At 39.0% G+C, this 115,343-nt stretch carries 95 protein-coding genes, 3 tRNA genes, 2 pseudogenes and 2 riboswitches (1 of these 102 running past the window's edge); of the genes and pseudogenes, 69 read left to right on the top strand and 31 right to left on the bottom strand.

Annotation, left to right across the window (positions count from 1 at the left end; genetic code table 11):
- Positions 1–181: 181 nt before the first annotated feature.
- Positions 182–1,543 (bottom strand): outer membrane channel protein TolC, encoded by a 1,362-nt coding sequence (gene tolC / locus H4J59_RS07350; RefSeq protein WP_182238123.1) that lies wholly within the window; start codon positions 1,541–1,543, stop codon positions 182–184.
- A gap of 186 nt (positions 1,544–1,729) precedes the next feature.
- Here tolC and H4J59_RS07355 point away from each other — a divergent pair, with 186 nt between their 5' ends.
- The 8 genes from H4J59_RS07355 to parC all read left to right on the top strand — a co-directional run bounded on the left by H4J59_RS07355 (position 1,730) and on the right by parC (position 12,183).
- Complete coding sequence (locus H4J59_RS07355) at positions 1,730–2,365, top strand: NUDIX domain-containing protein (protein WP_182238125.1); 636 nt, start codon at positions 1,730–1,732, stop codon at positions 2,363–2,365.
- Positions 2,366–2,830 (top strand): DUF1249 domain-containing protein, encoded by a 465-nt coding sequence (locus H4J59_RS07360; RefSeq protein ID WP_182238127.1) that lies wholly within the window; start codon positions 2,366–2,368, stop codon positions 2,828–2,830.
- Between the two features lie 34 nt (positions 2,831–2,864).
- The gene (locus H4J59_RS07365; RefSeq protein WP_259369436.1) at positions 2,865–3,650 is read left to right on the top strand and encodes a metallophosphoesterase; all 786 of its coding nucleotides are present in this window, start codon (positions 2,865–2,867) and stop codon (positions 3,648–3,650) included.
- A 24-nt stretch (positions 3,651–3,674) separates the two neighbouring features.
- Positions 3,675–4,259: a YqiA/YcfP family alpha/beta fold hydrolase gene (locus H4J59_RS07370; RefSeq protein WP_182238130.1), complete on the top strand. Its 585-nt coding sequence runs from the start codon at positions 3,675–3,677 to the stop codon at positions 4,257–4,259.
- Positions 4,260–4,275: 16 nt separating this feature from the next.
- Positions 4,276–6,165, top strand: a complete 1,890-nt coding sequence (gene parE / locus H4J59_RS07375; RefSeq protein ID WP_182238132.1) for a DNA topoisomerase IV subunit B — start codon at positions 4,276–4,278, stop codon at positions 6,163–6,165.
- Between the two features lie 500 nt (positions 6,166–6,665).
- Positions 6,666–8,495 carry a tetratricopeptide repeat-containing diguanylate cyclase gene (locus H4J59_RS07380; RefSeq protein WP_182238134.1) on the top strand — a complete coding sequence of 610 codons (1,830 nt, stop codon included), beginning with the start codon at positions 6,666–6,668 and terminating at the stop codon, positions 8,493–8,495.
- Positions 8,488–9,753, top strand: coding sequence for a GGDEF domain-containing protein (locus H4J59_RS07385; RefSeq protein ID WP_182238135.1), 1,266 nt, complete (start codon positions 8,488–8,490; stop codon positions 9,751–9,753). Before H4J59_RS07380 ends, H4J59_RS07385 begins: the two co-directional genes overlap by 8 nt.
- Before the next feature lie 141 nt (positions 9,754–9,894).
- Positions 9,895–12,183 (top strand): DNA topoisomerase IV subunit A, encoded by a 2,289-nt coding sequence (gene parC, locus H4J59_RS07390; protein WP_182238137.1) that lies wholly within the window; start codon positions 9,895–9,897, stop codon positions 12,181–12,183.
- Positions 12,184–12,391: 208 nt separating this feature from the next.
- Here parC and H4J59_RS07395 read toward each other — a convergent pair whose 3' ends face one another.
- From H4J59_RS07395 to tal, 3 genes are all read right to left on the bottom strand, one after another.
- Entirely contained in the window at positions 12,392–12,958 is a 567-nt protein-coding gene (locus H4J59_RS07395) for a DUF6942 family protein (protein ID WP_182238139.1), read from the bottom strand.
- Positions 12,959–13,212: 254 nt separating this feature from the next.
- Positions 13,213–13,386, bottom strand: coding sequence for a DUF3545 family protein (locus H4J59_RS07400; RefSeq protein WP_182238141.1), 174 nt, complete (start codon positions 13,384–13,386; stop codon positions 13,213–13,215).
- Between the two features lie 119 nt (positions 13,387–13,505).
- Positions 13,506–14,468 carry a transaldolase gene (tal, locus tag H4J59_RS07405; protein ID WP_182238143.1) on the bottom strand — a complete coding sequence of 321 codons (963 nt, stop codon included), beginning with the start codon at positions 14,466–14,468 and terminating at the stop codon, positions 13,506–13,508.
- 295 nt (positions 14,469–14,763) lie between these two features.
- On the opposite strand from tal, the gene yaaA reads away from it, so the two are divergent.
- A complete protein-coding gene (gene yaaA / locus H4J59_RS07410) occupies positions 14,764–15,540 on the top strand; it encodes a peroxide stress protein YaaA (RefSeq protein WP_182238144.1) in 777 nt (258 codons plus the stop codon).
- A gap of 737 nt (positions 15,541–16,277) precedes the next feature.
- Positions 16,278–17,765, top strand: coding sequence for a sulfotransferase (locus H4J59_RS07415; RefSeq protein ID WP_182238146.1), 1,488 nt, complete (start codon positions 16,278–16,280; stop codon positions 17,763–17,765).
- A 267-nt stretch (positions 17,766–18,032) separates the two neighbouring features.
- Here H4J59_RS07415 and srmB read toward each other — a convergent pair whose 3' ends face one another.
- Both srmB and fldB read right to left on the bottom strand, forming a co-directional pair.
- Positions 18,033–19,274, bottom strand: coding sequence for an ATP-dependent RNA helicase SrmB (gene srmB / locus H4J59_RS07420; protein WP_182238148.1), 1,242 nt, complete (start codon positions 19,272–19,274; stop codon positions 18,033–18,035).
- A gap of 100 nt (positions 19,275–19,374) precedes the next feature.
- Positions 19,375–19,899, bottom strand: coding sequence for a flavodoxin FldB (fldB, locus tag H4J59_RS07425; RefSeq protein ID WP_182238151.1), 525 nt, complete (start codon positions 19,897–19,899; stop codon positions 19,375–19,377).
- Positions 19,900–20,173: 274 nt separating this feature from the next.
- On the opposite strand from fldB, the gene dsbC reads away from it, so the two are divergent.
- From dsbC to H4J59_RS07450, 5 genes are all read left to right on the top strand, one after another.
- Positions 20,174–20,962, top strand: coding sequence for a bifunctional protein-disulfide isomerase/oxidoreductase DsbC (dsbC, locus tag H4J59_RS07430; RefSeq protein ID WP_182238153.1), 789 nt, complete (start codon positions 20,174–20,176; stop codon positions 20,960–20,962).
- Positions 20,963–21,074: 112 nt separating this feature from the next.
- Complete coding sequence (gene recJ / locus H4J59_RS07435) at positions 21,075–22,844, top strand: single-stranded-DNA-specific exonuclease RecJ (RefSeq protein WP_182238155.1); 1,770 nt, start codon at positions 21,075–21,077, stop codon at positions 22,842–22,844.
- Positions 22,845–23,010: 166 nt separating this feature from the next.
- A protein-coding gene (prfB, locus tag H4J59_RS07440; RefSeq protein WP_182135111.1) for a peptide chain release factor 2 occupies positions 23,011–24,109 on the top strand; the annotation gives its coding sequence in 2 pieces (ribosomal slippage) (positions 23,011–23,085 and positions 23,087–24,109; 1,098 coding nt in all).
- Positions 24,110–24,219: 110 nt separating this feature from the next.
- Positions 24,220–25,761: a lysine--tRNA ligase gene (gene lysS, locus H4J59_RS07445; RefSeq protein ID WP_182190984.1), complete on the top strand. Its 1,542-nt coding sequence runs from the start codon at positions 24,220–24,222 to the stop codon at positions 25,759–25,761.
- A gap of 567 nt (positions 25,762–26,328) precedes the next feature.
- Positions 26,329–26,877, top strand: coding sequence for a YkvA family protein (locus tag H4J59_RS07450; RefSeq protein WP_182238157.1), 549 nt, complete (start codon positions 26,329–26,331; stop codon positions 26,875–26,877).
- Between the two features lie 279 nt (positions 26,878–27,156).
- On the opposite strand, the gene H4J59_RS07455 is transcribed toward H4J59_RS07450, so the two are convergent.
- From H4J59_RS07455 to H4J59_RS07475, 5 genes are all read right to left on the bottom strand, one after another.
- Entirely contained in the window at positions 27,157–28,416 is a 1,260-nt protein-coding gene (locus H4J59_RS07455) for an AmpG family muropeptide MFS transporter (RefSeq protein ID WP_182238159.1), read from the bottom strand.
- Between the two features lie 135 nt (positions 28,417–28,551).
- The gene (locus H4J59_RS07460) at positions 28,552–28,881 is read right to left on the bottom strand and encodes a hypothetical protein (protein WP_182238161.1); all 330 of its coding nucleotides are present in this window, start codon (positions 28,879–28,881) and stop codon (positions 28,552–28,554) included.
- Between the two features lie 332 nt (positions 28,882–29,213).
- Entirely contained in the window at positions 29,214–29,795 is a 582-nt protein-coding gene (locus H4J59_RS07465; protein WP_182238163.1) for a peptidylprolyl isomerase, read from the bottom strand.
- Between the two features lie 37 nt (positions 29,796–29,832).
- Entirely contained in the window at positions 29,833–30,402 is a 570-nt protein-coding gene (locus H4J59_RS07470) for a YajG family lipoprotein (protein WP_182238165.1), read from the bottom strand.
- 30 nt (positions 30,403–30,432) lie between these two features.
- Positions 30,433–31,572, bottom strand: a complete 1,140-nt coding sequence (locus tag H4J59_RS07475) for a methyltransferase (protein WP_182135098.1) — start codon at positions 31,570–31,572, stop codon at positions 30,433–30,435.
- Positions 31,573–31,710: 138 nt separating this feature from the next.
- On the opposite strand from H4J59_RS07475, the gene H4J59_RS07480 reads away from it, so the two are divergent.
- From H4J59_RS07480 to nqrM, 12 genes are all read left to right on the top strand, one after another.
- The gene (locus tag H4J59_RS07480) at positions 31,711–32,286 is read left to right on the top strand and encodes an alpha-ketoglutarate-dependent dioxygenase AlkB (protein ID WP_220469752.1); all 576 of its coding nucleotides are present in this window, start codon (positions 31,711–31,713) and stop codon (positions 32,284–32,286) included.
- Between the two features lie 148 nt (positions 32,287–32,434).
- Positions 32,435–32,758, top strand: coding sequence for a BolA family transcriptional regulator (locus tag H4J59_RS07485; protein WP_182135097.1), 324 nt, complete (start codon positions 32,435–32,437; stop codon positions 32,756–32,758).
- Positions 32,759–33,091: 333 nt separating this feature from the next.
- A complete protein-coding gene (locus tag H4J59_RS07490; RefSeq protein WP_182238287.1) occupies positions 33,092–33,451 on the top strand; it encodes a hypothetical protein in 360 nt (119 codons plus the stop codon).
- A gap of 276 nt (positions 33,452–33,727) precedes the next feature.
- Positions 33,728–34,918, top strand: coding sequence for an enoyl-ACP reductase FabV (fabV, locus tag H4J59_RS07495; RefSeq protein WP_182238167.1), 1,191 nt, complete (start codon positions 33,728–33,730; stop codon positions 34,916–34,918).
- 529 nt (positions 34,919–35,447) lie between these two features.
- Positions 35,448–36,785: a Na(+)-translocating NADH-quinone reductase subunit A gene (locus H4J59_RS07500; RefSeq protein WP_182238169.1), complete on the top strand. Its 1,338-nt coding sequence runs from the start codon at positions 35,448–35,450 to the stop codon at positions 36,783–36,785.
- Positions 36,786–36,787: 2 nt separating this feature from the next.
- Positions 36,788–37,990: an NADH:ubiquinone reductase (Na(+)-transporting) subunit B gene (locus H4J59_RS07505; protein WP_182238170.1), complete on the top strand. Its 1,203-nt coding sequence runs from the start codon at positions 36,788–36,790 to the stop codon at positions 37,988–37,990.
- Positions 37,983–38,795 (top strand): Na(+)-translocating NADH-quinone reductase subunit C, encoded by an 813-nt coding sequence (locus H4J59_RS07510; protein WP_182238172.1) that lies wholly within the window; start codon positions 37,983–37,985, stop codon positions 38,793–38,795. The genes H4J59_RS07505 and H4J59_RS07510 overlap by 8 nt, the downstream gene beginning before the upstream one ends.
- On the top strand, positions 38,795–39,418 hold the full coding sequence (locus H4J59_RS07515) for an NADH:ubiquinone reductase (Na(+)-transporting) subunit D (RefSeq protein WP_182233579.1): 624 nt from the start codon (positions 38,795–38,797) through the stop codon (positions 39,416–39,418). The genes H4J59_RS07510 and H4J59_RS07515 overlap by 1 nt, the downstream gene beginning before the upstream one ends.
- 6 nt (positions 39,419–39,424) lie before the next feature.
- On the top strand, positions 39,425–40,048 hold the full coding sequence (gene nqrE, locus H4J59_RS07520; protein WP_182190996.1) for an NADH:ubiquinone reductase (Na(+)-transporting) subunit E: 624 nt from the start codon (positions 39,425–39,427) through the stop codon (positions 40,046–40,048).
- Positions 40,049–40,128: 80 nt separating this feature from the next.
- Entirely contained in the window at positions 40,129–41,355 is a 1,227-nt protein-coding gene (nqrF, locus tag H4J59_RS07525) for an NADH:ubiquinone reductase (Na(+)-transporting) subunit F (protein WP_182238174.1), read from the top strand.
- 164 nt (positions 41,356–41,519) lie between these two features.
- Complete coding sequence (locus H4J59_RS07530; RefSeq protein WP_182238176.1) at positions 41,520–42,563, top strand: FAD:protein FMN transferase; 1,044 nt, start codon at positions 41,520–41,522, stop codon at positions 42,561–42,563.
- Positions 42,564–42,665: 102 nt separating this feature from the next.
- Positions 42,666–42,887 carry a (Na+)-NQR maturation NqrM gene (gene nqrM, locus H4J59_RS07535; protein WP_182135079.1) on the top strand — a complete coding sequence of 74 codons (222 nt, stop codon included), beginning with the start codon at positions 42,666–42,668 and terminating at the stop codon, positions 42,885–42,887.
- 306 nt (positions 42,888–43,193) lie between these two features.
- Here the strand turns inward: nqrM and H4J59_RS07540 are convergent, their stop codons facing one another.
- Positions 43,194–44,396, bottom strand: a complete 1,203-nt coding sequence (locus tag H4J59_RS07540) for a HupE/UreJ family protein (RefSeq protein WP_220469753.1) — start codon at positions 44,394–44,396, stop codon at positions 43,194–43,196.
- 524 nt (positions 44,397–44,920) lie between these two features.
- Here H4J59_RS07540 and nhaD point away from each other — a divergent pair.
- The 6 genes from nhaD to H4J59_RS07570 all read left to right on the top strand — a co-directional run bounded on the left by nhaD (position 44,921) and on the right by H4J59_RS07570 (position 51,489).
- Positions 44,921–46,342, top strand: coding sequence for a sodium:proton antiporter NhaD (nhaD, locus tag H4J59_RS07545; RefSeq protein ID WP_182238178.1), 1,422 nt, complete (start codon positions 44,921–44,923; stop codon positions 46,340–46,342).
- A gap of 390 nt (positions 46,343–46,732) precedes the next feature.
- Positions 46,733–47,806 carry a DNA polymerase IV gene (gene dinB / locus H4J59_RS07550; RefSeq protein WP_182238180.1) on the top strand — a complete coding sequence of 358 codons (1,074 nt, stop codon included), beginning with the start codon at positions 46,733–46,735 and terminating at the stop codon, positions 47,804–47,806.
- 219 nt (positions 47,807–48,025) lie between these two features.
- A complete protein-coding gene (locus tag H4J59_RS07555; protein ID WP_182238182.1) occupies positions 48,026–48,910 on the top strand; it encodes an MBL fold metallo-hydrolase in 885 nt (294 codons plus the stop codon).
- Positions 48,911–49,290: 380 nt separating this feature from the next.
- Positions 49,291–50,109 (top strand): thermostable hemolysin, encoded by an 819-nt coding sequence (locus H4J59_RS07560; RefSeq protein WP_182238184.1) that lies wholly within the window; start codon positions 49,291–49,293, stop codon positions 50,107–50,109.
- 39 nt (positions 50,110–50,148) lie between these two features.
- Positions 50,149–50,808, top strand: coding sequence for a tetratricopeptide repeat protein (locus H4J59_RS07565; protein ID WP_182238186.1), 660 nt, complete (start codon positions 50,149–50,151; stop codon positions 50,806–50,808).
- 168 nt (positions 50,809–50,976) lie between these two features.
- Positions 50,977–51,489 carry a hypothetical protein gene (locus H4J59_RS07570; protein ID WP_182238188.1) on the top strand — a complete coding sequence of 171 codons (513 nt, stop codon included), beginning with the start codon at positions 50,977–50,979 and terminating at the stop codon, positions 51,487–51,489.
- 93 nt (positions 51,490–51,582) lie between these two features.
- On the opposite strand, the pseudogene H4J59_RS07575 reads toward H4J59_RS07570, so the two are convergent.
- Positions 51,583–51,810, bottom strand: a pseudogene (locus H4J59_RS07575) (LysR substrate-binding domain-containing protein); the annotation flags it as partial.
- 613 nt (positions 51,811–52,423) lie between these two features.
- Here H4J59_RS07575 and H4J59_RS07580 point away from each other — a divergent pair.
- Positions 52,424–53,914 (top strand): NAD(P)/FAD-dependent oxidoreductase, encoded by a 1,491-nt coding sequence (locus H4J59_RS07580; RefSeq protein ID WP_182238190.1) that lies wholly within the window; start codon positions 52,424–52,426, stop codon positions 53,912–53,914.
- Between the two features lie 644 nt (positions 53,915–54,558).
- Here the strand turns inward: H4J59_RS07580 and H4J59_RS07585 are convergent.
- The 9 genes from H4J59_RS07585 to H4J59_RS07625 all read right to left on the bottom strand — a co-directional run bounded on the left by H4J59_RS07585 (position 54,559) and on the right by H4J59_RS07625 (position 63,862).
- Positions 54,559–55,395 carry an SDR family oxidoreductase gene (locus H4J59_RS07585; protein ID WP_220469754.1) on the bottom strand — a complete coding sequence of 279 codons (837 nt, stop codon included), beginning with the start codon at positions 55,393–55,395 and terminating at the stop codon, positions 54,559–54,561.
- Positions 55,396–55,471: 76 nt separating this feature from the next.
- A complete protein-coding gene (locus tag H4J59_RS07590) occupies positions 55,472–56,377 on the bottom strand; it encodes a TauD/TfdA family dioxygenase (RefSeq protein ID WP_182238192.1) in 906 nt (301 codons plus the stop codon).
- An 82-nt stretch (positions 56,378–56,459) separates the two neighbouring features.
- Positions 56,460–57,989 carry an AMP-binding protein gene (locus tag H4J59_RS07595; protein WP_182238195.1) on the bottom strand — a complete coding sequence of 510 codons (1,530 nt, stop codon included), beginning with the start codon at positions 57,987–57,989 and terminating at the stop codon, positions 56,460–56,462.
- Between the two features lie 399 nt (positions 57,990–58,388).
- Positions 58,389–61,211, bottom strand: coding sequence for a hypothetical protein (locus tag H4J59_RS07600; RefSeq protein ID WP_404852009.1), 2,823 nt, complete (start codon positions 61,209–61,211; stop codon positions 58,389–58,391).
- Entirely contained in the window at positions 61,208–61,507 is a 300-nt protein-coding gene (locus H4J59_RS07605) for a hypothetical protein (RefSeq protein WP_182238197.1), read from the bottom strand. The genes H4J59_RS07600 and H4J59_RS07605 overlap by 4 nt, the downstream gene beginning before the upstream one ends.
- A 171-nt stretch (positions 61,508–61,678) precedes the next feature.
- On the bottom strand, positions 61,679–62,059 hold the full coding sequence (locus H4J59_RS07610; RefSeq protein ID WP_182238199.1) for a hypothetical protein: 381 nt from the start codon (positions 62,057–62,059) through the stop codon (positions 61,679–61,681).
- A gap of 50 nt (positions 62,060–62,109) precedes the next feature.
- Positions 62,110–62,640, bottom strand: coding sequence for a hypothetical protein (locus H4J59_RS07615; RefSeq protein WP_182238201.1), 531 nt, complete (start codon positions 62,638–62,640; stop codon positions 62,110–62,112).
- 59 nt (positions 62,641–62,699) lie between these two features.
- On the bottom strand, positions 62,700–63,134 hold the full coding sequence (locus tag H4J59_RS07620; protein ID WP_182238203.1) for a hypothetical protein: 435 nt from the start codon (positions 63,132–63,134) through the stop codon (positions 62,700–62,702).
- An 11-nt stretch (positions 63,135–63,145) separates the two neighbouring features.
- Entirely contained in the window at positions 63,146–63,862 is a 717-nt protein-coding gene (locus H4J59_RS07625) for a molecular chaperone (protein ID WP_182238205.1), read from the bottom strand.
- Positions 63,863–63,991: 129 nt separating this feature from the next.
- Positions 63,992–64,067: riboswitch (cyclic di-GMP riboswitch) on the bottom strand.
- 631 nt (positions 64,068–64,698) lie between these two features.
- A riboswitch (cyclic di-GMP riboswitch) is annotated at positions 64,699–64,774 on the top strand.
- 410 nt (positions 64,775–65,184) lie between these two features.
- Between H4J59_RS07625 and H4J59_RS07630 the strand changes: the two genes are divergently transcribed.
- The 3 genes from H4J59_RS07630 to H4J59_RS07640 are packed head-to-tail and all read left to right on the top strand — an operon-like array spanning position 65,185 to position 66,593.
- Positions 65,185–65,595 (top strand): helix-turn-helix domain-containing protein, encoded by a 411-nt coding sequence (locus H4J59_RS07630; protein WP_182238207.1) that lies wholly within the window; start codon positions 65,185–65,187, stop codon positions 65,593–65,595.
- Entirely contained in the window at positions 65,588–66,295 is a 708-nt protein-coding gene (locus H4J59_RS07635) for an EAL domain-containing protein (protein WP_182238209.1), read from the top strand. The genes H4J59_RS07630 and H4J59_RS07635 overlap by 8 nt, the downstream gene beginning before the upstream one ends.
- A gap of 19 nt (positions 66,296–66,314) precedes the next feature.
- The gene (locus tag H4J59_RS07640; RefSeq protein WP_182238211.1) at positions 66,315–66,593 is read left to right on the top strand and encodes a hypothetical protein; all 279 of its coding nucleotides are present in this window, start codon (positions 66,315–66,317) and stop codon (positions 66,591–66,593) included.
- 98 nt (positions 66,594–66,691) lie between these two features.
- On the opposite strand, the gene H4J59_RS07645 is transcribed toward H4J59_RS07640, so the two are convergent.
- The gene (locus H4J59_RS07645; RefSeq protein WP_182238213.1) at positions 66,692–70,192 is read right to left on the bottom strand and encodes a hypothetical protein; all 3,501 of its coding nucleotides are present in this window, start codon (positions 70,190–70,192) and stop codon (positions 66,692–66,694) included.
- 732 nt (positions 70,193–70,924) lie between these two features.
- On the opposite strand from H4J59_RS07645, the gene alaS reads away from it, so the two are divergent.
- From alaS to H4J59_RS07685, 8 genes are all read left to right on the top strand, one after another.
- A complete protein-coding gene (alaS, locus tag H4J59_RS07650) occupies positions 70,925–73,549 on the top strand; it encodes an alanine--tRNA ligase (protein WP_182238215.1) in 2,625 nt (874 codons plus the stop codon).
- Positions 73,550–74,482: 933 nt separating this feature from the next.
- Entirely contained in the window at positions 74,483–74,680 is a 198-nt protein-coding gene (csrA, locus tag H4J59_RS07655) for a carbon storage regulator CsrA (RefSeq protein ID WP_085304221.1), read from the top strand.
- Positions 74,681–74,885: 205 nt separating this feature from the next.
- Positions 74,886–74,978 (top strand) — tRNA-Ser (locus tag H4J59_RS07660).
- A gap of 145 nt (positions 74,979–75,123) precedes the next feature.
- Positions 75,124–75,200, top strand: a tRNA-Arg gene (locus H4J59_RS07665).
- Positions 75,201–75,316: 116 nt separating this feature from the next.
- Positions 75,317–75,393: transfer RNA gene (locus H4J59_RS07670), tRNA-Arg, on the top strand.
- Positions 75,394–76,479: 1,086 nt separating this feature from the next.
- A complete protein-coding gene (locus tag H4J59_RS07675; RefSeq protein ID WP_182238217.1) occupies positions 76,480–76,752 on the top strand; it encodes an OadG family transporter subunit in 273 nt (90 codons plus the stop codon).
- A gap of 9 nt (positions 76,753–76,761) precedes the next feature.
- Entirely contained in the window at positions 76,762–78,537 is a 1,776-nt protein-coding gene (oadA, locus tag H4J59_RS07680) for a sodium-extruding oxaloacetate decarboxylase subunit alpha (RefSeq protein ID WP_182238219.1), read from the top strand.
- Between the two features lie 8 nt (positions 78,538–78,545).
- Entirely contained in the window at positions 78,546–79,673 is a 1,128-nt protein-coding gene (locus H4J59_RS07685) for a sodium ion-translocating decarboxylase subunit beta (RefSeq protein WP_182238221.1), read from the top strand.
- Positions 79,674–79,801: 128 nt separating this feature from the next.
- Here the strand turns inward: H4J59_RS07685 and pdxH are convergent, their stop codons facing one another.
- Positions 79,802–80,455: a pyridoxamine 5'-phosphate oxidase gene (pdxH, locus tag H4J59_RS07690; RefSeq protein WP_182238223.1), complete on the bottom strand. Its 654-nt coding sequence runs from the start codon at positions 80,453–80,455 to the stop codon at positions 79,802–79,804.
- A gap of 148 nt (positions 80,456–80,603) precedes the next feature.
- Positions 80,604–80,783: a PA3496 family putative envelope integrity protein gene (locus tag H4J59_RS07695; RefSeq protein WP_182238225.1), complete on the bottom strand. Its 180-nt coding sequence runs from the start codon at positions 80,781–80,783 to the stop codon at positions 80,604–80,606.
- 372 nt (positions 80,784–81,155) lie between these two features.
- On the opposite strand from H4J59_RS07695, the gene H4J59_RS07700 reads away from it, so the two are divergent.
- The gene (locus tag H4J59_RS07700; RefSeq protein ID WP_182238227.1) at positions 81,156–83,498 is read left to right on the top strand and encodes a GNAT family N-acetyltransferase; all 2,343 of its coding nucleotides are present in this window, start codon (positions 81,156–81,158) and stop codon (positions 83,496–83,498) included.
- Positions 83,499–83,555: 57 nt separating this feature from the next.
- Here the strand turns inward: H4J59_RS07700 and H4J59_RS07705 are convergent, their stop codons facing one another.
- Both H4J59_RS07705 and H4J59_RS07710 read right to left on the bottom strand, forming a co-directional pair.
- Positions 83,556–83,777: a hypothetical protein gene (locus tag H4J59_RS07705; RefSeq protein ID WP_182238229.1), complete on the bottom strand. Its 222-nt coding sequence runs from the start codon at positions 83,775–83,777 to the stop codon at positions 83,556–83,558.
- Positions 83,774–83,986, bottom strand: a complete 213-nt coding sequence (locus H4J59_RS07710; protein ID WP_182238231.1) for a hypothetical protein — start codon at positions 83,984–83,986, stop codon at positions 83,774–83,776. The genes H4J59_RS07705 and H4J59_RS07710 overlap by 4 nt, the downstream gene beginning before the upstream one ends.
- A 234-nt stretch (positions 83,987–84,220) precedes the next feature.
- Here H4J59_RS07710 and H4J59_RS07715 point away from each other — a divergent pair, with 234 nt between their 5' ends.
- Both H4J59_RS07715 and H4J59_RS07720 read left to right on the top strand, forming a co-directional pair.
- Complete coding sequence (locus H4J59_RS07715; protein ID WP_182238233.1) at positions 84,221–84,448, top strand: hypothetical protein; 228 nt, start codon at positions 84,221–84,223, stop codon at positions 84,446–84,448.
- Between the two features lie 185 nt (positions 84,449–84,633).
- On the top strand, positions 84,634–85,053 hold the full coding sequence (locus H4J59_RS07720) for a YbaN family protein (protein WP_182238235.1): 420 nt from the start codon (positions 84,634–84,636) through the stop codon (positions 85,051–85,053).
- 48 nt (positions 85,054–85,101) lie between these two features.
- On the opposite strand, the gene H4J59_RS07725 is transcribed toward H4J59_RS07720, so the two are convergent.
- Positions 85,102–85,680 carry a DUF4202 domain-containing protein gene (locus H4J59_RS07725; protein WP_182238237.1) on the bottom strand — a complete coding sequence of 193 codons (579 nt, stop codon included), beginning with the start codon at positions 85,678–85,680 and terminating at the stop codon, positions 85,102–85,104.
- 247 nt (positions 85,681–85,927) lie between these two features.
- Between H4J59_RS07725 and H4J59_RS07730 the strand changes: the two genes are divergently transcribed.
- Positions 85,928–87,565, top strand: a complete 1,638-nt coding sequence (locus tag H4J59_RS07730; protein WP_182238239.1) for a CTP synthase — start codon at positions 85,928–85,930, stop codon at positions 87,563–87,565.
- A 113-nt stretch (positions 87,566–87,678) separates the two neighbouring features.
- Positions 87,679–88,977: a phosphopyruvate hydratase gene (gene eno / locus H4J59_RS07735; RefSeq protein ID WP_182136163.1), complete on the top strand. Its 1,299-nt coding sequence runs from the start codon at positions 87,679–87,681 to the stop codon at positions 88,975–88,977.
- A gap of 554 nt (positions 88,978–89,531) precedes the next feature.
- On the opposite strand, the gene upp is transcribed toward eno, so the two are convergent.
- Complete coding sequence (upp, locus tag H4J59_RS07740) at positions 89,532–90,158, bottom strand: uracil phosphoribosyltransferase (RefSeq protein WP_182238241.1); 627 nt, start codon at positions 90,156–90,158, stop codon at positions 89,532–89,534.
- 294 nt (positions 90,159–90,452) lie between these two features.
- Between upp and H4J59_RS07745 the strand changes: the two genes are divergently transcribed.
- From H4J59_RS07745 to rpoS, 10 genes and pseudogenes are all read left to right on the top strand, one after another.
- Positions 90,453–91,169, top strand: coding sequence for a hypothetical protein (locus H4J59_RS07745; protein ID WP_182238243.1), 717 nt, complete (start codon positions 90,453–90,455; stop codon positions 91,167–91,169).
- A 102-nt stretch (positions 91,170–91,271) separates the two neighbouring features.
- Positions 91,272–91,577, top strand: coding sequence for a cell division protein FtsB (ftsB, locus tag H4J59_RS07750; protein ID WP_182238245.1), 306 nt, complete (start codon positions 91,272–91,274; stop codon positions 91,575–91,577).
- Complete coding sequence (ispD, locus tag H4J59_RS07755; RefSeq protein WP_182238247.1) at positions 91,577–92,305, top strand: 2-C-methyl-D-erythritol 4-phosphate cytidylyltransferase; 729 nt, start codon at positions 91,577–91,579, stop codon at positions 92,303–92,305. The genes ftsB and ispD overlap by 1 nt, the downstream gene beginning before the upstream one ends.
- Positions 92,296–92,769, top strand: a pseudogene (gene ispF / locus H4J59_RS07760) (2-C-methyl-D-erythritol 2,4-cyclodiphosphate synthase); the annotation flags it as partial. The gene ispD and the pseudogene ispF, both read left to right, overlap by 10 nt.
- Before the next feature lie 81 nt (positions 92,770–92,850).
- Positions 92,851–94,020 (top strand): tRNA pseudouridine(13) synthase TruD, encoded by a 1,170-nt coding sequence (gene truD, locus H4J59_RS07765; protein ID WP_259369442.1) that lies wholly within the window; start codon positions 92,851–92,853, stop codon positions 94,018–94,020.
- A gap of 1 nt (position 94,021) precedes the next feature.
- Complete coding sequence (gene surE, locus H4J59_RS07770; protein WP_182238249.1) at positions 94,022–94,774, top strand: 5'/3'-nucleotidase SurE; 753 nt, start codon at positions 94,022–94,024, stop codon at positions 94,772–94,774.
- On the top strand, positions 94,771–95,448 hold the full coding sequence (locus tag H4J59_RS07775; protein WP_182185295.1) for a protein-L-isoaspartate(D-aspartate) O-methyltransferase: 678 nt from the start codon (positions 94,771–94,773) through the stop codon (positions 95,446–95,448). The genes surE and H4J59_RS07775 overlap by 4 nt, the downstream gene beginning before the upstream one ends.
- A gap of 3 nt (positions 95,449–95,451) precedes the next feature.
- Positions 95,452–96,030: a YqaA family protein gene (locus H4J59_RS07780; protein WP_182238251.1), complete on the top strand. Its 579-nt coding sequence runs from the start codon at positions 95,452–95,454 to the stop codon at positions 96,028–96,030.
- 73 nt (positions 96,031–96,103) lie between these two features.
- Complete coding sequence (locus H4J59_RS07785) at positions 96,104–96,892, top strand: peptidoglycan DD-metalloendopeptidase family protein (protein ID WP_259369441.1); 789 nt, start codon at positions 96,104–96,106, stop codon at positions 96,890–96,892.
- Between the two features lie 85 nt (positions 96,893–96,977).
- Entirely contained in the window at positions 96,978–97,904 is a 927-nt protein-coding gene (gene rpoS, locus H4J59_RS07790; RefSeq protein WP_182238255.1) for an RNA polymerase sigma factor RpoS, read from the top strand.
- An 846-nt stretch (positions 97,905–98,750) separates the two neighbouring features.
- On the opposite strand, the gene mutS is transcribed toward rpoS, so the two are convergent.
- The gene (gene mutS, locus H4J59_RS07795; protein ID WP_182238257.1) at positions 98,751–101,318 is read right to left on the bottom strand and encodes a DNA mismatch repair protein MutS; all 2,568 of its coding nucleotides are present in this window, start codon (positions 101,316–101,318) and stop codon (positions 98,751–98,753) included.
- Between the two features lie 341 nt (positions 101,319–101,659).
- On the opposite strand from mutS, the gene recA reads away from it, so the two are divergent.
- The 3 genes from recA (at position 101,660) to H4J59_RS07810 (ending at position 104,972) form a co-directional block, all read left to right on the top strand.
- Complete coding sequence (recA, locus tag H4J59_RS07800) at positions 101,660–102,730, top strand: recombinase RecA (protein WP_182238259.1); 1,071 nt, start codon at positions 101,660–101,662, stop codon at positions 102,728–102,730.
- A gap of 317 nt (positions 102,731–103,047) precedes the next feature.
- A complete protein-coding gene (locus tag H4J59_RS07805) occupies positions 103,048–104,148 on the top strand; it encodes an XdhC family protein (protein WP_182238261.1) in 1,101 nt (366 codons plus the stop codon).
- A 176-nt stretch (positions 104,149–104,324) separates the two neighbouring features.
- Entirely contained in the window at positions 104,325–104,972 is a 648-nt protein-coding gene (locus H4J59_RS07810) for a response regulator transcription factor (RefSeq protein ID WP_182238263.1), read from the top strand.
- Between the two features lie 240 nt (positions 104,973–105,212).
- On the opposite strand, the gene H4J59_RS07815 is transcribed toward H4J59_RS07810, so the two are convergent.
- Positions 105,213–108,755 (bottom strand): PAS domain-containing hybrid sensor histidine kinase/response regulator, encoded by a 3,543-nt coding sequence (locus H4J59_RS07815; RefSeq protein ID WP_182238265.1) that lies wholly within the window; start codon positions 108,753–108,755, stop codon positions 105,213–105,215.
- A 189-nt stretch (positions 108,756–108,944) separates the two neighbouring features.
- Here H4J59_RS07815 and H4J59_RS07820 point away from each other — a divergent pair, with 189 nt between their 5' ends.
- From H4J59_RS07820 to H4J59_RS07845, 6 genes are all read left to right on the top strand, one after another.
- Positions 108,945–109,985 (top strand): DcaP family trimeric outer membrane transporter, encoded by a 1,041-nt coding sequence (locus H4J59_RS07820; protein WP_182238266.1) that lies wholly within the window; start codon positions 108,945–108,947, stop codon positions 109,983–109,985.
- Positions 109,986–110,137: 152 nt separating this feature from the next.
- Positions 110,138–110,959: an ABC transporter ATP-binding protein gene (locus tag H4J59_RS07825; protein WP_182238268.1), complete on the top strand. Its 822-nt coding sequence runs from the start codon at positions 110,138–110,140 to the stop codon at positions 110,957–110,959.
- Positions 110,959–112,932 carry a long-chain fatty acid--CoA ligase gene (locus H4J59_RS07830; protein WP_220469755.1) on the top strand — a complete coding sequence of 658 codons (1,974 nt, stop codon included), beginning with the start codon at positions 110,959–110,961 and terminating at the stop codon, positions 112,930–112,932. Before H4J59_RS07825 ends, H4J59_RS07830 begins: the two co-directional genes overlap by 1 nt.
- Positions 112,929–113,822, top strand: a complete 894-nt coding sequence (locus H4J59_RS07835) for a branched-chain amino acid ABC transporter permease (RefSeq protein WP_182238270.1) — start codon at positions 112,929–112,931, stop codon at positions 113,820–113,822. Before H4J59_RS07830 ends, H4J59_RS07835 begins: the two co-directional genes overlap by 4 nt.
- A gap of 92 nt (positions 113,823–113,914) precedes the next feature.
- A complete protein-coding gene (locus tag H4J59_RS07840) occupies positions 113,915–114,988 on the top strand; it encodes a branched-chain amino acid ABC transporter permease (RefSeq protein ID WP_182238272.1) in 1,074 nt (357 codons plus the stop codon).
- A 113-nt stretch (positions 114,989–115,101) separates the two neighbouring features.
- Positions 115,102–115,343: the start of an ABC transporter substrate-binding protein gene (locus tag H4J59_RS07845; RefSeq protein ID WP_182238274.1), read on the top strand. It continues 1,006 nt past the right edge of the window; 242 of the gene's 1,248 nt are visible here — the first part of the coding sequence; the start codon lies at positions 115,102–115,104; its stop codon lies beyond the right edge, outside the window.

A 115,343-nucleotide genomic window follows, 5' to 3' on the forward strand; every position in this document is an offset into this window, starting at 1 on the left:
TGAAGAATTTTTACAATATGGCTGAAAGTCTTATTTTACCGCCTCGGCGAGAGAGAACGTTTCCTCGGCAAGTGAAGCCTAGGCCACAGCGATATGCTAGAAATAAAAATGCCGTTCACCTTAAGTGAACGGCATTACAGCATTAATGCTGCTTTTTTTTTCAATTTTTAAGCTAGGAGTTTTATTTAGCGGCGATTAAACCTTGGTTTATGTCGGCTAAATCTTGCTCGGTAATGGTGCCGCCAGCACGTTTTAAGGCTAATACATTTTGAATGTAATTATATCGCGTTGACGATAAATTACGCTTGGCGTCGTATAAGTTTCTCGTACTGTTTAAAACATCAACAATGGTACGCGTACCCACTTCAAAACCTGCTTCAGTCGCTTTTAATGCACTTTGTGCACTCACCACGGCTTGCTCTAATGACTTAATAGCTGACACTGCAGTAATAACGGTGTTATAGGCATTACGGGTATTACGCACTACGTTACGATGCGTTTGTTCCATATTCTGGCTTGCAGCAACATAATTACTTTGCGCTTGACGAACACTGCTTGATATTGCTCCGCCTGAATAAATCGGCACATATAAAGACACACCAATTGAGTGGCTGTCTAGTGCGGGGTTATTAAAGTTGAGACTATTGACTTCATTATCTTGCTCGCGGCTGCCATAGCTGCCATTTAAGCTTAACGTTGGGTAATGTCCTGATTTTGCGATGTTGATATTTTCTTTGGCAATATCAATATTTATTCTTTCTGCAATTAGTTCTAAATTTTTCGCTTCTGCGGTTTGCTGCCATTCGTTGGCGCTATCTGGGTATGGGCGAGAAGTACTAAAGCGTTCGGTATTTAAAATGTTCAAATCACGGGGATAAACATTGGTGATAACACGTAATGCTTCTTCAGCATTAAACACTTGGTTTTCTGATCTAATTTCACTGGTTACGGCATTGTCATACTGAGCCTGAGCTTCATGAACATCAGTAATCGCTGTTAAGCCAACAGAAAATCTTTGTTTTGTTTGCTCTAACTGACGTTCAATAGCGGCTTTTTCTGCTTTTGAGAATTCCAAATCATCTTTTGAACTCAGCACCTGAAAGTAGGCTTGTGTTACGCGCACAATTAAATCTTGTTTTGCTAACTGGTATGACACATCACTTTGGTGCGCAACTTTCTTGGCATTATCAAGTTTTAACCAAGTACTATGATTATATAACTCCATATCTAAGTTAATACCATAACTCGTGGTATCACTTTTATTAGTCAGGAGTAAACCTGAAGATTGTCCAGTATCAGAGGTAGGAATAAACTCACTCTCGCTTTCGGTATAGCTTGCTGAACCGTAAACCTGTGGCAATAAGACTGAGCGAGCTTGTTCAATACCTTCTTCTGTTGCTAGATATTGCGCATGGGCTCGAAGAACAACCGGATCACTAGCTTGGGCTTGTTGGTATACTGACAGCAAATCTTCGGCATTAGCTAAAGAGCTACTTGCAGCACAGGCAAGGCCAATAAATAATGCGGTTATTGTTTTTTTCATCTTGAAGAGGTTCCTATAATAATGAACTGGTTATTATTTTCCTAATCGTACTATCTTATCGCGAATAAAGAATTAGCTAAATAAAATAAGTGTTTAGGAAAGTATTCTAGTGTAACAAAATGTTAAGTGCTAGGGTAACGAAAAATTATCTAATAGATTACCTAATAGCATGAGAGAGAACTAACGATGAGTATAACCAAAGACGCTTTATTACGCTTTAATTTAACCGACGTAGAGGTGATTAAAAAATCAAGAAAATACCAAGGTTTTTTTGCGCTCGATGAGTATCAACTTCGTCACAAACTTTATGCTGGCGGCTATAGTAAAGTATTAACACGAGAGGTTTTTGAGCGCGGTGATGCGGTTGCTTTATTACCCTATGATCCGATAACCGATAGTATCGTATTAATTGAACAATTTCGCTTAGGCGCATTACGCAGTAAAACAGGACCCTGGCAATTAGAACTTATTGCGGGTATGTTTTCAGAAAATGAAGTGGCATTAGACGTTGCGATCCGAGAAGCAAAAGAAGAAGCTAACTTAGATGTGGAGCCTAAAAAGGTGATTAAAGTGATGGATTACCTTTCAAGCTCAGGCGGTATGAGCGAGTGCATTCACCTTTATTGTGCCTGTGTTGACAGTGAGCATATTTCAGGTGTTCATGGTTTAGAGACAGAAGGTGAAGATATTTTAGTACATGTTGTTACGCGCCAAGACGCTGAAAAGTTACTTGCAGAGGGAAAGATAGCTAATGCTGCGACTATTATTGCGTTACAATGGCTAGCTCTAAATCTTGATAAGCTCAAAGCTAGCTGGAAATAAATGTCAGTTGTTGTAAAAAAATATCGTCCTCATTTACCCACTTTAATGACCTTGTTTGAAGTTAATTACATGTTATTGCTGCGCGTACTTGCTGATAAAGAACAGGTAGGCGAACAACGCTGTTTTTTTATCTCTGATTTTTTGAGTTACCGAGTGAGAGTTGACGAAATTACTAAATACACAACGTTACTAACAATTAATCAAGAAGCCAATATTCACGGTTATAATTTAACCGCGTTATTTCGCCCGAAAATGGTGGTTCGCTTATATCATGACGCTCGCATGGCTGAGGTGATCAGTAATCAAGATGTACAGCAAATTAAGCCACGCTATGATTACCCTAATAAAAAAATGCATTTACCTGATGAAAAACAGCAAATTAACTATTTCTTAAAAGAATGGTTACAGCTGTGTTTGCAATTAGGCCAAGTGCAGATCAATCTCAATATGCTGAAAAAATCCTAAGTTAATGTTAAAAAAACTAAAGTGAAAGCGCTTAATGTCAGATAAAACAATGCCCAGCAGCTTAAGGTTAAAAAAACTGACCTTAGCGCAAATTAGTGATAGCCATTTATTTGCTGATCGCACTGGCCTGCATCACCAGGCTAATGTTTACCAGAACTTAACCAATGTGCTGTTGGCTATCAAAAATCAGCCATCAATTGATGCGATTATTTTTACCGGTGATTTAACACAAGATCACACACTAGGGTCTTATCAGCTTTTTGTCAGCGCATTTGAAGCATGTGAAATTATCACCCCAGTTTATTTTATTGCCGGTAATCATGATGAACCGACGTTGTTATCACGTTATTTGTCACATGCCCCTTTTTGTCAAGACAGTATAATTGAAAATGATGATTGGCAAGTGCTATTGTTGGAAAGTAAAAGTGCAACACCTGCTGGCGAGATCAGCAAAGCACAGTTTGATATGGCGGGTGGCATTATTGACCCGACCAAAGCTCAATTGTTATTAATGCACCATCATCCAGTTGATGTTGGTTATTTTATTGATCAACATGGCTTAATAAACCAAGCAGAATTTCAACAGTTTTTAACTGACTTTCCTTCGATAAAAGCCGTAGGTTGTGGCCATATTCACCAAGCGTTAAGCTTGTCTATTAAGTTGGAAAAAAGCACAGTGAGTTTATATACTTGTCCGGCAACATCGATTCAATTTGACATCAATTCAGTAACAGCTAAATCAAATGGCCAACCGCCAGGCTATCGACTATTTACCTTGGCGAGTAATGGCGAATTTACTAGTACAGTACATTTTGTTTAACTTAATGAGAGAAAACAAATCATTATGATTAATATGTTATACATTCATGGTTTTAACTCATCACCTCAGTCAATGAAAGCTCAGATCACGCAGAAATTTTTTGCTGAAAACTACCCAGAAATAAACTTTCATTGCCCACAAATAGCCTCTTCACCCGATAGCGCTATGGCACAACTTGAGGCGATTATTGGCCTTGAACCCCACGCGACTTGGCTATTAGTAGGATCGTCTTTAGGTGGTTATTTTGCCACTTATTTAGCTGAAAAATATCAAGTAAAAGCGGTATTGATTAACCCTGCGGTTAAGCCATTCGAATTAATGAAAGCTTATTTAGGTGAGCAGGTAAATCCTTATACGCATGAGTGCTATCAAGTTAAAGAGCAACATATCCTTGAATTGAAAGCACTTGAACAGGAAAATATTTCTAACAATAATTACTTGGTCATGGTACAAACCGGTGATGAAGTGTTAGATTACCAACAAGCTGTTGAAAAATACCGCCAGTGCCAACTGGCAATAGTGCAAGGCGGAGATCATAGTTTTATTGATTATGAAAATACCTTGCCTAACATAGCGTTATTTTTCAACTTACCCCTAATATCAGCCTAATTATCAGAACCTATAAATGAGCGAACAATATAATTCCGATTCCATTGAGGTCCTAAGTGGCCTTGACCCAGTGCGCCATCGTCCAGGTATGTATACCGACACTACTCGTCCTAATCATTTAGGCCAAGAAGTTATCGATAACTCTGTTGATGAAGCATTAGCTAAGCATGCACAAAATATTACTGTCATTCTTGATAAAGACCAATCATTAGAAGTGATTGATGACGGGCGAGGTATGCCGATTGATATTCACCCAGAAGAAGGTGTGTCAGGGGTAGAACTTATTTTTTGTAAGCTACATGCTGGTGGTAAATTTTCTAATAAAAACTATCAGTTTTCTGGTGGTTTACATGGTGTGGGTATTTCTGTTGTCAACGCTTTATCTACCCGTGTAGACGTGTCGGTTAGGCGTGATGGTAAAGTCTACGAAATGGCTTTTGAAAGTGGCTATAAAGTAGAAGAGTTAAGAGAAACTGGCACCGTGGGTCGTCGTAATACCGGCACCCGGGTGAAATTTTGGCCTGACGCCAGTTATTTTGATTCTGCCAAGTTTTCAGCACGTCGGTTAGTACATTTATTAAAAGCTAAAGCCGTACTTTGCCCCGGATTGACCATAAAATTTCATGATAAAAATGAAGATAATAAATATCAATGGTGCTATGAAGACGGTTTAGTTGACTATTTAAAAGAGTCAGTTAAAGGTTACCCAAGCTTGCCAGAAGAGCCTTTTGTTGGCAGTTTTACCTCGCAACATGAAACCGCGGAATGGGCGATAACCTGGTTACCTGAAGGTGGTGAGTCGATTGGCGAAAGCTATGTTAACTTAATTCCTACGGTGCAAGGTGGTACGCATGTTAATGGCATGCGCCAAGGCTTATTAGAGTCAATGCGTGAGTTTTGTGAGTTTAGAAGCTTACTGCCACGTGGTGTTAAGTTAACGCCAGATGATATTTGGGACAAGTGTTGTTATATCCTGTCGGTGAAAATGGAAGACCCACAATTTGCCGGACAAACTAAAGAACGACTCTCTTCACGCCAATGCGCTGCATTTGTTACCGGCGTAGTAAAAGATTCGTTTAGTTTATGGCTAAACGAGCATACTAGCATTGCGGAAACATTAGCTGAATTTTGTATTTTTAATGCGCAACGTCGTTTACGTGCCGGCAAAAAAATCATTCGGAAAAAAGTCACCCAAGGGCCGGCTTTACCAGGTAAGTTAACCGACTGTGGTAGCCAAGATATTTTGCGTACCGAGCTATTTCTGGTCGAGGGCGACTCAGCCGGAGGTAGTGCCAAACAAGCCAGAGATCGTGAAGTTCAAGCCATCATGCCGCTACGTGGTAAAATTTTAAATACCTGGGAAGTTGACTCGGGACAAATCTTAGCCTCGGAAGAGGTGCATAACATTTCTGTAGCTTTAGGTATTGACCCTGATAGTGATGATTTATCAGGATTGCGCTACGGTAAAATTTGTATTCTTGCCGATGCCGACTCTGATGGTTTACATATCGCTACTTTGCTTTGCGCGTTATTTACTCAACATTTTTTACCCTTGGTTCAAGCCGGTCATGTTTATGTGGCTATGCCGCCATTGTATCGCGTTGATGTTGGTAAAGAAGTGTTTTACGCTTTGGATGAAGCGGAAAAAGACGGTATTTTGGATCGAATTGAAGCAGAGAAAAAGCGTGGTAAAGTCAATGTACAACGATTCAAAGGGCTAGGTGAAATGAATCCGTTACAATTACGTGAAACCACCATGGACCCCAATACGCGCCGCTTAGTGCAGTTAACGGTTGATGATCATAGTGAAACTATGGAATTGATGGACATGTTGCTCTCTAAAAAACGGGCCGGTGATCGTAAGATTTGGTTGCAATCTAAAGGTGATCTAGTTGAATTAGATTGATTTTACAGCGCATTAATCAAAAAAGTTGAGTTGATTAATTTACGATATTCATAAATACCCTTTGCCGTAGGCTAAGGGTTATCCTGAAGGTTGGCAATATCGGCCCACACAGTGGATTTTTTTGTGTTAAGTCATCAGCCATCTGATAACTTTCATTAATGTGTTATAGCATTAGGTTGACGTTGCAACAACGAACTTGGAGTAATAACATGCTATGGTTACCTTGTCGTTGACCTAGATGGTAATGAAATAGCAGCAAGTTACTGGCAAGTGACTGAAAAATAGTTTGAAAATAACCTTAGTTCTATATGGCATATTATTTTTTTAGCATCATAAATAATAGTTTATCATTTACCTAAATTCGTTTTATACTATTAATTTCGTATTATTACATGGACTGTTGGAGCACAGATTTGTTGAGAAGTTTGGTAAAGTTGACTATTCAAAATAGTGGCCTAATTTTCTTTATTTTTTTATTGATATCTTGTAAATCAAATGCTTTGCAGTCTTTAACTGATAGCGATTTTAATACGTTTTTGTTACGTGCTGAACAGCTTAATAACAGTGATCCCAAAGCTGCATTGGTTTTATTAGATAGACATAAAACCGAATTAAACACCCAACCTATCACCAATCAAGTTAATTACTATCGCATTCAATCCGCGGCATATATAGATCAAGCGTTATACAGTTTAAGTGAGGCATCGTCAGAACAGGGCTTAAAACTTGCCAAGCAAATGAATAAGCCTAGCATATTTATTGCAGAGCTCGCTTACACTAAAGGTTTTGCGATCGAAAACTTGGGTGATTTTGACGGGGCTTTTTTAATTTATCAAAACGGTTTAGACGTTGCACGCTCGATGAATAATCAGAAATTAATTGCGCGCGGTCTGATTAATATTGGTGCGATTTTATATTTACAGAAAAATTACAAACAGTCATTAATTACGCTTAATCAAGCCTTAGAACTGGCAAGTGCCATTGGCGATGATGCACTTTTAGGTGAAATTAACACTGAACTGGGTATTTTATATGGCCGTTTAGGTGAAAAAAACCAAGCCAATGACTATTTTCAACAGTCGTATCAATATTATAAAACTGCAGGTAAACATAACTATGCGCTTAATAGTTTGCATAATGTGGCTAATAACCACACGAACCAAAAGCATTTTGAGCAAGCTATTAAAGTTTATCGCGTGTTAGAAAACGAAATTCAGCCCAATACCAGTCATCAGTTTATCGCTAGTGTTTATAGAAATTTAGCTCGGGCGTTACTCAACAAGGAAGATGCTGAGACCGAAAGTGCTTATCGATATATTCTCCTTGCGGGTGAATATATCGAAGATGTAGAACAACATTTAGTAAAAATTCAATATCTTATAGACAAAGCTTATATTTTAGAAAAAATGGCGCGTTATCAAGAAGCATTAGTCAATCTTGAGCAAGCTGAAATACTGCTTGAGCGTAAAGCTAGCGATATTTATGATACTAGTGAGCTAAAAATTCTCTTTTTAAGCGCCAAATTGCATTATGCTTTAGGCCATTACAATCAAGCATATCAAATTCAAACTCAATATTTCACCCGATCTATAGCGGGCGAGCAGGTACGAGAAACGACTGAAGTCGATGAGTTAATGTTGCAATATGAAAGTGAAACGGCTCAACGACATAATAATATTTTAGAAAAAAAACAGCGCATACAGCATTTACAACTTCAGCAAATGACACTTGACGTCAACAGCCGTAAGGTATTTGTTGGCATATTAGCAATGTGTACTTTGTTATTAGCTTGGTGCTTATATCGTGTTATCAAAGTGCAAAGGAACTTAACTAACGCTACTCGAACTGACAGTCTAACGGGTGTCGTTAATCGACGTAGATTACTTGAGTTAGGTGAAGAGTATTTTATTACCGCCCAAAACTATCAACAAGCCTTTAGTGTTTTTATGATTGACATTGATTTATTTAAAAAAATCAATGACCAATTTGGTCATGTTATTGGTGACAAAGCACTAAAAGAAATTGCTATTCAAGGTCAAAATCTAATGCGAGCGAGTGATATTTTTGGTCGTTTTGGTGGTGAAGAATTTATTGCTTTATTGCCAAATACTGGAAATAGTGAAGCATTGGAAGTAGCACAGCGACTTCAAGAAAACATCGAAAAATCAAAATGGCAAACTCAGCAAATCAAGCAGTTAACGGTAAATATAGGTGTAGCGACATTTGAGCAAGGTAATTCTGCCAACTTTTCGGCTTTGTTAAAAGTAGCTGACGAACAATTGTTAAAGGTCAAACAGTCTGACCATAATACAGTGAGTTACCATGAATAAATGTTCGCGGCTAACAGGTCTTGCTTTATATTTGTTAATGATCTTTATCAGTACGGCTGTGAATGCGGATGAAATTACTGGACAGCAAGAGGTATTTAATCAACTTAATAGCCTCTATTATAAACAGCAAAGACCCCTTGTTTTTTTTGCGATTAATAGCGAAATATTAGCGCTTAATAGCTTGAGTGTGCATGACAAAGTGGCAGCGCAAGTTAAATTATTAGCTTGGCAAAAATTGTCTCCAACATTAAATGCCGCTGAACAATATTTATTGTATGTTGTACGTGCCAATATTGCTGATGTTGCCGGGCAAGAATATAAAGTTATTAATTGGCTCAATAAAGCATTTAAACTTGAGCCTTTACTGGCTAAAAAGCAACTTGACTCACCTTTATTTGCCAGTGCTTACCTGACCCTTGCAAACCTCTATGCAAGCCAAGGTGAAGATAAGAAAGCCTTTGATAGTAAAAAACAGTATATGAAAAAGCATTTTTCCCATTTGAAACAGCAAAAAGAATATCGTGTTAAACGTTTAAATGAAAAATACCACATTGAAAAAAAGCATGAAGAAAACGAGCTACTGACACAAAATAGTCAAATACAGTATTTTGCGTTGGCTCGTGCTGAATCTGAACGTAGTAAACAGCATCGCAATATTGCCATTTTTATTGCCGTAGGAAGCATTTTCCTTTTACTACTTTTACGGCAATTTAAAATCCGTCAAGCCTTAAAATTACTGGCAAAAACTGATAGTTTAACGTTATTGCCTAATCGTCGTTCGTTCTTTAGTCACGGTGCTACTTTTATGACCCAAGCATTAACCGCTAATAAAGCACTCAGTATTTTAATGTTAGATATAGATAATTTAAAAAATATAAATGACAACTTTGGTTATGAAGCCGGCGACAGCGTTATTGCTCATGTTGGCGAATTAGCCGGTGAAACTATGCGTTCTCGAGATTTTCTGGCACGTATTGGTGGTGAAGAGTTTGCCGCTATTTTACCCGAGGCCACCATTGCACAAGCGCGCGCGATTGCAGAGCACATACGTGAGAAAATTCAAGCCAATATCAGTAAAAATCAAAACAATAATATTCAGGTTACTGTCAGTATAGGTATTGCCAGCATTGCTGATATTAGAGAAAGTTTTGATAGTTTGTTACATGCGGCTGATTTAGCTATGTATCAAGCAAAGGCTTATGGTCACAATCAAGTTTGTAGCTATTCTACAGAAAGAAAAGAAAGAACAGAAAATTAAGATTAATCACTATTGGGAGATATTTATCGCCTAACAGTGTTCTTTCCACTAGTATAATCAGCTAAGCTACCCCAGAACAACAATAATAAAAGTAACGCTTAATAATTCGGCATTAAGTGAGCTTTTTAGGAAAATATTTTCATGTCAGATGCTCTCGACTTTAGTTTAGACGGTATTGAACAACGCCCTCTAAGACAATTCACTGAAGAAGCTTATTTAAATTACTCGATGTATGTCATTATGGATCGTGCATTACCTCATATTGGTGATGGCTTAAAACCGGTGCAACGACGTATTGTTTATGCCATGTCAGAACTTGGCTTATCTGCATCAGCAAAATATAAAAAATCTGCCCGTACTGTCGGTGATGTACTAGGTAAATTTCATCCCCATGGCGATTCTGCTTGTTACGAAGCTATGGTGTTAATGGCGCAGCCATTTTCATACCGTTACCCATTAGTTGACGGACAAGGAAATTGGGGCGCTCCTGACGATCCAAAGTCATTTGCCGCCATGCGTTATACCGAAGCTCGTTTATCACGCTTTAGTGAAGTTTTATTGGCAGAATTAGGCCAAGGCACTGTTGATTGGTCGCCTAATTTTGATGGCACCATGCAAGAGCCTAAAACCTTACCTGCGCGTCTACCACATATTTTACTCAATGGTATTACCGGCATTGCTGTCGGTATGGCAACAGACATTCCGCCGCACAATGCTAGAGAAGTGGCGAATGCCTGTATCCATTTAATTGAGCAACCGAAAGCTGAATTAGCCGATCTACTCGATATTATTCATGGGCCAGATTATCCAACTGATGCTGAAATCATCACGCCTAAAGCCGATATTGAAAAAATTTATCAAACCGGTCGTGGCAGCATTAAAATGCGTGCGGTCTATGAGCAGTTACATGGTGATGTGGTTATTACCGCATTACCGCATCAGGCTTCAGGTGGAAAAATATTAGAACAAATTGCTAATCAAATGCAGGCAAAAAAACTGCCCATGGTGGTTGATTTACGTGATGAATCAGATCATGAAAACCCGATCCGTTTAGTGATTGTACCCCGTTCAAATCGTGTCGATATTGAACAGCTGATGCAGCACTTATTTGCTACCACAGATTTAGAAAAAAACTTTCGTGTCAATTTAAACATGATTGGTTTGAACAACAAACCCGCGGTTAAAGATATTAGAACCATATTAAGCGAGTGGTTAGAATATCGACGTGAAACTGTGCGCCGTCGTTTACAATATAGATTAGATAAAGTATTAGCGCGTTTGCATCTGTTAGATGGCTTATTAATCGCGTATCTTAATATTGATGAAGTGATTGAAATTATAAGAGGTTTTGACAAACCTAAAGCAGAGTTAATGTCACGCTTTGAACTGTCAGAGCGCCAAGCCGAATCAATATTAGAAATTAAACTTCGCCAACTGGCTAAGCTTGAAGAAATTAGAATTCGTGCTGAGCAAGATGAGTTGAACATAGAACGTGAATACCTTGAAAAAATACTCAGTTCTAAAGTTCGCATGAACACCTTAATGAAGAAAGAGATCTTAGAAGCCGCTGAAAAATACGGTGATGATCGTCGCTCTGTTATTGTTGAGCGACAAGAGGCAAAAGCCCTATCTGAAAAAGATCTTATGCCGAGTGAGCCCGTGACCGTTGTGGTTTCGCAAAAAGGCTGGGCACGTTGTGCAAAAGGTCACGACATAGATGCACAAGCATTAAGTTACAAGTCAGGTGATGAATACTTATGCTTAGCAAAAGGGCGTAGTAATCGTCCTGTGGTGTTTTTTGACTCCGCAGGTAGAGCTTACGCCACTGATGCTCATAGTCTACCTTCAGCGCGTAGCCAAGGAGAGCCGCTAACCGGGCGCTTTAATCTGACGAGTGGTGAAAACTTTGAAAAAGTACTGATGGCCGATGACGAATGTCGTTACTTACTCAGTAGCGATGCCGGTTACGGTTTTGTGGCTAGCTTTGCCGATATGGTCAGTCGTAATAAAAATGGTAAAGCATTATTAACTTTGTCTGCAGCGGCGAAAGTAATGACGCCAAAAGTTATTAGTAGTTTAGAGACAGAATTAGTGCTTTCAATTACCTCAGAAGGGCGCATGTTGGTTTTCCCAATCAAAGATTTACCTATTTTGAGTAAAGGTAAGGGTAATAAAATAATTAATATCCCTACTGCAAGGGCTAAAGCACGTGATGAATATGTAACCTTGCTCGAAGTGTTACCACCCAACAGTGCTATTACCTTGCATGCCGGCAAGCGAAAGTTAACGTTAAAAGCGAGTGACATTGAACATTATAAAGGTGAACGTGGCCGTCGAGGTAATAAGCTACCTAGAGGTTTACAACGCGTTGATCATATCGTTGTAGAGCAACAAAACTCAGATATAGAGCCTGAAATTCCTGAGAGTTAACACTGGTGATTTAGTATCTAAGAGTTAGCACAAAAAAAAGCCTTAAGATTAAATGTCTTAGGGCTTTTTTATGCTCAGGACGAGCGGTATGCTGCGATCACATGGATGTGAAAGAGCAGCGATGCTCAGGATGATCGGTCAGTTTTTTTACCTGACAAAACTCAGTACCAACATCCATGTCGGCAATGCTACGAACTCGTGGCCATTCCTAGCCATCCATCTTGGATTGTACTTGGTGCGCGGTTAATTGTTGAATTAGCGCCGAAAGTTGCGTGATTTTTTTATTTGATAATTGCCGATAATCGAAATAAGGACAAATAATAACGCCTAAATCGATATTAATGGCGAAATCATGACTCAGCCATATGCAGCTATTACAAAGCCCTAGTTGTTCAGCGTAACCTTTACCTAATATTATGTGTAGTTTTTGACTGGGCTTAGCGCTGAGTAAATTAGCCTCTGAACAGTCAGCCACTGATAAATTAGGTGCTGAAAAAAGTAAGCAATGATCACTTTCTGCCTGCAATAGAACGCTGTCTCTTAAGTGTTGCCAGCTAGTAAATTGTTCTGGTGATATTTCAAATAACAACTTAGCGTAGACATTAAAAATTTTTCGCCAATGGTTACCGGTTTCACGAGCAATATCGGCAATTTCATCTGTCACTAACGCTTTAACACTCGTCAGATTTTGATAGTGTGCTAATGGAGGGCAGTTTCTTATATAGAAAATAATCTTGGCGTCAAGAGTACCTAAACCGACGGCTTTATTTTGCATTTTCACCCATTTATTCGTTAGATCATCCATTTTTACGCAGAAAAAATGGCCAACTATAAGACATTTACTTAATAACGAGTTGTGCTAGTTATTAAATAAATAAATAAATAAATAACGCAGCAGTTATTTATTTAAACCAGTAGAAGTGATGATATATTTAGTGAAATTGGTGCTACTTTCCCTAATAAAAATCCAATAAAAAACCCGGTACAATCCGGGTTTTTAATCGTTTATATCAGCCATACTAAGCTTAATTAAAACTCTTTCAACATATTTTCCAAAGAATCATCAAACGTTTTTAATTCTTTTTCCAGTTGAAATTTTTCTTTCAGTTGTTCAATTTCACGCCACTTTCTTTTTTTATTATTACTTGTACTCGATTTAGGCCGTTTGCCTAAAGAGCCCAATACTTGTTGAAAATCTTCCATGGTATGCTCCTTATTTCTACAACTGCAGTATTTTTTACCACATCTGTTAACAATATAGAAACATTATTTTCATTTTATTTACAATAGTATGGGTTTAACAAGCTTTATAACTTAAAGATTTAAAGCATTGCCTGTAATTGTTGCTCAAGTTTAACTTGGTCAATGGTAAAGTTTCGAATACCCTCGGCTAACTTCTCTGTTGCCATAGCATCTTGGTTCATTTGCCATCTAAATTGTGCTTCATTAAGTGCAGGTTCATCGGCTAATGGTGCATGATCGCTAAACAGTTTTTGTGATACTGTCGCCGTTGAATTAGCTAATTCGTCCATCAGGTTTGGGCTAATCGTTAATCGATCACAACCAGCGAGTTCAAGTATCTCACCAATATTTCTAAAACTAGCTCCCATGACTACGGTTTTGTGACCTTTAGCTTTGTAATAATTATAAATATTGGTTACTGATACTACGCCTGGATCTTCGCTGGCTGAGTAATCACTACGGCCAGTGTCTTTTTTATACCAATCTAAAATGCGACCAACAAAAGGTGAAATTAAGTAAATATTGGCTTCAGCACAGGCCTGTGCTTGAGCAAAGTTAAACAACAAAGTTAAATTGCAGTTAATGCCTTCAGCTTCTAGTTGCTCTGCCGCTTTAATACCTTCCCATGTTGAGGCTACTTTGATCAATATACGATCATTACTAATGCCAGCCTCGTTATACATAGCGATGAGTTTATACGCTTTAGCAATCGATGCTGCGGTATCAAAAGATAAGCGCGCATCAACTTCTGTTGAAATTCTACCTGGGACTGTCTTTAAGATTTCTAAGCCAATAAGTACTGAAAACTTATCTGCAGCGTCGATAACTTGCTGTTCAGCGTTTGATGATTGAGTTTTCGCCCACGCTACTGCGCTGGCAATTAGTTGCTGATAATTAGCTAAAGAGGCTGCCTTTAATAGTAAAGACGGATTAGTGGTGGCGTCTTGTGGTTGAAACTTAGCAATAGCTTCAATATCGCCGGTATCAGCAACAACCGTGGTCATTGCTTTTAGTTGAGAAAGTTGAGAAAGTTGATCGGTCATAACATGTCCCTTGACGTTGATAATGTAATCAGGTGGTTTTATTGAGTAAATTTTGGTGAAATATTACAACATTTACAAGTAATTTGATTGAAAATAGTGAACTTTTTATCTTATTCGGCTCTATTTGTATCAAATTTTCATAATTTAGCAAGTGTGATGGTAAAATAATGTAGATAAAACACTTTATTGCCTGTGTGTGCGCTAATGGTTCAGTGCGCAATTGATAATGAAGATAATTATATTCGTTTTTTCCTGTGTTATAGTGACAAAAACTTTAAGATAGAGTAGATAAATAATGTTACTTGTTGTTTCTCCGGCGAAGAACTTAGATTATGAATCCCCCGTTGCTACCGAGCTATATTCACAGCCTGAACTATTAGCAGACAGTAAAGTGTTGATGAAAAAGTGTAAAACACTAACGCCTGCGGATATTAGTTCATTAATGGCTATTAGCGATAAATTAGCCGGCTTAAATGCGGCACGTTTTGGCGAATGGGCAACGCCTTTTACGCCGGAAAATGCTCGACAAGCTGTGCTAGCTTTTAATGGTGATGTATACACTGGCTTAGATGCTAAATCGTTTAGCGATGATGACTTTACCTTCGCTCAACAACATATGCGGATATTATCAGGGTTATATGGCCTATTAAGACCGCTTGATTTGATGCAAGCATATCGACTAGAAATGGGTAAAAAATTAGATAATGATCGCGGTAGTAATTTATATCAATTTTGGGGTGATATTATCACCGAGCATTTAAATGTCGCTATTGCCGCCCAAGGCGATAATGTATTGATTAATTTAGCGTCAAATGAATACTTTAAAGCGGTTAATAAAAAAGTATTAAAAGCCGAGGTAATAACCCCAGCATTTAAAGATTGGAAAAATGGTCAATTTAAAATGATCAGTTTTTTTGCCAAAAAAGCACGAGGTTTAATGGCGCGTTATATTATTGAGCACCAAATCACAGATCTTGAAAAGTTGAAAGACTTTGATGTGGCAGGTTATCAATACTCCAGTGAATTAAGTAAAGCTAATGACTGGGTATTTACCCGTAAAACGCTCGATTAAGCTGATTTAATTTGCTTGATTATAATTGCTATGATGCCCAAATAGATTGCTGTTGTTGCGATGTTTTGCACATAAGCATGGCATAAATCGCGTGACAGATATCCTGTGTTAATTGACTACTCTACTCAGTTTCAAGAGCTTGGTGATGTTGTCGTAGTAAGTCGATAAAGGTACTCATTTTACAGACCATGTAATGGTAAGTTTATCTGTTAAGTCGTTTATGGCGCGTGACATATCACGTTGTTTCACTTTAGTGAATTGAGTGTAGTGGGCAGTGGTGTGGAGACTGGCGTGTCCCAGTAATTGCTGTAAAGAGCGCAAATGAAGCCCTTACTCGAGCAGATGGGTAGCAAAAAAATAACGAAGGGAATGTGGCTAATGGGTTTGTTAATCTGGCAATTTTGGAGCACTGCCTTTATCCATCGGTGTATTGGTTTTTGTATGAGCCCGAGGAAATATTAAACGCATGTGGCGGTGTGTTTTCCAATAATTTCTCAGCGCTAATAAGGGATACTTAATGACAGCATCATCGAAGTGGCAATGCTGTCATTGAGTATAGAAGCTAGCTTAAAATTTACTCTGCCGCAGAGCGGCTTCGTTCAACAAGTTGTTAAACGGAAAAATACAGCTGGCTTTTTTCACTCCGCTCAACATTCTAGCCAATAATTATTTAGTCTGTTATTTGGGCGTTGGATTCGATTTCAGACAATACCTTAAAGAGATAAATTGAATAACGTATGGTAAATATTACTTCAGCACATCAATGTTTTAAACAAGGAGATATTGCCCAAGCAGAGCAAATGTATCGTCAAATATTATCCGAAAATAAAAATAATGTTGAGGCGCTTTGGGGAATGGGCAGGGTAGCATTAACGTTTAATAGTTATCAGCGCGCATATGAGCTATTTAAACGCTGTATTTCGCTCAATAGCACATTAAAACAACCAAAATATCTTTTATCGATGTCTGAGGCTTGCCTTTACTTAATGAGGTTTGAAGAAGCAGAGCAGGCTTTGTTGGCTGCGAATAAAGTTAATGGAGGCTCTGTAGCTACTTTCACGGCATTGGCTATATTTTATTGTGAAATGGGTGATTTTATACAAGCAGGAACTTTTATTAAAAATATTTTGAAAATAGTTCCTGCAAATGTACAAGCTTTTTGTTTATTAGTACGCTGTAAAAAGTTAACACTTGCTAACAATAGCGAAAGAGAATTTGTTGATGATATGTTTAATAAGCTTACACTTTCTACAAGTGTATTAACGAAGCGAGAGAAAATATTATTACATTTTTCTTTTGCTGAACTTTTTCATGAAAACAATGAATTTGAAAAAGCATTTTCACATTTTACCCTGGCAAATGCACTGCAACGTTCGCTTATTAATTTTAGTGTAGTTGATATGAAAGACTATTTTGACGGTTTACTTTCTTCATTCACCCATAGTACTTTTCAACAGCTAGAACCTGATCTAGAACTAGCAGAAACCCACAAGCAGAAATTAATCCCAATTTTTATTGTTGGGCAGCCACGTTCAGGCTCTACTTTATTAGAACAAATGTTAATAGGGCACAGCGCTATTGACAGTGGCGGTGAATTACCCTTTATGGCTGGAGATATAGCTAAAGGCATTTATCAATTAACGGGTAAGCACTTTCCTGAAGGCGCATCACTGTTAGATAATAAACAATGCCGTATACTAGGTGAACATTATTTAAAAAACTTACAAACACTTGCCCCTTCATCAAAATATATCATTGATAAAATGCCCGCGAATTATCAGTCAATAGGTTTGATAAAATTGATATTGCCACAGGCAAAAATAATTCATATTAAGCGAGATCCTATTGATGTTAGTTGGTCAATTTTTAACAACCATTTTGAATCATTAGAGCCTTACTTTTGTTCGTTAATTGAAATAGGGCAATATCATCATTTATACCAAAAAATCATGGATAATTGGCAAGCGGTGCTCCCTAACTTTGTTCATCACATTAGTTATGAAAAATTAGTGGAAACCCCAGAAGTTGAAATAACGAAAGTGCTCGCGTTTTGTAAGTTAGAGTTCCAAAGTAATTGTTTATCAATGGCAGGGTCTAAACGTTACATTAGGACACTGAGTGATATACAGTTAAGAGAAGGTATACAGAAAAATAATGAGAAAAAATGGTTATCTTATAATAAGTATTTACAGCCGTTATTTGATGCTTTGAATGTGACTAGTTAACAATCATATTCTTAGGTGGTTCTCAGGTGATTATTGTTAAATATTTGGATATTTAAGCTTAAGTTGTTTCGCATTTTGGATGTGTATTGCTGATACCCATTGAATTCACGGGCTAAAGCTGACGGAATCAGAATAAAAGTAGGGGAGTAGGTGTAACAAAAACCTAAACAGTAAGGTTTAGGTTTTTTTGTTTACATTGACAGCTTTTAATTTTTAGCTAACATCTGGTCACTTTTAACTGACCGCTAAGAACTGGCGGTGTTTAGGTTAACTCGTAGTTTTACCGCGTTTCGCGACTTTTTTCGCTTTAGCTTTCTTTTGAGCAACAGTTCTTTTTACTTTGGTTTTTTTAACAGCAACACGTGCTTCTTTGTATTGCGGTCTTAACGTTTCAATGACACGGCGTGGTAAACGTTCTTTAATATAACGTTCAATTTTACCAATAACCAACATGTCATGCGCTTCAACCAGTGAGATAGCTGTGCCTTTATTGCCCGCTCGACCTGTTCGCCCGATGCGATGTAAATAAATATCGGCGGTGCGTGGCATATCAAAGTTGATAACATGGGTGATATCGTCAATATCAAGGCCACGTTCAGCAATATCGGTAGCGACTAATACATTAACCGTACCATTGCGTAAGCGCTCAACTGAAGTGTTGCGTTTGTCTTGTTGCATTTTACCTTCAAGCCAGACACAAGGCATGTTATCAGCATAAAGTTTACCTGATAGGTATTGCACGGTCTCACGTTTATTGGCAAAAACCAGGGCACGTCCTACTTCTTCTTGTTGCAATAAGTTCAGTAATAAGGCGAATTTATGATCTTTGTTATCGGCTAAGTGCATCCACTGGTGAATTTTCGCTTTTTCTTTTCGAGAAGGATTCGCTTCCAAAAATACCGGGTCGTTTAAGAGTTCGCGAGAAAAACGTACTACGGCAGCACCTTCCAGTGTGGCGGAAAATAGCATGGTTTGTTTACGCCAACGTGCTTCTCCAACAATGCGATTAATAGTTTCAGCAAAACCCATAGTGAGCATACGGTCAGCTTCATCTAAAATAAGGATTTCAATTTCACGGCTATCAAACTGCTCGCTTTCAATGTATTCCATTAACCGGCCAGGTGTAGCAACCAAAATATCGGTGTTACCTGTGAGTACTTCTTTATGGCTGCCATAATTAACACCACCAGTAATAACCGCAGATTTAATGTTGGTTAGCGCGGTTAACTTCTGACATTGCTCATGAGTTTGTATGGCAAGCTCGCGTGTAGGCGATAAAATGAGTACACGTGGAAACCCTTGCTGCGGGCGAGGATAATCAAGCAAGTGTTGAGCAGCAGGTAAAATAAATGCTGCTGTTTTTCCCGTTCCTGTTGGGGCTGAAGCTAATACGTCTTTGCCTGTCATAGCCACAGGAAGTACTAACTCTTGGATAGACGTTGGCTTTTTATAGCCTGCATTTTCAATGCCGCCCAATAATGCGGAATCTAGGTCAAACTGCTCAAACATGTAATAATTTTCTTTGGGGATTAATGAAGGGATTATAATGGCAAAATACTATTTATCCTAAAGATCTTGCCAAATTTGTCTATTTATTATGATATTTAACTTAATCTACTAGAATATCTGCGATTTCAGCGCTAATTTGTTGGCACCACTGTTTGATCCGTACTTCGCTAGCGTCGTATTGGTTGTCTTCATCAAGCGCTAAACCAACAAAATTTTGCCCATCCTCTGTTAGTGCTTTTGACTCCGCAAAGTCATAACCTTCATTTGGCCAATAACCGATAACATAGCCGCCTTGTGCTAGCACTTGGTCATGTAACATGCCAAGTGCATCTTGAAACCAGTCAGTGTAACCAATTTGATCCCCCATACCATAAATGGCAACAATTTTTCCTTCAAGATCAATGTTGGCTATTTCTGGCCAATGTGACTCCCAGTCTTCCTGAATTTCACCATAGTCCCAAGTAGAAATACCTAAAATTAAGATGTCGTGGTCTACCATTTCCGTCAGTGGCGTATCTTTGATATTAAATAAGGTGACGTTATCTTGGCCAAGTTCAGCTTGAATTTTTTCTGCTGCTATTTCGGTATAACAAGTGGTTGAGCCGTAAAATAATGCGATATTCATTGATAAATTACCGAGGTTTAACGAACCACGTTAGGTGGTCGGTGAGCGAGTGGCGGGATTTTAGCAAATTTCTCGCCAATAAGATGCTTTGCTGTGCTACTGAAAGTCATATTTTATCAGATCAGTTAGCTATTGGCCGGCTTAGTGTTATTGCAATTATGCCTTTTTCACTGTAATTTTAGGGTGCTTAAAGCGGTCTTTGTATTTATCTAGAATTACAAAAGTAATTTTCCGCTTATTTTCCGCTCATAGAGTTAAGGTATGGTATTGATTTATGTCTAAGAAATTTTTATTGGCTGCTGCATTTGGCTTGTTAAGTTTGACCCACAATGTTGTAGCGTATGCTGAGCCAGCAAATAACAGTGTTATGTTACCTGTTACTCAGTCGCCTGAGTTGAAAATGGTAAAGGCAAAGTTGTCACAAACATTAGGGTTTAATGTTGCTAGTATCAAACCATCCCCCATGGCAGGTATCGTTGAAGTGCTTACCGATCAGGGCTTATTTTATGCTAGCGCCGATGGCAATTTTTTATTGCATGGTAAAATGTATGGACTAGGCGAAAATGTGAGTAATTTAACCGAAGAAAGTTTAGCGCAAGTGCGTGTTGACGGTATGGTTAAGTTCTCTGATGCTATGATTGTTTATCCGGCTAAAAACGAAAAGCATGTAGTAACCGTTTTTACTGACATTACCTGTGGTTACTGTCGTAAAATGCACAAACAAATGAGTGCTTACAACGATAAAGGCATCACAGTGCGTTATTTAGCGTATCCACGTGCCGGCGTAAAAGACCAAACCGGCAGTTATTCACAAGGTTTTAAAGATTTACGTTCGATATGGTGTCATGAAGATCCTCAGTCGGCGTTAACAAAAGCAAAAAGTGGCTCTTCAGTAGCGGCACGTATTTGTGATATGCCTATCGAAGATGAATTTGACTTTGGTCGTCAAGTGGGTGTTGCTGGAACACCGGCCATTATATTAGCCAATGGCATGATGGTGCCAGGTTATCAAGACCCAAGTAAATTATTTACGTTATTAGAAAGCTCTCAGCAAGGTGGCTAATATTCAACAAATTCATAATTTTTTTTGATGGGTATAAGTTAATTTTTTGATAAAATGGCAAGTCATTCACTTGCCATTTTTGTCTCTAGCGTTTCAAGTATAAGGTGCATTCATGCATAAAGAGATCATTCGTCGAGAGCAAGTTAGCGATGAGCATTTACCCGATACACTACATCCACTTGTTCGACAGATATATGCACGACGCGGTGTTACCAACAAAGCACAACTTGAATTAACCGCGTCTCATTTATGTCCTGTTGATTCGTTAAAAGGCTTACCTGAAGCATGTGAATTGTTATATCAGGCACTGCAAGGGCAAAAAAACATCACGGTAATTGGTGACTTTGATGCTGACGGAGCCACAAGTACGGCTTTAATGATGGAAGCATTGCAAATGCTAGGTTCAACAAATCATCATTTTTTAGTCCCCAACCGATTTAAGTACGGCTATGGCTTAACCCCTGAAATTGTTGATATTGCCAACTTACAAGGCGCACAAGTATTGGTGACGGTTGATAATGGCATTAGCTGCATTGCGGGTGTTAAAAGAGCGAAGGAGTTAGGGCTGCAAGTGGTGGTTACTGACCATCATTTACCTGGCGCGCATACACCTCCTGCCGATGCCATTGTTAATCCAAATCAAGTGGGTTGTAATTTTGCCAGCAAGTCGTTGGCCGGTGTTGGTGTCGCATTTTACTTTATGTTGGCGTTAAGAAAATATTTACGTGAACAGCAATGGTTTGAACAGCAGAAAATTAAAGAGCCTAATATCGCACAATTACTTGATTTAGTTGCCTTAGGTACGGTTGCTGATGTGGTGTCACTTGACGCCAATAATCGAATTTTAGTCGAACAAGGACTCAAGCGCATTCGCGCAGGAGCGACACGCCCGGGTATTCAAGCCTTAATAGAAATTGCCGGTAAAAATCAGCAAAAATTAGTGGCCAGTGATTTTGGCTTTGCCTTAGGCCCACGTATCAATGCAGCAGGTCGGTTAGACGACATGGCGTTTGGCATTAACTGTTTACTAGCAAAAGATTTATCAAGCGCTAGAGTGATGGCGGCCGATTTGGATGACTTAAATAAAGCGCGCCGGGAAATAGAGCAGGGCATGCAAATTGAGGCCGAGCAAGTACTGGCCAGTTTACAGTTTAGTGAAAGCAACTTACCCCATGGCATTAGTTTGTTTCATGGCGACTGGCATCAAGGCGTCATCGGTATTGTCGCCGGGCGCTTAAAAGAAAAGTATCATCGCCCGAGTATTGTGTTTGCCAAAGGTAATGATGACGACGCCAGTGGTATGAATAACAGTGACGCTGACAGTATTGATATTAGTAGCAATGAAATAAAAGGCTCAGCGCGCTCTATTCCAGGTTTACATATTCGTGATTTACTCGAGTATATTGACAGCCAACACCCTGGTATTATTATAAAATTTGGTGGTCATGCCATGGCGGCAGGTTTATCAATACCGGCAAATAAATTCGAACAGTTTTCAGCGCTATTTGAGCAATATGCCGAGCAATGGTTAAGTAAAGAAGCTTTAACGGGTGTGCTGGCCTCAGATGGCGAGTTATTAACTAAGGATATGACACTGGCTTTTGCACAGGTCTTACGTGAGGCTGGGCCGTGGGGACAAAATTTTCCAGAACCGGTATTTGATGACGTTTTCACGCTTGTACAGCAACGTATTGTCGGCGAAAAACACCTAAAGCTTGTGGTAGAAAAAGACCAGCAAATATTTGATGCCATCGCCTTTAATGTTGATATTAAGCGTTGGCCAGACAACCAAGCCAAGCAGGTGAAGCTAGCCTATCGTCTGGACATTAATGAGTTTCGTGGTAAACAGTCAGTACAATTAATGGTTGAACAATTAGACTAAAGGTTATCAATGCCATTATCAGCTTAAGAGGTGATAAAAATATCATAAAAATGGCATTGCATTACTCAAGCAAGCGTTTATTTAATCGCGTAATTAGGCTACAATGCGCGACTATTTTTTTTGTTTTTCCCTTTATTCATCAATTACGGCGTGACAGATAAAAAATATGCTAGAAGTTAATCCAGTACTCAATAAAATTAAAGAAATTCGTGAACGCACCAATCTGCTTCGGGGGTATCTTTGACTACGACCAAAAGTCAGAACGCTTGGTTGAAGTTACGCGAGAATTAGAATCTGCCGATGTGTGGAATAACCCTGAACGTGCACAAGCACTAGGTCGTGAACGTGCGGCATTAGAAGCTGTGGTTGAAACTATTCAACAAATGGACTCAGGTTGTGAAGACATTGAAGGCTTGGTTGAACTTGCCGTTGAAGCCGACGACGAAGAAACCTTTAATGACGCTGAAGCTGAAACAAAAACCTTAGAAGTTAGCCTTGAAAAACTAGAATTTCGTCGGATGTTTTCTGGTGATCACGACGCCAACAACTGCTATTTAGATATTCAATCAGGATCTGGCGGTACAGAAGCACAAGATTGGGCAGAAATGCTGATGCGCATGTATTTACGCTGGGGTGAAGCCAATGGTTACAAAACAGAAGCCATTGAAGTCACCGGCGGTGATGTCGCCGGTATTAAAGGTTGCACCATTAAATACACGGGTGAGTATGCTTTTGGTTGGTTACGGACAGAAACCGGTGTGCATCGTTTAGTACGCAAGTCACCCTTTGATTCAAGTGGTCGTCGTCATACCTCGTTTGCTTCTGCGTTTATTTACCCAGAAATAGACGACAATATTGAAATTGATATTAACCCAGCAGATTTACGCATAGACACCTTTCGTGCCTCTGGTGCGGGTGGTCAACATGTTAACAAAACTGATTCTGCCATACGTATTACCCATGAGCCAACCGGCGCAGTAGTGGCTTGTCAGGCTGATCGTTCACAGCACAAAAACCGTGCTACCGCGATGAAATTGCTAAAAGCTAAATTGTATGAAATGGAAATGCAAAAGCAAAATGAAGGTAAACAAGAATTAGAAGATGGCAAGTCAGATATTGGCTGGGGTAGTCAAATACGCTCTTATGTTTTAGATGACAGCCGTATTAAAGACTTACGCACTGGCATAGAAAATCGCAATACTCAGGCAGTATTAGACGGTGATTTAAACAAATTTTTAAAAGCTAGTTTGAAATCTGGCTTATAAGTACTTAATTAATTTAAACTATTTTTAATAGAATATACCTGTAATAGCAAGATTTGAGCGCTAAATAACTTAGCTTAAATTCCATGTTACGTTAACACACGAGAAATAAAATGACTGATCAAGCACACCAAGACGAAAATAAATTGATTGCCGAGCGTCGTGGCAAATTAGCAAAAATTCGAGAAAACTGTCCGGCTAATGGCCACCCTAACAAGTTTGACCGAAAACATTATGCTGCTGATTTGCAAGCTGAACACGGTGAAAAAGATAAAGAAACGCTTGAAGCTGAAACCGGTCTTTACAGCATTGCTGGTCGTGTTATGGCAAAACGTGGTCCATTTTTAGTCTTACAAGATATGACCGGCCGTATTCAGGCTTATGCCCATAAAACGGTGCAAAAAGATATTAAAGAGCGTTGGGGCACTTTAGACATTGGCGATATTATTGGTGTTACCGGTACTATGCATATGTCAGGTAAAGGCGACTTATACGTCAATATGGATAAATACGAGCTGTTAACAAAGTCACTGCGTCCATTACCAGAAAAGTTTCACGGCTTATCAGATGTTGAAACAAAATATCGCCAACGTTACGTTGATTTGATCATCAATGAAGAAACGCGTAACACCTTTAAAATTCGTTCAAAAATTGTTGATGGTATTCGCAAGTTTTTAACTGACCGTGATTTTATGGAAGTTGAAACACCTATGCTACAAACCATCCCTGGTGGTGCAACGGCGAAGCCTTTTGAAACATTCCACAATGCCCTAGACATTCAAATGTATATGCGTATTGCCCCAGAGCTTTACTTGAAGCGCTTGGTTGTTGGTGGTTTTGAGAAAGTTTTTGAAATTAACCGTAACTTTCGTAATGAAGGCTTATCATCACGTCATAATCCAGAATTTACCATGATTGAATTCTACCAAGCTTATGCTGATTATCATGACCTAATGAACCTTACTGAAGAAATGTTACGTACTCTAGCTGAAGACGTTATGGGGTCAGCTATTATTCGTAATACCGTTAAAAACTCTGACGGTGAAGTTGTAGAAGAGAAGTTCTATGATTTTGGTAAGTCGTTTACTCGTCTGTCTATGGTTGATGCGATTTTACAATATGGTACCAACCTTGATGAAGCGGTTTTACGTGACCCAGAAGCTAATTTTGATGCCTTAAAAGCCATGGCAAAACAAGTAGGTGTTAAGGAAACTGAAGCATCTAAAGTCTGGGGTGCTGGTAAGTATGTTTGTGAGATTTTTGAAGAAGTTGCCGAGCATATGCTTGACCAACCGACCTTTATCACAGAATATCCGTGGGAAGTATCGCCATTAGCTCGTAGAAATGATGACAACGCATTTATCACTGACCGTTTTGAGTTTTTTGTTGGTGGTCGTGAACTAGCCAACGGTTTCTCAGAGCTTAATGATGCTGAAGACCAAGCGGCGCGTTTTAGAAATCAAGTTGCAGGTAAAGATGCCGGTGATGACGAAGCCATGCACTTTGACGCTGACTATATTCAAGCACTTGAATACGGTTTACCGCCAACAGCGGGTGAAGGTATTGGTATTGATCGATTAGTCATGCTGTTTACCGATTCACCGACTATTAAAGACGTTATTTTGTTTCCGCATATGCGTCCAATTGCTGAGTAATACCCACTTGGCGATACTCGCTGAATAAGCTGAGTTAAATACATAATGAAAAAAGCACCTTAGGGTGCTTTTTTATGTTCAGGCGTTCTGTCTTTCAAGGCATTAGAGCATCCTTGTCGTCGACGTGAAGAACGACCATGTTCAGGCCTCGCTCAGACATCCTATCTTTTCAGCTATGAGTACCTTTCGGTATTTACTCCTTCACTACTCTAATGACTTATCTCCCTGCAAAAAAAACGTGGCGGCACAGTAGGTTCAGTTCAGCTAATGGTTATTCCCACTAAGTATTTATAAGCTAGGGTCTTTACAATATAAGTCATTTTATTTTTAATAATATAAACAAGTAGTTAATTTTTTTATTAGGCTTTTTTTGGCCGCAATATAATTTTAATCGCTTTGTTTATCAACTTAGATTGCAATAATTTCGTGGCCAAAATCAAGCTTAAATAGCACAAGGGTTATTTAAATGAATGGTTTATATTTGTCTGCATTAGTGGTGTATTGTCAATGTTCTGTTAAATTTAAAGGGTTACCGATCAAAGTAAGCCAAATATTAGGAGAATTAAAATGGCATTTGAAGTTACCTTTGAATTAAAAGAGTCAGATTTAGCGTATTTTCGTGATGTGATGCGAGCAGCTAAATCAGAAGCAAAACATTTAACTGAAGCAGAAATATTAGCTAATGCAAAAATCCTGAGTAAAGACATTCAAGTTGATGTGCCGCTATTTGTTAGTGAAAGAATTAAAAAATTAGCAACGTTGGTCGCTATGATTGAAGATTCGGAGTGGAAAATACCTGACCAAGAGCGGGCTGATGTATTAAGTGCTTTGGCTTATTTTAGTGATCCTGAGGATTTAGTGCCTGATCATATTCCGGTGTTAGGTTTTTTAGATGATGCCATCATGATTGAACTAGTTGTTGAAGAACTTAAAGATGACATCGAGGCTTTCTTAGAGTTTTGTCACTACCGAAAGCGTGAAGAAGGTCGTCATAGCGGCGAAACTATTACTCGAGAGGAGTGGTTAGACACTAAGCGAAAAGAGTTGCACAGTAGAATGAGAAATCGTCGTTCAGGTCGCAGTAGTTCTCGTTCAGGTTTTCGTTCAGTTTTTTAACTGAAAACCGATCAGTTTATTTTATTGAACTCAAGGTTTGAAAAAGCCGCATTAAATGACTTTTTCAACTTTCAAATTTTTAAACTTTTTAAGATAGCTAGATGAATTAATGCGTTATAAATAACATTAAAATGAAAAAAGCGATAATAGTAGCGTTAAAAGCAAAGATATAACCAAAGCCTTTTAAGCCCTGTTTAATGGTGTAATTATTATTGCTTAAATACCAATACCAAATGGCGCTCATGAGTATAGGGACGAGAAAAAATAGTTGGATCATATTTACGCTATCTCCTGCGTTACTGTTTTTGATGGCTCGCGCCATGGCGCCACTTTTAATAGCATTAACATACCGGGTATCGCTAATGCCGTACATATAAAGTAAAAATTAGTCCAACCTATTTGCTCAACAATAACGCCTGTGGTGGCATTGGCAAATGTTCTTGGCAGTGCGGTTAATGCGGTAAATAATGCAAATTGTGTTGCTGCAAATGCTGGGTTAGTCGCTCGGGCAATAAAAGCGGTAAAGGCCGCTGTGCCAAGACCCACACCCAAATACTCAAAGCCCATAGCGAAAGCTAAAGCGTAGGTGTTGTGGCCAATTTCTGCGAGGGCTGCAAAACCTAGTATACTTATTATTTGCACAAAACCAAACAACCAAAGCGCACGATTAATACTTAATTTAATCATTACGATACCACCAACAGCCAAACCTATAGTCATAGCAATTAATGACGCTGTTTTAGCCACCACACCTATCTCAGTTTTAGTAAAACCTAAGTCGATAAAAAATGGCGTTTGTAAAGCCGTTGCCATACTGTCGCCGAGTTTATATAAAAACAAAAAAGCGAGAATTTGTAACGCAGATTTTGTACCTTCTCTACTAATAAAGTCCTTAAACGGTAAAATAACGGCTTGCTGTAATGTTTTTGGTGCTTGGGCGGTGTTATTAAGCTCTTTGATTGAAAGGCTCAAGATAACGCCTATTAGCATAAACGCGGCGACAATAATAAATACTGCTTGCCAACTGATATGGTCAGAAAGAATAAAGGCCAACGAACCCGGCACTAAGCCAGAAAGCCGGTAAGCTTGTACGTGAATAGAGTTACCTAGGCCAAGTTCATGCTCAGGCAGTAATTCTCGACGATAGGCATCGAGTACAATATCTTGACTAGCACTAAAAAATGCCACAGCGGCTGCTAGGTAGGCAACATTCCAGATATTCATTACGGGGTCAACAAAACCAAAACCTGCAATAGAGAAGAGCAATAATACCTGGGTGAGTAACATCCAACTGCGGCGGCGTCCCAATACCGGTAATGAATAGCGGTCCATTAATGGCGACCAAATGAATTTCCATACGTAGGGAATACCAATTAAGGAAAACAAACCAATTTCGGTAAGACTAACACCCTCTGAGCGTAACCAACCCGGCACCAGTTGATAAAGAATAAACAAAGGCAGTCCGGAGCTAAAGCCAGTGAATATACAAATTAGCATGCGGCGATTGAGTATTGCTTGTTTAAAGGTCGGGGATTGCATTGCTCAAAGCCTAATGAATGCGAGAATATAATGTTGTAAGGCTATCAAAATGTATTAGTAAACAGAAGTTTAATATTTTGAAACAGGCAATTAGTTATTACTGCTTACCTATGGATTTTTTTTAATCTTGTAATATTAAGGTATTGGGCGCCAACCTATGCAATCAATAGGATAACTGCCCGTTCCAGAGAAAAACTCTAAACAGGTGGATATCTCACTTTTAAAGTATAAATCACGTTCAAGGTCATTAGCGCTGTGCAAACTAAGTTCATGCATTATATGCCAAAATACACGTTCTCTAGCATTATTGGGCGTTTCGTCACTCACCTGAAGTAAAGTCCAGTCTGCCATGGTGTTTTCGACAAATTTATCAAGCTCAGTGTAGTGCAGAGAATGATTAATAACAGCGGTAATATAGGCCCTAATTTGTGTGATTTTTTCATTGATAAACTGCTCAATTATCATTATGTTCCTTTTTCTAAATGTAGCTAATAAAGTAGCTTAGCTCTGGTATGAAATTCTGGTATATACTCGGGTATATAAGAGTGTTGCTCGCTTTATAATATTTTTTGATGCTGCTTTAGTTATCGTCGATAAAACTAAAATTGTCAACGTTGACCTGTTGTTCAATTGTGACTTATGGGCCGTGTAAAAAAGTGATTTAGTAACCAAAAAACCACTTGAAAAGTGTTTTCTATCAAAGAAATGTTATTTATCATCTATTTTCTTATCATTAAGGGTGCGCTTATAAAAACCAATAAGGCCAGTATATGATTAATCAATTTTAGATAAGTGCTTTAGATGGCAGGCAATAAAATGGCCTTAATTAACATAATAGGTTCAATAGGCACATCTTCCCAGCCCATTTCGCCATTATAATCTGTTTTCACTAAGGCCATGGCATCTACGACTGCTTGACCTTCAACGATGGCCCCAAAAACTGCATAACCCCAATGTCTGCCGGGGTCTAAACTGCTATTATCTGCAACGTTGAAAAAAAATTGTCTATTAGCGGTATGAGGACGGTTTTCTTTTGCCATGGCAATCGTGCCTATGACATTTTTTAAACCATTGCCTGACTCATTTATGATGGTATTATCGACTTTTTTAAGTTCAAAGTTTTGGCTATAGCCTCCACCTTGGACAATAAATTCAGGCACAATACGATGAAAAATAGTGTTGTTGTATTCGCCTCTAACCACATAAGTTAAAAAATTATCGACAGTAATGGGAGCACGTATCCTATCAAGCTCTACAATAATGATGCCCATTGAGGTTTCTAATTTAACCCGTGGGAACAAATTATCAGGATCAATGGCTAAATTTTTGCCACTACAGGTAAATGAAAGTAATAATAATATCACTGAAAAAATTTTCATTATGGCTCTCTCGACACTCGGTTATTAAGTTATTGTGCTATTGAATAAACTGCTGTAACTCTTCGCTTTGTACTATTTGGCTTAATAATTTTGTCAGTTGTTGGTTAAAATCGCGCTCTAATACCGCAAGGTCTGCTTTTAGAGGGCCCTTGCTGGTACCGGTAATCTTAAATGTTTTTGTTAAGGTGTTTTTGCCATTATTGACAACCACACGAAAACTCATTTGATTACTAGCGCTATATTTTAACAGTTGTTGTTGAACACTGACCAAGGCATTATCGATAATAACGTCCACTTGATTAACGGCTAGCGGCTGTATTTTTAGACCATTAGCGATTAATGCCGGGGTAAGTGCTGTCGATACAATATCAACTATGCGCTGTTGAGGTGAATATAACTGTGTGGCTTCGCCAGCACGTAAAATTTGCACAACATGGTTTGAGCGGCGCAAATCACTAAAGCGTAATTGCACTTGCTTTTGTTGGAAGGCATTACTGCTACCTACATTGATTTCAGGGCTGACAATAACCTGCTTTATTGGCGCACTACAGGCAAATAACAAGCTAGTAGCGCTTAAAAGTAGCACCTTTATTACACTTGATTTCATCTTATATCCTTTAGACTTAAAGTGACAAAATTAACGTTTTATTGCTGAAATAGTGACAAACTTCTCGTTACTGGCAATCAACTTTTCATTACCAAAAATACGTTGTAATTTTATATGATAACCCAGTTGACGGTTGCCAATAATGCGTAACTCACCCCCTTTTTTCAATACCCGGTGGCTGTCTTTAAACATCTGCCACGCGATATGATCTGTGGTGGCGGTTTGTTGATGAAATGGCGGGTTACATAATACAAGATCAACACTACCGCCCTCAACACTGGTTAAACAATCGTTGACTAGAAAATGGCACTGCTCAATAGCTGAGGGTAAATTTTCAGTCATATTTAATTTTGCTGATGCGATCGCCATGTAAGACTCATCGATAAAGTGCACTTGCGCTGCGGGCTGCTTTGATAATACCTGTAAGCCAATAACACCATTGCCACAGCCGAGGTCGATAACCTCAGTATTTGCCGCAACATTGGGTAAGTTTTCCATAAAATAACGCGCACCAATATCGAGTTTTTCTCGGGCATAAACGTTGGCGTGATTATGTAGGGTGAAATCGGTGTTTTCTAATGGCCATGAGGTTGGAAACACCGCCGATAATGCTTTGTCATTATCGAGTTGACTAAAAACCAGTCGCGCTTTTTTTACCGCTAATGATGTTGTTGTTGTGCCTAAGTAATTTTCAAACAATTTAAGTGTCGAACTGTGAATTTCCTTAGCGCGATCGCAGGCGATAAAAATAACATCTTTACTCAGCTGCTGTTTTATTTTGCTCAGTTGTTGGCAAAGTAGGCCTTTGCTTTTTGGAATTTTATAAAGCACGATGTTAATATCGCTAGGTAAATCATCTAGGCTGCTCAGCAGGGTGATATTTTCTTCTGATAAACCATTTTGCTCTAAATTAAGTTCAATACCTTGATGACTTAAAAATGAGTCACTAACACAATACAACTGCTGCTCAGTTAAGTTGCAGCTTATAGCGCCAAAACTATCATTGAAAATAAGAATGTTTTGTTTTGAGCTAGTTAATAGTTGTTGCTCTACGTAACTAATTATATATTCATCAGCGGCGTCCCATGCTTGCAAGCTTCGATTGACTTGGCCGGTTGGAAAACGATCGAGAAAAAGGTTTTTGTCATTGAGAATAAAAGGGCTGATCATAGTGATAAATACTTGGTTGGCGTTACTGATATTGTGACAAAATTTATCACTACGAGCTAGTTAATTGCGGATTTTATCGAGATAATAGCGTTAAATAAGACAAACTCATCATTAAAACATCATAAGGAAGCTATTGGTTTGAAAATACTATCTCCTGATGCTGATATAGATTATATCGAAAACTTTTATGCTGCAGATAAAGCACAACTGTTTTTTCACCAACTTGAGCAAAAGTTAGCTTGGCGCCATGATGATATTAAAATGTTTGGCAAAGTGATGAAAATACCAAGATTACAAGCTTGGTATGGTGATAATAACCTCAGTTACCGTTATTCAAATATGACCTTGACAGCCCAACCTTGGACCGAAAGTTTACGGGCACTGAAAGCAAAAGTTAGCGACTATTGTGACCATGAGTTTAATGCGGTATTAGCAAATTTATACCGTAATCAAGATGACAGTGTCGGCTGGCATAGTGATGATGAGCCTGAATTAGGTCTAATGCCAACTATCGCTTCGTTATCTTTTGGCGCAGAACGTGAATTTCAACTTAAACATATTATCACTAAAGAAAAAATAAACATTAAGCTTAGGCCGGGTAGCTTACTGATTATGCGAGGAAATACACAAAAATACTGGCAACACTGCCTACCTAAAAGAAGTAAGGCAATAGCGCCACGTATCAACCTGACCTTTCGCAAAATATGCCGTTAAGGTTTATTTTAGCAATTTTAAAAAAGATTTAAATAGTAAGAATAATATTTAAAATAACGCTGTCAGTCGTCTAGATAGATGGCATAATTGTCAGTAACGACTAAAATTAAAACTGATCCATCAGCCGATCAACTTTAGGGAAAATACTATGACAATCGAAGCTATTATTGAAGAAAAACTACTTGCTGCTTTTTCACCCCTTCATCTCGATGTAATTAATGAAAGTCATATGCATAATGTTGCACCGGGTAGCGAGTCGCACTTTAAAGTGATTATTGTTTCAGATGAATTTGAAGGCGAACGTTTGATTAAGCGCCATCGCGCCATTAACACATTATTAGCGACAGAGCTTGCAGATAAAATACATGCACTTGCCCTACATACTTATACTGAACAAGAGTGGAAAAACTATTACGCTGAGAACACACCTTTATCACCTAAATGCTTAGGCGGTAGCAAAAAAACAGGATAAATTATCCGCGTATCTCAGGTAAATAGCTCGCTATTATATTTTGCACCGTTAATGTCATATTAACGGTGTTTTTATGTACAGGATGTGCGGTATGCAGCGGTCACATGGATGTGAAAGAGCAGCGATGTACAGGACTTAGGGTATGCAGCGATCACATAGCAGTTCCTAGCCATCTAGGTAATCGCTCTATTGAGTGGTTTATAGCTATGTAAGACTATGGCTCCACGGCATTAGTAGAACCATGAATGTCGATATTAAAGATCTTTGCTGTGTAAGCTATACAATGAGTTAGCTTCCGAATTTTATCAGGCCGCAGACTAGTATTAATCATCAATATGTCATGAGCCAGGCACTGGCTTAGCGTTTTTAGTTAGCCAACAAGCTTTTGCTGCTTTGCCTGTTGATTTGCATAGTATTATTGAAGTGGTTGTTAATGCGGTAAATGAATCAACCTTAGCAGAAGCCCGTGACAATATGGCATTAATAGCCCTGATTAAAGCGCATAATGTGCAATTACGTCAAATGCCTGCTGAAGTTATGTTAGCATTAAAACAGCATAAGAACGCCTTGATTAAAGAACAGGTTAAAGCAGATAAATATTTTGCCCGCGTATGGCAGTCATACAGTGAATTTTTAGCATCTATGCGAGCGTATAATAAATTAACCTTGCAAGCTTATGACCAAAATCGCTGATTTTTTAACAATGTTGTCGGCTTTTGTCGAATATTATCGTTGGTTGTAGTCAAGTATTGTCTAGCATGACTGAGTTTCACCACTGGTCGCATCTCTTAAGAGGTCAAGCCAGAGTAAACTAGTCGGCAAATTGTTTGTAGACAGTAAATTAAGCTTAATTAATTTTAATTAAGCATTTTTCAAACTCAAATTGTTACTTTGAATAACCCCGTATCACGATACTACTTGGTGTTGTATGTTATTGGGATTTTGAAGTGACACTAAGAAGGTATAGTTATGGTTATTAAGCCAAAAATTCGTGGTTTTATTTGTACTAATGCTCATCCTGCCGGTTGTGCAGCGCATGTTAATGAGCAAATTGCTTATGTAAAAAGTCAGCCTCAAGCCGATGATAAGCCTAAGAACGTATTAGTTATTGGTGCATCAACAGGTTACGGCTTGTCATCTCGAATCACAGCGGCTTTTGGTAATGACGCTAAAACATTAGGTATTTTCTTTGAAAAGCCACCAACAGAAAGAAAAACCGCATCAGCGGGTTGGTATAATACGGCTGCTTTTCAAGCGGCGGCTGACCAAGCAGGCCTGTGGTCAAAAAATATTAATGGCGATGCTTTTTCTCATGAAATTAAGGCAAAAGCTATTGCCGCTATAAAAGCAGAATTAGGTGAAATTGACCTAATTGTATATAGCTTAGCGTCGCCACGTCGTACGGATCCGGATACGGGTGAAGTCTATTCATCAGCACTTAAACCTATTGGTCAAAGTGTTACGACGAAAAACTTAAATACCTCTAAACGTACGATTGATACAATGTCAGTGGATGCGGCTACAGAAGCAGAAATTCAAGGCACTATCGATGTTATGGGTGGTGCTGATTGGGAGCTTTGGATTAAAGCACTCGGCGATGCGGGTGTACTGGCTAATGGTTTTAAAACCGTTGCTTATACCTATATTGGTAAAGAATTAACTTGGCCAATATACGGACATGCCACTATTGGTCGTGCAAAAGAAGATTTAGATCGTGCGTCAACAGCAATAAAAGCGACAACAGCTAATATTAAGGGCGAGGCTTATGTTACGTCACTTAATGCCGTGGTAACACAAGCCAGTTCGGCAATTCCTATTATGCCATTATATATTTCAGCGATGTTTAAAGTGATGAAAGCTGATGGCACTTATGAAGGGTGTATTGAGCAAATTCAAGGCTTGTTTAGAGAAAATATATACGGAAAAAACCCTATTATTGATGAAGCTGGGCGTTTGCGTCAAAATAACAAAGAACTTGAAGACAGCGTACAAAAACGTGTCACTGATATTTGGAATACGGTTGATAGCGACACCATTGATGAATTAACCGATTACCTTGGTTATCATCAAGAGTTTTTGAAGTTATTTGGTTTTGATTTAGCTGGCGTTGATTATGACGCAGATATTAATCCAGAATTGGCGATCAATAATTTGTTGTAACTTGTTTCAAATTACATAAAATTTAATGCTGAAAGTTATACAGGCTAGTGCGTGATGAATTAGTAACCTAATATTTGTGATTAAAAAAACCGACAATTTGTCGGTTTTTTTATGTCGATTAGGCGTTATTTATGCTTTATAATTTCGGTTGTTTACAACTTTATTACAGAGAATAATGAGTCAATTATTAACTGGATGTGATGCTTTATCGTAGCAAATTTCTACTAAAAAACGATATTTCGTTCTAATATCACCCGAATTAGAGATTATTCGACTAAATTGTTATTTTTTGTGCTGCTTAAGATAGAATCAAAATGTGGTTTTGTGCTAGAATCGCGCCAGAAATTTTAACTAGAGCCAGTGAACCTTGATTTATCAAAAGTAAATTAAGACTTTGCTGAAATACACTGAAATCAGTCGTTTTGTTATTTGTCTGCGCTCATTGTTGTGGTGTTTTGCAACAGAAAGTGCAGTTAAATAGCTCAAAAATTGATTTTGATTACTCCCATCAAAAGTAGTGCAAGTGTTTATGATTACAATAAAAAAAGGTCTGGATGTTCCTGTAGTAGGTGCCCCCCAGCAGGTAATCCATGATGGTCCGTCCATCAAAACTGTTGCAACATTAGGTGAAGAGTTTGTGGGTATGCGCCCAACCATGTTTGTTAAGGTTGGAGAAAGCGTTAAAAAAGGTCAGGCACTTTTTGAAGATAAAAAGAATCCTGGCGTTATATTCACAGCTCAAGCTTCAGGTGTTGTTAAAGAAATTAATCGTGGCGAAAAGCGCGTATTGCAATCAGTAGTCATCGAAATTGGTGGCAGTGAGCAAGAAACGTTTACTTGTTATGCAGCTAACGAACTCAACTCCATTGCGCGTGAAGATGTTGTTGCAAACCTAATTAACTCAGGTTTGTGGACGGCATTACGTACACGTCCATTTAGTAAAGTTCCTGCGGTAGATGCCAAGCCTGTTGCCATATTTGTTAGCGCTATGGATACTAATCCATTGGCAGCAAATCCAGCACTAATTATTGCCGAGCAAAGTGCCGCATTTGCGAACGGTTTAACTGTGCTTGCGCGCTTAACTGACGGTGAAGTTTTTGTCAGCAAAGCGCCAGATAGTGATATTGCGGTTAATTCATCTGCTATTGTCAATGAATTTTCTGGAAAACATCCTGCTGGTTTAGTTGGCACACATATGCATTTTTTGAAGCCTGTTAGTGCTGATAAAGTTGCATGGCATGCTGGCTATCAAGATGTAATTGCGATTGGTAACTTGTTTACTTCTGGTGAATTAGACAGTAGTCGTATTATTTCTTTAGCTGGCCCTGCTGCAAAGAACCCTCGCTTGATTCGTACCGTATTAGGTGCAAATGTTGCAGAAATTATTGCTGATGAAAAACTTGATGGTGAGTTACGTGTCGTTTCAGGTTCATTGCTATTAGGCGCAATTGCTTCAGGTGTTAAAGATTACTTAGGTCGCTATCACACGCAAATCTGTCTGATCCTTGAAGGTAGAGAAAAAGAGTTTATTGGTTATATGTACCCGGGCCCTAATAAATTCTCGGTAACGCGTGCGTACATGTCACACTTCTTCCCTAAGAAGTTGTTCAACATGACGACTACAACCAATGGCAGTTCTCGAGCTATGGTGCCTATTGGTAATTTCGAACGTGTTATGCCGTTAGATATTTTACCGACATTGTTATTGCGTGATTTATGTGCCGGTGATACCGACAGAGCGCAACAGCTTGGTGCTTTAGAGCTTGATGAAGAAGATTTAGCCTTGTGTACGTTTGTTTGTCCAGGCAAAACAGATTACGGCGTGATCCTTCGTGATTGCCTAACCATAATTGAGAAGGAAGGTTAGTCATGGGCTTGAAAAAGTTTATTGAAGATATTGAACCGCAATTTGAAAAAGGCGGTAAATTTGAAACTTGGTATGCGCTTTACGAAGCGGTTGCAACAGGGCTATTTACGCCTGGTAAAGTGAATAAAGGTCAAACTCACATTCGTGACAGTATGGATCTTAAACGTATTATGATCACAGTATGGCTAGCGGTTTTCCCTGCCATGTTCTGGGGTATGTACAACATTGGTTTTCAAGCGGCTGACGCATTAGCGGCCGGTTACGCTTTACCTGATAATTGGCAAGTCGGTTTGTTTGAAATGTTGGGCGGTAGCCTATCTGCAGAATCTGGTTGGTTCAGCATGATGTGTTACGGTGCAGTGTTCTTCTTACCTATCTATGCCACAGTATTTGTTGTCGGTGGCTTTTGGGAAGTGTTGTTTGCCTCAGTGCGCAAGCATGAAGTTAACGAAGGTTTCTTTGTTAGTTCAGTACTTTTCTCGTTGATCTTACCGGCAACTATTCCGTTATGGCAAGCTGCTATCGGTATTACCTTTGGTATTGTTATTGCCAAAGAAATATTTGGTGGTACAGGTAAAAACTTCTTAAATCCAGCATTAGCCGGTCGTGCGTTTTTATACTTTGCTTATCCAACGGATATCTCTGGTGGCTCTGTGTGGGTTGCTGTTGACGGTTACTCGGGTGCAACAACGCTAAGTGCAGCAAGCCAAGGGCTAAACGATTATACCATTGGTACTGATTGGTGGAATGCTTTCTTAGGCTATATCCCAGGCTCTGTTGGCGAGGTTTCCACGGTAATGGTTCTGCTTGGTGGTGCTTATATACTTTATAAAGGTATTGCCTCATGGCGCATCGTGTTGGGTGTGTTCACCGGTATGGTGTTAACGTCAATGCTATTTAATGCCATTGGTAGTGATACCAATGCTATGTTTGCTATGCCTTGGTATTGGCACCTTGTCAGTGGTGGTTTTGCTTTTGGTATGATGTTTATGGCAACAGACCCAGTAACCGCAGCATTTACCAATAAAGGTAAATATTGGTACGGGGCAATGATTGGTCTGATGGTGGTACTGATACGTGTGGTTAACCCAGCATTCCCAGAAGGTATTATGTTAGCTATTTTATTCTCTAACTTGTTTGCTCCACTACTTGATTACTTTGTGGCTCAAGGCAATATCAAACGGAGGCTTGCTCGTAATGTCTGATACTAAAAAGAAAGAAACTTTCGGCGGAACTGTTGGTTTCGTATTTATAATTTGTTTAGTTTGTGCTGCCTTAGTATCAATTTCGGCGGTTGGTTTAAAACCCTTACAAACTGCCAATAAATTGCTTGATAAGCAAACTAAAATCCTTGAAGCATCTGGTTTATTAGCGATAGCGCTTAAAGCGGAAAATATTAAAGCTTTGGGTGGTGAATCTGAAAGTATTGTTGATACGTATGAAAAGTATGTTGATGCCAAGATGATTAGCTTAGCAACAGGTAAAGTCATTGAAGGTAATGTTAAAACCTTTGATGAGCGTGCTGATGCGCGTGATGTCAATAAAAGCTCAAAACCTGAAAATGATATCGCTGGTATTAATCGTCAAGCGGATAACGCCGTGGTTTATTTGATTAAAGATGAACAAGGTAAGGTATCAACGATAGTATTGCCTATTGTTGGCTCTGGCTTATGGGATCTAATGTACGGCTTTGTTGGTTTAGAGTCTGATTTAAATACTGTGAAAAGCGTTATCTATTCTGATCTAAAAGAAACGCCGGGCTTAGGTGCTGAAGTACTTAACCCTAAGTGGAAAGCTTTGTGGCCAGGTAAGGAAATGTTTGACGAACAAGGTAATATAGCGATTCAAATTGTTAAAGGTGGTGCTAAAGCTGGCAATATTCACGGCGTAGATGCCTTGTCTGGTGCAACCTTGACCAGTAATGGTGTTGAGAATACATTGCATTTTTGGTTAGGCAAAGAGGGCTATGGCCCATTTATTACTAACTACCGCGCTGGAGGATTGAACTAATGGCTACTGATACTAAAAAAGTATTATTTGGACCTGTTGTTGATAATAACCCTATCGCCTTACAAGTGCTGGGTGTTTGTTCTGCACTGGCAGTTACAAGCTCATTAGCGAATGCGTTGGTTATGACGCTTGCCGTAATGCTAGTAACAGGCTTCTCAAATTTATTTATTTCACTTATTCGTAATCAAATACCATCAAGTGTTCGTATCATAGTACAGATGGTGATTATTGCTTCGCTGGTTATTTTGGTTGACCAAGTGTTAAAAGCGTTTTCTTATCAGCTATCAAAAGAGCTGTCGGTATTTATTGGACTGATCATTACTAACTGTATTGTGATGGGCCGTGCTGAAGCTTTTGCGATGAAAGAAAAGCCAGGGGTTAGCTTTTTAGATGGTATAGGTAATGGTTTAGGTTACGGTGCTGTGTTGATGGTTGTTGCTTTTTTCCGTGAACTATTTGGTTTTGGTACCTTATTTGGTTTTGAAGTGTTTACTTTGGTGCAAAATGACGGTTGGTACCAAGGTAATGGCTTATTAGTTTTACCATTTAGCTCATTCTTCATTATCGGTTTAATTATCTGGGCAATTCGCCAGTTCAGGCCAGAACAAGTAGAGAAGGATTAAGTCGTTATGGAACATTATTTAAGTATATTTGTTAAGGCTATATTTATTGAAAATATGGCATTAACCTTCTTCCTAGGTATGTGTACATTCTTAGCTGTTTCTAAGAAAGTTAGCACGGCGATAGGTCTGGGTGTTGCAGTTGTTGTAGTATTAGGCATTGCAGTACCAGTTAACCAAATCATTTATCAAGCGATTTTAGCGCCAGGTGCGTTAGATAGCGTCATGGGTGTCACCGAGGCGAAAGACTCGATAGATTTAAGCTTTTTGTCGTTTATTACCTTTATTGGTGTGATTGCGGCTTTAGTGCAAATTCTTGAAATGGTATTAGATAAATATTTTCCTGCGCTATACCAAGCGCTGGGTGTTTTCTTACCCTTGATTACTGTTAACTGTGCCATCTTTGGTGGTGTGTCGTTTATGGTAGCAAAAAACTTAACCTTAGGTGAAAGTGTTGTTTACGGCATTGGCTCAGGTGTAGGTTGGATGTTAGCAATAGTATTAATGGCGGGTATTCGTGAAAAGATGAAATACTCGGACGTACCTGATGGCTTAAAAGGTCTAGGTATTACGTTTATTTCTGCAGGATTGATGGCCTTTGGCTTTCTTTCTTTCGGTGGTATTTCACTTTAGGTTTATGTTGGTTTTAGCGAGCACTTACTTGCGAGTAAATGACTTAGTTAAAACCCTTAGAGAAAATTAAAGGAAAGTCGATGGAAATTATTATTCTCGGCGTATCGATGTTTACTGCGATAGTGCTAGCCTTAGTAGTGGTGATTTTACTTGCCAAATCTAAGTTAGTTTCTTCAGGTGACGTTACGATTAGCATTAATGGCGACCCAGAAAAGTCGGTAGTAACACCGGCTGGTGGTAAGCTTTTAGGCGCACTTGCTGACCAAGGTATTTTTATACCTTCAGCTTGTGGTGGCGGTGGTACTTGTGGCCAGTGTCGTGTAGACATACATTCAGGTGGTGGTGATTTGCTGCCCACTGAAGCAGGCCATATTAATAAGCGTGAAGCAAAAGAAGGTTGTCGTTTAGCCTGTCAAGTGGCTGTTAAGCAAGATATGGATATTGTGCTTGAAGATGAAATCTTTGGTGTTCAGCAATGGGAATGTGAAGTTATCTCTAACGATAACCAAGCAACTTTTATTAAAGAACTTAAGTTACAAATTCCAAATGGTGAGTCTGTACCTTTCCGCGCTGGTGGTTATATTCAAATTGAAGCACCTGTTCACCACGTAAAATACAGCGATTTTGATATCGATGAACAATACAAAGGTGACTGGAATCATTTTGGCTTTTTTGATGTAGAATCAAAAGTTGATGAGCCGACGTTACGTGCTTATTCAATGGCGAACTATCCAGAAGAAGAAGGCATTATCATGCTGAACGTGCGTATTGCTACGCCACCTCCAGGGCGTTTACATTTGCCAGCAGGTAAAATGTCGTCTTATATCTTCAGCTTAAAAGCGGGCGATAAAGTGACTATTTCAGGTCCATTTGGTGAGTTCTTTGCCAAAGAAGGCGAAAGTGAAATGGTCTTTATTGGCGGTGGTGCAGGTATGGCGCCTATGCGTTCTCATATCTTCGATCAACTTAAACGTTTGCACACTAAACGTAAAATATCGTTTTGGTATGGTGCTCGTTCTAAGCGTGAAATGTTTTATGAAGATGATTATAACGGCCTTGCAGCTGAAAATGACAACTTCAATTGGCATGTGGCGTTATCCGATCCACAACCAGAAGATAACTGGGATGGCATGACAGGTTTTATTCATAACGTATTACATGAAAACTACTTGAAAGACCATGAAGCGCCAGAAGATTGTGAGTACTACATGTGTGGTCCTCCAATGATGAACGCTGCAGTTATTCATATGTTGAAAGATCTGGGTGTTGAAGATGAAAACATCATGTTAGATGATTTCGGTGGCTAATTAAGTTCGCGAATTCATTAAGCGAAAAGGCGGCCTAGGTCGCCTTTTTAATACCTATTATCTTTTAATTTTATCACTGAATTTATTTAGCTAAAACAAGCGGTATTTTTTTATCAATGCCGCAGCTTGCTTTAGCTAAATAAACTTTTATTAAGGATATTGTGATGCAATATAGTTTTAACTTAACTAAGCACAAATTAGCGGCTAAATTATGGCTAATAACAAGCATGTTAGTTGTGTTTAGTGGTTGTTCACCCAGTAATGATCTTGCTCGTCAAGAATATTTGTTGCAAGGCAATACGATGGGCACCACCTATAATATTAAACTTGTGGGTCAAAACATAGACGCAGTTAAAATCCAGCAAGGTATTGATAAAAAGTTAAAACAACTCAATCAGGAAATGTCGACCTATATTACAGATTCTGAATTATCAACATTCAATCAATCAGGATCACTTTCGCCGGTTAATGTCTCAGCAGGTTTAGCTAGGGTAATTAAAGAAGCTATTCGCTTAGGAGAGCTAAGTAATGGTGCGCTTGATGTAACGGTAGGGCCATTAGTTAACTTATGGGGTTTTGGGCCAGAATATCGTCCTGAAACCATACCAAATAATGAATTATTAGCGGCCACCAAAGCGCGAGTGGGCTTAGATAAGTTAGCATTTAAAAATGGTATGTTAAGTAAAAGTATTCCCGATCTTTATGTTGATTTGTCAACCATTGCCAAAGGTTATGGCGTTGATTTAGTCGCTGAGTTCGTCGAGGCGAATGGTATCAATAACTACCTCGTTGAAATTGGTGGAGAGATGCGTCTTAAAGGTTTTAAACATACCGGTGAACTTTGGCATGTTGCGATTGAAAAGCCTTTAAGTACTGAGCGTGCTGTTCATCAAATCATAGTGCCAAAAGATAACGCGGTTGCTACTTCAGGCGACTACCGCATTTATTTTGAAGCTGACGGCCAACGATTTTCGCATATCATAGACCCAAAGACCGGCAAGCCGATTAATCATAAACTGGTTTCTGTGACGGTAATTCATCCATCATCAATGACTGCTGACGGTTTATCTACGGCAATGATGGTGATGGGTGAAGAAAAAGCGCTGGCGTTTGCAGAGGCTAATGATCTTGCGGTTTACATTATTGAGAAAACTGATCATGGCTTTGTCGAGCAAAGCACGGTAAAATTCATGCAGTACCTCAAGTAGGTTTGCAGGGGTTTATTTACGTTACTGACGTTATTCTCGTTATTTAAAAGTTATTTTTATAATCAACTTATTAAAGTTTTATCAAATAGGTAGGCACTCATTATGGTTATTTTTTTAATCACCTTATGTTTTTTTCTCGTTATTGTTATGGCAATGGCAGTAGGTTATATATTTCAGAACAAAACGCTTGCTGGTAGTTGTGGTGGGCTAGCGAACGTTGGTATTGATAAGTCATGCAACTGTGATGATCCTTGTGAAAAGCGCCAAGAACGTGATCGAGTAGCGGCATTAACCATTGGCGACATCAGTGTGAAAAATATTTAGGCTGTTGGCGTAAATAAAGTTTTTAGCGCACTGTGTTATCAAAAATTGCAGTTTACATAAGATAATTTTTAGAAAAAGGTGAGCTAAGCTCAGCTTTTTCTGTTTAGGTTGAGCCGTATGACTTGAGCCATTGTTCCTTTTAGCCATTGTGCTTTGAGCCATCGTGGTTCTTTTGCATTAGCAGACCCTTGTAGCTCGATGTCAAGGCAGGTGATGCTTAGTTAATGGTTAGAAATTTTAGAGGTAACGTTAACTATTTACCATTAACTTCTGCCATTAACCATGGTAATAACTTAACTAAAACGCTTAAATAAGTCGTTCAATTAGCCAATAGATAGCGATAACGGCAATAGCAATATTAAGCGACAGCACTAACCTTTTTTGATACCAAACTTTACTCCTCAAGGGATATAAACAAATAAAAGCCAGGGCAATAACCGTCAGTTGTCCTAGTTCAACGCCAATGTTAAATGAGATCAAACTCAAGGCATATTGACTCTGCGCCAATCCTAGATCGCCTAATACCGAAGCAAAACCTAAACCATGTAATAAACCGAAGGCAAATATTATCGGCATGCGTGTATAACTAGTGGTATTTGTTTGTGCTCGGTAAATATTTTCAACGCCTACATAGACAATAGATAAGGCAATGAGCGGCTCTACAATTGCGCTAGACAAGGCTACAACACCGTAAATACCTAAGGCAAGGGTAATGGTATGCGCTAGGGTAAACGCAGAGACTTGCCATAGTAAAGTGGAGCGACGTTTAGCAAAAAGTAAAAGGGCTAAAACAAAAAGAATATGATCTAAGCCCAGTGGCAGTATATGAACAAAACCCTGATAAATATAATCAGCAGCAAGTTTTATTCTTGTAGGTACTATAGCGTTACTTGCTGCTAAGTTGGCGTTGGCTAAACTAATTTTATAACGGTTACTTAGGCTTGCTGAACGGATGATTTCTTGCTGTGGTCGAATCACTTTCAGTACAATATCACCCAATAATGGCGAAAATCGCACGGCAACTTCATCCACCCCTTGTGGAATATCGCCAATTACGTTTAATTGTGCTTTATATTCTGCTAAGCCGGCTTGTTGAGACAATATTCGCTTTAAATGCTGTAATTGTAAGCCTTTAAAGGGCGAGATATTGTGCTTTAGATTTTGTTCTATGTTCCCGTCAATATTTCTATGCTCATTTATATCAGTAAAGTGCAGACTAGTTTGCTGGCTCAAAATAACTTGCAGATGTTCGAGTAGCTTTTTTTGTTCAATAAACGAGTGCTGATTGAGTACGCCAATCACCTGAGCGTCATCACCTGAGATGTCGAGATGTTTTTTGAGTAAATGCAGCAAGTCTACCGTAACAACAAGTTGATAATATTTACTGTTATCTAACGATAACGTCGCCTTATTAATATCATTGCTATGGGCAGAGCTAGCGCATGAAAAAAATGCTGTGGTCAATAAAATAATAAAAATATATAGCGGAGAAAGTGCTCGCGTATGCAAAATAAAAACCTTTATGGTGAGAAAAAAATAGCGCTAAGCTATCGCATCTTTTATAAAATTAACAGTGATTTTAAAATGAAGGGGATACTTCTACATTTATATATCACAACTTATCTCTCCTTTACCTCTTCTTTACTGCTAGCTAGCGCTTATTAATGGACAAATATAAAAGCTAAACCTAAAGCTTATTATTTATCATGTCGATGGAAAGTAACAAAATTTTGCGATATATTATAATTTAGAGCAAAAACTTTAAAAATAATATAAGCCACATGTTATTTCGCAGATTATAATACTGTGGGCAATACTTCTGCTTTGCTAAAATTTAAATGATTTAGCAAAGCAGAGGGCCTTATTCGTTACTTATCAGCGCGAATTTATCCGCTTAATCAGATCAAATTGATACATTAAAAAGCGAGTAAACAGCCGAGTTAAGTTTGAAAATAGTACAAGCCAATAAAAGAGCCATTTTAGTCATGGGTCAAGGCTAATAACCAGAACAATATTGAGTTCATTAGGTACTTATGTTTAAAAAAATATTATTAATTCTGTTACTTTCATGTATTCCTGTTACTGCTTGGGCCTCAGGTCACGGCAGTATTGATTTAACCAACTCGATATTTGGTTTCACTGCCCTTATCTTATTCTCAATCGCCTACCTACTGGTTATTGGTGAAGACGTTATCCACTTAAGAAAATCAAAACCTGTGCTTGTTGCCGCGGGTGTTATTTGGTTAATTATTGGCTGGGTATACACCCAGCATGGAGTGCCCTTAGAGGCAGAGGAAGCCTTTAATCATAACTTACTTGAATATGCGCAGTTATTATTATTTCTTCTTGTGGCCATGACCTACATTAACGCTATGGAAGAAAGAGGTATTTTCGATGGCTTGCGTTTATGGATGGTTTCTAAGGGCTTGAGCCTTAGGTCGTTGTTCTGGGTAACGGGTATTTTAGCCTTCGCGATTTCTTCATTTGCTAACAACTTAACTACTGCTATGTTGATGTGTGCCATTATATTAAAAGTGGCGTCGAAGGATAAAAAGTTTATCAATATAGCCTGCATTAACATTGTTGTTGCGGCTAATGCGGGGGGGGTATTTAGCCCGTTTGGCGACATTACTACTTTAATGATTTGGCAGTCAGGGCTGGTTAAGTTTGAACAATTTATTGTTTTGTTTATTCCCTCAGTGGTCAATTTTGCAGTACCCGCCATCATCATGAGCTTTTTCATTTCCAATGAAAAGTCGACGGCAGTCGTCAGTGAAACTTTCCAAATAAAACGAGGAGCAAAAAGAATTGTCGCACTTTTTGTGCTGACCATTGCAACCGCTGTGTTATGCCATAGTGTGGTTAATATGCCACCCGTGTTAGGTATGATGATGGGATTAGGTTACTTAAAATTCTTTGGTTTTTATTTACGTATGAGCCTACCACGATCTTTAGATAAAAAACGTAATAAAGCCGAAGCTGAAAACGATGCAGAAGCATTGAAAAAGCTTGGCAATATTATACCTTTTGATATCTTTGACAAAATAGCACGAGCAGAGTGGGACACCTTACTGTTCTTTTATGGCGTTGTTATGTGCGTGGGTGGTTTAGGCTTTATGGGCTATTTAAGCTTAGTTTCAGAGGCCTTGTACAGTAACTGGAGCCCAACTTATGCCAATATTGCTGTAGGTGTATTATCAGCCATTGTTGATAACATTCCGGTAGTTTTCGCGGTCTTAAGTATGAACCCAGTGATGGATCTTCAGCAATGGTTATTAGTTACCATGACCGCGGGGGTTGGCGGCAGTTTATTGTCCATTGGCTCAGCGGCAGGTGTCGCGTTAATGGGGCAAACCAAAGGTATGTATTCTTTTATGGGGCACTTAAAGTGGAGTTGGGCTATTGCTTTAGGTTACGCGGCAAGTATTGGCGTACACTTTTTGATTAATGGTTAACATGTTTTCAATTTAGCTTAACTGAAAACATATGGTGTCGAACTCGCTATTGTTATTACGCCTAAAGCGTATTTAACCTTAGCTGGTTTGCCGCTTAATATAGTCACTAATAGCTTTAATGAGTAACCAGAAAAGGTGGTTGGCTCTATTTAATCACTCTTTAACTCAGTCTTCATTTTTAACAATCATTTCAGGCAAATTGTTGCTTTGCACTACCGCCTACGCCCGCTACCATTCAACATCTTATAATGATTTATATTGATAACTTAAGCCATTTCTTTATTTTACTATATTGACGCTAGCTTAATAAATGGTAAGGTAACTGTGTTTATATACAGTTATGGTCTATATTGTTATATCTTACATCAATTTATTTATATGGCATGGTAAATGTTTAAAGATAAGCCTCCGCAAAAAAAGATAATTCATATTGACATGGACTGCTTTTACGCCGCTGTTGAAATGCGTGATAATCCCCAGTGGCGTCATGTGCCTATTGCTGTTGGTGGCAATGGGCCGCGAGGTGTGTTGTGTACTTGTAACTATAAGGCGAGAGAGTTTGGTGTGCGCTCCGCTATGCCAAACGCTAGGGCGAAAGCCCTTTGTCCTGAACTGATTATTGTTAATGGCCGTATGTCAGTTTATCAACAAGTATCGCAACAAATTAGCGCCATATTACACCGTTATACTGATTTAATTGAACCTTTGTCGTTAGATGAAGCGTATCTTGATGTCACTGACTCACCGTTTTTTTATGGTAGCGCTACCTTAATTGCCGAACAAATACGCCGTGATATTTATAACGAGCTTAATCTCACCGCGTCGGCTGGTATTGCGCCCAATAAGTTTCTAGCTAAAATTGCGAGCGATGAAAATAAGCCCAATGGCCAATGTGTGGTTACGCCAGAAAATGTCAGCGCTTTTGTGGCTAATTTAGCGCTGAAAAAAATCCCAGGCATTGGGCCAAAAACCAGTGAAAAGCTAAAAGCTTTTGGTTTTGAAAGCTGCGCCGATGTAAGAGTTAGTTCGGTAGCAAAACTACACACTATAGTCGGTAAATTCGCTAACGTTATATACCAACGTAGCTTTGGTATAGATGACAGAGCACTTGAAACCTCACGGGTTAGAAAATCACTGGCAATTGAAACTACTCTGGCAGACGATATTGACTCCATTGAACAGTGCCAGGCAATACTAATAAGTTTATTTAGTAAACTACAACTGCGCTTAGCCAAGTATGCCGATCGTGAAATTAGCAAACAAACAGTAAAAATTAAGTTTGCCGACTTTAAGCAAACAACGGTTGATATTCAATCAAAATCTTGTCTTGAAGCTGTTTTTATTGAGTTATTACAAAAAGCTATGACCCGAGCTAATAATCGAAAAGTGCGTTTAATAGGCTTGTCATTGGGTTTTACTGAGCAGCTCAGTCATGATAAGCAAAGTCAGTTAGCCTTATTTTAGTCTTATGTTTTATTTTTGTTAATTTAGTGTTTATTTTTTATTTCCTTTGAAAGGTGTAATGCTAGGGCAAAGTGATCTAAGTACGGTTTAATAGAGTAAAATAATCCATATCAACTAATACAAACACCAATTTAATGACAGAAGTTTAAAGCTATTAATAGGATTTAATCTATGCTTTGAATTCTCAAGTCTTAATCATATTAAAAATGGCGGAAAATCATGTTAAAAAAAATTTTAGTGCTACCTACTACACTTTTTAGCGTTTTAGTGAGTGCAGTCGTGAGTACATTATTGAGTGTTTCATTGCATGCGCAAGAAATGGCCGATGCTGATATAACTGTGCAACCCGCTGCCGGCGGTGTTTATATGTTGCAAGGCCCAGGTGGTAATATTGGCGTGTTAGCCACAGAACAAGGTTTGCTATTAGTTGATGATAAATTTGCCCCATTAGCTGAGAAAATTGAAGCGGCAATGAAAGGCATTGAGGATAAAGCACTTAAATATATCATTAATACGCATTATCACGGTGATCATACTGGCAGTAATCAGTTTTTTTCACATAAAGCGCCAATTTTTGCCCATGAGAATGTTCGCAACCGGTTGAGCAGCAAAGCGGACCATGAAGTAGAAAGTTTGCCGGTAGTAACCTACAAAGATGGTATTACTATTTATTTAGCTGACGAAGAAGTTCAGCTAACACATTTACCGAGCGGCCATACTGACGGCGATACCTATGTTTACTTTAAAAAAGCGAACGTATTACATACCGGTGACTTATTTTTTGAAGTGGGTTTTCCTTATATCGACTTAGAAAGTGGTGGTAGTGTTAAAGGCTATTTAGCCAACGTTAAGTACATGCTTAAAAACACACCTGACGATGTAGTGATCATTCCAGGTCATGGCAAGTTAACCGACAAAAGCCATATGCTAGCTTTTGCGACAATGGTGGAGTTTAGTATCAATAAAGTGTCTGCGGCACTTGCTGCAGGAAAATCTGAACAGCAAATACTTAACGAAGGTATGGGTGAAAAATATCAGCATTTGTCTTGGGCATTTATTACTGAAGAGAAGTGGCTGAAAACTTTGGTTGCTGACTTAAAGTAATAGTTTGCTGACTTAAAGTCACAGGTGCTGAGTCAAAGTAATAGGTGAGTTATAATTCTTGGCTGTGTGAATACAAAGTCCAACAAAACTGTATTTAGCTGACCGACTAGAGATAATTTACCTATAAGGGCTTTTTAATAGCCCTTTTTTTATACGTAGAGTTTACAGGTTGTAAGGTATGTTTGGGTGGCATGGCCATTACTCAATGATCATTATCTTTGCATCACTAACGGCTTATCGAACTGAATTTTTGCGTTTAAGTTACTCAAACATGAAAGTGAAAAATAAGATGATTTATTAACATAATTTTAGCTTACTTAAGCTTACTTTAAGATTTCAGTAATAGAATGACATTATGAACTTTTCAGGAGATAGTTATAATGTTAAACACAATTTCAAGCCATCAAGTACACGAGATAACTTCAACTGAAATATATCAAGATTATTCAGTTAATTTGACATCGCCTGAGCCATTGTCAAATAAGACTACGCCAACTCCATACTCACCAAGTACCCATTCACCAAGTACCCATTCACCAAGTGCCCACTTAACAAGTAATAATTCACTTGTTAAGCAAAAGTTTAATTTTGATATTCAAGTTGCGGCATTGGGCAGTAAGCAAAGAAGCGAGATTGAGCAATTTATCAAACAAGGTTTTCTCAAGAGCTATCAGGCGAAAGTTTCAGTGACTATGCCTCATTTGTTGGCTCTGTGTAATGGTACTTATAAAGCGGCTTTAGGCATTCGTAGTGGTCAAGACGATTTATTTGTTGAGCAATACCTTTCCGGTGCTATTGAGCAACAAGCTGTGTTTGTAAAAAATAATATTGACAGAAAAGATATTGTCGAAATAGGCCATCTTTTTAGTAACAATCAACGGTTCACTCTGCCGTTATTTATGATCACAGCCGTTTCTTTGTTTTATCTAAACTATAAATACATGGTGTTTTCAGGTACAGAAAAGGTGGTTAATTTAATGGCTAAATCAGGTGTGCATTGCACTCACCTTAGTGATGCTTACCAGAATAAAATTCAAACATCGACTGATGATTGGGGCAGTTATTATGCCACTAATCCAAAGGTTATTGCTGTGTCGTTGTCCGATGTTATCGCTTTGATAGGCCGACTGCCAATGTATCAAGCAATGTTTAAATCACTTGATAAACAAATTGCCCAAACATGTCAGCAACTAAGTTAAAAAGCTTTTAATTTATATGATTAATAAAAAGGTATTACCATGAAAAAATTCACATTATTAACACTCCTTTGTTGCCTTGTAAGCAACGTTTACGCGAATAATATCAGTAAGCTTAATTTTGATGACGCACTACTCGCCATACAGCAACAGTGGGTAGAAGCTAATTATGTTAAAACTCAAAAGGCACAAAAAAACGAGTTTACCGAGTTACAGCAAGCATCAAAAAAACTAACCGTTGAATTCCCTGACCATGCCGAAGCTTGGATTTGGCACGGTATTGTACAATCTAGTTTTGCGGGGGCAAAAGGTGGCTTAGGAGCACTTTCTTTAGTCGATGATGCTAAAAGTGCTTTTGAAAAAGCTTTATCTCTGGATGAAACCGCTTTACAAGGCTCTGCACACACCAGTTTAGGTATTCTTTACCTTAAAGTACCTGGTTGGCCACTGAGTTTTGGTGATGACGACAAATCTGAACAACATCTTAAAGCCGCTGTAAAAATGAATCCTACGGGGATTGATATTAACTACTTCTTAGCTGAATTTTATCTCGAACAAGACCAGTATAAAAAAGCAAAAGAGCACCTATTATTAGCACAAGTGGCTCCACAGCGAATTAACCGAGCCAGTGCTGATAAATTTAGACAGCAAGAGGTTTTAGTTTTACTTGCCAAAGTGAATAAAAGTATAGCGAAACATTAAGTTTAATCCTTAAGCATGGGATCATGGCGACTACAAAAAAGAAATGAATTTTGCACTATTAGCGTGGGCTTATGAAAGAAAGAGTATAAAAATTACGTAATAATACTGTAGTATAGTATTAGAAAAAATAATAAACTTACTTTTTAAATAAATGAATAAGTTGGCCTAATGAATCAAAATATTGAGAAAGAAAATATAATTACTTCAGTATCTGGTTCAGATAAGAATATAGGCGTCATAGATAGCTTTATGTCAGAACTAAAAAACAAAGAAGAAGTTAATCTGAGCATAAGCAAACAATTTGTTTTTTACAAAGCATTAAATGACTCATTTGTTTTACCTATTGAAGGTATAAATCGATACGGAACAAAAACTATAAATTACTTTTTTACTTCATTTTGTGGAGCTTTGTTATTGATGCTGTGGTTTCACTGGACCAGTCAATCAATTGAAAGTTGTTCTTATATATTTTTCTGCGAAACAGAAGTTAGTAGCGATTATTTATCCAATTGGGGTTTGTTTATATTGGGGTTATTCTTTTTGATAGGTGGTTTTTTTTACAAGACTAAAGAGCTCTATATTGATTCTGAGGGACAAAATAATGTTTTACTCGAAGTTGATATTAAAGACAAGGCTGTTACAGAGTTTATTGAAACACTACATCAATTGAAGAAAGTCTAACCTAAAAAAATCCCTAAGTACTCACTATATTTGAAGCGAAAAAGTTGACACACTCTAAAATAGCCTAGGTAATAACACTGTAGGAATCGGGGTTTAGAGTTGTATTTGTGCCGATTTCTCTCTGAGCAATTCCTTGAACGCGATTACTGCTGGACTAACTTGTTCCCTACTTGGACAAATTAAATGAAGTTGCACTACTGGAGACTGAAAATCAGGTAAAAGTGCTACTAATTTTCCATTGTGTAAATCTTCTGCGACATCTATTTCGGCTCTATTTGCAATACCTTTTCCACTAACAGCCCAGCGTCTAACAATATCAGTATCATTACTGACTCTATTACCAGCTCAACTATCCAACAAGTTGTTGAATAATTGAGCATAAAAACGAGAAAAAACTAAAAAAGTGATAGGCAGGCTCACGCAAGTAGTAACCTTTCAGTTGTTGCACTTTTTACAACATATAGTCTCAACAGCGCATCCGTCTGAGTGAAAATCTGAATGAACTAATATAGACATAGCCATGTGCAAATATTGCACATGACTATGTCTTTTAAAAACCTTGCAGAAGTCGTAGCCTCACTAATCCAAATTGATTATTATCTTGACGGACAACTCTGCCACCACATCAATCATTCTTCATCAAACAGTTAATGCTAACCTTGGTGTAAAGCACAAGCTAGAGTTGACCACATCAAGACTTCAGTTTATCGCTAAAAGATGACATAGATGAGTTAATTTGAATTATTCCTTTTTCTTGCAAGCGCTACTCTCAATCTAATGTCTGCTACAGGCAGGGATAGATGACATTAGCATATATACTCTAAGGCGCTTTCGTCCACAATATACTATTAGGTTAACATCCACTGTATCGGTTAAAATGCTCGTTATAGATGGTGACTGAGTCATTTATGGCGAAACAAAAAGGTAAAACGAGTTGGAAAACACACAGCATAATTGGACGACTTGCCAGGAATGTCAGGGACGCAGCAAAAAAAGGAGAAAGCTGCGCAAAAAAGTGAAACTCAGCTTTCAAAGAGCGTTAGCGCACTTTGAAGAAATGAATGGTCAAGGCACGCCCCCCGTTCGACCTAAAGGTCACCTCTATGATTGTTTGAACTGTAGCGGCTCTGGCTTAGTTCAATCAGCTAGTCATCCTACAGCCGATACAGAAAACTACCCACACCTTGCTATTATTGGTGGTGGTATAGGTGGAGTAGCTTTGGCTGTAGCATGTAAACACCGCGGTATTCCTTTTACACTTTATGAGCGTGATAGCGGCTTTGGTGCTCGCTCTCAAGGTTATGGCCTCACGTTGCAACAGGCAAGTAAAGCAATCAAAGCATTAGGTATTTTATCACTAAGGCATGGCGTAATTTCTACAAGACATGTGGTACACACCACTGATGGTAAAGAGATTGGAGAATGGGGCATAAGAAAGTGGTTGCCGTCTGAGATAAAGACCTCTGTGAAACGCAGAAATATACATATCGCCCGCCAATCTTTACGCTTTGCTTTGCTTGAGCAACTGGGTGATCATGATGCGGTTAAGTGGGATCACCAATTAGTTGATTTTAAGGAAACTGAAGGTGCGGCCGTTAATCTGAGCTTTAAAGTTAACACTAAAGTTAACACTAAAGGAAAGACCAAGAACGAGAGCAGCGCAGAAATAAAGCATGTTAAGGCAGATCTGCTTGTGGGTGCCGATGGTATCCGCAGTTCGGTACGAAAATTATTGATTGGAGATGATATAAAACCACTACAATACCTAGGTTGTATTGTGATTTTAGGTATCTGTCCTTTGGCTGATCTCAACGGGCTTGAAAGCCCTTTGCTCGACTCGGCTACGGTATTTCAAACCGCCAATGGCCATGAACGAATCTACATCATGCCTTATGATTCAGAGTCGGTAATGTGGCAACTTAGCTTCCCTATATCAGAGGAGAAGGCTAAAGCGTTGAGCGCTAAAGGCCCTCAAGCACTTAAAGAAGAAGCCTCAAAAAGATGTCAGTGGCATGATCCCATTCCTCAAATTTTATCGGCTACTAAGTCAGCGTTAGTTTCTGGTTACCCTGCTTATGACCGTGAATTACTCAATGCAGAATTGTTGGAAAAAGCAGGTAAAGTAACCTTAATCGGCGATGCAGCTCACCCGATGAGTCCATTTAAAGGACAAGGGGCGAATCAAGCTCTGTTAGACGCGCTATCATTAGCTCGGGGCATATCCATAGGATGTAGACCTATGTCTCAATGGCGAGAAACGGGTGTAAGAGCAAGTGTATTAACTGAGTTTGAAGCAGAAATGTTGGCCCGCAGTGCTTCTAAAGTGAAAGGCTCAGCAGAGGCGGCACAGTTCCTACATTCCGACGTTGTACTTCATGAAGGTGATGAACCAAGAGGACGATGTTTACTCAGAGAAGAGGCATAATATCAAACAAGCGGCGTATTGTTACTTGTTTTTATGACTATGAGCGTGTTACTTTTTAAAGCTATCTGTTTTTAACCTCAAGCTGCGTTTTATCGCATAATGATCTGACCAAGTAAACTGCTCAATACGCTCACGCGTGCAAATACTTGCAGATTTTGATATCCACAGGTGATCAATCGCTAAAACAAACAAGATAGGTAAATATGACTTGTTTGGCCATGAATTGACAAATTTGCTATCTCGCTAAGTGCCCTGAAGCGTGATAGACCAAAGCGCTGCTTTAATGACTACTTAGGTTAACTGTAAATGTTCATTTATCGAATTATAACGGCAGCTTGAAGCGGACGTTATAATTAACGAGTTGCTAAATTCCACTATATAAAGCGCACAAAGTGATTTTAACTCAAATACTGCTAATGGCCGCAGTGTGCTCATTATTCTTACCATTAAACAGACTAAACCTAAGGTTAAATTTTAGCGATCAGTTGACCTAAAGAGTGAACGATAGCTAGCTTTTGCTATATAACGCATAGGATTGTCAGTTGCCAATTTTAGTTAATTTTAGTTATTTGGTGTTGCCATCTTTATGTAGAGGGTTCCCACTTTATTCGACTTTTACATTAAGGGTAAAGTTATAGAAAAAATCACACTGAACTACTATTGGCATATTTTTTTATAATAGGTAATTGTTTTATAATTGATTGACTAACAAGTGAGGGAAATAATTGGTTGATTCGAACAAAAATCTTTTCTGGCCAACCTATGTAGCGTTCTTCACTTGATTGCATGATTAAGGTGAGTAATGCTTTAGCCACAGTTTCGGCTGAATCGACAGTGCTATTCAGTTCAGCATTTAATTTCTCTACCTCACTACTATTTAAACTCGTTTGAGTGGCGCGTGGCGCAAGATACTTAACCCGAATATTACTATCGGCTAGTTCTCTTGATAATGTTTGGCTAAAGCCTCTTAAAGCAAATTTACTGGCACAATAAGCCGTATAGCCAGGAAAACCTATGCTGCCATAAGTAGAGCCAATATTGATTATTTGTGCCTTGTCACACTGTTTAAGTAAGGGCAATAACCCTTGGGTTAGTTGCATAGGGGCGATAGTGTTAGTCGTCATAATATGACTTATTTCACTTTCGCTAGCTTGTTCAAATAACTTAAATTGACTTACCCCAGCATTGTTGATCAATAAATTAACTTCAAACGGCAATAAGGCTAATTGTGCAATTAGGTGAGCACGTTGTGCTGGCTGTAAAATATCTACCACAAAGCTAACCACTGAGTTTTTGGCCTCTGGATTTGAAGCCAATAATTCGGCTTTTAATTGCGTTAGTTTCGCTTGATTTCGACCGACTAAAACCAAGTTAGCACCAGAGCTAAACAATAGTTGGCTAAACGCTTGTCCAATGCCCCCGGTTGCGCCAGTGAGTAAAATATTATTATTGGTCATGGTGTTACTGAATTTATTGGTCATTTGCAGAGCCTCTGGTCATGCAGTTTATAGCATGAGCTAAAAATATTGTTTAACGTGTTTTGTAAAAAATTAAGGCTTAGTAACCCATTCCAATAAAAAGTGCTCTGTCGCTTAAGTTGCCAGTAATAGCTCTGCGACCATGCAATACGCGTTTATTGTTAATAATGACTATATCGCCATCTTGCCACTGAATTTCTTGAGTATATTTTTCAGCAAGCTCAGCGGTTTGTTTCATTAATGCTTCACTCACTGGCTGACCATTAGCAAAGCTATAATTGGGTTTTTCATAATTAAAAGAAGGACCTAACAGTGCGTTGGCAAAGGCGAATTGCTCAGTTTGGCTTTCTTCTGTGAATGTTCCTTTCTCCGCTTCTTGATTAGCAAGGCCCTTAATGGGTAAACAAGGCTGAATATCTAATGCGTAATCTAAACTATCATCAGGGTTTATTTTCCCTCTTTGATGTTGATTAATCGCTATAAAATCAGCTAAATGTTTTTCAGTTACCTCAGCTAAACCGTTAACTTCTGGGTGTTGATTAACCACATACTGGCGCCAAAGGTGGGAAGGTAAACGTCGTGAAACAGTCACCGTTTGCTGCCATGCTTGTTGTAACTGTGCTGACATATTTTGAAAAAGTTCAGCGCCGTCGCACAAGGTCGTTTGAGAACCCTGTTTAGCGCTTTTTTCACTATAAAAAGCCACCAAGTTTGGTGGGAAAGGTGTATTACCATTTTCTATATGTAAACCTACTGCGTCTGTACCCGCATTAACTTTTTGGCTAGATTTATCAGCAAATTCACGTGCGGGATCAAAGGTTAGCTCATGACAAAACTGTGTTAATAATTCACTAAATTTTGGCAAGCTAGCATCAAACCCGCGCAGCAATACCCAGCCGTTATCATTTAATTTTTGTTTGGCTTGGTTAACCACTTCAATATTATTTAGCGCTGTGTGGGTGGTAGCCGAAATAATGTTTGTCATACTGATGTCCTAATAATAAGTGCTAATAGTGATTGCTAACAGTGATTGCTAATAGCGAGTACTAATAATAAATACGGTTAAATTATGAATAAAGTGCAGCAAGTTTGTCTTCATAGACCAATTCAATATTTTTTCTTTTTATACGTCCGTTACTGGTAAGCGTATTTGACTGAGTACTAAAAGGGGCATCAGCTAGCAACCAATGATGAATTTGCGCATAATCGGGTAAGCTTTTATTACACTCATCAATAGCGTTTTGTATCGCAAGCGGGTTTTTATGACTGGCAACCACTACCGCTGACAAAGTAGGACGAGCTTCGCCAAAAACCGCTACTTGCGCAATAGTCGACGACGACGTTAAGCTGGCCTCCACCCACTCAGGAGAAATGTTACGGCCAAAACTACTGACAATAATGTTCTTTTTTCTACCTGACACATAGATGAAGCCATCAGCATCTATATAGCCTAAATCACCGGTATGAATTTGTTCAGGTACTGGCTTTAATTCACCTAAATACCCCAGCATTGCCTGACCATCAATCATGATCTCGCCATCTGCAGCAATACTTACCTGCACATGAGGTAGTGCTTTACCAACACTGCCTACTTTATTTTGTTGGGGTAAATTAAGACTGACCACCGAACAACATTCTGATAAACCATAGCCTTCATAAACAGGTAGCCCAATATCTATCGCTTGTTGCAAAATAAGTGGCGATGTTTTGCCTCCACCTAGCGCGATAAACTGTAAGCTGGCGCATTGAGCTAAAACGTCTGTATTTGCTGCATGCACTAAGTATTTTAATATTTGTGGTAATAAAATAACGCTGCCAACCTGATGCAAAGCAATTTTATTGACGAGTTTTTCAATATCGAATTCAACATTAGACACAAAACCTAGCGTGGCTAATGGCGCGGTTATTACCGCTCCACCTCGAAGTAAGCAAATATATACCCCGGCAATATTTTCTAATAATGTCGCTAACGGCATAACGCATAAATGATCTGATCTGGGCATTTGAACCATTGAAGCTTCAATGCCTTCACACACAGCGGCAATGTTCGCACTGGATAAACAAACCCCTTTAGGCTCTCCGGTAGAGCCTGAGGTATAAGTAATTTTAGTCACGGCCTCGATATCGTTAATCGCATTAATTTCACGATCAAGGCGGTAATCGCCCGATAGAGGCAATAGCAGGGTGTCAGTAAGTGGTAAAAGCTTAGGTGCGGCGTTATTCGCAACAGCAAAATGTAAGTGCTCGTTAGTGTTAAGCGCCAGCGTTAAAGCTTGCTTGGTTATAATGGCGTCTAGTTGTGCGCTTTTCGCTAAATGTCCAACTTGTGCTGGCGTAAAAAATAGTGGAATGGGCACCAAGGTCACGCCTAAGCTAGCGGCAGCCAAATCACATATAATCCACTCTGAGCAGTTATCCATATACAGCCCAACGCACTGCACTTTTTCTTGGGTAAAAACCGCGGTTACACTCGCTATTTTTTGCCATAATTGCTGATTAGAAATGATGTCTTGATGATCACCCGCATCTGTCATTAAAGCAGTTTGATGAGGAAAAAAATCAGCGCGCGAGCGTAATACTTGAAACAGCTTTTCCATGATACTTCCTTTAAATGAATCCATTAGGATTTTATTAAAGCAAGTATCTATGAAAAATCTTAACGCAGTCTTAAGCGTGAGATAAATTTCTCAACACAAAGAGGAACATTATGCTTTTGGTTTTGTTTACTTGATGCGCTTTATGCACTGGTAGCTGTTGGTTTCGCAGGTAAGTCAAACCATTGCAAAAGGGCTGTTAATCATCTAGTTCTGTGATGGCATTTGCTGGCTAAGCACGTTATTCAGTTAACTCCTATGCAGCAGTACTATTGATTTTATCTCGTGTGAAGTGGTGAATATTTAACGTTTTAGTATTAGGTTGTCCAGTGCTAATATTTGCCTGGTATCAGGTCTATTTAAAAGCAAAAGTTAAATGGTTAATTAACTATCTTTTTGATTTCAATTGAGTTTTTTAGCTTTAATGTCCGTTACTTTAAAATCCATTCCCTCATAAAAATCGCCAGTTTCTCCTGAGCTTACAACAACCTCAAGAACATCCTTTTTAAGGGTTACTGTTTCACTGCCCAGGTAGTTTATTTTCAGGGAATATTCTCCCGGCTGCAAATCCTGAACAACATAAAAACCATCGTATTCAGGCTTTATACTGCGGTAGTAGACACCGTCTTTTTCAACTATTATTTCCGCATAGCTGAAAAACTTTTTCCTGATTTTACGCTCTACTGAAGGTAGGGTAATTGAGCCCATAATCAGGGACAAGGGCACAAGCCCCACAGCCACTTTTTTACCCGATGCGGGGATAAGCTTGATTTCCTTAACATCATCCGCGCTGAGTGTGGGATCAATCATAGTGCCTGAATAATCATAACGCAGTTTGTTGTTTCGATAGGGAGAAACATCGGAAAGGTAAAAAAGCCCCGCTTTATTGGTCCTTACCTTATTTTGACCTATACCGACTCCCACCCCTGCAAGGGGTTTTTCATCCCGCTCCATTTTCCCGTTGCCATTTTTATCAATAAATACAGCCCCCTCAACATAACCCTGATCAGGGGTTCGGGCATGGTTAAGCGTGAAGGGTTTTTTCAAATTAATAACTTGTTCATAGCTGGCGCCAACTCTGTGTTTCTGCTCTCTGTCGCCGCTGCTGTAGTTATAGTCCATCTTTAAAAACGTATTAAATTTGTATTCGAAACTTATTCCTAAGCTGAAATGATCATTTTCATTATAATCCACATCAATGTTAAAGGAGTATTTACTGTGCTGACCGAATCTTTTTCTAATTTTGCCGGTATACTGCCACTTTGAATCTCTGCTCGTATTATACCCAGCATCTAAGCTGTAGGTAAAATCTTCCCGGTTGGCATAAAAACCTATCTTCCCAGTGTAATTAGCACTTCGGTTATTATCTCGGATGTTATTATCCCTGATGTTATTATCTATAGTAACGGTTTTCCCAAGATCCAAATCCATTCGAATTTTTCTGCTAATGTCATAACTTAAGCCCGTATCGTATTTCTGCTTTATCCTGTTCAGGTACTTCTTAGTTGAAAACCGGACAAAATAATCACTTCGGCCATAATCCCCGCTTATCTCAGCTTCCTGGTAGCTTTCCTTACTTTCATCCTGAGCCAATCGATTACTGTACTGCTCATAACTGTAATAAAATTGTTGAGAAAATAGCTCGGTTTCCAATTCGGTGATATAACCCTCGCTGGGGTCTTCCAGAGAATCATAATAGGAAAAATTTATGACTAAGGGCACAGCTAAAGTTGAAAAACGGTATCCCGCGTAGTGCTTTGCATATCGATACAGCTTGTCTTCATTGCGGGTATCGTAATAGTTAAAGGAATAGGTGAGGTTGTTGGTCAAGCCGTAAGCGATGCCATATTTCTTATCATCCCAGGAAAGGTTTTCTCCGCCTGTGTTTTGACCATAGAAAAAATCATAATCCCACTTTCCCTGCGAGAGAAAATCATGTCCCGACATCACATTGATACTTTCTTCCTCAATGAGGACACCGTTTCTGTCATATATCTTTATCTTGAAGGCATCTTTTTGACTTCTCATATCCAGAGTAAACTGATACTCCTTTCCTTCCACCGTTTGATAGTCTACTACCTTGCCGTTTTGATAGATTTCAACCATTGAGTTCTTGGGCGCCGCCCCTCTTATAGTGAGTTCCCTGCCGGAACGCTTTACACTGTAGTCGTTGTTACTGACTGATATCCCGCGGATTTTACCGTTATAACCCAAGATATCGTTGCCCGTGACATAGTTATCACCAAGAGTGACGGTTTTATCCTTAAGCAGGTAAGGATATTTCAGGCTGATATCCTGCAGCTCTCCACTGGCGTAAAGATTGTGCCTGACATTAAAATCACCGTAGAGCAGTTGGGAGCTGTATTCCATCTCCAGATTTCCCTTTGTCTCCTCTTTCTTAAAATAATTGCTAAAATCATTGATATCATACCTGAGCTTAAGCATGCCAAGGTCAATCATCCTACGATCCGCTTTCATAAACAGGTCGTTCTTCGAAGCGGCTTGCTGGTTATTTTTATCCGCTTCTATGTTGCGCTTTCTTCTTTCCGCGTTTACCCTATTATCCAGCGGCAGATTGAAATCTGGTGATATTTTCAACGTGTATTTTTCCGCTATCCACTTAACGCCTTTTAGGGGGAGAAGCTCAGCAATAGTCTCCTTCTCAATATACAACCTGCCATCGACTTCTATACGGTTAAGCATTTTCAGCTCGGTTATTATCCGCCGCTGCTGCCTGTCGGGAAACAGGCTGCCCGCCATCAGTAGTGTGATCTTGTCTTTATCAATGGAAAGCTGAGTATATTCAGTGAGCTCGGTAAGCTCTAAAAAACCTTCAATATCCAGATAGATACCGCCGTCATAGTCGCTCATTACCTCAACAAATTCCTGCTGCAGGTAACTGCCCACCTGAAGAGTGATCATATTTTCAAAATAGTCATCCTGCCTGTCGGGAAACAGGCTGCCCGCCATCAGCCGTGTGTTTTTTCCCTGATCGATAGAAAGCTGAGTATATTCAGTGAGCTCGGTAAGCTCTAAAAAGCCTTCGATATCCAGGTAAATACCGCCGTCATAGTCGCTCATTACCTCAACAAATTCCTGCTGCAGGTAGCTGTGCACCTGAAGAGTGATCATATTTTCAAAATAGTCATCCTGAACGTTGGAAAAAGCGGAAGAACAAAAAAGAAGGCTAGATAACATAAGCCATGCCGCTCTTATCAAGATCATTCTTTCCACAATGTCAGTACGGAAAGCACTGCCGCGAAGAGAATTACATAATAAGTCGGTTTTTTTGCATGCGCTTTAATGAGATTTTGAACAGTTAATTTTTCAACGGGAAAATAATCACAGCAGCAGACGACTTTTAATAAGAAGTCAGAGAATGGTAATAGCAATGAATTATTTTTTCTGGCAGAAGCTTTCTTGGTGGACAAGTCTTGTTGCTTAGCTTTATTTAGGTTAGCGGCTAAATCATTCAGAATAGTGAACGGATCAGGTAAAAACGGAGACGTAGTGATATACAAAACTGAACCTGCCTTATAGTGATTAATCTACTCTGAGCTGCCTGTAATATCTAGCAATATAATCTACCGATGGAGATCTTAGCTTTATTAAGCGAAGCGTAACTTGAAGTTGAACTGTTTGAATAGTTGAATACAACCAGATAGAAAATGGTAAATGGGTAGGTTATTCAGCTAGTCTAGATATTCAATATCATATTTAATCTGTTTTCTGTGTTTGCCGCTGACATTTTTTTCTCCCAGCAGAGTAAAGCCTATTTCAAACTGTCCTTCGCCGTATTCATCGAGTCTGATAATCGGGTTTTTAGCCTTGAGATTGTCTATTCTAACCCCTGAAGTCAGATAGATAGCGCCGGTGGCCTTAATTTGTATCATTACCCTTTTATTTTCGATCCCCTTTACAGAGATAATCACCCCCTGTTCAGGAGTAACCTCCAGTCTGCTACCGTTATAGAGCAAGAGATCTTTTAATTGAGCATTTTTCACCCCGACAATCTCCAGAGGAAAAACCAATGCTGAATAGAGAAACAGTAAAAAAAATAGAAGTTTGTTCATTGCTGTGCAGCCGGATGATAAAAGGCAGCCATAGGCTGCCTTAATCTTAATTAAGAAGCGTTAGCAGTTGGTGCTACATAATCACCATTTGGTGTAGTGCCTGTATTTGCAATAGCATCATAGTAAACAGTGAACGTAACGGTCTCAGAAACATCTGTATCAGGTGTAAGCTTCGATGTATCAAGATCAACAGTGAAGTTAAGCTCTGCTGCTGTGCTTGTATCAGCATCGAACGGCACAGTAGTAGCACCCGTATCAGTTCCACCTATCACCAGCAATCCGGCAGTGCCACTTGGTGCAATTGAATAGGTGAATGTTTCTCCAAATTCACCCTGCACGTCAGCAGTAATATTTTGAACTGTAACATCAGAATCAGTGTAAACATCCCCAAAGTCGATATCTGTTAAATTTAGCCCAACAGTGATAGGGGTTATATACTTAGCAACCACATTGATTACAGAGTTTACGCCAGTTTCATCATCTAATGTGCCAGATGAATTAGCCATTGCTGTTGATGACATTGCTAGGATTGATGTAGCTAGTAATACTTTTTTTGATGTTGTTGATAATAATTTTTTCATTTTGAACTCTCTCTATTTCACTTGAAAATAAATAACTTTCCCGCGGTATTGCCGGAAAATTATTGTGCGATATCGTTGTAGGCAACCATCACAGTGACTGTAGCGGCAAGGTCCCCGCTCATATTTCCTGTGTCCAGGTCAACATAAAATTCATGTGCCTGATATGCTCCCGTGCCTGTGTCTATATAAGTTAAACTGTCTGCTGTGTATCCTCCGCTAGAGCTGCGTGAAATCTGCACTACGCCTGTGCTGTCATCATTGCTTATCTCCACCGTATAGTCATAGGTGTTTTCTGCATTGACAGTAAAATCCACCACTACACTGTCCACTTCGCTATCGTTATAAACATCGCCAAAATCGATGGCAGAAAGAGCAAGGGACAGCTCTATTGCTTTTACAGCATCGCCGTTGATGTAAAACACCCCCTCTCTTTCCTCAAATTGAGCTTGTGAAAACGCTGAAAAAAACAACATAATAAAGGCTATTTTATTCACGTGCAGCGCTCCTAGAGTTCAAAGTCGAAGCTCTTGGTAAAATCAATTTGTTCATTAACAAAAACAACCTGCGCAGTGTCGGCTTTAACATCCATTTCCGTTGACTTTTTCAGCTCGAACGAATGCGCCCGGTAGAACCCTTGTTTAAAGCTTTGCTCTTTTATTAAGTTTTTGTTGTTGTAAAACTTAACTTCTATATCAAGCGGATAGGAAAAATTCCCGGTATTTTTAGCCGTTCCCAGCAAGTCATAACCTTGGTCTGTTTTCTCAACCCGCAAGGCATCAAAATTCAGTCCGGTTTTAAGCGCGCCTTTTCGACCGTAATAGGGAACCCCGATATTCATTAGCATAGTTACTTGGTTTTCATTACCTCTCGGAGGCATCTCTTTAAAAACAAGCAGCGCGACATACTCGCCATCCTGTAAATCTGTTTTTATTCTTGGCGCGATTTTTACTTGTATTTTACCCTTAGGCGGAATCACTACTATTTTAGGATAAGCTACCAGATCATCTCCCAGATAGTATTCATCTTTAGCCCATTTGGGTTTTTCAAAATCTACTCTGACCCGCACCACTTGGTTTCCTGAATTAATCAAGGTGGTCTCTTTGGTCACAGGTTGGTCAAGGTTGACACCAAAACTTGTTCGGGTAACCGAGAAGCCAGCAAAGCTGTTAATGGAATAAGTGCAAAGTAATAGTGCAATAACACCTTGTAAATAATTTTTCATATGAATCAAATAATTCCTGCTACATTTTTATCTTTAACGAATTTTACAAAATTCAGGCAAAAAAAATGGCCCTCATAAAGAAGACCATAGATAAAAAAATAGCTCAGGAAACAAAAGTGTTTATTCACTCTCGGCAACTGGCTACCATTTTACAGGCCCTTTAGCTTTGCGTCCCTAGGTTTCCCTAGGTTTGCGATTTATTCACTTTATAAATATTACAACGAAATTATATAACCGCGGTAAAAAGCGATTATCTGATAATGACTTATGTCATTTGTCTTGTGCTGATCAATAATTAAGCTTTGCGATATTTACTAAGCCAACGATATCACAAATACGGGGGATACATATTATTATAAATTTTATAATAATATGTATCCCCCGTATTTGTCTGGTGGTAGGTAATCAGTTCTGAACAATAGGGGGTAAGTTAACGCTAGCTACTTATTAAGGATATTTAGACAGTTTAAAAACTTATATTGTACAGCTCAGCTTATAGTGTCGTTATCAAACCGTTAGTGCTGGTAAACTCATAAAATAGACAAGAGAAAGGATTAACAAAAAAAGCGTTATATCAGAAAAATAAGCGCTTATCTTAAAAATATTTCAAGCAATAGATAATGACAGGCAGGCGAAGTTAATGTCAGAGAAATATACTAGCGGCTGGGTAATTAAGTTAAAACAATGTAAGGTAAATGTTACTAGGTTTATAGGCGACTCAGAGTCAAAGATAATTATAAAATTTATAATTATCTTTGACTTACATTCAAGTCGGTAAATGTGACACAATAGTATTGTACATTTTTATGATGTGATCTTATCGCAATATTTATAAAATTAACTAATCGCAAACCCAGAGAAATCTAGGGACGCAAAGCTAAAGGGCCTGTAAGATGGTAGCCAGTTGCCAGAAGTGAATCAACACTTCTTGTCCTCCTGAGCCTGTTTACCAATGGTCTTCCTTACGAAGACCATTTTTTTGCCTGAATTTTATATTTATTTAAATAATAGCGGTATCTAAGCGTTAATTAAATAGGGCTAAAGTTGGCCTTTATAGCTTAAATAAAGTTAAAAAAGTTAACGCATTTCACTTTACTCATGAAAACTGTTGACGTCATTATTTTGACACCACTAAAGTTATAGATATAAAAGGTACTACTTTTCAATAGGTTTAAAATTTAATCCATTATATTTATCGGGTTATAGCATAGAAGCAAATATCATATCTCACCGAATTAGAACGAATCCTTTAAATCAATGATGATTTAATTTAGTAATTAGGAATTAGTATTTTTAAATTTTAAAATACGCTAGAGGAAATAATGGAATTAACAAATTTGTATAATGCAGATAATGCAGATAAGGCATGTAGTGATTATTGCTCAAAATGTAAATGTCCTAACTTATCAGACTTTTCTCCTGAATTCTCATTTGATTATAATAATCAAATAGTTAGCTTTAAAGGTGAAAGAGCTAAGCTTTCAAAGAGAGCATTTAGATTACTTTGTGCATTTATAAGGTTTAAAGATATTCCACTCAGTGTCAAATTTTTACATGACTATGGCTGGCCTGATCAATTAGTCGTTAAAAATAATTTAGCGGTGACCATATCTGAAATGAGAATCAACCTTAGACACACTAACTTAACAATAGAAAATATTAGAGGGTTTGGCTATTTATTAAGCTCAGTTGTTCATGAAGGCGAGCATATTAGGAATTCAACTTATGGATAAGCTTCAATTAATTACGTTTGATTGTTGTGTTTGGGGCAAGGTGATTATTCAGCCCCGTACAGAATTAATTATGACAACATTAGAACAATGCAATCATGCCGAGTTGCTCTGTAGTATCACCAGTCAGGCTAATAATATTCCAGCTGATGTGTTTTTCCGATATTTAACCGAGGGTGAGCATTTAAAATTATTTAAATTAATTTTAAATGCTTTAATTAATGATTCAAAATATAGGAGTTACACCATTAGTTTAAATACACCGATACAGGTGATAAAAAACTTTGATGAATGCTTTCCTATTTTGGATAATAATAAAGAACAACATCTTGCTATTGAGATATTAGAACACGACATACAACAATTTGGTTACTTAGAGTTAGCGATGCTTGATAAGATAAATAAGCGTCCAAATGTCAGCTTATGGCTTGATGATTTTGGAAGAAATCAATCAAATTTTGATATTCTACTGTCTAAAAAAATTGCTTTCAGTACCATTAAAGTATCAAAAGAACTTTTTTGGGGACTAATGGCATCAGATGTTTTATTTTTAAAAAGTTTACTCATTTTTCTAAGTAATAAGCACCAAGTGGTGGTAGAGGGAGTGGAATCAGTAGAACAAGCCAGTTTTCTCTCCCAATTTAGTCACATAAAAATGCAAGGCTATTTGTTCCCAACTATTAAATATTTTTCTTATGTATAATGCAGCAATAGAAAGGGTTATGAATGAGTTGGTCTTAATAACACCACGGGAAAAAAATAATAGTCTTGAACTCAACGTGTTATTAATCAAAAGTTTACTCAGAAGAGATAACTTACTCAAAAGAGACAATTTACTCAAAAGAGACAATACTAATCATTTAATGACCTTAGAACCTTGCATCACCATAATAAAAATACTGGTGGATGAAATTAACTTAAAAGACAAAAGTGATAGTGATATTAATGTTTGTGTTGAATTAACAAACGAAGAAAAAACTTTTTTAAGCTCAATTTTCTAAAAAATAAAAAACCGCATAAATGCGGTTTTTTATTTTTTCATTTATTGCTTATCAACTTATGTGGTCAATAAAAGCAAGTACTCTATTTTAGCTTACCACTAAGGATGAGAGCGTAACTTTAAGGTTGATGTCTCTGCATCATAAATCAGCATACGTTGGTAAGCTGGCAATAAGTAACTTTCAGCGCTAGCACTAGCATCCGCTATAACCTCTGACCAAAGCTCAACTTGAGCCGCGTTATATTTACTATAAGTGATACCTAAGGTTGGATCAAAGCGATAGAAGTAACTGTTTTTACCGCTATCTGTGATGCTGTTAAAGGTTTGCACATTAGCATTGCCTTGAAGTTGGCCGTTGTCAGTGTAGATAGTGCCGTCAAAACTTGCCCATTCGCTGCTGCTATTAGCGCTATAAATCGTCTCACCGTTATCACTCATGGCAAAGCTCGATAAGTTAGTAAAGGCTGCATTGATATAGGTGGGCTCATTTATCACTGATATCGTTTCACTGGCATAAGCGTTATAACTTAGGGCAAAGCGCTCAAGTGAGGTGCTTGCTTGCTTGTAGGCCATAAATATATCTGCACTATTGGCTTGGCCAATACTTGAAACGACATAGGCATTGTTTTGAAGCCAATATTGGCGCGTTAAATTTAGGTCGGCGTATTCCAGTGTTTGTGTGATAACAAGGGGTATTCCAGCGATTATCTTTATCATCAGAGGGCGGTATTCTATGGTGATCTTGTCACTATTTATTTGGCTAAACTGATAGTTGTTTAAGTCAAATTGATAATGATTAATCCGCGTTTGTTCAAGCTCGTTTTCATCTAAATAAGTTTCGCTATTTGATGATAACAACATTGAACCGTCAGGGTGGATCACTAAGTTGGTTAAATCGACATCGACTAATGGTGACCTTGTGGTGTTAATTAACGCGCCAGAAATAACGTGATAAGTACTAAGTTTATCGCCTTGAGCAATATAAACGTAAGGCCGCATTGGGTCTAACACCAGGCCTGAGGTATTGAAGCTGATATTACTGATATCAAGGTCATTGGCATCATTAACACCTTTATTGAAGGTGACGTTAATTCGGCCTAATAACGCGGTGTCAGCGGTAGTTGGTGATAAGGTTATTACCGCGCTATGAACACCGTCAGTGGCTATATTGGCGGGTGTGCCTGTGATGGTCAGTGTGTTGTTGGTGCTGTCAGTTGATAAAGATAACCAGCTAACGTCAGTACTGGCTTGCCAAGCGATATTAGTTTCGCTGTTGGTTAAAATATCAAGGGTATGTACGAGTGTTTGCTCGGTGGCTAAACTATTAAAAGCCAGTGACGGGTAGTTACTACTTAACCTTATGGCATCAATAGCCAGATCAACCGTAATCACTTTTGTGCTGTCACTAGCGGGGTCGTATATCGAGATACTGGCGGTCATTAAGCCCCAACCGGTAATTAAATTAGTATCAATATCAATTAATATTCTCTCGCCATTGTCATCACTTTGCGGTGTTAGTATCAGCCAAGGTGCACTGGCCGTTGCTTGCCAATTTGCAGCGATATTTGACAATGTCAGTGTTTTTTTTGCTATGGCGCTGTCGCCAAAAGTTGTATTAAAGGCGAGTGTTTCAACCGAGCTTGAAATTTGGCTTAAAGTGATAACATCTATGCTGCCTGCACTGGTTGATGTTAACACTGCACGGTTATCACCATTGGCAATTAACATTTTGGTGGGTTGATTTGCACCTAGCTCAATAGTGTTAGCGATGGTTTGTTGCTCGTTATAAACATCGATTTTAAAACCAACTTCCGAGTCAAATCTCACATAGTGAGGGCGATCATTAGCACTATGCGCAAGCGCTAAATTAGTAATGGCTGCATTGCTATTTAACACGCCATTGTCGATAAAGGTTGTACCATCAAAACTTATCCATTCACTTGTTGGGCTAATCGTGTAAATGTTTTGCTCATCAGCGGTAACATAGAAGTCGTTAATTTTCTGGTTTTCACCTAATAGTTCAGGTCGATAACTGTGGCTTATTTTTGTGGTGATGGGGTTGCGGCCAAAATCATTCACCTTGACATTTAAGCGCTTTATCGACATTAAATCATCGCTAGTGCTTACGTCTAAGGCGAATAGGCTTTGATTTTGTTCGGCAACATTAAAGGCTCGGACAAAAAAGGCGTTAGGACCGTCGAAGCCAACACGCATTAGGTTTTCGTCGGCAAATTCTAAAATGCTGGTTGCCACAAAATAGCGACCATTAAGGCGAATAAATTTTATCGGTTCGTTGGTTATATCAACATCAGTTAACTCAACAACGCTCATGTCACTGAGGTTGATTTGATATCTATGTATGCTGATTTCACTAGTGTTTTCATCAATGACGGTAGTTTCGAGCGCTTTTGCTAACATCATGCTCGCGTCAGGATGAATAATTAGCTGTTCTAGTAAAGTATCTGCTGGCGCTATAACGGTTGTTGATAATAATTCATTAGTATAAAGGTGATAGCTGCGTAGCTCATTGTTGGTGGCAACATAATACTGTGGCAGTAAAGGATTAGTTACTACACCATCAGCATTAGCGACAATATTGAGTGAGTTATTTTCACTGGGTAAGTCAGATTTATAAAAACTCACTTGAATAGTTTCTGCAGTAGCTGTGGTTTGTTCATTGCCACTTAGGGTGATCTCGGCGATCGTGGTTGCGTTATTCGCTAAGGCCGTGCTGTCGGCAACCAGTGTTAATTCATTAGTGTCGGCGTTAGGCGTTAGGGTTAACCACGCTGCTTCGGTCGTTGCTTGCCAGCCCCAAGGCAAAATACTATTTGAATTAATGTTAAGCCTAGTTTGGCTGTTACTAATATTAGCGGTTTTTGCTAGGGCAACGGTTGCTCTGTCAGCAAATAAATGAATCTTGTCTAAGCTCAATTCAACAGGATACTCTGTTGTGCCTAGCGGGCTGGTGATAGCTATGGTCGCGGGATAAAATCCTGCGGTACTAAATTGACTAACATCAGGGGTGGCGGTAATGGTTGTTACACCATTAATAAAACTTTTTTCAAGGCTGAGCCAAGGCACTGAACTTGCTAAGGTTAAATTATCTGCGCTTGAGCTCAGTGCAATTTTTTTCGAGGCAATGGCGCCAACACCGTAAGTATCATCGTAGGTAAGGGCCTGCCAAATCAGCAATGAAACATTAATATCGGCATGGGCTAAGTTTGTTGTTGCTGTATCGCCACTGGATAATCTTAGGGTTGTACCGTAAAGGTCTGTTGGAATTCTATCAGCGTTAACTACATCAATATGAATAGTGGCAGACGTTGCGGTTAGATTGGCAATGCGATAATTTAACCAGCTTACAGGCGCTGCGGTTGGCGCGAAGCCGAGTAATAAGCCATCACCATCAAAGGTAACATCAAGGGCAATGGTATGGTTTTGTGCTTGTGAAAATTCATGGGTAAATGCGACCGATGAAACTGATGAGCTAATGGTGAATGTTGGTGTTGTATCATTTGAACCACCACATGCTTGTAAAAATAGTAAGCTAAATAAAATAACCAATATTAAACGCATGTTTTTAATTTGTTCCTTCATACATGTCCTTATTTTTATTAATCGCTAGCACTTAGCTCTTATTTTTGACTGAATGTCGCTCAATGTTGGCTCATTCATTATGTAAATTGCTGCACGTTTATTATGCTTTATTTTGCGTGATTATTAACTAGATGTAAAACTTATTAATATAATGTAAATTTATTGGCGTTAGGTAAGGTTAGTCATCATTGATGATTTTTACTTTTTACTGATTGAACTCGGACATAAGTTCTGTTGTTTACCCGTTTATTTTCAGTGAAATATTTGCCAATAAAAAATTGGATTAAATCATGCCCTTTCAATACAGCCCCTGATCTGCTGTCTGACAGGAAAACGTAGGTAAAAATTCAGCTTTTTAGCTTATGATTTTTCTGAAACAAGGCTATTTTTAAACTAGTTCATTACAAAATATTATCTAAATAAAGGTTGTTTTGGTGAGTTATTTTAACCGCCCATTGGCTTGAGGATAACGTTAGCGCTATATGAACGTGACTTGGCAGAAAAGGTGCTAATGGTCAATTTGTAGATAAATCACCAAGTAATGATTAAATAGATTGGTATCTTCAAGCAGAGCTTGCGTATAATAAGCACATTGGTGCGTCCCTAATAACAGATCAAAAAGATAAAGCCAAAAGAGTGCGCTTTATGCAACAAGGTGGTTTCTCAGCAGATTAAACCATGACACTATTAAACGCTTAAACAGATATATTCTTCGAAAATTAGGAAATTTAAATGATTGAAACTAGTGCCCAATTGCGTCAGGCATTTTTAGACTTTTATGCATCTAAGCAGCATCAAATTATTGCGAGTAGCTCGCTTGTTCCTGGTAACGATGCGACTTTATTATTCACTAATGCTGGCATGGTGCCATTTAAAGATGTATTTCTTGGCGATGATATTCGCAGTTATACCCGAGCCACGTCAGCACAGCGCTGTGTTCGTGCCGGTGGTAAGCATAATGATCTAGAAAATGTCGGTTACACTGCACGTCATCATACTTTTTTTGAAATGATGGGTAACTTTAGCTTTGGTGATTATTTCAAAGAAGAAGCGATAAATTATTCTTGGGAATTTTTAACCTCAGTATTAGGATTACCAAAAGAAAAATTGCTAGTAACTGTTTATGAAAGTGATGTTGAAGCATACGACTATTGGTTAACGGTTATTGGTGTGCCAGCAGAGAAAATTATTCGTATTGGTGATAAATCAGTTGATACACCCTATGAGTCTGACAATTTTTGGTCAATGGGTGATACCGGCCCATGTGGGCCTTGTTCAGAAATTTTTTATGATCACGGAGAAGATATTTTTGGTGGTCCTCCAGGTTCTGCAGATGAAGATGGCGATCGCTTTATCGAAATTTGGAATTTAGTTTTCATGCAATATAACCGTCAAGCCGACGGTACCATGGATAACTTGCCTAAGCCGTCAATAGATACTGGTATGGGTTTGGAGCGTATTTCAGCGATCATGCAAGGTGTGCATAGCAATTATGAAATCGATATTTTCCAAGGCTTAATTCGTGATACCGCTACCTTACTTGAATGCAATGATTTAGCACATAAATCACTACGTGTTATTGCCGATCATATTCGTTCATGTAGCTTCTTAATCACTGATGGTGTTATGCCGTCAAATGAGGGCCGTGGCTATGTATTACGTCGTATAATTCGCCGCGCTATTCGCCATGGTCACAAGTTAGAAGCTAAGTCATTTTTCTTCCATAAAATAGTCGCCTCACTTGCTGAGCAAATGGGCGAGGCTTATCCTGAGCTTATACAGCAAAGGGCCATTATTGAGAAAGTTTTACTTAGAGAAGAAGAGCAGTTCGGTCGAACGTTAGACCGAGGTATGGCGCTGTTAGAAGATACCTTATCAGCACTTAAAGGCGATACTATCGCTGGCGATGACGTTTTTAAACTCTACGACACTTATGGTTTTCCTGCTGATTTAACCGCTGATATTGCCCGAGAACGAAACTTAAACATTGATCTTGACGGCTTTGATACCGCCATGACTCAACAACGTGTTCGCGCGCAAAAAGCTAGCCAATTTGGCATAGACTACAACAACACCCTTAAGTCAGAACATCGGACTGAATTTAAAGGTTATACCCGCCATGAAATGTCTTCTACTGTGGTTGAACTCTTTAACCATGAAGCCTCAGTTGCAAAATTAAGTGCCGGTGAAGTCGGTATTGTAGTGCTTGATAAAACCCCTTTTTATGCTGAGTCAGGTGGACAGGTCGGTGATAGCGGCATATTACAGTTTGATGGTGGCATATTTGAAGTTTCTGATACTTTTAAATTAGGTCATGCCTTTGCGCACAAAGGTATTGCCCGTAACACTATTGGTTTAAACAGTCGTGTTAACGCGCAAATTAATAGCGAACGTCGTGCCGCTGTTGTTAAAAACCACACTGCTACCCATATATTACACGCCAGTCTTCGTACTGTATTAGGCGATCACGTTACGCAAAAAGGCTCATTGTGTGATGCAGAAAAACTACGTTTTGATTTTTCTCACTTTGAAGGTGTCACACGCGATGAGTTAAATACTGTTGAACGTATGGTGAATGAGCAAATTCGTGGCAATTTAGCGCGCGAAACCAATTTAATGCAAATTGACCAAGCGAAAGAAAAAGGCGCGATGGCCTTATTTGGCGAAAAGTACGACGATGAAGTGCGAGTGGTCACCTTAGGTGGCTTTTCTACTGAACTTTGTGGTGGTGTGCATGTTGACCGAACCGGTGATATTGGCTTATTTAAAATTGTCTCTGAATCAGGCATTGCTGCCGGTGTGCGTCGAATAGAAGCCGTAACAGGTGAAGCCGCATTAAACTACTTTGCCGCACAAGAACAAACGCTAAGTACTATTGCCGCCTTGGTTAAAACTGACCCAGTGAATGTGGCCAGTAAAGTTGAGCAAGTGATATTACGCAACAAAGAGCTTGAAAAAGAATTAGCACAATTTAAACAAAAACTTGCCAGTCAAGCCGGTGCTGATTTAGTCAGCCAAGCTATTGACGTTAATGGCGTGAAAACCCTTGTTGCTAATTTAGCAGGTGTTGAGGCTAAATCATTGCGTGGCATGGTTGATGACCTGAAAAATAAAATGGGCTCAGGCATTATTTTACTAGCCGCAACCGGTGACGATAAAGTGAGCTTAATTGCTGGTGTCACCAAAGATCTTGTTGGCCAAGTAAAATCTGGCGAACTCGTTAATATTGCCGCGCAAGAAGTCGGTGGTAAAGGTGGTGGACGCCCTGATATGGCTCAAGCCGGAGGTAGCCAACCAGAAAATATTGAAGCAGCCTTAAAAGCAGCACAAAGCTGGTTAAAGGATAAGTTGAGCTAATATCTATGTAGGTAAGTAGATAAATTAATTAAGGGGCTTTTGGCCCCTTTTTTTTATCTATAAGATGTATCTTGTGTGGTAAGTATATTGCAGTTCTTAGCCATTTATAGCTCCACAGCATTGGTGCATTCATGTATATGGACGCACAAGAGCGTATAAAGAGCATGTACGTTATATTTAGAGGGCATAGCCGTTCCTAGTCATCGATGACTCTAGGGCACTAATATATCGTGGTACGTCTATGCACAAGTTCGTATATATAGGATGTTGGGTATATTGCAGTATATCGTCGCTCCTCATCATACGTGGCTCCACAGCATTGGTGCATTCATGTATATGGATACACAAGAGCGTATAAAGAGCATGTAAGTCATATTTAGAGGGTGTAGCCGTTTCTAGCCATTCAATACTATAGGACACTAATATATCCTAGTAGGTAGATGCACAGGAGCTTTTTGGGACAGGAACATCAATCAGAACCATTGCAATATTTTTTGCTACTGAACTAACTTAATGAACTTGGTATTAATATAAATTCATCAATTTGTTATTTTAATATAAATAATAATTTATAATCAGATCGAATTTTTCATTCGCCTCTAAGGTCCTTTGTTAACGGGGTGTGACTATCATGTTGTTATTCGTGTTTTTTTTGATGAAACTTACAAAAACTTACTTATAAAGTGTTTATTGTTTCGGGAAGGTTGTTAATATGAGCAGTAATTGCTGCAATTGCATTCTGCGATTGTTTTGCAAGTTTTTTGTTAAATATTGAAAATTCGACATGGTTAATAGAATCGTCAATGCTTGATAAGTATTCTAAATGCTTATTGTGGACATTAGTGCACTTTTGCAAATAGTAGACTAAATTTAATTTGTTACTAGCTTATATATATTTAGTGGATCTCGTTTTTAAACATAAAGGAAATTAAGATGTTAATATTAACTCGCCGAGTTGGTGAAACGTTGATGATCGGAGACGATGTCACAGTGACAGTGTTGGGTGTTAAAGGGAACCAAGTACGTATTGGTGTTAACGCTCCAAAGGAAGTGTCGGTTCATCGTGAAGAAATATATATGAGAATACAATCTGAAAAAGGTGAGGGTGAAGCCTCAGGTAATGAAATCTAATTACTTTCTCATAATTAAAGCCGACATCAGTCGGCTTTTTTGATCCAGCAATAAAATTAAGTAGACGCATTTTAGCGTGTTTTTCGTTAGTTAACGTTTGAAAAATGACCGTGTTGTTTGAATTGTCACCAAACAGTCAGTAAATAGGAATAAAAGCGGGAAAAAGTTTGACTTATTTTTATAATCCCTTATGATTCGCCCCATTGGAGAGGTGGCCGAGTGGCCGAAGGCGCTCCCCTGCTAAGGGAGTATCTGGTTTGTAGCCGGATCGAGGGTTCGAATCCCTCCCTCTCCGCCAATTTTTTAGATTGGAATCGTAGGAACAACGATAGTTAAATAGTTCATGCGGGTACATATAATATTTACTAGGTTGTCTACCTAAGGAGATATTATTTAGCTCGTTATCTCTTGAACTAGAGATATAAATAACAGGTTTGATTTGAGGACGCGTAGCTCAGCTGGATAGAGTACCTGGCTACGAACCAGGCGGTCGCAGGTTCGACTCCTGCCGCGTCCGCCACTTTTCTTTAAGTGGCTAAATAATAAAGACTAGCAAATATTAGCGCTAGTTAAAAAATAAATATAATATAAGTTAGTCATCTCCTAAGCATGAGATATAAAAAAACAGTTTATTGCGGACGCGTAGCTCAGCTGGATAGAGTACCTGGCTACGAACCAGGCGGTCGCAGGTTCGACTCCTGCCGCGTCCGCCACATTGAAAAAACCAGTCTTATGACTGGTTTTTTTTCGCCTAAAATTTCTTGCCAACCACTTATCTGCGATAACTTTCCCCAAAAAGTTTTTAAAGCTAGTTTTTATCCCTGTTGTATTTATAGTAACTTGATGAATTACCTGTTTATTTTTAATAGTTAAAATTAAAATTAAAATTAAAGCTACAGCGTCATAAAATTTATAAGGTGAATAATACCAATCTCACTAATTATCTGATCATTTTTACTGATTAAAATAACCCACTACTGTGTTATTTATTTAATAATTAGCACAACTAGTTATTAAATAAATACCTTATATTTGGCCATTTTTTCTGCGTATAAAGTTGACCACCTAATTAATGAAATTGGTATAACTAGTGATTAAATTTAATTCCTTTTTTATTCACTTTTCCGGATTAAAAAGTAGATCACTTAATTAATTTAATGGGTATTAGTGAGCTAAGTACAATAAATATTAAATTTAGCATAAGTAAAGTGTTTGAAACATTATGACTATCGGTTATTTTTTAAGTTAGTGTAATATGATGCACTCATTTGGTTGAGTATTTTTATAGTTATTAGCTTGCCTCTGAACTAGCCAAAGGTGAATTTAAGGGTGAATTTAAAAAATTTTGATCGAAATTCTTATTATCAACAACATTTATCTGAAACTAAAAATATACATTACTACTATTTTAATGCTGTCTAAATACGCCATTATTTAGTCTAATCAGTTTATGTATTTTTAGATTTTTATTGACAATAAAATAATGATTTCTTGTGATTTGTGTGTGTTTTTTGAGCAAAATAAGGTGATTGGTTAGTGTCGGTTTTAAGTGTTGTATATTGTATAATATCTTTGTTTTTCTGTTTCTAATAACCGCTATTCATGGATTTAATATTGTATACAATTTACTTGGTATACCATTTTTTATAAAATAATGACGAAATATCATTAAATTTAGTTGTTTTTTTGAACTATTTTAGCTTGACATCGTTTTTTTTTACCCATTTGTAATAAATTGTTTGCTTTTTACACATTGGAGTGATTATTCTAATTATATAAAATTGCTTGAGAGTAAAAAAATGGAAAATCTTCAACAGTTATTTATTGAAGCAGGTACTTTAATGCTAGCCGGTATGGTCTTTGTATTTACCTTTTTAGGTTTGCTGATTGTTTTTATCAAGGTTGTGCTGGTTAGGTTGGCAACAAAATTTCCTGATGCCATTGTTGAAAGTAAAGCCTCAAGTAAAAAAAACAATAAAAAACAAGATGGCAACGGTGTATCACCGGCAGTCGTCGCAGCAATCTCTTGTGCTGTTACCCAATATCGTCAACAACATTCTGCACAGAAATAGGAAATGACCATGACTAAGCCCTTAGGAATAACTGAAGTCGTATTACGCGACGGCCATCAATCATTGCTTGCCACACGTTTACGTTTGGAAGATATGTTACCCATTGCTGCTAAAATGGATGAAATTGGTTATTGGTCAATTGAATCTTGGGGTGGAGCAACATTTGATTCTTGTATTCGTTATTTAGGTGAAGATCCTTGGGAGCGTCTTCGAGCGCTAAAAAAGGCGATGCCAAAAACAAAGCAGCAAATGTTGTTTCGTGGTCAAAATATTTTAGGTTACCGTCATTATGCTGACGATGTGGTAGAAAAATTTGTCGAACGCGCTCACGTTAATGGTATTGATGTTTTCAGAATTTTTGATGCGATGAACGATGTGCGTAACTTACAAACATCGATTAAAGCTGCGGTAAAGGTTGGGGCGCATGCCCAAGGAACCTTAAGCTATACTGAGAGTCCTGTGCATACCCTTGAAGGCTGGCTAACGATGGCTAAGCAACTAGAAGACATGGGCGCACACTCTTTGTGTATCAAAGATATGGCTGGCCTGTTGAAGCCTTACGATGCCGCTGAGTTGATTAGCCGTTTAAAAGAAACTGTTGCTTTACCTATTGCACTACATTGTCATGCCACAACAGGTTTGAGTGTTGCTACCCACATGAAAGCCATTGATGCAGATATTGACGTGATCGACACGGCTATTTCTTCAATGAGTATGACTTACGGCCATTCACCAACAGAAACTATTGTTTCTATTGTTGATGGTACAGCACGTGATACTGGCTTAGACATGCTTAAATTAGCAGAAGTAGCCACTTATTTTCGTGAAGTTCGCGAAAAATATGCTCAGTTTGAAGGTAGCTTGCGGGGTATTGATGCGCGTATCTTAGTCGCACAAGTACCGGGTGGCATGCTAACCAATATGGAAAGTCAATTAAAAGAGCAAGGCGCGGCTGATAAACTTGATGAAGTGCTAACAGAAATTCCAAAAGTGCGTAAAGACCTTGGTTATATTCCTTTGGTGACACCAACCTCGCAAATTGTCGGCACCCAAGCGGTATTAAATGTCCTTACTGGTGAACGCTACAAGTCAATTACTAAAGAAACAGCCGGTGTATTAAAAGGTGAATACGGTAAGACTGCCGCACCAGTTGATGCTGAATTACAAGCAAAAGTGCTCGATGGCAAAGCAGCAATTACTTGTCGCCCAGCAGACTTACTTGACCCAGAAATGGATAAATTATCGGTTGAATTGCAACAAATTGCCGAAGAGAAAAATATTACGCTAGCTGAAGATACTATCGATGACGTGCTAACTTATGCATTGTTCCCACAAATTGGTTTGAAATTTTTAACCAATCGCAATAACCCAGACGCCTTTGAACCTGCACCAACGAAGGCCCCTGCTCAAAACGAGGTTGCCGCAACACCTGCTGTGAGTTCAGCAAACACTGGCCCTGAAAGTTACGCGGTAAGTGTTGACGGTAAAGTCTTTGACGTTGTTGTTGCCCCTGGTGGTTCAATAGATACTATTGCGCCATCGAGCAAAGCACCTGCGGCAAGTTCAAGCGATGGTGAACCTTTGAAAGCGCCTTTAGCGGGTAATATTTTTAAAGTGCTGGTAAATGAAGGTGACGAAGTCGAAGCAGGCGAAGTGGTTATCATTATGGAAGCGATGAAAATGGAAACTGAAATCCGGGCAATAAAATCCGGTGAAATATCAGCTATTCACACCAAAGAAGGTGACTCAGTTGCCGTTGGTGATATCTTGTTAAGCTTGGTATAGGATAACCCATGGATTCTTTAAAATTATTGTGGATGTCTACAGGCCTAGCAAACTTTGAATTAGGTCAAGTGATCATGATGCTAGTGGGTTGTGGCTTACTTTATCTTGCCATTGCGCGTAACTTTGAACCGTTATTATTAGTGCCGATGGGTTTTGGTGCTATTTTAACTAATATTCCTGCCGCCGGTTTTTCTGAAGTAGGTGGTTTGCTGCATTACATTTACTACGCTGGAATTGATACTGGCATATTCCCGTTACTGATCTTTATGGGCGTTGGTGCCATGACAGATTTTGGCGCGCTGATTGCTAATCCTAAAACATTGCTATTAGGTGCTGCTGCGCAATTTGGCATATTCGCCACTTTGTTTGGTGCCATAGCGTTGAACTTTGTTGGTCTAGAGTTCTCTATGAAAGATGCCTCAGCTATTGCTATCATTGGCGGAGCAGATGGTCCGACCGCGATATTTTTAGCGTCAAAACTTGCCCCCGATTTACTGGGCGCGATTGCTGTTGCCGCTTATTCATATATGGCGTTAGTACCAATTATTCAACCGCCAATCATGCGAGCCTTAACTACAGAAGATGAACGTAAAATTGAGATGGCGCAATTACGTCATGTCACAAAAGTTGAGAAAATTATTTTCCCACTGGGCGTTTTAATGATGACAATTTTCTTTCTACCGGCAGCAACGCCGTTAGTGGGGATGTTTTGTTTGGGTAACTTAATGCGCGAGTGTGGCGTGGTAGACCGCCTAAGTTCGACAGCACAAAATGAGTTAATTAATATTGTTACTATCTTCTTAGGACTAGGTGTCGGTTCTAAGTTAAGCGCAGATCAATTCTTAAACGCTAAAACTTTAGGCATACTCGCGTTAGGTGCAATAGCATTTTCTATTGGTACTGCTACGGGTGTGTTAATGGCGAAACTCATGAATAAATTTGCTAAAGAAAAAGTTAATCCACTCATTGGTGCCGCGGGTGTATCGGCAGTGCCAATGGCTGCTCGTGTCGCTAACAAGGTTGGTTTAGAGGCTAATCCGCATAACTTCTTACTTATGCATGCGATGGGGCCAAACGTTGCTGGTGTGTTAGGCTCAGCGGTTGCTGCCGGTATATTGTTAGCTTTAGTCGGATAATTTTACAACAGACACAATATTAAAAAAGGAGCCATGTGCTCCTTTTTTGCTTGGTGGTATGGGTGAATCCACTTAGTGGCAGTAAATTGTTACTGTGTTTAAGGCTACTATGTTTAAGGTTACTATGTTTAAGGTTGCAGTTTGAAATTTTTCCATTGATTGTTATGTTGTTTAAAACAAACCCTGTCATGCAAACGGCTGGCTCGGCCTTGCCAAAACTCTATATAGTTTGGTTTAATGCGCCAGCCACCCCAAAACTCAGGTAAAGGTACTGGGTTACCGGCAAATTTTTTCGTGTAATAAGTAACGCTATCAGCCAGTTCAGTATCAGTTTGAATTTCGCTACTTTGTTTTGATGCCCAAGCGCCAATTTGGCTGCCGCGATCACGGCTATGAAAATATTTTGCTGACTGCTCAGCACTGACTTTTTCAACACAGCCTTCAATGCGAATTTGACGTTGCAATACATTCCAGTGAAATAGCAAAGCAATTTTGTCATTTGTATTTAATTCTTGGCTCTTTCTACTACTGTAATTGGTATAGAAGATAAAGCCATCTTGGTTAAACTCTTTTAATAACACCATACGACAGCTTGGTTGCCCGTCTTGGCTTACACTACTGACAGACATTGCCTCGGGCAGTAAAACACCCGACTTATTGGCGTCATCAAACCAAAGTTTAAATAATGAAAAAGGATCGGCATTTTCATCAATGGCTGGTAATGGTAAGGCAACGCCTTGACCAAAGGTAAATAAGCAGCGCAATTTTTCAAATAAAGTCATAATGTAGGATCATTAAGTAGCGTAGATAGTAGACTAATAATATCAGCTTTATGTCATAAACAAATCGTTACTGATAAAATATTATCGATAATATTTACTGTTGGCTTCTAACTGAGCGGTAATACTTAACTTTGCGCCACGTCATTGATTAGATATCCCAATTGTCTATGTCATCGAGTAATGCTTTGAGGCGTTTTTGTGCTAATAAGTCGTCAATGCGTTTTCTAACTTCGCTGTTATGGCTGGCCTGCTTGCCTTTAGGTAAGTCTTTGTCATAACTGTCCTGTTCGAAGTTTAGGTTAGCATCATCTGTGAAATCGTTGCACATTTTTTATACCTATGGCTTTTACAGTATTTTCTGTAATTACAATAAATAGTGGCTTAAACCTGTTAATGCTAGCTAAGGGTTAAATTTAATCGTACTCATTGTCATGATTGTAAATCTAACAAAGATATATAATTTGAACATAGGCAACTAATGGTAGATTTTCAACTAATTATTTTTATTCTAAAAAAAAAAATTACTAAAATTACTAAAATTACTAAAAATGCTAAGTGACGATTTTCTACTGTGCAGTTATTTAGCTTTGATTAGTGCTTAGATTAGTGCTTAGAACAGTGCTCTGCTAAGCTGCACCTCGCAATGAATTGGGTATATATCTCTTGGTGTTAGCCAAGATACTTTTTAAGGTTAAATAGCATGTCGAAAGAAAGTTTTTCTCACTGGTGTTTGCAGTTAAAGAAACAAAATCAGGCTAAGCGCTGGCGTAGTTTAGTGGTGTTAGTGGGTAATGCTACTTGGACTACTGAACAGCTTGAGACAAGTTTAACTTTATTTTTATCCGCCAAAGAGTCAAACGAGAAGCTCGATAAACAAGGCCTTGTTTATGGTGAACTTGCCCATGCTAGTCGCGCTAATCAGTTAATTTCAGTCAATCGAAAAAATTATGCTCAGTATTTAGGTACTGAGCAAGACGTTATTGTATTTGCGGTAGAAAGTAAGGCTGATGATAATGATGCCTGTCATGTCGAAAGTGATTTTGATGTTGATGCCTTTGCCGCACTTTCGGGCACTTTAGTGGCTGGTGGCGTATTTTTACTTTTATTAAAACCGTCGCAAGTCGAACAAGTTAACCAGGTACAATCGCAAGATTATTTCCTTAAGCGCTTTATGCTGCAATTAGCCGCTGAACATGGTTATTTAATTAGGCAAGATAAAGCCGAATTTCCAGCGTTATTTTCTTTCAATAAAGCAGCGCAAGACAATCGTGCTAACGAGGGACAATTAAGTACAGCTCAGCAAATTAAAAACTTGCCATACGGCTGTATCACTCAAGAACAAGTGTTAGCGGTTAAGGTTATGCTCAAGGTATTGTCGGGTCATAGAGATAGGCCTTTGGTATTAACCGCCGATCGTGGTCGGGGTAAGTCTTCAGCTTTAGCACTTGCTGCGTGTCAAATGTTGGCTAATGCTAAACAGCCACTAAAAATCATCATCACGGCGGCAAGTAAATCAGCACTTAAGGTTTTTTTTCAGCAAGTTGAAACACACTTGCCAGATGCCAAAGTTGGTATGAATAGTGTAGAACATGCCAACGGCAGCATTGTTTTTTATGCTATCGATGTGCTGTTAAAAGAGCAACCCGAAGCCAGTATAGTCATGGTTGATGAAGCAGCTGCCTTGCCTGTTTATCTTTTGCAGCAATTACTGAGCCATTATCATCGCTTAATATTTGCCACGACTATTCATGGTTATGAAGGCGCAGGTCGCGGCTTTAGTCTTAAGTTTGCTCTGGTGCTGCAGCGATTGATGCCGAATTGGCGCAAAATGCACATTAATGAAGCTATTCGCTGGGCAAGTGATGATCCGCTCGAGCAATTCGTTTTTGCTAGTTGTTTGCTAAACGCCAAATTGCCTAATTACCCCAACACTTTCTTAGCCATGAATAATGCTATCCCTGAAATTAAAAGAGAGAGCAAAAGAGAGATCAAGAGTGAGGCTAAAGTCGGGGCTGAAAGTATCGCTAATAACGTGCAAGCGCAAAGTGATTTACTTTCGCAATATAAGCTAGTGACCGAGCTTGTTACCCCCACACAACTACTGCAAAACGAAACGCTTTTACAGCAAGTTTTTGCGGTGTTAGTAACAGCTCACTATCAAACATCACCCAGTGATCTAAAGTTACTGCTAAACAATAGCGCTATATCATTGTTTGTACTTAAACATGAAAACGATATTTTAGGTGTTGTTATGCTGATGCGAGAAGGGCATGCAGATGAAAAACTGGTTGAGCTAATTCGTGAAAATCAGCGTCGGTTACGCGATCAATTTTTACCACAATCATTACTGATGCATTGTGGTATTAAGGAAAGTTTTAATTATAGTTATCAACGTGTGATGCGTATTGCGATACATCCTCAATTTCAGGGGCAAGGCTTAGGTAGGCACTTTTTAAGTGCTATTGAACGCCATATTACACGCCAAGGCATAAACTTTATTGGCGCTAGTTTTGCGGGCAACGCCACTTTGCTCAAGTTTTGGCAGCAAGCTGGCTTCGCCGTTGCCCGAGTAGGGTTTAGTAAAGACAAAGCCAGCGGTGAGCATTCTTGTTTGGTGACTAAAGCCTTAACGTTTAATGCTAGCCACTTACAGCAAGTGATTGTTGAGCAGTTTTACCAACAATTTGATTATTGGCTAACCGATGAGTTTACCCATATGCCAGCAAAATTAGTTTGGCAGTTGCTCAAGGGTAATACAACGTTAAAAACCTCGGTACTAGCGCGTGATATTTTGCAAAGCGTTAACGACTTTACTTCTGGCCAACGTCAATTTAGCAGCTGTGTTTATGCGTTACACCAATGGCTATTAAAGCATTGTACGGAACAGTTTAATCCTGAAGTATTACCCTTAGTTGCGCGTATTTTACAAAAGCATAGTATTGACAAAGTTTGTCAACAGTATGCTTTTACTGGTAAAAAATCCTTAAACCAACACCTAATCAAGTATATTAAGGCTCATCAAGCGCTAGCCCATACATTGTAAACAGTCAGTGTTATACCCAGTTGATTAAAAATGAATAGGTAATTAATCAACTGGGTATTAAGCAAGGTCGTAACGCCATTGCCAATAATTTTTCATTTTATGATAGCTGCAATGACGATCGGCTATTTGATCAAAGTCGTCATGTTGCATAATTACATTGATCGCAACACATATTTTTGCCAGTGACTGTTTGTTCGCTGATGGCTTGCAGTGACAAACAAAGCTCTCTAGCCAAGCTTCTAAATAGTAAATATCAACAATAGGTGATTCTGTGGTCATTTTATTTCTCCGGCGCTTTTTAAGTTAGTCGTTGAATGAATACTTAAGTCCAGAAAAGACTGCCATAAGGTGCTACGGGCATTGTTGTCGAGGCCTCTACAGTTATGGCCTGTTAACGCGCCGGAGCTAATTAATTGTGCTAACAATAAAGCTGAAATTTCAACTTTGGCTTGGCCTCTACACCCTGCATTGATTTGTTTAGATCCCATTATTCATCCTTAATATTTTTGATAAAACAGGTTTGTTAAAACAATAATTGAAAACACAAGTAAATGCAAATGATAATTATTATCATTTGATGAGCTTCTCTGCTGGTATTAATAGGCAAGTGAGTCGATAGAATACAAGCTAGGTTTTATTGAGGCGTGCCCTGCAATAAGTTATTCGCGTTGAGCACTTAACCAAGCGTTATAACGATGTTGTTGCGGTAAACAATATAAACTTTGCGATTAAAAAAATCATTGTTTTGGCTTGCTAGGACTCAAGGTTTTTGGCAAAACTACAGCCATAGAAATCATGAAAGGTATTATCAAAGTGAGCAAAGGCCAGTGTTTTATTATGCTAAGCCCATTGATAAGTCAATATCGCAACAAATTGGCATTGTATTTCAGCATACCGCTTTACAAGACTTTCTTACGATTAAAGAAACCTTATATTTATTAAGCAGCTAACACGTGTAAAATGATCCCTGAAGCGGCAATATTAGTGGATATCAGTTACCATGTCGCCATTTTGATGCTAGTGAACGCAGTCTTTTTTAACCTTAGGGACTTATTTCTTTAGCTAGAATACTGAGCGCTAGTTAATTGAAGATTAACGGCGGATTTTAACTGAATGCTAAGGGGACTATAACCTTATGTTGTTAAAGATAGTGGGGATTTTTTTTGTGGCATTAGCCTTTATTGGCGTTTTTTTGCCTTTATTGCCCACCACTCCTTTTTTATTGGTTGCCGCTGCCTGTTTTGCTAAGTCGTCGCCGCGATTGTATAACATGCTATTGGACAATAAAGTGTTTGGGCCAATGATTCATCACTGGCAGCAATCTCGTTGCATTCCCAAACGCGCAAAAGTGCTAGCCTTAAGTTCAATGCTTGCTGCTGTATTGTGGTCGGGTTATATTTTGCCTACGATTTGGTTAAAGGTGTTAGTGGTTGCCTTGGTTGTCTGGCCATTTATTTTTCTTTGGCGTTTACCTACTTCTAATAGCAATCTGCGAATACCATTAACAAACCATAGGGCAGGTAAATCGCCTGAAAAATCTACCCCTGAAAAGTAACCAAAAGCTCAGGGGGGTAAGTAAATGTTGAATATTTATGTTAAAGCACTAAGCCAGTGCTTTAACCACCAGCTGCGCTAAATGGGGCGGTAAGGTTAAGCTTAAGGCAATTTCTTGGCCTTGTGTTGACATTTTTCGCCAGGTCAGCTGTAAAATACGAATGATTTTTTCTTCTTTATGTTTAGCGGCCAAGGCATCAAAATAGTATTGTAAAAACACTAAGCAGGCTACGTCTTCCAAAGTTTGGCTTTCACTGTTCGATTTTAAGTTTTCTTTACGAATAATCGCCGCGCTAGTTTCAGCAGCGTCTTCACTATAGCCATGCTCAAGCATTAGGGCTTTAGCGGTAGCCGCATGAAAAATGCCTAATTCTTTACGCCAGGTTAAATAACCTTTTTTGCCAATGGCGAAGTTGGCGCGCTTTAAGTGCCAGCGTTTTACGTGTTGTGCACGAACCGCAACCTGTAAATTTTCACTGGCATCTGGCCAATGATTTTCAAGGCAAGCTGTCATGTATTGACCGTACAAAAGCTCTTTAGGTTGGCTAATGCCGTCAACAATCGTGGTGTTGATATCGGCTTTATTTATCGTGTCGATAGCATCTAATACTTTTTGTAGTTGAGTCATAATGATTAATTTTTATTTTTTGCAAAGGAAAACACCAGTTTACCCCGTTTTTTAATATATACAATCATGCTTTAAGACAAATATTGAGCATTTAAATGAAATTTTGTGCAACTAGATGCCTTGATCATATTGTTGTGTACACGGCTTTTCAGTATAATGTTTTCCCGTCCTACTAAATTTATTTTTTTAACCAAACATCAAATAAATTTAGTGCAAAATTCCTGTTTTTCCTGACTCTGAGTATCGCATGACAACTAGATATATTTTTGTTACTGGCGGCGTTGTATCGTCTCTTGGTAAAGGTATTGCTGCAGCATCACTAGCAGCAATTCTCGAAGCACGTGGTTTAAAAGTTACCATGCTTAAGCTTGACCCTTATATTAATGTTGATCCGGGTACAATGAGCCCAATTCAGCATGGTGAGGTTTTTGTTACCGAAGACGGAGCAGAAACCGATTTAGATTTAGGTCACTACGAACGATTCATTCGAACCAAAATGACCAAGCGTAATAACTTCACTACTGGTCGTATCTATCAAGATATTCTAGCGCGTGAGCGTAAAGGTGAGTTTTTAGGTGCCACTATTCAAGTTATTCCTCATATTACTAACGACATTAAACGTCGAGTGATTGAAGGTGCTGAAGGTTACGATATTGCGATGGTTGAAATTGGTGGCACTGTGGGTGACATTGAATCACAACCCTTCTTAGAAGCTATCCGTCAGTTAGGGGTAGAATTAGGCCGAGAACGTGCGATGTTTATGCACTTAACCTTAGTGCCTTATATTGCTACAGCAGGTGAAATCAAAACTAAACCTACTCAGCATTCTGTGAAAGAATTACGTTCAATTGGTATTTTTCCAGACATTTTAGTTTGTCGAAGTGAACGTGCAATTCCCGCTAATGAACGCGCTAAAATTTCACTATTTACTAATGTCGAAGCAAAAGCGGTTATTTCATTGCGCGATGTTGACTCTATTTATAAAGTGCCAGCCTTACTTAAAGCGCAAGGCGCTGACGAGTTAGTGGTTAAGCGTTTTGGCCTTGATGTCCCTGAAGCTGATTTATCTGATTGGGAGCAAGTACTTTACAAAGAAGCTAACCCATCGGGTGAAGTGGTTGTTGGTATGGTCGGTAAATATACCGAATTACCTGATGCGTATAAATCAGTTAATGAAGCGTTAAAGCATGCAGGCATTAAAAACCAAGTAAAAGTTAAAATTCAATATATTGATTCACAAGATATTGAGTCTAAAGGGCTTGAAATTTTAAAGGGTTTAGACGCCATTTTAGTCCCTGGTGGCTTTGGCGAACGTGGTGTTGAAGGTAAAATTTTAACCGCACAATATGCGCGTGAAAATAAAATACCTTATTTGGGTATTTGTTTAGGTCTGCAAGTGGCATTGATTGAGTATGCCCGTAATGTTGCCGGTTTAACTGATGCACACAGTACCGAGTTTAATGCCAAAACACCTTACCCAGTCGTCGGCTTAATCAACGAATGGTTAGATGAAGAAGGTAAAGTTGAATACCGTAATGCTGAATCTGATTTAGGCGGAACCATGCGCTTAGGCTCACAATTGTGTCACATTATGAAAGGTACCAAGGCATATGACGTATATGGTAGTGAAACAATTTATGAGAGACACCGTCATCGTTTTGAGGTAAATAATAACTACCGTGAACAATTAAGCAAAGCAGGTTTAGTGTTCTCGGGATTATCTGCGGATAAAACATTAGTTGAGGTGATTGAAAATCCTAATCACCCTTGGTTTATTGCTGGGCAATTCCATCCTGAGTTTAATTCAACTCCTCGTGATGGTCACCCGCTTTTTGCTGGCTTTATTGCCGCCGCTTTTGAATGTCAAAAGCAGCAATCAAGTTAAACCAAACTCATGAAAACCGTAGCTTATTGCTACGGTTTTTTTTTAAGCAATTTTAACCTTTAATTTAACGTTTATAACCTGCCTAGCTTAGCTAGTAAGGAATAGGAAACATAATGTCTAATATTAGTAAAATTATCGCCCGCGAAATCATGGATTCTCGTGGTAACCCAACAGTTGAAGCTGACGTTTATTTAGAGTCTGGTGCTTGGGGTCGAGCTGCTGCTCCTTCTGGCGCCTCAACCGGCTCTCGTGAAGCACTTGAATTACGTGACGGCGACAAATCGCGTTACTTAGGTAAAGGTGTATTAAAAGCCGTTGCTGCTGTTAACAATCCGATTGCTAACGCATTGAAAGGCAAAAGTGCTTTAGAGCAAGCAAACATAGATCAAATCATGATTGATTTAGACGGCACAGAGAATAAAGAAACCTTCGGTGCTAATGCCATTCTTGCCGTTTCTTTAGCGAACGCAAAAGCGGCTGCAATGGAAAAGAAAGTACAATTATTTGAGCACATTGCCGATCTTAACGGTACGCCAGGTCAATACTCACTACCTTTACCTATGATGAACATTATCAATGGTGGTGAGCATGCGGACAATAACGTTGATATCCAAGAATTCATGGTACAACCGGTTGGCGCGAAAAGTTTTAAAGAAGCGCTACGTATGGGCGCTGAAATTTTCCATGCTTTGAAAAAAGTATTGTCTGCAAAAGGCTTAAATACCGCTGTGGGTGATGAAGGTGGTTTTGCACCTGATTTAGCCTCAAATGCTGATGCCTTAGCAGTCATTAAAGAAGCGGTTGCCGCGGCGGGTTACGAATTAGGTAAAGACGTAACTTTAGCGATGGACTGTGCTGCTTCTGAATTTTATGATGCAGAAAAAGGCATTTATGACCTAAAAGGTGAAGGCAAGCAATTTACGGCCAACGAATTTTCAGATTTTTTAGCAAGCCTTTGTGAACAATATCCGATCATTTCAATTGAAGACGGCTTGGACGAGTCAGACTGGGATGGCTTTAAATACCAAACCGATCTACTTGGCGATAAAGTGCAAATTGTTGGTGATGACTTATTTGTCACTAATACTAAAATATTAGCTCGTGGTATTGAGCAAGGTATTGGTAACTCTATCTTAATCAAATTCAACCAAATTGGTACATTAACAGAAACCTTAGCAGCGATTAGAATGGCGAAAGACGCTGGCTTTACCGCCGTGATCTCACATCGCTCAGGCGAGACTGAAGATTCAACTATTGCTGATTTAGCCGTAGGCACAGCCGCAGGACAAATAAAAACTGGTTCTTTATGTCGCTCAGACCGTGTTGCTAAGTACAATCAGTTATTACGCATTGAAGAATTTTTAGGTGATAAAGCTATATTTAACGGCTTATCTGAAGTTAAAGGCCAATAATCATAAAATTTTTGTGTGACGACGCTTATGTTTGTCCGTTAGGTTACCTTAACTGTGGTAGCAAAATCACGCGACTAATTTAAGCGTTATTGAATATTAAAAAAACCACTCAAATGAGTGGTTTTTTTGTGATAATCAGGCATTAAGCTGACTCATTAATTATGGCATGACCTACCTTGCCACCACCGACAGTATTCCAATACAACGCCATTACTGTCTTAAAGTAAATTTTATTAAATCAAATTGTTATGTTTAGCCTGTATCTTGCTGATATTCTATTTTAAGCCATAGAACTAAACTATGAAAAAATTCGCCCTTATTATTTTGATGAATAAAGGTATGGATAGTAATACCGCTATAGCGATGAAAAAATAGCTAATAAAATGGTCGCAATGTAATAGCTAGCAAATTAGCAGGGTTACAAAGTGCACACTTGAGCTTTTTTCGCACAACTTTTTAAATATTATGCTCAATGTTTGTTATCGCGATAAAAATTGAGCAAAACACCCATAAGATGCTGCAGCTAGCAGCTTTAAGTCGCTAGGTTATAGTAACTACTTAGTGCCAAAAATTTTATCACCCGCATCACCTAAACCCGGCAATATATAACCTGCGTCATCTAAGCAGTCATCAATAGCGGCGGTATAAAGTTCAACATCAGGGTGTGCTTTTTCTAACGCGGCTATACCTTCTGGCGCAGCCACTAAAACTAAGGCTTTGATATGATTTGAACCACGCTCTTTCAATAAGTCGATTGTGGCTATCATAGAACCGCCTGTCGCTAACATGGGGTCAATCACTAGGGCGAGACGCTCTTCAATTTGCCCCGCTAATTTTTCAAAATAAAACACTGGCTTTAGTGTTTCTTCGTTACGATACATACCAACAACAGAGATACGGGCGCTAGGAATAAGCTCTAAAACGCCGTCCATCATGCCTAAACCTGCACGCAAAATAGGGACAACGGTGACTTTTTTACCTTTAATTTGTTCTACTTGAATTTCACCATTCCAACTATTAATAGTTTTAGTTTCTACTTCAAGGTGCTTAGTGGCTTCATAGGTTAATAGACAGCCAACTTCCGAGGCAAGTTCGCGAAAACGCTTGGTACTTATATCGGCTTCACGCATTATGCCGAGTTTGTGTTTAATTAGGGGGTGCTTTACTTCAATTACGCTCATTACTTACTCCAAAACTGCCTAGAAAACTATTTTTATATTATAGCAAAACCAGTTGTAAGTGTTGGTTTGGGCTGAAATTTAAAGTAATGTTGGCGCCTATTTTTTTAACTGCTGTTGTACACCTTTAAAAAACACCTTTAAAAAACACCGTTAAAAATAATAGCCCTATATAAGTCGTTATTACCCGTCATGGTATAGGTAAAACGATGCGCAGATCAGCTTTAGCGATTTTATCTTTAACCACAATCAAGTATGCTTAAATTATCAGCGTTAATTAAAGTAGTCATTAAATTCATGGTCACTCAATCATTATTATGGCAATCACAGCAGCAGTCATCAGACTTTGCTGAACTGTGTAATGCCCTTTATGAACGAGAGTTAATCACTTTAGCCCGCAATGAATGTTTAGCGCTAGCAAGTTTACAAGGCAGAATTAAAAGCTTACCTCATTATGTTAAACGAACAGCATTCGCGTTATTAAAGGCACAAACACCACTGGAATTAGATATTCAAAATGCCAGTTGGTTAGCTAAGCAAGTGGCTAGGTCACCTGAAATAAGCCAATTATCGGCTTATGATGAAACTGTTATTGCTTGGTATAAAAGCCAACAACTAGTGCATGGTTTAGTGGTGCCTATCGCGTTAAATGGCCATGTTTTTCTCGATTGTATCGACCGAATTGATTTAGAAAAACAGCGATTTCGAACCAACGTTTATGGCTGGTTTTACTTAACGGATAACGAAACGGTCAGTGCTGCAACTAACAGGGTAAAAAATGAGGGTGACAGAGCAAGTGAGGCAGACATTGAAGCAGAGAGTAAAGCAGAGAGCGAAGTAACTCGTCAGAAAGTGAATTTACTTAAGCCAACGAAAAAAGTAATGAGCGCAGCGTGCGCTGGGCATCGTTGGAAAGATGGTCAAAAACTGCAGCCCATTATGCCTTCACTGCGAGAACTGTTATTGTCTTGCACCATTAATTGGCGTAATTTCAAACAACCTAGGGTAAATTAGCCTGACAATTGATTTTAAATCTTGTTGGGTGTTTACAGCAGACGGTACGTATTTATAATAGCGTATCAATATTATTTCTTCGATATCGACTTTATATACATTATGCGGCTGATCACGGCAGTTTTACTACTTTTTCTGGTACTTTTGCAATACCGACTTTGGTTTGGTAAAAACAGTGTGCCTGATTATCTAGCATTAGAAGAAGAAGTAACTCGCCAGCTCGCCAATAACAATAAGCTAAAGCAACGTAACAAATTACTTTATGCTGATACTGACGATTTAAAATCTGGCACGGAAGCGATTGAAGAACGTGCTCGCCATGAATTAGGACTAATCAAACAGGGTGAGACATTTTTCCGCGTCATTCCTAATGATGACGATGCCGACAAGAAGGAACGATTACGATAATGAGTAACTTATTAGGGCATTTTACTGTTGTAGTGCCCGCTGCAGGTGTTGGCAAACGCATGCGATCGTTTTGTCCAAAACAATATTTAACCATTGAAAACATAACTATTTTAGAACATACCGTTCAGCGTTTACTCAGCCACGAGGCAATTTCTCATGTCATTATTGCCCTAGGTGAAAACGATGAATATTTTCCTAGTACCAGCTTAGTTAATCATAAAAACATTACCTGTGTTACGGGCGGCAAAGAGCGTGTTGATTCGGTACTTGCCGGTTTAAAAAATTTACATGCTGGCCAAGAACAATGGGTGTTGGTGCATGATGCAGCAAGACCTTGTGTTCGACATCAAGATTTAACCCGCTTAATTAACTACTGTATTGAAAACGATCATGGCGGCCTATTAGCAAGCCCCGTTCGCGATACCATGAAGCAAGCGAATACCGAGCAATTAGTAGCAACCAGCTTGGATCGCAGCCAAATGTGGCATGCGCTGACGCCACAAATGTATAAAACGCTTGAACTAACCGCTGCTATTACTGCGGCTTTAGCAAAAGGGATCAGTATTACCGATGAATCATCAGCGATGGAAGCATCGGGTTTTGCAAGCGGTTTAGTCAATGGCAGCAGTGACAATATAAAAATTACCCAGCCAGAAGATTTGTTTTTAGCTGAGTTTATTCTTAACCAACAAAAAAATAATTTACAATCAGAGGTAGTATGCGAATAGGTCACGGTTTTGATGTTCATCAATTTGGTGGTGCAGGGCCATTAGTTTTAGCGGGTGTTGTTATACCTTATGAATTTGGTTTTATTGCTCACTCTGATGGTGATGTGGCTATTCATGCCTTATGTGATGCCATTTTAGGGGCATTATGTTTAGCCGATATTGGTAACCATTTTCCTGACACTGATGACCAATACGAGAATATATCTAGCCGTATTTTATTGCGCCATGTGGTTGGTTTAATGCAAGGAAAAGGCTACGGCTTAGGTAATGCGGACATTACTGTTTGTGCGCAAGCACCAAAAATAGCACCGCACCTTTTAGCCATGCGAGAATGTTTAGCACAAGATTTACAAGCAGATATCGAACAAGTCAATGTCAAAGCAACCACCACTGAAAAGTTAGGCTATGTGGGTCGTAAAGAAGGCATTAGCGTGCATGCTGTTGTATTATTGATAAAAACTGAACCTAACAGTAAGTTAAATACAGTTGCAGAGCCGATTAAACAAGACGAAAAAAAAGTACCAAAGCCCGATGTTCAAAGTGAATTGAAAGCACCAGAGCCAGCCGTTAAAAGCGATAAAACAGTAGCTGAGCCAAGCCAATCTCCCCTGCCTGAATTTTCCTATTTATATGGTAAACCAAAATCTACCGGCTTGTTGCGTCGTCATAGGTCAGACTTTAAAGTTTTTGAACAAATTCCCTTTGAACCTTGTGGTGAAGGTGAACATCTTTTTATTCATATTCGAAAAACTGGCGCCAATACCGCTTTTGTTGCCAAGCAATTAGCGCAATATTTTTCCGTGAAAGAATCGTTAGTTTCCTATGCCGGTTTAAAAGATCGCTTTGCGGTTACTGAGCAATGGTTTGGTGTGCATGTTCCCGGTAAGCAAAATTATGATTTAAGTGACGTAAACATCGAAGGTGTCGAAGTTTTATCCTATAAACGCCATAACAAAAAATTGCGTATTGGCGGTTTAGACGGTAATCGTTTTGAAATCACGCTACGTGACGTGACTGAAATTGACGAGCTAATAAGACGTTGGCACGTAGTGACTAATTTTGGCGTACCAAACTATTTTGGTGAACAACGCTTTGGTATCAATGGCGGCAATATTGAAAAAGCCTTAGGCTTATTCTCCGGTCAAAAAGTTAAAGACAAGAAAAAACGTGGTATGTATTTATCGGCTGCACGTTCATTGATTTTCAACCAAATGGTGGGTCAACGTATCGAACAACAAAAATTCGACCGCTTAATGAATGGTGACGTCTTGATGTTAGCGGGAACACAGTCGGTATTTCTTGCTGATGTCATCGATGAAAGTTTACAAGCACGATTAGTTGAACATGATCTAGATATTACTGCCTCTATGTGGGGAGCGGGCGAATTAATGACCACAGGCGATGCGCGTATTTTTGAGCAAAGCATCGGCGATGGCCAGCCAGCATTTTGCGAAGGTTTACCGCGTTTTGGTTTGAAGCAAGAACGTCGTCGTATTCGCTTAACGATTAAAGACACTAACATTAGCGTAGATAACGATGTTGTAACCTTGTCATTTTTCTTGCCATCAGGTGCTTATGCCACCACCATTATGCGTGAGCTAATCGACTATAAAGATATGACCGAGCGGGTTGATGTGAGTGCAGCCAGGCACACAGCCCCTGCAACTAAGACCCAGACTAGCGCCCTAGATAACAACAAGGAGTTAAAAAGCTAACATGAGAATATTACTGAGTAATGATGACGGTGTTCATGCTGATGGCATTAAAGTGCTTTTTGACGAATTAGCCAAAATGTTTGATGTAACCGTAGTTGCGCCCGATAGAAATTGCAGTGGCGCAAGCAATTCGTTAACACTATTGAATCCATTACGAGCGCAGACATTAGAAAATGGCTTTATTTCTGTCAATGGTACACCCACTGATGCGGTGCATTTAGGTGCAGCCCAATTAATGCAGCCGAAACCTGATTTAGTGGTAGCGGGTATTAATCACGGTGCTAATTTAGGTGACGATACTATTTATTCAGGTACGGTAGCAGCAGCAACCGAAGGGCGTCATTTAGGTATGCCTGCAATAGCGGTGTCGCTAGTATCTTCAGATCCCAAACATTTTCAAACCGCAGCCGTTGTAACCGCCAAGTTTATTGAGCGTTTGCAGTTGCACCCGCTGCCAAGTGATCAAATTATTAATATTAATGTGCCTGATGTGCCGCTAGATGAATTAAAAGGTATTCAGGTCACACGTTTAGGTAACCGCCATAAAGCGGAAACCATGAAAAAGGTGCAAGACCCTTGGCAACGTGATATTTATTGGTATGGCCCATTAGGAAAAGAACTTGATGCTGGCGTGGGGACTGATTTTCATGCCATAGCTAATGGTTATGCATCAATTACCCCATTAACCATAGATATGACTGCTTATAAAAGCCTGGCAAAAATGACCGAATGGATTAATGAACTTTCACTATGAGACAAAGTAATATCAATACCCGAGTAGGCAGTAATATCGGCGGAAAGTCGAGTCGAAGTGGAGAATTACTGGCGCAAAAATTATTGGCTGAAGGGATTAAAAATCAACAAGTATTACAGGCTATTGCCCGTTCGCCTCGGCATATTTTTGTGCCTGAAATTCTAGCGCATAAAGCCTATGACAATACGGCGCTACCGATTGGCCAAGGGCAAACCATATCACAACCCTATATAGTGGCAAAAATGTCAGAGCTGTTACTTGCTGATGGCGTACCAGACAGCATTCTAGAAATAGGTACGGGCTCTGGCTATCAAACCTCCATATTGGCGCAGTTATCAGCTAAGGTGTTTACTGTTGAACGTATTAAGTCGTTGCAATGGCAAGCAAAACGAAGATTACGCACGATGGATTTACATAATGTGGCAATGAAACATGGTGATGGTTGGCAAGGTTGGCACAGCAAAGCCCCTTTTCAAGCCATTATAGTGACGGCGGCACCCAAAGAGGTGCCAGCGGCATTACTAGCCCAGCTAGCTGATGGCGGTCGCTTGATCATTCCTGTTGGTGAACAAAACCAAGTTTTGAAGTTAATTACTCGTCATGGCGATGAATACAAAGAGCAGCAAATTGAAGCTGTTCGTTTTGTTCCTCTTGTACCGGGCGCTTTAGGATAATTTGTGAAAATATTTTCTGCATTATATGAATGGACACTTAAGTGGGCTGAGCATAAGTTTGCCCCTAGAATTTTAGCGCTACTGACCTTTGCTGAGTCGGTTTTTTTCCCGATTCCACCCGACGTTTTATTAGCCCCTATGGTACTGGCGCAGCGTGATAAAGCCTGGCGTTTTGCCACGATAACTACCATTGCTTCAGTGCTCGGTGGAATGGTAGGTTACGGCTTAGGTTATTTGATGTTTGAACCGTGGATCCAACCCTTAATTACTGAATTTGGTTATCAGGCGCGCTTTGATAAAGCCATGTTGTGGTTTAGTGAGTGGGGTGTGTGGGTGGTATTTATTGCTGGTTTTTCTCCTATCCCTTATAAGTTATTTACCGTGAGTGCTGGCTTTTTAAATATGGCATTTTTACCCTTCTTATTAGCGTCATCGATTGGTCGCGGCATGCGATTTTTCCTGGTAGCCGGTGTTATTCGTTGGGGCGGAGCGCCGATGGAACAAAAAATTAGACAATGGGTTGATGTCTTAGGTTGGTCGGTTGTTAGCGCGATTATTATTGCCTATATTGCGACACGATAAGGACGTTATTTTTGTTATGACGAGATGGATGCAAGGTAACTTATTTAACGCTAATAACCTACTAGCGTTCATAATGATATTAGCGTTAAACGGCTGTTCAAGTCGTAATAAACCTGCACCTGTTGTTGACGTACAAGGCTCTCTTCCTCTTAGTCAAAGACTCAAAAATAGCGTCAGTGGCACTGAGTATATCGTTAAGAAAGGCGAAACATTATATTCAATAGCATGGCGTGCAGATGTCGATATTCGTACCTTAGCGAAGATCAATAATATCAAAGCGCCATACAATATTTATCCGCAACAAAAATTAATGTTAACAAAAAGAAAATTAAATGCTAACTTGAAAAGTCAAAAAAATAAGACCTTCAATACGTCAAAACAAAAAGTTATAAAAAAACCTATTGCACAGAAGAAAAAGCAGGAGTATGGTAAAAATGTAGCTGATGAAAAAATCAGCAAAAAAGTGCTGCAACATGCGGCATTTTCACAAAAAATTAGAAAATGGCGGTGGCCTGCGAAAGGAAAAGTTATTCATAATTTTTCCACCACAAAGCAAGGAAATAAAGGAATCGACATTGCGGGGCGACGCGGTGATTCGGTGAAAGCAACTGCAGATGGAAAGGTAGTTTATGCCGGTGATGCGCTACAAGGATACGGCAAGTTAGTCATTGTTAAACATAACGAAGACTATCTCAGCGCTTATGCCCATAACGATCACATTCTAGTCAAAGAACAGCAAGTTGTAAAAGCCGGTCAAGTGATTGCCAAAATGGGTGATACTGACGCTGAAAGAGTCATGCTTCATTTTGAAGTTCGCTTTCGCGGGAAATCAGTTAATCCTATGAAGTATTTGCCGAAATAATAATAAAAATTTACCAATAATAACTCGAGGTTAATGTGAATAATTAGTCAGTAAATTTAGCTAATGCTAAATAGGGAGATATAACATGGGCATAAAAAAACAAATAGAATGTTCTGATCTTGCAGTGAAAGAAAAGCCAAAAAGTACTGAGGTAGAAGTACCTGAAGAGAGCCCGTCTAATTTAGATGCAACACAAATATATTTAAGTGAAATAGGATTTTCACCATTATTAACCGCCGAAGAAGAAGTCTACTTTTCTCGCCTTGCCCTAAAAGGTGATGAACGCTCTCGCAAACGCATGATAGAAAGTAATCTTCGTTTAGTGGTAAAAATTTCTCGCCGTTACAACAATCGTGGCTTACCTTTATTAGATTTAATCGAAGAAGGCAACTTAGGCCTGATACGTGCTGTTGAAAAATTTGATCCGGAACGTGGCTTTAGATTTTCAACCTATGCGACTTGGTGGATTCGACAAACCATTGAACGCGCCATTATGAATCAAACTCGTACTATTCGATTACCCATTCATGTGGTCAAAGAACTTAATATTTATTTACGCACAGCCCGTGAGTTAGTGCAAAAGCTTGATCATGAGCCAACAGCTGAAGACATTGCTTTTGAGCTTAACGTACCCGTGGAAAGTGTCAGTAAAATGCTGCGCTTGAACGAGCGTATCGCTTCAGTTGACTCGCCATTTGGCGGTGAAGGTGAAAAAGTTTTATTAGATGTTATTCCAGATGAAACAGCTGGCAGCCCGGAAACAAAATTACAAAACAATGATATTAAACATAGCATTGTAGATTGGCTGAATGAGCTTAACTCTAAACAACGAGAAGTACTAGCAAGAAGGTTTGGCTTGCTAGGCTATGAAGCCGCAACATTAGAAGATGTAGGTGTCGAAATAGGCTTAACACGCGAACGTGTGCGCCAAATTCAAGTTGAAGCATTAAAACGTCTGCGTGATATTTTAAGCCAACAAAACTTGTCGATTGAAGCGCTATTTCAAGAATAGTGCGATAGGCTCAAGTTCAGTGAATAAACAAAAAACCAGCGATTGCTGGTTTTTTTAGAGTTACATTTTATGAGTAATGTACCTGCCTATACATTTGTATCAGGAGGTCATTTTAGACATAATTACCATCTGAGGCAGATGTTTGTTGTAGGTCGGACCTTAGTCCGTCAACCGTTTAACGAGCAATTAACTCGATGGGCCAACAAATATCGGCAGTAGCTGTTTTTTGTAGGTCGGACTTCAGTCCGTCAACCGTGTAGCGAGCAATTAACTCGAAGGACCAACAAATATCAGCAGTAGCTGTTTTTTGCAGGTCGGACTTCAGTCCGTAAACCGTGTAGCGAGCAATTAACTCGAAGGACCAATAAATATCAGCAGCAGCTGTTTTTTGCAGGTCGGACTTCAGTCCGTCAACCGTGTAGCGAGCAATTAACTCGAAGGACCAACAAATATCAGCAGCAGATGTTTTTTGTAGGTCGGACTTTAGTCCGTCAACCGTTTAGCGAGCGATTAACTCGATGGGTCAACAATATCGGCAGCAAATATTTTTCGTATGTCGGACTTTAGTCCGTCAACCGTGTAGCGAGCAATTAACTCGATGGATCAACAAATATCAGCAGCAGATATTTTTTGTAGGTGGGTATTTTGCCGAAAACAGTTAAATTTTATTTAACTCGACGGATTAAAGTCCAATATTGAATCCTATATTGCCACGGATGACAATATAGGATTGGGTAGTCGTTATCTAGGTTGGCATTGATGCTGTCAACCCGCACAGATTAAAGCCGATCTACACTTTAATCTAAGCTAGCTGCATAGGCATGCTAATGTAAATAGTCCCCTTTTTTAAATTAATTCTTTTAATTTATATAATAAATCTAAGGCCATTTTAGGGCTCAAGTCGTTCACCTCTATTGCACTTAGCTGTTCAACAACAGGGTGTTGGCTATCCATGAGAGACAGCTGTTCAAAAGCTTGGGGAACAGCACTCATCACCGAAGGTGCTTGCATATTTTCAAGTTCAGTTAAGCGTTGTTTTGCCCGCACAATGACACTTTTTGGCACGCCAGCAAGTTGCGCCACCTGTAAACCAAAACTCTTACTTGCAGCACCTTCTTGCACTGTGTGCATAAAGACAATGCTGTCACCATGTTCCACAGCGTCTAAATGAACATTCGCTAAAGTATCAATTTGTTCAGCCAGTAAGGTTAACTCAAAATAATGGCTAGCAAAAAGCGTGAAAGCTTTGGTTTTTATCGCTAGCATTTCAGCACAGGCCCAAGCCAGTGATAAACCGTCATAGGTACTAGTGCCTCGACCAATCTCATCTAACAAGACTAAACTTTTATTGGTGGCATTATGCAAAATATTAGCGGTTTCTGTCATTTCTACCATAAAAGTTGAACGACCACTAGCTAGGTCATCAGAAGCACCAATACGGGTGAAAATTCTATCTACCATGCCTATTTTGGCGGCACTTGCTGGTACATAACAACCTATATGCGCCAGTAGTACAATTAACGCTGTTTGGCGCATATAGGTAGATTTACCGCCCATGTTAGGGCCAGTAATAATCAGCATTTCTCTGCTGCTATTTAGCACTACTGGATTAGCAATAAAGGGCTCAGCGGTCATTTGTTCTACAACAGCATGACGTCCAGCTTCGATATTAATACCACTGGCTTCTTGCAGTATAGGTTTAACATAATTTAAGCTTTCGGCCCGTTCGGCAAAAGTATTTAAGACATCAATTTCAGATAGCGATTGCGCAAGGAGCTGCAATTTTTCTAACTCAGGTAATATTTGCTCAAATAACGCTTCATACAAGCGCTTTTCAAGGGCAAGAAATTTACTTTGCGCGGAGAGCACTTTCTCTTCATGTTGCTTTAATTCGTTAGTAATAAAGCGTTCGTTATTTTTTAAGGTTTGTCGGCGAATATAATCATCAGGTACATCAATGGCTGCAGTGCGACTCATTTCTATATAGAAACCATGGACTCTATTATAGCCAACTTTGAGTGATTGAATGCCGGTACGTTCTTTTTCGCGTGCTTCAAGTTGCGCTAAAAACTCGGTTGCACCATCGCTTAAATCTCGCAGTACATCTAATTCGTCGTTATAACCTGGGGCGATAACGCCACCGTCACGAATTAATACCGGTGGGTTTTCCACAATAGCCCTTTCTAATAGTGCTTGTGTTGCCGGTATAGGCTGACACTGTTCAACTAATGCCGCTAAATGCGGTTGAGTACAGCTAATCATAAGTGTTTGCAAATCAGGTAAATGCATTAAGGCATTGCGTAAACGTGCAAAGTCGCGCGGACGAGCTGATCGCAAAGCAATACGGGAAACAATACGTTCAATGTCACCAAATTGCTTTAAGTCAGCGTTGAGTTCAAAGGGTAAGTCTTGCTGTAATATTTCTTCAATTGCATTTTGACGATTATTTAGTGTATTTAGCTCGCGCAGTGGAAAGTGTAACCAACGCTTTAGTAATCTAGAACCCATGGGGGTAGCGGCTTTATCAAGAATTGAGGCTAGAGTATTTTCATTACCCCCTTGCAGGTTTTGGGTTAATTCCAAATTACGGCGAGTGGCGGCGTCAAGGATAACGGCAGTCGATGAGCTTTCACCAATAATGGCTCTAATATGCGGTAGTGCAGTACGCTGACTATCTTTAACATATTGAAATAAACAACCTGCAGCAGCTATACCTAGCGGTTTATCTTCAACGCCGAAGCCTGACAATGACTGAGTACCAAATTGTTTATTAAGTAAGGTTTTACTAGTGTCTAAATCAAACTCCCAATCTGGGCGTCGACGCAAACCTTTGCGACCAGCAATAATACTAGTGGCGACTAATGATTCTGGATATAACAATTCTGCCGGTGATAAACGCTGTAGCTCGGCTTGAACTTGCTCTTCAGTTTTAGGCTCAACCAGCACAAAACGGCCACTGGTCATATCTAAATAAGCGAGGCCAAAACCTTGCAGTGTTTGATGAACAGCAACAATCAAATTGTCTTGTCGGTCACTAAGCAGCGCTTCATCACTCACTGTGCCAGGTGTAACCACACGTACAACCTTTCGCTCTACTGGACCTTTGCTAGTAGCGGGATCGCCAATTTGTTCACAAATAGCGACTGACTCACCTAATTTGACTAACTTAGCTAAATAACCTTCCACCGCATGATAAGGCACGCCAGCCATTGGAATAGCATTACCGCCAGTTTTTCCACGTGCAGTTAATGAGATATCAAGCAAATCAGATGCCTTTTTAGCATCATCAAAAAAAAGTTCATAAAAATCCCCCATACGATAAAAAATTAAAATATTAGGAAATTCCGCTTTAATAGTCAGGTACTGACGCATCATAGGGGTGTGAGAGGAAAGGTCTTTTGTTATTGTTGTCATTGAACTGCCGTAACTAAAATTGATGAAGGTATTAAGGACATAGATTATGTCATAAGGCAGGCGATCAAATCTTTCTATTTTTGAGAAAAATCATCAGTAAGTTAATCATATAAAGCCACTATGTAACTACTGATAACTATATTAGTAACTTTTTAATTTAAAATTTCATAAAGTTACTAACTCCAATAAACTTCTTATTTTTCAATTAGTAAAATCTATAAGTTGTTTTGTTTTTATATGTAAATAAAATAATATAATAAAAACCTTGATACTGTACGACTATACAGTATACTTTGCTTCATCAAAACGAATTAAGCACCTAACCCCTCGTGGAGTAATAAATGGACGATAACAAAGAAAAAGCATTATCAGCTGCCTTAAGCCAAATCGAACGTCAATTTGGTAAAGGTTCTATCATGAAGTTAGGTGACAATAACACCATGGACGTTGAAACAATCTCTACCGGTTCATTAGGGTTAGATATTGCTTTAGGTGCTGGTGGCTTACCTCTAGGTCGTGTTGTTGAGATTTATGGTCCAGAGTCAAGTGGTAAAACAACGCTGACACTTGAAGTTATTGCTGAAGCACAACGTAATGGTAAAATTTGTGCATTTGTTGATGCTGAGCATGCACTTGATCCTGTCTATGCGGCAAAATTGGGCGTAGATATTAACGAATTGTTGGTTTCTCAACCGGATACGGGTGAGCAAGCGCTTGAAATTTGTGACATGTTAACTCGCTCAGGTGCTATTGACGTTATTGTTGTCGACTCGGTGGCTGCGTTAACACCCAAAGCTGAGATTGAAGGCGATATGGGTGATTCACACATGGGCTTACAAGCTCGTATGTTATCGCAAGCCATGCGTAAATTAACCGGTAATTTGAAAAAATCAAATACCATGATTATTTTTATCAACCAAATTCGAATGAAAATTGGTGTAATGTTTGGCTCTCCAGAAACCACAACAGGTGGTAACGCCTTAAAATTTTATGCTTCTATACGTTTAGATATACGCCGTATTGGCGCCGTTAAAAATGGTGACGAAATTATTGGTAATGAAACACGTGTTAAAGTGGTTAAAAATAAAATAGCACCACCTTTTAAGCAAGCTGAGTTTCAAATTCTATATGGTGAAGGTATTAATAGTTTAGGTGAGTTAGTTGACCTTGGCGTTAAAAATGAAATGGTTGAAAAAGCCGGCGCTTGGTATAGCTATAAAGGCGACAAAATTGGTCAAGGTAAAGCAAACGCAGCTAAATACTTGAAAGATAATCCTAAAATAGCAAAAGAAATTGATACACGTTTACGTGAAGCGCTACTATCAAAAAATAAACCACCTGAAGCGGCTGAAACAGATAAACCAGCTAAAGCAGCTAAAACAGCTAAAGCCACTGAAGAAGTTGTTAAATAATTATTAGCGAGTTTTACTTTTAATTAAAAAGCCACTGTAAAGTGGCTTTTTTTTAATATAAAAAGTGGGGTATGATCAGAAAACTGCCAATCTTCGCTATCTTGTTAGTTACTCCAGCATTACTCTAATGACATGTTTTCATCTAAGTATATGACTGCACAGCATATTCACCGCCATGTCAGTCGATGTTAAAAGCTAGGATTTTTATCGATACACTTTAGTAAACAGATACAAATTCGACGTTTTTTAACTTTGCCTAACTTGTTATAATAAATTAAAGACCCGTGACCAGCTCTCAATAACTTTAAGGTTTACCATTGCTTAATAATCACTCTCATTATTCCCTGCTTGAACATTACTTAAATCATAGCGAAAAACTTGACTGGGTAATTGCCACTATAGTAAATAAAGCGGGCTCAAGTTATCGCTCCCCCGGTGCTATTATGCTGGTTAATAGCGTGGGACAATCGCTTGGTTTAGTCAGTGGCGGCTGTTTAGAGGCCAATATTGTTTTACATGCGAAAAAAGTATTTGATAGCAAGAAAGCCCATTACGTTGTATACGATATGCTAGAAGAAGATGGCTATGCAGCAGAGCTAGGCGTAGGCTGCAAAGGTAAAATAGGCGTATTATTACAATATGTCACAGCTGCACATCAAGTATTATTTGCCGAGCTTTTTAAGCGCATGCAAGAGGGGCAAGCAAGCTATTTACAACAAACATTTTTAACTGATGAATCAACACCGCAGGCGTTAAATAACATCAGTTTGTTTGATAATGCTGGCCAGTTATTAACAACAACAGCTCAGGGGCAAGAAAGCGTTAAGCATGATGTCCTAAGGCAGATGATAAAGCAGGATACAGCACACAGCAATATCACCATTGGCCAAGATCAGCTGTCGATAACCAAAATATCAGCACCGACTAATTTATGGATTTTTGGTGGTGGCTCAGATGCTATTCCTTTAGTGTCGATGGCGGCCCAGATGGGCTGGCGGGTAACGGTTGTTGATCATCGCTCTAGCTATGCCCGCAGCAGCAGCTTTAAGCAGGCCTCAGAAATTTTTAGAATTCATCCCAACGACTTTTCTCAAATAGCACAATTTCGCCAACTTGATGCCGCCGTGTTGATGACGCACAATTTGAATTTGGACGCTGCTTGGTTAAGTTTGCTGCATGAAAATAATGTTGCAAAATATATTGGTTTATTAGGCCCGACAGAACGAAGAGGTAATGTTGAAACACTAGCTAATATTGAAGACAGAGCATGGTTAATGCGTCATGTTAATGGCCCTATTGGCCTTGATATTGGTGGTGAGTTGCCTGAGTCAATTGCCTTATCTATTTTAGCGCAATGTCACAGTATCTTACATCATCGCAGCGGTTTAGCCTTGTCAGGTAAATTTATTAATACTTAATTATCCCTTGCAGGAGCGACACGCTACTTTTTAGCTTAGTCCTTTAGTCTAATTTGTCGCTATTATCATTGCAGTTTTCAAATATATGGCTATTTTATTAAGGATAACCAATTAGTAAAATCATAGTTGGGAAAAATTAAAAGATCATTAATCTAAATGTTAGGTTAGAAAATAAAATGGCATCAAATACTAAGATCATCATTGCTGATGATCATCCTCTTTTTAGGCAAGCATTGGCATTAATGCTAAGATCTAGCTTTGTCTGTTCGTCCTTGCTTGAAGCTGAAACAATACCCGAATTGGAGCAAAAGCTAGCCAAAACATCTGATATTGATCTTATTTTATTGGATCTTGATATTCCGGGGGCTCAAGGCTTTAATACCCTTAGCCGTATCCGGCAGCTCTATCCTGAAATTGGTGTGGTTATTATTTCAGGTTTTGAAGAACTTCATACCATACGTAAAGCCATGAGTTTAGGCGCTGCAGGGTTTATTCCAAAATCGACACCTGTACCTGAAATGATCAAAGCGATTAATGACGTTATTCAAGGAAAGTTATGGATACCACAAGGCGATTATAATCCTGATGAGCAAGAGCTAGCGCATGAAGACAAGTTAGCGTCCTTAACGCCACAGCAGCATAAAATATTACTTATGTTTGCTGAAGGGTTACTCAACAAGCAAATTGCCTATGAGCTTTGTTTATCTGAATCGACTATTAAGAGCCATGCCAGTACTATTTTTTTAAAGCTAGGGGTGAAAAGTCGCACACAAGCAGTAATTTTGCTCAATGATCGCCAACAAGCTAATGCATCTTTTGTATAGTAAATGTTGACCATATTTTATTGTTCTCCTGAGTGTAGATCATCACTCAGGTTAGCTTGCTTATTGAGCTAGCCTTAAATGAGTGACTATGTACTTTGTTCAACCAATACGACTTTACTCCTTTTTACGGTTCAATAGTCCTTGCAAAATAATATTAGTCGCACGCTTTACGCTGATTTCTCCAGCGTACTAAAAGTTTACCTACGGTTTGTCACCGGTTTGAGTCAGTCATATTCTTTACTACGATGTAAAATTGTCTGGGATATAGTTTCTTTCAAGTTCTTTCGTCAGTAAAGAGCTCATGAGCGCACGCAAGGATATAGGCTTAACTATTTTTCTTAAGTAACCGATATCAGTTTGCTGTGTTTGCACTAAAACCGCTTCATCGGTGGTGGCGGTAATTAAAATAGCTGGTAGAGGATAATGACTTTCTGCTCGTAAATATTTGATTAACTCAATGCCATTAAAGTTGCATTTATCAGTACTATTACCCTTGTTTTTAATTTGCTTGAAGCCAATGTTAGAGGTAGGTTTGCTAGCGAAATCTTGCTCAACTAATTGATAATCAACGAGTAAAATATCTATTTCTTCTTCATGTTTACGATAAATTTCAATGGCTTGTTCGGCATCTATGGCACTATAAACGCGGCATTTCCATGCCGATAACAAATCTCTCATACCCGAGAGTACGTCAGGCTCATTATCAATGCACAGTACACCAACACCTTGTAAGCTGGCACTCGCTCGTAACGGTTGACGTTGTTGCTGCTGTGGTACAGCTACAATGGGAACGTTTACGCTAAATAAGCAGCCATGGCCTGATGCTGATTTTAGGTCCAGTTTATGAGTTAAAATTTCAGCGAGACTTTGCGCAATATTAAGGCCTAAACCTAAACCTTTAGGGCCAACCAACTTTGTCGAGAGTTGGGTGAATTGTTCAAATACCTGCTGCTGTTTGTTTTCTGGTATCCCAGGACCGTTGTCTAAAACTTGCAGGCAAAGTTGTTGTCCTTGACGACGACAGCCGAGTAGCACTTTACCGTGATTAGCGTAGCGAAAAGCATTACTGAGAAAATTTTGAATAATTCGTGATAATAAGGTGAAATCACTTTTAATGAATAAGTGACTAGAGCGGCAGTGAAAATCAATTTGGTAATCTGTGCTCAGTACCGAAAATTCAGAATGTAGCATAGAGAATAATCGCTTTACTGGAAATATAGTAATATCAGGGCTGATATTACCACTTTCAATACGTGCGATTTCATTCAAGTCGAGCAGTAAATTATTAGCAATTTCCAATGAATTATCAATTTTCTTGATTTGCTCTCGCTCCTGTTCAGACACTTTGGGACTAAGACTGACTGCTGAGGAAAATAAGCGAGCAGCAGACAGTGGTTGCAATAAGTCATGGCTACAAGCGCGTAAATATTTACTCTTTTTTAAATGAGCTTGCTCAGCCTTAAGCTGCGCATTAGCTAAATTTATATTGGCTTTTTCAAGTTCTAAATTCGCTTCTTCTAACTCTTTTGTTCTAACTAGTACCCGACTTTCAAGGTCGGTGTTTTCTTCTTTTAGATATTTCTCAGCTCGCCTGTACTCTGTAATGTCAGAAAAAATCATTACAAATCCGCCGCCGGGAATAGGATTACCTTCAATATTAATAATCTTTCCATTTGACAATTGTCGTTCAGATTTGTGTTTACTACCGGCGCGAATATATTGCAACCGCTTTTGTACTTGTGACTCAATGTCGTGAATGTAACGTTTTTGATTACTCAGGTTAAAACGAATAAGTCGGCTAATAGGGCAGCCAATATAAATAAAGTCTTGAGGATAATTAAAAATATCCAAGTATTGTTTATTCCAAGCCACCAAGTTCAGCTTACCGTCAATAACAGAAATGCCCTCACTGGTATTTTCAATCGCGCCTTGTAACACTGAACGGCTAAATTCTAGCTGTTGAGTTGAGTTGTCTTCAACAATTTTAGCCACTTGGTCAAAGGCAATTTCTCTTCCGCCCAAGGCGAATGAAATAACCAATTTTGCTGACGCCGATCCGATAACACTGGCAAGAGTATTTTCGGCATGAAATATCAAGGCATCATTTTTGGTTTTATGCTTTTTATTTTTATGTAGTAGTTTAAAATTTGCAATACATTCGGACGACTTTTCTTCGCCAATAAAGCGTGCAATTAGGTATTCTAACTCTAGAATGTCTATTTTTGGTTGTTTAGGTAAACAAGATTGATGGTGTTTATCTTGTTTGTAAAAAAATTTACTTTGCATTTCCTCGCGAATGCTTTGCCGTGTTAACAACGACACTACCGTAAGTACTAAAATATTAATCAATAGGCCAAATAGCGTGACAATAGTGGTTGCAGATAATGCCGAACCCGCTAACGGATGAGTATAAAAACCTAATTGCGGTAACAAGTTAAACAAGACCCAAATAGCAAAGCCACTTCCAATACCCCATAGCACCCCTTTTTCAGTTGCTCGCCGCCAGAAAAAAGCGGCAATTAACGCCGGACCAATTTGCGCTATTGCGCCAAAAGCAACTTCACCCAAAGAAGAAAGGGTATCTGGTGGCGACAACAAGAGCATGCCATAGCTTAGCGTTATGACCGTAATAACTAAGGCCTTACGAATGCGTAGTAGCCGAGATTGAAAATGTAAAAAGTCCTGCTGCTTCTGTGGTGATAACTTAAACATTAACGGAAAAACAATTTCGTTACTTAACATGGTACTTAAAGCGATTGTCGAAACAATAACCATAGAACTGGCCGCTGACACGGCGCCGAGAAAAGCAAATAGTGATAACCACACTTGACCATTATAGGCGGGTAAAAACAACACGTAAGCGTCGGCGTCTAAAGATTGACCATAATTTAACGTACCTGCAAGGCCTATCGGGCCAGCAAAAAAGGCAAATACTAGAATGTATGCGGGTAGCAACCAGCGTGCAAGGTTGCTATTTTTTTGCTCTTTTATTTCAACAAACATCACTTGGAATTGGCGTGGTAAGCAAAGGCATGCTGACATAACAATAATCAGTAGACCTATCATGTTAATGAGGTTGTTCCCTTCAAATTGCTGACTAAGTGAAACATGATCTTGGGATAATCGCCAAATTTCGGCGGGTGAGTCATAAATATAAAATGAAACAAAAATGCCGACCATTAAAAAAGCAATGAGTTTAACCGCTGACTCAAAAGCAATAGCGATCATCACCCCTGGATGTCGTTCAGTAACATCTATGGTCCGAATGCCAAAAATAATAGTAAAACCAGCGAGAATAATGCTAACAATTAAGCCCAATTGCCATATGGGAAAGTCTTGATTTTGTTGTAGTATTTTATAGGAATAAACAATTGCTTTAAGTTGTAATGCAATATAAGGCAGGGTACCAATTAATGCCACAAGCGTGACAATAAACGCTAAGTTTTGCGACTTACCGAAACGTGCTGAAAGTAAATCTGCGATGGAAGTGATTTTTAATTTTAAACAAGTTTTAATAATACGTTGAATAAATGGCCAAGCAAAAACAAAGAGTAATATCGGGGCTAAATACACTGAAATGTAGGTAAAAGAACCGTGGGCAGCTTGTGCTGAAGTGCCTAAAAATCCCCATGAGGTACAGTAAACACCTAACGAGAGCGCATAGATAATCGCATGCTGTCTCTCGACCAATTTATGACGATATTTGCCGCCTAAATAAGCAATAAGAAACAGTAAACTTATGTAGCCAATACTGACACTTACTAGTAACCAATTAGAAAACATATCGTCCTTATTATCAGGTTCAAGTTATTGTTTTTCTCCATATTAACCGCTGCTATTTTGCCTCACAAGCCCAACAACATAACATTCGACTAAAGGACTAACCACAAGGTGCTAAGCCTTATATCCTATTGTCTATTTTTTTGACTGACCTAATAATGGTTGAACAAAAAATACAAGGGGAATAGCTAGATGTTTAACTCAAATTATAAAAAATTATTACTCGTATCTTCGATTATGGCTGCAACAACTTCTGCGTTTGCAGGCTATCAAATCGATTTAACAGAAAACGATAAATTAACCTTTGGTGGCTATATCAAAATAGATGCACGCTATGTCGATGGTGATGTTGCTTACCGAGATTTTTGGATTGGTGATGGTGCTCCGCTTGCACAAGATGCCTCGCAATTTAGAATTTTTGCTAATGAAACACGCTTTAATACTAAGTATGTGCATGGCGATGTTATGGGTTTTATTGAAATGGATTTTTGGGGCGGCGGTGGTAATGAAATTGTCTCTAACTCAGCGCACCCTAGAATTCGACATGCGTTTGTAAAATATAAAGATTTAACTGTTGGCCAAACATGGTCAACCTTTATGAATACCAGTGCCATTCCAGAGTCAGCCGATTTTGCCGGCGCGACAACTGGTTTGGTTTTTATTCGCCAAGGTCAAGTACGTTACAACGTTGGAAACTTCCAAGTGGCGCTTGAGAACCCTGAAAGTTGGGGTGGTGATACCGCTAATGACAGCGTACCTGATGTTATTGCGCGTTATAACTTTAAAGGCGACTGGGGTAGTGTTTCGGTATCCGGTTTAGCTCGACAATTAAATACCACGTTAGGTAATAGTGAATCTGCCTTTGGTGCCTCAATTGCTGGTCGTATTAAAACCACAGGCAAAGATGATATTCGCTTTCAAATTCATAAAGGTGAACTAGGTCGTTACGTCGGTGTTGCCGCTGTTAAAGACCTTTATGGCGAAGAAGTTGAAGATGTAACCTCGATACTCGTCGCTTACCGTCATTTTTGGAACGAGACACTGCGCTCAACGGTTTTGTACGGCAAAGTTGAAGGTGATATTTCTGATAGAGAGCGTTCTCAATGGGGCGTTAACCTGTTTAAAGACTTAACTAAAGAATTAGCGGTAGGTATAGAAGTGGGTAATTTCTCCATTGATGAACTAGATAAAGACTCTACGTACGTGCAAGCAACCATGAGGTACATGCTGTAATTTTTTATTACCTTATCAGTAATTTCTAATGTTTGATGTTTACGTAACTTTCCCAATCGTTGTTACGTGTTGGGAGGGGGCTTGCCCCCTCTCTTTTTTAAAGCATAAGTAGTATTAGAATTTCATTCCCATTTGAATTTAGGAGGTTGAGTATGACGACGTCAATACTCAATGTAGAGCAAATATCACTCGCGTTTGGCGGTGTTAAAGCCTTAACAGATGTTAGCTTTTCAGTAAAAAAAGGCTCAGTATTTTCCATTATTGGCCCCAATGGTGCGGGGAAAACCTCAATGCTCAATTGTATTTCTGGCCGTTATCAACCCAACAGCGGCAATATTACTTTTGGTGGTAACAACGTCACAGATTTGCGTCCTAATGATCGCGCGGATCTTGGCATGGGACGTACTTTTCAGAATTTAGCCTTGTTTGGTCATATGTCAGTGCTAGATAATATTATGGTTGGGCGTCATCATTTATTAAAAAATAACTGGCTTACTGGTCCCTTATATTGGGCATCAGGTGCACAAAAAGAAGAGTTAGAGCATCGCCGTAAGGTTGAAGAAGTTATCGACTTTCTAGAAATTTCACATATTCGAAAATCCATTGCGGGTACTTTGTCGTACGGGCTGCGTAAACGTGTTGAGCTTGCTCGTGCGATGGCGTTAAATCCTAAACTAATTCTCCTAGATGAGCCTATGGCTGGGATGAATTTAGAAGAAAAAGAAGACATGGCCAGATACATTCTCGACTTAAATGAAGAGTTTGGTATTACCGTGGTGATGATTGAACACGATATGGGCGTGGTTATGGATATTTCCCATGAAGTAATGGTGCTCGATTTTGGTAAAAAATTAATTTGTGGTTTACCTGAAGAAGTCATGGCTGATCCTTATGTTAAAAGAGCCTACTTGGGGCTCGAGGACGATGCAGATGAATCACCCGAACAACAAGAAAAATTAGAAGGGGTAAGCTGATGGCTGATGTGACCCAAACTAACAGCGACTTTGAAATGGGCGAATTAGATACTTTTCCAAAAATTTTACAGCACAACGCAGATAACTGGCCTGATGTTATTGCAATGCGTGAGAAAGAGTTTGGTATTTGGAATGAGTTCACTTGGACAGATTATAACAACCGAGTGAAATGGTTGACGCTTGGGCTATTAGATATGGGCGTTAGTCAAAGTGACGCTATCGCATTGTTAGGTGATAATCGTCCAGAATGGATTTGGGGCGAAGTTGCCGCACATGCTATGTGTTGTTATTCAATCGGCATATATCAAGACTCGATGCATGAAGAAGTTGTTTACTTACTTGAAAGTAGCGGTGCCACAGCAGTTATCGCTGAGAATGAAGAGCAATGTGACAAGTTACTTGAATTGGCTGACGATATTCCAAAGGTAAAGTTTATTGTTTATTGTGATCCAAGAGGCATGCGAAAGTATTCAGATCCAAGGTTGATAGATATTAATGTTGTTTATCAATTAGGGCAGAAAATAGAGCAAGAAAATCCCCAGCGCTATGCGCAATTAATTGCTGCGACAACGCCAGAAGAAATAGCGATTTATTGTACTACCTCAGGCACCACCTCTAAACCAAAAATTGCCCTATTAAATGGTGGCAATTTTATCAAACATTGTAGCGCTTATCTTAGGGCTGACCCTCGTAAACCCGGTGATAATTACGTCTCTGTGCTGCCATTACCTTGGATCATGGAGCAGGTTTATGCTCTAGGGCAAGCTTTGATTGCGCGTCAAATAGTTAATTTCGTTGAAGAACAAGAAACCTTAATGTCAGATTTACGTGAAATTGGGCCTAGTTTTGTGTTACTCGCACCACGTGTTTGGGAGGGTATTCTAGCTGACGTACAAGCGAGAATGATGGACTCAACGCCGCTAAAGCGAAAACTTTATAGCTACGCGATGAAACTGGCAGAAGCTAGCCAAGCACAAGGTAAAAAGTCGTGGCTTGCTGACATGTTATTAATGAAAGCATTACGCGATCGTCTTGGTTTTTCGTTTTTAAAGTCAGCCGCTACTGGCGGCGCTGCCATGGGACCCGATACCTTTAGGTTTTTTCAAACTATCGGCGTGCCTTTGCGTCAGCTTTATGGCCAAACGGAAATGTGTGGTGCTTATACCATTCACCATGAAGGTGATATTGATTATGACAGTGTGGGTTTCGCTTTTGATAACGCACAAATCAAAGTGATCAATACCGATGAAGCAGGCGTGGGTGAAATTATTTCTAAAACCGTTGGCATGTTTACTGGTTATTTAAATAATAAAAAAGCCTATGACGAAGATGTTATTGATGGTTGGATGCAAACGGGTGATGCGGGTTATTTTAAACCGTCAGGGCATTTAGTGGTTATTGATCGTATTAAGGATCTTGCTTGTACCAGTAATGGCGCGCAATACTCACCGCAATATATTGAAAACAAACTGAAATTTTCATCTTTTATTGGTGAAGCAGTTATTTTAGGTAAAGACCAGCCTTACTTGTCGGCCATTATTTGTATTCGCTTTAGCATTGTTGCTAAGTGGGCAGAGCAAAGTGGCTACGCTTTTACTAACTACACCAATTTATCTACGTTGCCAGAGGTTTATGCGAAGCTTGCCGAAGAAATTTCACGAGTGAATGAATCATTACCTGATGCGCAAAAAATTCATAAATTTCTTCTGCTTTATAAAGAGTTAGACGCTGATGATGGTGAATTAACACGCACCCGTAAAGTTCGTCGAAGTGTTATTGCTGAGAAATATGGCGACATTATTTCTGCCATTTATGACAACAAAGATGTGGTTGATATTGACACCACAGTAGTTTTCCAAGATGGCACAAAAACGCGGATTCAAACTCAACTTAACGTTACTTCGCTTATTGCCAATGAGCAGTCAAGCCAAGCAGCTATTGAACAAGCAAATACTGAAAGGAGAGCATCATGAATTTTGAACTATTAACACAGTTAGTCATCAATGGCCTCATTGTTGGCTTATTGTATGGCGTAGTAGGCATGTGTTTTGTCTTGGTTTATAAATCTACGCAAATTGTTAACTTCGCCCAAGGTGAGTTTCTTCTCATCGGTGCCTGGGTTTGTTGGGCAACATTGGTTTATTTGGAGTTGCCCTTTATTGTTGGTTTTTTACTGACCATGGTATTCATGGCTGGTTTTGGCATTTTGTTACAGATGATCGTTTTACGACCGATGATCGGCGAGCCTATTATTTCAGTGATCATGGTAACTATCGGTTTATCGATATTTTTCCAAGCGCTGATGAAATGGATATTTGGTGTTTCGGCACAAAGTTATCCGAAAGTATTTGAAACAGAGAGCATTCAAATAATGGGCTTAAATGTCGAAGTGGCGTACTTAATGAGTACCGTGATTGCGCTGATTATTATGGTGGCATTCTACTTATTCTTTAAACATTCCAAATATGGTTTAGCGATGCGAGCAACTGCTTTTGACCAGCAAATAGCACAAAGTTTGGGAATATCTGTTAAGCAAGTATTTGCGATGAGCTGGGGCATTGCGGCAACCGTTTCTGCTACAGCTGGTGTAGTTATTGCCATGGTGAGTGGTGTATCAAGCTCTCTTTCCGTTATGGGTATCAAAGTGTTCCCTGCTGTTATATTAGGAGGCTTAGACTCAATAATTGGTGCCATTGTCGGTGGTTTGATTATTGGCGTCTTGGAAAATGTGGCTGAATTTTTTGATAGTCAATATCTTCATATTGGCAATATGTATGACATAGCACCATTTTACGTATTACTCATCATCCTTTGGTTCAAGCCTTATGGTTTATTTGGCACCAAAGATATTGAACGGATTTAACATTTTTGTAAATTAAATCAAAATATTGTGCGCTACTTAAGTACCTTAGCGCTGATTTATAGCAAATACTATCGAGTTTTTAGGAGTTAATTATGTCGAGTTTAACTATGCGACCGTGCGGTGATTTTCGCACTAGCTATAAACAAGATAACACCATTTTTGAAACCAAAACCATTAAAAACATGGCTATTATTGCGATTGCTTTTTTATGTGCAGCGCCATATTTGGTTGACGCATATTACCTATCCTTGTTCATTCAAATATCGTACTTAGGTATAGCTGCATTGGGTTTAAATATTTTAGTTGGTTATACCGGCCAGATTTCATTAGGGCATGGGGCCTTTTTCGGCTTTGGTGCCTTTGCCTCGGCTTGGTTGAACATTTCATTTGGCATTCCCGTGCTTTTTTGTATTCCGCTGGCAGGTTTTTTAACAATGGGCGTAGGCATGATTTTTGGTTTGCCTGCATCACGCATTAAGGGCTTGTACTTAGCGATAGCAACATTAGCGGCACAATTTATTTTAGAAGACTTTTTTGCGCGTGCTGATTGGTTTTCTGGCGGTTCAGCGGGTTCATCGGCTGAGCCTATCAGTATTTTTGGTTTTGCTTTTAATACCGATGAAAGCTTCTTTTATATCGCGTTATTCGCTTTAGTGTTCATGTATGTCTGGGGTTGTAATTTAATGCGCAGTCGTGAAGGACGTGCTTTTATCGCTGTTCGAGATCATTATCTTTCAGCCGAAATTATGGGCATTAAGTTAAATAAATATCGTTTATTGTCATTTGGTATTTCCTCATTTTATGCCGGTATTGGTGGTGCTTTATATGCGCATTATCTGGGTTATGTTTCTGCTGAAGGTTTCACGCTTTTCATGTCAATTCAGTTTCTTGCCATGATCATTATTGGCGGCTTAGGCTCAGTAAAAGGCACACTAATGGGCGTGGTGTTTATGGTGTTTTTACCTGAAGCACTTGCAGGTGGTGTTGGCTTAATGAAGATGACTGAGTGGGGCAACATTCCTATGGTGATTGACGGTTTAGCCTACATTAAAGAAATGGCCATAGGTTTAGTGATTATTTTATTCCTGATATTTGAGCCAGAAGGTATGGCGCATCGTTGGGCGCAAATTAAAAACTATTGGAAATTTTATCCATTTTCATATTGAAGTTATTAAATATAATTATATCAATTGCTTATGATTTAAAATAGAAATAAAAGACAGACGTTATTACAACAATTAATTGGCAATATAGCCATTAAAAGAAGAAGGAAATAGTCATGCAACATAAAGCAAAATTAAGTTCTCTATTCGTATGCTGTGCTTTGGGGATGAGCACTCAGGTATTAGCAGAAGACTCTGTATTTGTCGGACATTTAGCTGACATGTCAGGACCAACAGCCTTTGTTGGTAAAAACTATGCTGATGGTGTGCGAGATTCACTCGGTTATATTAATGATAACGGTGGTATTAAAGGCACAACCTTAGAATATGAAACTATCGACTATGCCTACAAAGTACC

Source organism: Colwellia sp. MB02u-10 (genome assembly GCF_014077185.1).
Classification (GTDB): domain Bacteria; phylum Pseudomonadota; class Gammaproteobacteria; order Enterobacterales; family Alteromonadaceae; genus Cognaticolwellia.

Excerpts from the sequence above, each read along its gene's own strand:
- H4J59_RS07450 (WP_182238157.1), top strand. The coding sequence starts at position 26,329 with ATGGCATTTGAAGTTACCTTTGAATTAAAAGAGTCAGATTTAGCGTAT.
- H4J59_RS07830 (WP_220469755.1), top strand. The coding sequence starts at position 110,959 with ATGGCTGATGTGACCCAAACTAACAGCGACTTTGAAATGGGCGAATTA.
- H4J59_RS07810 (WP_182238263.1), top strand. The coding sequence starts at position 104,325 with ATGGCATCAAATACTAAGATCATCATTGCTGATGATCATCCTCTTTTT.
- H4J59_RS07530 (WP_182238176.1), top strand. The coding sequence starts at position 41,520 with ATGCAATATAGTTTTAACTTAACTAAGCACAAATTAGCGGCTAAATTA.
- H4J59_RS07610 (WP_182238199.1), bottom strand. The coding sequence starts at position 62,059 with ATGAACAAACTTCTATTTTTTTTACTGTTTCTCTATTCAGCATTGGTT.
- recA (WP_182238259.1), top strand. The coding sequence starts at position 101,660 with ATGGACGATAACAAAGAAAAAGCATTATCAGCTGCCTTAAGCCAAATC.
- nqrM (WP_182135079.1), top strand. The coding sequence starts at position 42,666 with ATGGTTATTTTTTTAATCACCTTATGTTTTTTTCTCGTTATTGTTATG.
- H4J59_RS07475 (WP_182135098.1), bottom strand. The coding sequence starts at position 31,572 with ATGATCAGCCCTTTTATTCTCAATGACAAAAACCTTTTTCTCGATCGT.
- upp (WP_182238241.1), bottom strand. The coding sequence starts at position 90,158 with ATGAGCGTAATTGAAGTAAAGCACCCCCTAATTAAACACAAACTCGGC.
- H4J59_RS07595 (WP_182238195.1), bottom strand. The coding sequence starts at position 57,989 with ATGGAAAAGCTGTTTCAAGTATTACGCTCGCGCGCTGATTTTTTTCCT.
- H4J59_RS07615 (WP_182238201.1), bottom strand. The coding sequence starts at position 62,640 with ATGAAAAAATTATTATCAACAACATCAAAAAAAGTATTACTAGCTACA.
- fldB (WP_182238151.1), bottom strand. The coding sequence starts at position 19,899 with ATGAATATCGCATTATTTTACGGCTCAACCACTTGTTATACCGAAATA.
- tal (WP_182238143.1), bottom strand. The coding sequence starts at position 14,468 with ATGACCGATCAACTTTCTCAACTTTCTCAACTAAAAGCAATGACCACG.
- H4J59_RS07685 (WP_182238221.1), top strand. The coding sequence starts at position 78,546 with ATGGATTCTTTAAAATTATTGTGGATGTCTACAGGCCTAGCAAACTTT.
- H4J59_RS07825 (WP_182238268.1), top strand. The coding sequence starts at position 110,138 with ATGACGACGTCAATACTCAATGTAGAGCAAATATCACTCGCGTTTGGC.
- eno (WP_182136163.1), top strand. The coding sequence starts at position 87,679 with ATGTCTAATATTAGTAAAATTATCGCCCGCGAAATCATGGATTCTCGT.
- H4J59_RS07835 (WP_182238270.1), top strand. The coding sequence starts at position 112,929 with ATGAATTTTGAACTATTAACACAGTTAGTCATCAATGGCCTCATTGTT.
- H4J59_RS07640 (WP_182238211.1), top strand. The coding sequence starts at position 66,315 with ATGAATGAGTTGGTCTTAATAACACCACGGGAAAAAAATAATAGTCTT.
- nhaD (WP_182238178.1), top strand. The coding sequence starts at position 44,921 with ATGTTTAAAAAAATATTATTAATTCTGTTACTTTCATGTATTCCTGTT.
- H4J59_RS07510 (WP_182238172.1), top strand. The coding sequence starts at position 37,983 with ATGTCTGATACTAAAAAGAAAGAAACTTTCGGCGGAACTGTTGGTTTC.
- csrA (WP_085304221.1), top strand. The coding sequence starts at position 74,483 with ATGTTAATATTAACTCGCCGAGTTGGTGAAACGTTGATGATCGGAGAC.
- tolC (WP_182238123.1), bottom strand. The coding sequence starts at position 1,543 with ATGAAAAAAACAATAACCGCATTATTTATTGGCCTTGCCTGTGCTGCA.
- H4J59_RS07710 (WP_182238231.1), bottom strand. The coding sequence starts at position 83,986 with ATGGGATCTAAACAAATCAATGCAGGGTGTAGAGGCCAAGCCAAAGTT.
- H4J59_RS07400 (WP_182238141.1), bottom strand. The coding sequence starts at position 13,386 with ATGGAAGATTTTCAACAAGTATTGGGCTCTTTAGGCAAACGGCCTAAA.
- H4J59_RS07500 (WP_182238169.1), top strand. The coding sequence starts at position 35,448 with ATGATTACAATAAAAAAAGGTCTGGATGTTCCTGTAGTAGGTGCCCCC.
- H4J59_RS07695 (WP_182238225.1), bottom strand. The coding sequence starts at position 80,783 with ATGTGCAACGATTTCACAGATGATGCTAACCTAAACTTCGAACAGGAC.
- dsbC (WP_182238153.1), top strand. The coding sequence starts at position 20,174 with ATGTCTAAGAAATTTTTATTGGCTGCTGCATTTGGCTTGTTAAGTTTG.
- yaaA (WP_182238144.1), top strand. The coding sequence starts at position 14,764 with ATGTTACTTGTTGTTTCTCCGGCGAAGAACTTAGATTATGAATCCCCC.
- H4J59_RS07370 (WP_182238130.1), top strand. The coding sequence starts at position 3,675 with ATGATTAATATGTTATACATTCATGGTTTTAACTCATCACCTCAGTCA.
- H4J59_RS07785 (WP_259369441.1), top strand. The coding sequence starts at position 96,104 with ATGATATTAGCGTTAAACGGCTGTTCAAGTCGTAATAAACCTGCACCT.
- H4J59_RS07630 (WP_182238207.1), top strand. The coding sequence starts at position 65,185 with ATGGAATTAACAAATTTGTATAATGCAGATAATGCAGATAAGGCATGT.
- H4J59_RS07590 (WP_182238192.1), bottom strand. The coding sequence starts at position 56,377 with ATGACAAACATTATTTCGGCTACCACCCACACAGCGCTAAATAATATT.
- H4J59_RS07840 (WP_182238272.1), top strand. The coding sequence starts at position 113,915 with ATGTCGAGTTTAACTATGCGACCGTGCGGTGATTTTCGCACTAGCTAT.
- H4J59_RS07460 (WP_182238161.1), bottom strand. The coding sequence starts at position 28,881 with ATGATAATTGAGCAGTTTATCAATGAAAAAATCACACAAATTAGGGCC.
- H4J59_RS07455 (WP_182238159.1), bottom strand. The coding sequence starts at position 28,416 with ATGCAATCCCCGACCTTTAAACAAGCAATACTCAATCGCCGCATGCTA.
- H4J59_RS07635 (WP_182238209.1), top strand. The coding sequence starts at position 65,588 with ATGGATAAGCTTCAATTAATTACGTTTGATTGTTGTGTTTGGGGCAAG.
- H4J59_RS07600 (WP_404852009.1), bottom strand. The coding sequence starts at position 61,211 with ATGATCTTGATAAGAGCGGCATGGCTTATGTTATCTAGCCTTCTTTTT.
- ftsB (WP_182238245.1), top strand. The coding sequence starts at position 91,272 with ATGCGGCTGATCACGGCAGTTTTACTACTTTTTCTGGTACTTTTGCAA.
- H4J59_RS07745 (WP_182238243.1), top strand. The coding sequence starts at position 90,453 with ATGGTCACTCAATCATTATTATGGCAATCACAGCAGCAGTCATCAGAC.
- rpoS (WP_182238255.1), top strand. The coding sequence starts at position 96,978 with ATGGGCATAAAAAAACAAATAGAATGTTCTGATCTTGCAGTGAAAGAA.
- H4J59_RS07705 (WP_182238229.1), bottom strand. The coding sequence starts at position 83,777 with ATGACCACAGAATCACCTATTGTTGATATTTACTATTTAGAAGCTTGG.
- H4J59_RS07415 (WP_182238146.1), top strand. The coding sequence starts at position 16,278 with ATGGTAAATATTACTTCAGCACATCAATGTTTTAAACAAGGAGATATT.
- H4J59_RS07555 (WP_182238182.1), top strand. The coding sequence starts at position 48,026 with ATGTTAAAAAAAATTTTAGTGCTACCTACTACACTTTTTAGCGTTTTA.
- H4J59_RS07775 (WP_182185295.1), top strand. The coding sequence starts at position 94,771 with ATGAGACAAAGTAATATCAATACCCGAGTAGGCAGTAATATCGGCGGA.
- H4J59_RS07360 (WP_182238127.1), top strand. The coding sequence starts at position 2,366 with ATGTCAGTTGTTGTAAAAAAATATCGTCCTCATTTACCCACTTTAATG.
- parC (WP_182238137.1), top strand. The coding sequence starts at position 9,895 with ATGTCAGATGCTCTCGACTTTAGTTTAGACGGTATTGAACAACGCCCT.
- alaS (WP_182238215.1), top strand. The coding sequence starts at position 70,925 with ATGATTGAAACTAGTGCCCAATTGCGTCAGGCATTTTTAGACTTTTAT.
- fabV (WP_182238167.1), top strand. The coding sequence starts at position 33,728 with ATGGTTATTAAGCCAAAAATTCGTGGTTTTATTTGTACTAATGCTCAT.
- oadA (WP_182238219.1), top strand. The coding sequence starts at position 76,762 with ATGACTAAGCCCTTAGGAATAACTGAAGTCGTATTACGCGACGGCCAT.
- mutS (WP_182238257.1), bottom strand. The coding sequence starts at position 101,318 with ATGACAACAATAACAAAAGACCTTTCCTCTCACACCCCTATGATGCGT.
- H4J59_RS07470 (WP_182238165.1), bottom strand. The coding sequence starts at position 30,402 with ATGAAATCAAGTGTAATAAAGGTGCTACTTTTAAGCGCTACTAGCTTG.
- surE (WP_182238249.1), top strand. The coding sequence starts at position 94,022 with ATGAGAATATTACTGAGTAATGATGACGGTGTTCATGCTGATGGCATT.
- recJ (WP_182238155.1), top strand. The coding sequence starts at position 21,075 with ATGCATAAAGAGATCATTCGTCGAGAGCAAGTTAGCGATGAGCATTTA.
- H4J59_RS07515 (WP_182233579.1), top strand. The coding sequence starts at position 38,795 with ATGGCTACTGATACTAAAAAAGTATTATTTGGACCTGTTGTTGATAAT.
- H4J59_RS07395 (WP_182238139.1), bottom strand. The coding sequence starts at position 12,958 with ATGCAAAATAAAGCCGTCGGTTTAGGTACTCTTGACGCCAAGATTATT.
- H4J59_RS07465 (WP_182238163.1), bottom strand. The coding sequence starts at position 29,795 with ATGAAAATTTTTTCAGTGATATTATTATTACTTTCATTTACCTGTAGT.
- H4J59_RS07625 (WP_182238205.1), bottom strand. The coding sequence starts at position 63,862 with ATGAAAAATTATTTACAAGGTGTTATTGCACTATTACTTTGCACTTAT.
- ispD (WP_182238247.1), top strand. The coding sequence starts at position 91,577 with ATGAGTAACTTATTAGGGCATTTTACTGTTGTAGTGCCCGCTGCAGGT.
- parE (WP_182238132.1), top strand. The coding sequence starts at position 4,276 with ATGAGCGAACAATATAATTCCGATTCCATTGAGGTCCTAAGTGGCCTT.
- pdxH (WP_182238223.1), bottom strand. The coding sequence starts at position 80,455 with ATGACTTTATTTGAAAAATTGCGCTGCTTATTTACCTTTGGTCAAGGC.
- H4J59_RS07505 (WP_182238170.1), top strand. The coding sequence starts at position 36,788 with ATGGGCTTGAAAAAGTTTATTGAAGATATTGAACCGCAATTTGAAAAA.
- nqrE (WP_182190996.1), top strand. The coding sequence starts at position 39,425 with ATGGAACATTATTTAAGTATATTTGTTAAGGCTATATTTATTGAAAAT.
- H4J59_RS07355 (WP_182238125.1), top strand. The coding sequence starts at position 1,730 with ATGAGTATAACCAAAGACGCTTTATTACGCTTTAATTTAACCGACGTA.
- H4J59_RS07565 (WP_182238186.1), top strand. The coding sequence starts at position 50,149 with ATGAAAAAATTCACATTATTAACACTCCTTTGTTGCCTTGTAAGCAAC.
- H4J59_RS07570 (WP_182238188.1), top strand. The coding sequence starts at position 50,977 with ATGAATCAAAATATTGAGAAAGAAAATATAATTACTTCAGTATCTGGT.
- dinB (WP_182238180.1), top strand. The coding sequence starts at position 46,733 with ATGTTTAAAGATAAGCCTCCGCAAAAAAAGATAATTCATATTGACATG.
- H4J59_RS07585 (WP_220469754.1), bottom strand. The coding sequence starts at position 55,395 with ATGACCAATAAATTCAGTAACACCATGACCAATAATAATATTTTACTC.
- H4J59_RS07645 (WP_182238213.1), bottom strand. The coding sequence starts at position 70,192 with ATGAAGGAACAAATTAAAAACATGCGTTTAATATTGGTTATTTTATTT.
- H4J59_RS07725 (WP_182238237.1), bottom strand. The coding sequence starts at position 85,680 with ATGACTCAACTACAAAAAGTATTAGATGCTATCGACACGATAAATAAA.
- H4J59_RS07385 (WP_182238135.1), top strand. The coding sequence starts at position 8,488 with ATGAATAAATGTTCGCGGCTAACAGGTCTTGCTTTATATTTGTTAATG.
- nqrF (WP_182238174.1), top strand. The coding sequence starts at position 40,129 with ATGGAAATTATTATTCTCGGCGTATCGATGTTTACTGCGATAGTGCTA.
- H4J59_RS07720 (WP_182238235.1), top strand. The coding sequence starts at position 84,634 with ATGTTGTTAAAGATAGTGGGGATTTTTTTTGTGGCATTAGCCTTTATT.
- H4J59_RS07675 (WP_182238217.1), top strand. The coding sequence starts at position 76,480 with ATGGAAAATCTTCAACAGTTATTTATTGAAGCAGGTACTTTAATGCTA.
- H4J59_RS07560 (WP_182238184.1), top strand. The coding sequence starts at position 49,291 with ATGTTAAACACAATTTCAAGCCATCAAGTACACGAGATAACTTCAACT.
- srmB (WP_182238148.1), bottom strand. The coding sequence starts at position 19,274 with ATGTTTGAGCAGTTTGACCTAGATTCCGCATTATTGGGCGGCATTGAA.
- H4J59_RS07365 (WP_259369436.1), top strand. The coding sequence starts at position 2,865 with ATGTCAGATAAAACAATGCCCAGCAGCTTAAGGTTAAAAAAACTGACC.
- H4J59_RS07485 (WP_182135097.1), top strand. The coding sequence starts at position 32,435 with ATGACAATCGAAGCTATTATTGAAGAAAAACTACTTGCTGCTTTTTCA.
- H4J59_RS07820 (WP_182238266.1), top strand. The coding sequence starts at position 108,945 with ATGTTTAACTCAAATTATAAAAAATTATTACTCGTATCTTCGATTATG.
- H4J59_RS07815 (WP_182238265.1), bottom strand. The coding sequence starts at position 108,755 with ATGTTTTCTAATTGGTTACTAGTAAGTGTCAGTATTGGCTACATAAGT.
- lysS (WP_182190984.1), top strand. The coding sequence starts at position 24,220 with ATGACTGATCAAGCACACCAAGACGAAAATAAATTGATTGCCGAGCGT.
- H4J59_RS07730 (WP_182238239.1), top strand. The coding sequence starts at position 85,928 with ATGACAACTAGATATATTTTTGTTACTGGCGGCGTTGTATCGTCTCTT.
- H4J59_RS07700 (WP_182238227.1), top strand. The coding sequence starts at position 81,156 with ATGTCGAAAGAAAGTTTTTCTCACTGGTGTTTGCAGTTAAAGAAACAA.